General features: G+C 53.4%; 119 protein-coding genes and 5 tRNA genes (2 of these 124 only partly in view). 46 read left to right on the top strand and 78 right to left on the bottom strand.

The genetic code is table 11. The annotated features are described in order from the left end of the window. From mltG to yceD, 10 genes are all read right to left on the bottom strand, one after another. Positions 1-498: the 5' portion of an endolytic transglycosylase MltG gene (gene mltG / locus ACPUC8_RS04345; protein ID WP_039333679.1), read on the bottom strand. The gene continues 522 nt to the left of window position 1, outside the view; 498 of the gene's 1020 nt are visible here — the first part of the coding sequence; it begins with the start codon at positions 496-498; the stop codon falls past the left edge of the window. Then, entirely contained in the window at positions 495-1307 is an 813-nt protein-coding gene (gene pabC, locus ACPUC8_RS04350) for an aminodeoxychorismate lyase (RefSeq protein WP_039333677.1), read from the bottom strand. Before pabC ends, mltG begins: the two co-directional genes overlap by 4 nt. Before the next feature lie 122 nt (positions 1308-1429). Next, positions 1430-2671 (bottom strand): beta-ketoacyl-ACP synthase II, encoded by a 1242-nt coding sequence (fabF, locus tag ACPUC8_RS04355; protein ID WP_039333675.1) that lies wholly within the window; start codon positions 2669-2671, stop codon positions 1430-1432. An 86-nt stretch (positions 2672-2757) separates the two neighbouring features. Next, positions 2758-2994: an acyl carrier protein gene (gene acpP, locus ACPUC8_RS04360; protein ID WP_007885774.1), complete on the bottom strand. Its 237-nt coding sequence runs from the start codon at positions 2992-2994 to the stop codon at positions 2758-2760. Between the two features lie 153 nt (positions 2995-3147). Continuing rightward, positions 3148-3882: a 3-oxoacyl-ACP reductase FabG gene (gene fabG, locus ACPUC8_RS04365; RefSeq protein WP_039333672.1), complete on the bottom strand. Its 735-nt coding sequence runs from the start codon at positions 3880-3882 to the stop codon at positions 3148-3150. A 10-nt stretch (positions 3883-3892) separates the two neighbouring features. Next, on the bottom strand, positions 3893-4825 hold the full coding sequence (gene fabD, locus ACPUC8_RS04370; protein ID WP_494925636.1) for an ACP S-malonyltransferase: 933 nt from the start codon (positions 4823-4825) through the stop codon (positions 3893-3895). Positions 4826-4841: 16 nt separating this feature from the next. Further along, positions 4842-5795 carry a beta-ketoacyl-ACP synthase III gene (locus tag ACPUC8_RS04375; RefSeq protein ID WP_039333668.1) on the bottom strand — a complete coding sequence of 318 codons (954 nt, stop codon included), beginning with the start codon at positions 5793-5795 and terminating at the stop codon, positions 4842-4844. Beyond that, positions 5796-6836 (bottom strand): phosphate acyltransferase PlsX, encoded by a 1041-nt coding sequence (gene plsX, locus ACPUC8_RS04380; protein WP_039333666.1) that lies wholly within the window; start codon positions 6834-6836, stop codon positions 5796-5798. Positions 6837-6863: 27 nt separating this feature from the next. Continuing rightward, entirely contained in the window at positions 6864-7034 is a 171-nt protein-coding gene (rpmF, locus tag ACPUC8_RS04385; protein ID WP_007885783.1) for a 50S ribosomal protein L32, read from the bottom strand. 14 nt (positions 7035-7048) lie between these two features. Continuing rightward, on the bottom strand, positions 7049-7570 hold the full coding sequence (gene yceD, locus ACPUC8_RS04390) for a 23S rRNA accumulation protein YceD (protein ID WP_039333660.1): 522 nt from the start codon (positions 7568-7570) through the stop codon (positions 7049-7051). A gap of 143 nt (positions 7571-7713) precedes the next feature. Here yceD and ACPUC8_RS04395 point away from each other — a divergent pair, with 143 nt between their 5' ends. Further along, positions 7714-8295, top strand: coding sequence for a Maf family protein (locus tag ACPUC8_RS04395; protein WP_494925712.1), 582 nt, complete (start codon positions 7714-7716; stop codon positions 8293-8295). An 11-nt stretch (positions 8296-8306) separates the two neighbouring features. On the opposite strand, the gene rluC is transcribed toward ACPUC8_RS04395, so the two are convergent. Beyond that, entirely contained in the window at positions 8307-9263 is a 957-nt protein-coding gene (gene rluC, locus ACPUC8_RS04400) for a 23S rRNA pseudouridine(955/2504/2580) synthase RluC (protein ID WP_494925637.1), read from the bottom strand. A gap of 574 nt (positions 9264-9837) precedes the next feature. Between rluC and rne the strand changes: the two genes are divergently transcribed. Continuing rightward, on the top strand, positions 9838-13161 hold the full coding sequence (gene rne / locus ACPUC8_RS04405) for a ribonuclease E (RefSeq protein WP_494925638.1): 3324 nt from the start codon (positions 9838-9840) through the stop codon (positions 13159-13161). Positions 13162-13324: 163 nt separating this feature from the next. On the opposite strand, the gene flgL is transcribed toward rne, so the two are convergent. From flgL to flgB, 11 genes are all read right to left on the bottom strand, one after another. Beyond that, positions 13325-14287: a flagellar hook-associated protein FlgL gene (gene flgL, locus ACPUC8_RS04410; RefSeq protein WP_039333652.1), complete on the bottom strand. Its 963-nt coding sequence runs from the start codon at positions 14285-14287 to the stop codon at positions 13325-13327. Between the two features lie 21 nt (positions 14288-14308). Further along, positions 14309-15955: a flagellar hook-associated protein FlgK gene (gene flgK, locus ACPUC8_RS04415; RefSeq protein ID WP_494925639.1), complete on the bottom strand. Its 1647-nt coding sequence runs from the start codon at positions 15953-15955 to the stop codon at positions 14309-14311. A gap of 118 nt (positions 15956-16073) precedes the next feature. Continuing rightward, the gene (gene flgJ / locus ACPUC8_RS04420; protein ID WP_494925640.1) at positions 16074-17015 is read right to left on the bottom strand and encodes a flagellar assembly peptidoglycan hydrolase FlgJ; all 942 of its coding nucleotides are present in this window, start codon (positions 17013-17015) and stop codon (positions 16074-16076) included. Beyond that, the gene (locus ACPUC8_RS04425) at positions 17015-18121 is read right to left on the bottom strand and encodes a flagellar basal body P-ring protein FlgI (RefSeq protein WP_102136034.1); all 1107 of its coding nucleotides are present in this window, start codon (positions 18119-18121) and stop codon (positions 17015-17017) included. Before ACPUC8_RS04425 ends, flgJ begins: the two co-directional genes overlap by 1 nt. A gap of 11 nt (positions 18122-18132) precedes the next feature. After that, complete coding sequence (locus ACPUC8_RS04430; protein WP_039333644.1) at positions 18133-18843, bottom strand: flagellar basal body L-ring protein FlgH; 711 nt, start codon at positions 18841-18843, stop codon at positions 18133-18135. Positions 18844-18904: 61 nt separating this feature from the next. Continuing rightward, on the bottom strand, positions 18905-19687 hold the full coding sequence (gene flgG, locus ACPUC8_RS04435) for a flagellar basal-body rod protein FlgG (RefSeq protein WP_039333642.1): 783 nt from the start codon (positions 19685-19687) through the stop codon (positions 18905-18907). Between the two features lie 17 nt (positions 19688-19704). Then, positions 19705-20463 carry a flagellar basal body rod protein FlgF gene (locus tag ACPUC8_RS04440; protein WP_039333640.1) on the bottom strand — a complete coding sequence of 253 codons (759 nt, stop codon included), beginning with the start codon at positions 20461-20463 and terminating at the stop codon, positions 19705-19707. A 20-nt stretch (positions 20464-20483) separates the two neighbouring features. Continuing rightward, positions 20484-21734, bottom strand: coding sequence for a flagellar hook protein FlgE (flgE, locus tag ACPUC8_RS04445; protein WP_039333638.1), 1251 nt, complete (start codon positions 21732-21734; stop codon positions 20484-20486). A gap of 24 nt (positions 21735-21758) precedes the next feature. Next, a complete protein-coding gene (gene flgD, locus ACPUC8_RS04450) occupies positions 21759-22433 on the bottom strand; it encodes a flagellar hook assembly protein FlgD (RefSeq protein ID WP_039333636.1) in 675 nt (224 codons plus the stop codon). Between the two features lie 12 nt (positions 22434-22445). After that, complete coding sequence (gene flgC, locus ACPUC8_RS04455; protein ID WP_034830669.1) at positions 22446-22850, bottom strand: flagellar basal body rod protein FlgC; 405 nt, start codon at positions 22848-22850, stop codon at positions 22446-22448. A gap of 2 nt (positions 22851-22852) precedes the next feature. Continuing rightward, positions 22853-23266, bottom strand: coding sequence for a flagellar basal body rod protein FlgB (gene flgB, locus ACPUC8_RS04460; RefSeq protein WP_039333634.1), 414 nt, complete (start codon positions 23264-23266; stop codon positions 22853-22855). A gap of 153 nt (positions 23267-23419) precedes the next feature. Between flgB and flgA the strand changes: the two genes are divergently transcribed. The 3 genes from flgA (at position 23420) to flgN (ending at position 24930) form a co-directional block, all read left to right on the top strand. After that, positions 23420-24079: a flagellar basal body P-ring formation chaperone FlgA gene (gene flgA / locus ACPUC8_RS04465; protein WP_494925641.1), complete on the top strand. Its 660-nt coding sequence runs from the start codon at positions 23420-23422 to the stop codon at positions 24077-24079. Between the two features lie 105 nt (positions 24080-24184). Further along, a complete protein-coding gene (flgM, locus tag ACPUC8_RS04470; protein ID WP_058972967.1) occupies positions 24185-24493 on the top strand; it encodes a flagellar biosynthesis anti-sigma factor FlgM in 309 nt (102 codons plus the stop codon). Positions 24494-24498: 5 nt separating this feature from the next. Further along, a complete protein-coding gene (gene flgN, locus ACPUC8_RS04475) occupies positions 24499-24930 on the top strand; it encodes a flagellar export chaperone FlgN (RefSeq protein ID WP_039333628.1) in 432 nt (143 codons plus the stop codon). Positions 24931-24961: 31 nt separating this feature from the next. Here flgN and murJ read toward each other — a convergent pair whose 3' ends face one another. The 4 genes from murJ to rimJ all read right to left on the bottom strand — a co-directional run bounded on the left by murJ (position 24962) and on the right by rimJ (position 28780). Continuing rightward, positions 24962-26500: a murein biosynthesis integral membrane protein MurJ gene (gene murJ / locus ACPUC8_RS04480; protein WP_039333626.1), complete on the bottom strand. Its 1539-nt coding sequence runs from the start codon at positions 26498-26500 to the stop codon at positions 24962-24964. 121 nt (positions 26501-26621) lie between these two features. After that, complete coding sequence (locus ACPUC8_RS04485; protein WP_494925642.1) at positions 26622-27542, bottom strand: Gfo/Idh/MocA family protein; 921 nt, start codon at positions 27540-27542, stop codon at positions 26622-26624. A gap of 1 nt (position 27543) precedes the next feature. Then, positions 27544-28173, bottom strand: a complete 630-nt coding sequence (locus ACPUC8_RS04490) for a DUF480 domain-containing protein (RefSeq protein ID WP_494925643.1) — start codon at positions 28171-28173, stop codon at positions 27544-27546. 13 nt (positions 28174-28186) lie between these two features. Continuing rightward, positions 28187-28780 (bottom strand): ribosomal protein S5-alanine N-acetyltransferase, encoded by a 594-nt coding sequence (gene rimJ / locus ACPUC8_RS04495; protein ID WP_039333620.1) that lies wholly within the window; start codon positions 28778-28780, stop codon positions 28187-28189. A 245-nt stretch (positions 28781-29025) separates the two neighbouring features. Between rimJ and mdtH the strand changes: the two genes are divergently transcribed. From mdtH to ACPUC8_RS04545, 10 genes are all read left to right on the top strand, one after another. After that, positions 29026-30228: a multidrug efflux MFS transporter MdtH gene (gene mdtH, locus ACPUC8_RS04500; protein ID WP_494925644.1), complete on the top strand. Its 1203-nt coding sequence runs from the start codon at positions 29026-29028 to the stop codon at positions 30226-30228. Between the two features lie 89 nt (positions 30229-30317). After that, positions 30318-30965, top strand: a complete 648-nt coding sequence (grxB, locus tag ACPUC8_RS04505) for a glutaredoxin 2 (protein ID WP_039333616.1) — start codon at positions 30318-30320, stop codon at positions 30963-30965. A 111-nt stretch (positions 30966-31076) separates the two neighbouring features. Then, entirely contained in the window at positions 31077-31640 is a 564-nt protein-coding gene (locus ACPUC8_RS04510) for a lipoprotein (protein WP_494925645.1), read from the top strand. Between the two features lie 136 nt (positions 31641-31776). Then, a complete protein-coding gene (gene pyrC, locus ACPUC8_RS04515; RefSeq protein ID WP_494925646.1) occupies positions 31777-32823 on the top strand; it encodes a dihydroorotase in 1047 nt (348 codons plus the stop codon). A gap of 68 nt (positions 32824-32891) precedes the next feature. Beyond that, the gene (dinI, locus tag ACPUC8_RS04520) at positions 32892-33137 is read left to right on the top strand and encodes a DNA damage-inducible protein I (protein WP_494925647.1); all 246 of its coding nucleotides are present in this window, start codon (positions 32892-32894) and stop codon (positions 33135-33137) included. Positions 33138-33279: 142 nt separating this feature from the next. Then, positions 33280-33549, top strand: coding sequence for a hypothetical protein (locus tag ACPUC8_RS04525; protein ID WP_039337103.1), 270 nt, complete (start codon positions 33280-33282; stop codon positions 33547-33549). Positions 33550-33837: 288 nt separating this feature from the next. Next, a complete protein-coding gene (bssS, locus tag ACPUC8_RS04530; RefSeq protein ID WP_013508627.1) occupies positions 33838-34092 on the top strand; it encodes a biofilm formation regulator BssS in 255 nt (84 codons plus the stop codon). Positions 34093-34199: 107 nt separating this feature from the next. Beyond that, positions 34200-35315: an N-methyl-L-tryptophan oxidase gene (solA, locus tag ACPUC8_RS04535; RefSeq protein ID WP_494925648.1), complete on the top strand. Its 1116-nt coding sequence runs from the start codon at positions 34200-34202 to the stop codon at positions 35313-35315. 295 nt (positions 35316-35610) lie between these two features. Next, positions 35611-36183 (top strand): cytochrome b, encoded by a 573-nt coding sequence (locus ACPUC8_RS04540; RefSeq protein ID WP_494925649.1) that lies wholly within the window; start codon positions 35611-35613, stop codon positions 36181-36183. Between the two features lies 1 nt (position 36184). After that, on the top strand, positions 36185-36760 hold the full coding sequence (locus ACPUC8_RS04545) for a YceI family protein (protein ID WP_494925650.1): 576 nt from the start codon (positions 36185-36187) through the stop codon (positions 36758-36760). 192 nt (positions 36761-36952) lie between these two features. On the opposite strand, the gene trhO is transcribed toward ACPUC8_RS04545, so the two are convergent. Beyond that, positions 36953-38008, bottom strand: a complete 1056-nt coding sequence (gene trhO, locus ACPUC8_RS04550) for an oxygen-dependent tRNA uridine(34) hydroxylase TrhO (RefSeq protein WP_494925651.1) — start codon at positions 38006-38008, stop codon at positions 36953-36955. A gap of 267 nt (positions 38009-38275) precedes the next feature. Between trhO and ACPUC8_RS04555 the strand changes: the two genes are divergently transcribed. The 3 genes from ACPUC8_RS04555 to ACPUC8_RS04565 all read left to right on the top strand — a co-directional run bounded on the left by ACPUC8_RS04555 (position 38276) and on the right by ACPUC8_RS04565 (position 40543). Beyond that, positions 38276-39199, top strand: coding sequence for a Kdo(2)-lipid IV(A) acyltransferase (locus ACPUC8_RS04555; RefSeq protein WP_039337097.1), 924 nt, complete (start codon positions 38276-38278; stop codon positions 39197-39199). 558 nt (positions 39200-39757) lie between these two features. Continuing rightward, positions 39758-40024 carry a hypothetical protein gene (locus tag ACPUC8_RS04560; RefSeq protein ID WP_034820172.1) on the top strand — a complete coding sequence of 89 codons (267 nt, stop codon included), beginning with the start codon at positions 39758-39760 and terminating at the stop codon, positions 40022-40024. A 120-nt stretch (positions 40025-40144) separates the two neighbouring features. Further along, on the top strand, positions 40145-40543 hold the full coding sequence (locus ACPUC8_RS04565; RefSeq protein ID WP_494925652.1) for a MysB family protein: 399 nt from the start codon (positions 40145-40147) through the stop codon (positions 40541-40543). A gap of 3 nt (positions 40544-40546) precedes the next feature. Here the strand turns inward: ACPUC8_RS04565 and ACPUC8_RS04570 are convergent, their stop codons facing one another. The 3 genes from ACPUC8_RS04570 to ACPUC8_RS04580 form a co-directional block, all read right to left on the bottom strand. Further along, a complete protein-coding gene (locus ACPUC8_RS04570) occupies positions 40547-40786 on the bottom strand; it encodes a YceK/YidQ family lipoprotein (protein ID WP_039337093.1) in 240 nt (79 codons plus the stop codon). Between the two features lie 139 nt (positions 40787-40925). After that, the gene (gene mdoH / locus ACPUC8_RS04575; RefSeq protein WP_494925653.1) at positions 40926-43475 is read right to left on the bottom strand and encodes a glucans biosynthesis glucosyltransferase MdoH; all 2550 of its coding nucleotides are present in this window, start codon (positions 43473-43475) and stop codon (positions 40926-40928) included. Next, entirely contained in the window at positions 43468-45003 is a 1536-nt protein-coding gene (locus tag ACPUC8_RS04580) for a glucan biosynthesis protein G (protein ID WP_197063384.1), read from the bottom strand. The genes mdoH and ACPUC8_RS04580 overlap by 8 nt, the downstream gene beginning before the upstream one ends. Before the next feature lie 279 nt (positions 45004-45282). On the opposite strand from ACPUC8_RS04580, the gene mdoC reads away from it, so the two are divergent. Further along, complete coding sequence (gene mdoC, locus ACPUC8_RS04585; RefSeq protein ID WP_494925654.1) at positions 45283-46407, top strand: glucans biosynthesis protein MdoC; 1125 nt, start codon at positions 45283-45285, stop codon at positions 46405-46407. A gap of 389 nt (positions 46408-46796) precedes the next feature. Here the strand turns inward: mdoC and ACPUC8_RS04590 are convergent, their stop codons facing one another. After that, a complete protein-coding gene (locus ACPUC8_RS04590) occupies positions 46797-48257 on the bottom strand; it encodes a phospholipase D-like domain-containing protein (RefSeq protein WP_494925655.1) in 1461 nt (486 codons plus the stop codon). Between the two features lie 155 nt (positions 48258-48412). On the opposite strand from ACPUC8_RS04590, the gene ACPUC8_RS04595 reads away from it, so the two are divergent. Next, a complete protein-coding gene (locus tag ACPUC8_RS04595; protein WP_494925656.1) occupies positions 48413-49561 on the top strand; it encodes a glycoside hydrolase family protein in 1149 nt (382 codons plus the stop codon). Here ACPUC8_RS04595 and ACPUC8_RS04600 read toward each other — a convergent pair. The 23 genes from ACPUC8_RS04600 to ACPUC8_RS04710 form a co-directional block, all read right to left on the bottom strand. Beyond that, on the bottom strand, positions 49558-49731 hold the full coding sequence (locus tag ACPUC8_RS04600) for a hypothetical protein (RefSeq protein WP_494925657.1): 174 nt from the start codon (positions 49729-49731) through the stop codon (positions 49558-49560). The genes ACPUC8_RS04595 and ACPUC8_RS04600 overlap by 4 nt on opposite strands. Before the next feature lie 315 nt (positions 49732-50046). Then, positions 50047-52245, bottom strand: a complete 2199-nt coding sequence (locus ACPUC8_RS04605; RefSeq protein WP_494925658.1) for a TonB-dependent receptor — start codon at positions 52243-52245, stop codon at positions 50047-50049. Between the two features lie 263 nt (positions 52246-52508). Continuing rightward, entirely contained in the window at positions 52509-53744 is a 1236-nt protein-coding gene (locus ACPUC8_RS04610) for a beta-ketoacyl-ACP synthase (protein ID WP_201023825.1), read from the bottom strand. Beyond that, positions 53741-54472, bottom strand: coding sequence for a 3-ketoacyl-ACP reductase FabG2 (locus tag ACPUC8_RS04615; protein ID WP_039328894.1), 732 nt, complete (start codon positions 54470-54472; stop codon positions 53741-53743). The genes ACPUC8_RS04610 and ACPUC8_RS04615 overlap by 4 nt, the downstream gene beginning before the upstream one ends. After that, positions 54469-54945: a hotdog family protein gene (locus ACPUC8_RS04620; RefSeq protein WP_494925659.1), complete on the bottom strand. Its 477-nt coding sequence runs from the start codon at positions 54943-54945 to the stop codon at positions 54469-54471. The genes ACPUC8_RS04615 and ACPUC8_RS04620 overlap by 4 nt, the downstream gene beginning before the upstream one ends. Beyond that, positions 54938-56095: a beta-ketoacyl-[acyl-carrier-protein] synthase family protein gene (locus ACPUC8_RS04625; RefSeq protein ID WP_494925660.1), complete on the bottom strand. Its 1158-nt coding sequence runs from the start codon at positions 56093-56095 to the stop codon at positions 54938-54940. The genes ACPUC8_RS04620 and ACPUC8_RS04625 overlap by 8 nt, the downstream gene beginning before the upstream one ends. Then, complete coding sequence (locus ACPUC8_RS04630) at positions 56092-56667, bottom strand: DUF3261 domain-containing protein (protein WP_494925661.1); 576 nt, start codon at positions 56665-56667, stop codon at positions 56092-56094. The genes ACPUC8_RS04625 and ACPUC8_RS04630 overlap by 4 nt, the downstream gene beginning before the upstream one ends. Further along, positions 56664-58985, bottom strand: coding sequence for an MMPL family transporter (locus ACPUC8_RS04635; protein ID WP_494925662.1), 2322 nt, complete (start codon positions 58983-58985; stop codon positions 56664-56666). Before ACPUC8_RS04635 ends, ACPUC8_RS04630 begins: the two co-directional genes overlap by 4 nt. Next, positions 58951-59562, bottom strand: coding sequence for an outer membrane lipoprotein carrier protein LolA (locus ACPUC8_RS04640; RefSeq protein ID WP_494925663.1), 612 nt, complete (start codon positions 59560-59562; stop codon positions 58951-58953). Before ACPUC8_RS04640 ends, ACPUC8_RS04635 begins: the two co-directional genes overlap by 35 nt. Further along, positions 59559-59975, bottom strand: a complete 417-nt coding sequence (locus ACPUC8_RS04645; RefSeq protein WP_039328903.1) for an acyl-CoA thioesterase — start codon at positions 59973-59975, stop codon at positions 59559-59561. Before ACPUC8_RS04645 ends, ACPUC8_RS04640 begins: the two co-directional genes overlap by 4 nt. Beyond that, positions 59968-61662 carry a glycosyltransferase family 2 protein gene (locus tag ACPUC8_RS04650; protein WP_494925664.1) on the bottom strand — a complete coding sequence of 565 codons (1695 nt, stop codon included), beginning with the start codon at positions 61660-61662 and terminating at the stop codon, positions 59968-59970. Before ACPUC8_RS04650 ends, ACPUC8_RS04645 begins: the two co-directional genes overlap by 8 nt. After that, positions 61656-62003: an ApeI family dehydratase gene (locus ACPUC8_RS04655; RefSeq protein ID WP_494925665.1), complete on the bottom strand. Its 348-nt coding sequence runs from the start codon at positions 62001-62003 to the stop codon at positions 61656-61658. The genes ACPUC8_RS04650 and ACPUC8_RS04655 overlap by 7 nt, the downstream gene beginning before the upstream one ends. Continuing rightward, the gene (locus ACPUC8_RS04660; protein WP_494925666.1) at positions 61990-63318 is read right to left on the bottom strand and encodes an AMP-binding protein; all 1329 of its coding nucleotides are present in this window, start codon (positions 63316-63318) and stop codon (positions 61990-61992) included. The genes ACPUC8_RS04655 and ACPUC8_RS04660 overlap by 14 nt, the downstream gene beginning before the upstream one ends. After that, positions 63315-63875, bottom strand: coding sequence for a COG4648 family protein (locus ACPUC8_RS04665; RefSeq protein WP_039328910.1), 561 nt, complete (start codon positions 63873-63875; stop codon positions 63315-63317). Before ACPUC8_RS04665 ends, ACPUC8_RS04660 begins: the two co-directional genes overlap by 4 nt. Beyond that, positions 63875-64129: an acyl carrier protein gene (locus ACPUC8_RS04670; protein ID WP_058974197.1), complete on the bottom strand. Its 255-nt coding sequence runs from the start codon at positions 64127-64129 to the stop codon at positions 63875-63877. The genes ACPUC8_RS04665 and ACPUC8_RS04670 overlap by 1 nt, the downstream gene beginning before the upstream one ends. 11 nt (positions 64130-64140) lie before the next feature. Beyond that, a complete protein-coding gene (locus ACPUC8_RS04675) occupies positions 64141-64398 on the bottom strand; it encodes a phosphopantetheine-binding protein (RefSeq protein WP_034820252.1) in 258 nt (85 codons plus the stop codon). A 3-nt stretch (positions 64399-64401) separates the two neighbouring features. After that, positions 64402-65202 (bottom strand): lysophospholipid acyltransferase family protein, encoded by an 801-nt coding sequence (locus ACPUC8_RS04680; protein WP_494925667.1) that lies wholly within the window; start codon positions 65200-65202, stop codon positions 64402-64404. Beyond that, on the bottom strand, positions 65192-65923 hold the full coding sequence (locus tag ACPUC8_RS04685; RefSeq protein ID WP_494925668.1) for a beta-ketoacyl synthase chain length factor: 732 nt from the start codon (positions 65921-65923) through the stop codon (positions 65192-65194). Before ACPUC8_RS04685 ends, ACPUC8_RS04680 begins: the two co-directional genes overlap by 11 nt. A 197-nt stretch (positions 65924-66120) precedes the next feature. After that, positions 66121-66513: a hypothetical protein gene (locus ACPUC8_RS04690; protein WP_418903602.1), complete on the bottom strand. Its 393-nt coding sequence runs from the start codon at positions 66511-66513 to the stop codon at positions 66121-66123. Between the two features lie 231 nt (positions 66514-66744). Next, complete coding sequence (locus ACPUC8_RS04695) at positions 66745-68115, bottom strand: efflux transporter outer membrane subunit (RefSeq protein WP_039328917.1); 1371 nt, start codon at positions 68113-68115, stop codon at positions 66745-66747. Then, positions 68112-69200, bottom strand: coding sequence for an HlyD family secretion protein (locus ACPUC8_RS04700; RefSeq protein WP_494925669.1), 1089 nt, complete (start codon positions 69198-69200; stop codon positions 68112-68114). The genes ACPUC8_RS04695 and ACPUC8_RS04700 overlap by 4 nt, the downstream gene beginning before the upstream one ends. Next, positions 69197-70876, bottom strand: coding sequence for an MFS transporter (locus tag ACPUC8_RS04705; RefSeq protein ID WP_494925670.1), 1680 nt, complete (start codon positions 70874-70876; stop codon positions 69197-69199). Before ACPUC8_RS04705 ends, ACPUC8_RS04700 begins: the two co-directional genes overlap by 4 nt. A gap of 2 nt (positions 70877-70878) precedes the next feature. After that, positions 70879-71310, bottom strand: coding sequence for a MarR family winged helix-turn-helix transcriptional regulator (locus ACPUC8_RS04710; RefSeq protein ID WP_058969396.1), 432 nt, complete (start codon positions 71308-71310; stop codon positions 70879-70881). A gap of 485 nt (positions 71311-71795) precedes the next feature. On the opposite strand from ACPUC8_RS04710, the gene ACPUC8_RS04715 reads away from it, so the two are divergent. Continuing rightward, complete coding sequence (locus ACPUC8_RS04715; RefSeq protein WP_058969394.1) at positions 71796-72053, top strand: biofilm/acid-resistance regulator YmgB/AriR; 258 nt, start codon at positions 71796-71798, stop codon at positions 72051-72053. Between the two features lie 154 nt (positions 72054-72207). After that, complete coding sequence (locus ACPUC8_RS04720; RefSeq protein ID WP_494925671.1) at positions 72208-73704, top strand: SulP family inorganic anion transporter; 1497 nt, start codon at positions 72208-72210, stop codon at positions 73702-73704. A 133-nt stretch (positions 73705-73837) separates the two neighbouring features. On the opposite strand, the gene ACPUC8_RS04725 is transcribed toward ACPUC8_RS04720, so the two are convergent. The 6 genes from ACPUC8_RS04725 to uvrY all read right to left on the bottom strand — a co-directional run bounded on the left by ACPUC8_RS04725 (position 73838) and on the right by uvrY (position 77502). Beyond that, a tRNA-Leu gene (locus tag ACPUC8_RS04725) sits at positions 73838-73923 on the bottom strand. A gap of 11 nt (positions 73924-73934) precedes the next feature. After that, positions 73935-74008, bottom strand: a tRNA-Cys gene (locus ACPUC8_RS04730). A 42-nt stretch (positions 74009-74050) separates the two neighbouring features. Beyond that, positions 74051-74126: transfer RNA gene (locus ACPUC8_RS04735), tRNA-Gly, on the bottom strand. A gap of 274 nt (positions 74127-74400) precedes the next feature. Then, complete coding sequence (pgsA, locus tag ACPUC8_RS04740; RefSeq protein ID WP_039328924.1) at positions 74401-74949, bottom strand: CDP-diacylglycerol--glycerol-3-phosphate 3-phosphatidyltransferase; 549 nt, start codon at positions 74947-74949, stop codon at positions 74401-74403. A 68-nt stretch (positions 74950-75017) separates the two neighbouring features. Continuing rightward, positions 75018-76850, bottom strand: a complete 1833-nt coding sequence (uvrC, locus tag ACPUC8_RS04745) for an excinuclease ABC subunit UvrC (RefSeq protein ID WP_039328925.1) — start codon at positions 76848-76850, stop codon at positions 75018-75020. Next, complete coding sequence (gene uvrY, locus ACPUC8_RS04750) at positions 76843-77502, bottom strand: UvrY/SirA/GacA family response regulator transcription factor (RefSeq protein ID WP_039328927.1); 660 nt, start codon at positions 77500-77502, stop codon at positions 76843-76845. The genes uvrC and uvrY overlap by 8 nt, the downstream gene beginning before the upstream one ends. 430 nt (positions 77503-77932) lie before the next feature. Between uvrY and ACPUC8_RS04755 the strand changes: the two genes are divergently transcribed. Further along, positions 77933-78160, top strand: coding sequence for a DUF2594 family protein (locus ACPUC8_RS04755; RefSeq protein WP_039328928.1), 228 nt, complete (start codon positions 77933-77935; stop codon positions 78158-78160). 30 nt (positions 78161-78190) lie between these two features. Here the strand turns inward: ACPUC8_RS04755 and ACPUC8_RS04760 are convergent, their stop codons facing one another. Then, a complete protein-coding gene (locus ACPUC8_RS04760; RefSeq protein ID WP_039328929.1) occupies positions 78191-78802 on the bottom strand; it encodes an acyl-homoserine-lactone synthase in 612 nt (203 codons plus the stop codon). A 122-nt stretch (positions 78803-78924) separates the two neighbouring features. Further along, positions 78925-79647 (bottom strand): autoinducer binding domain-containing protein, encoded by a 723-nt coding sequence (locus tag ACPUC8_RS04765; protein ID WP_039328930.1) that lies wholly within the window; start codon positions 79645-79647, stop codon positions 78925-78927. Between the two features lie 489 nt (positions 79648-80136). Between ACPUC8_RS04765 and ACPUC8_RS04770 the strand changes: the two genes are divergently transcribed. Further along, the gene (locus tag ACPUC8_RS04770; protein ID WP_231568839.1) at positions 80137-80871 is read left to right on the top strand and encodes a DUF4396 domain-containing protein; all 735 of its coding nucleotides are present in this window, start codon (positions 80137-80139) and stop codon (positions 80869-80871) included. Here ACPUC8_RS04770 and ACPUC8_RS04775 read toward each other — a convergent pair whose 3' ends face one another. Continuing rightward, positions 80872-81570 carry an extensin-like domain-containing protein gene (locus tag ACPUC8_RS04775; protein ID WP_494925672.1) on the bottom strand — a complete coding sequence of 233 codons (699 nt, stop codon included), beginning with the start codon at positions 81568-81570 and terminating at the stop codon, positions 80872-80874. Positions 81571-81852: 282 nt separating this feature from the next. Between ACPUC8_RS04775 and cycA the strand changes: the two genes are divergently transcribed. Further along, complete coding sequence (gene cycA, locus ACPUC8_RS04780) at positions 81853-83244, top strand: D-serine/D-alanine/glycine transporter (protein WP_039328932.1); 1392 nt, start codon at positions 81853-81855, stop codon at positions 83242-83244. 38 nt (positions 83245-83282) lie between these two features. Here cycA and ACPUC8_RS04785 read toward each other — a convergent pair whose 3' ends face one another. Next, positions 83283-84257: a metal-dependent hydrolase gene (locus ACPUC8_RS04785; RefSeq protein ID WP_494925673.1), complete on the bottom strand. Its 975-nt coding sequence runs from the start codon at positions 84255-84257 to the stop codon at positions 83283-83285. A 23-nt stretch (positions 84258-84280) separates the two neighbouring features. After that, entirely contained in the window at positions 84281-84916 is a 636-nt protein-coding gene (gene rutR, locus ACPUC8_RS04790; protein WP_039329002.1) for an HTH-type transcriptional regulator RutR, read from the bottom strand. A gap of 307 nt (positions 84917-85223) precedes the next feature. Here rutR and rutA point away from each other — a divergent pair, with 307 nt between their 5' ends. From rutA to rutG, 6 genes are read left to right on the top strand one after another with little or no spacing between them, the layout of a single operon-like run. Beyond that, positions 85224-86315: a pyrimidine utilization protein A gene (gene rutA, locus ACPUC8_RS04795; RefSeq protein WP_039329004.1), complete on the top strand. Its 1092-nt coding sequence runs from the start codon at positions 85224-85226 to the stop codon at positions 86313-86315. Continuing rightward, positions 86315-87025 carry a pyrimidine utilization protein B gene (gene rutB, locus ACPUC8_RS04800; RefSeq protein WP_039328934.1) on the top strand — a complete coding sequence of 237 codons (711 nt, stop codon included), beginning with the start codon at positions 86315-86317 and terminating at the stop codon, positions 87023-87025. Before rutA ends, rutB begins: the two co-directional genes overlap by 1 nt. A 43-nt stretch (positions 87026-87068) precedes the next feature. After that, on the top strand, positions 87069-87464 hold the full coding sequence (gene rutC / locus ACPUC8_RS04805) for a pyrimidine utilization protein C (RefSeq protein ID WP_039328935.1): 396 nt from the start codon (positions 87069-87071) through the stop codon (positions 87462-87464). Continuing rightward, positions 87464-88267 carry a pyrimidine utilization protein D gene (rutD, locus tag ACPUC8_RS04810; protein ID WP_494925674.1) on the top strand — a complete coding sequence of 268 codons (804 nt, stop codon included), beginning with the start codon at positions 87464-87466 and terminating at the stop codon, positions 88265-88267. The genes rutC and rutD overlap by 1 nt, the downstream gene beginning before the upstream one ends. Before the next feature lie 16 nt (positions 88268-88283). Beyond that, positions 88284-88805, top strand: coding sequence for an NADH-dependent FMN reductase RutF (rutF, locus tag ACPUC8_RS04815; protein WP_039328937.1), 522 nt, complete (start codon positions 88284-88286; stop codon positions 88803-88805). Positions 88806-88850: 45 nt separating this feature from the next. Further along, positions 88851-90176 carry a pyrimidine utilization transport protein G gene (gene rutG / locus ACPUC8_RS04820; RefSeq protein ID WP_039328938.1) on the top strand — a complete coding sequence of 442 codons (1326 nt, stop codon included), beginning with the start codon at positions 88851-88853 and terminating at the stop codon, positions 90174-90176. On the opposite strand, the gene ACPUC8_RS04825 is transcribed toward rutG, so the two are convergent. Both ACPUC8_RS04825 and ACPUC8_RS04830 read right to left on the bottom strand, forming a co-directional pair. Beyond that, positions 90173-91087 carry a DMT family transporter gene (locus ACPUC8_RS04825; RefSeq protein WP_039328939.1) on the bottom strand — a complete coding sequence of 305 codons (915 nt, stop codon included), beginning with the start codon at positions 91085-91087 and terminating at the stop codon, positions 90173-90175. The genes rutG and ACPUC8_RS04825 overlap by 4 nt on opposite strands. A gap of 108 nt (positions 91088-91195) precedes the next feature. Then, complete coding sequence (locus ACPUC8_RS04830; RefSeq protein WP_013508570.1) at positions 91196-91360, bottom strand: con-10 family general stress protein; 165 nt, start codon at positions 91358-91360, stop codon at positions 91196-91198. A gap of 309 nt (positions 91361-91669) precedes the next feature. On the opposite strand from ACPUC8_RS04830, the gene wrbA reads away from it, so the two are divergent. The 3 genes from wrbA to ACPUC8_RS04845 are packed head-to-tail and all read left to right on the top strand — an operon-like array spanning position 91670 to position 93948. Beyond that, a complete protein-coding gene (wrbA, locus tag ACPUC8_RS04835) occupies positions 91670-92269 on the top strand; it encodes an NAD(P)H:quinone oxidoreductase (protein WP_039328941.1) in 600 nt (199 codons plus the stop codon). Between the two features lie 20 nt (positions 92270-92289). After that, positions 92290-92520 carry a YccJ family protein gene (locus tag ACPUC8_RS04840; protein ID WP_038647733.1) on the top strand — a complete coding sequence of 77 codons (231 nt, stop codon included), beginning with the start codon at positions 92290-92292 and terminating at the stop codon, positions 92518-92520. 54 nt (positions 92521-92574) lie between these two features. Continuing rightward, complete coding sequence (locus tag ACPUC8_RS04845) at positions 92575-93948, top strand: NAD-dependent succinate-semialdehyde dehydrogenase (RefSeq protein WP_039328942.1); 1374 nt, start codon at positions 92575-92577, stop codon at positions 93946-93948. Between the two features lie 49 nt (positions 93949-93997). Here ACPUC8_RS04845 and agp read toward each other — a convergent pair whose 3' ends face one another. From agp to ACPUC8_RS04860, 3 genes are all read right to left on the bottom strand, one after another. Continuing rightward, positions 93998-95605, bottom strand: a complete 1608-nt coding sequence (gene agp, locus ACPUC8_RS04850; RefSeq protein WP_494925675.1) for a bifunctional glucose-1-phosphatase/inositol phosphatase — start codon at positions 95603-95605, stop codon at positions 93998-94000. A 256-nt stretch (positions 95606-95861) separates the two neighbouring features. Then, positions 95862-95949: transfer RNA gene (locus ACPUC8_RS04855), tRNA-Ser, on the bottom strand. Positions 95950-95983: 34 nt separating this feature from the next. Beyond that, positions 95984-96071: transfer RNA gene (locus tag ACPUC8_RS04860), tRNA-Ser, on the bottom strand. 224 nt (positions 96072-96295) lie between these two features. Here ACPUC8_RS04860 and yccA point away from each other — a divergent pair. Together yccA and tusE are read left to right on the top strand one after the other, a co-directional pair. Continuing rightward, positions 96296-96952 carry an FtsH protease modulator YccA gene (yccA, locus tag ACPUC8_RS04865; RefSeq protein ID WP_034820380.1) on the top strand — a complete coding sequence of 219 codons (657 nt, stop codon included), beginning with the start codon at positions 96296-96298 and terminating at the stop codon, positions 96950-96952. Positions 96953-97052: 100 nt separating this feature from the next. Continuing rightward, entirely contained in the window at positions 97053-97379 is a 327-nt protein-coding gene (gene tusE, locus ACPUC8_RS04870; RefSeq protein ID WP_039328945.1) for a sulfurtransferase TusE, read from the top strand. Here the strand turns inward: tusE and yccX are convergent, their stop codons facing one another. Beyond that, the gene (yccX, locus tag ACPUC8_RS04875) at positions 97380-97658 is read right to left on the bottom strand and encodes an acylphosphatase (RefSeq protein ID WP_039329006.1); all 279 of its coding nucleotides are present in this window, start codon (positions 97656-97658) and stop codon (positions 97380-97382) included. 82 nt (positions 97659-97740) lie between these two features. Between yccX and rlmI the strand changes: the two genes are divergently transcribed. Next, a complete protein-coding gene (gene rlmI / locus ACPUC8_RS04880; protein WP_494925676.1) occupies positions 97741-98931 on the top strand; it encodes a 23S rRNA (cytosine(1962)-C(5))-methyltransferase RlmI in 1191 nt (396 codons plus the stop codon). Positions 98932-98990: 59 nt separating this feature from the next. After that, complete coding sequence (hspQ, locus tag ACPUC8_RS04885; protein ID WP_058969369.1) at positions 98991-99308, top strand: heat shock protein HspQ; 318 nt, start codon at positions 98991-98993, stop codon at positions 99306-99308. Between the two features lie 31 nt (positions 99309-99339). Here the strand turns inward: hspQ and ACPUC8_RS04890 are convergent, their stop codons facing one another. Then, positions 99340-99762: a CoA-binding protein gene (locus ACPUC8_RS04890; RefSeq protein WP_039328948.1), complete on the bottom strand. Its 423-nt coding sequence runs from the start codon at positions 99760-99762 to the stop codon at positions 99340-99342. A 179-nt stretch (positions 99763-99941) separates the two neighbouring features. Here ACPUC8_RS04890 and ACPUC8_RS04895 point away from each other — a divergent pair, with 179 nt between their 5' ends. Together ACPUC8_RS04895 and ACPUC8_RS04900 are read left to right on the top strand one after the other, a co-directional pair. After that, complete coding sequence (locus ACPUC8_RS04895; RefSeq protein WP_039328949.1) at positions 99942-100568, top strand: YccT family protein; 627 nt, start codon at positions 99942-99944, stop codon at positions 100566-100568. A gap of 68 nt (positions 100569-100636) precedes the next feature. Continuing rightward, on the top strand, positions 100637-101098 hold the full coding sequence (locus tag ACPUC8_RS04900) for a methylglyoxal synthase (protein ID WP_039328950.1): 462 nt from the start codon (positions 100637-100639) through the stop codon (positions 101096-101098). Between the two features lie 3 nt (positions 101099-101101). On the opposite strand, the gene helD is transcribed toward ACPUC8_RS04900, so the two are convergent. Then, complete coding sequence (gene helD / locus ACPUC8_RS04905; RefSeq protein ID WP_494925677.1) at positions 101102-103156, bottom strand: DNA helicase IV; 2055 nt, start codon at positions 103154-103156, stop codon at positions 101102-101104. A 123-nt stretch (positions 103157-103279) separates the two neighbouring features. Here helD and ACPUC8_RS04910 point away from each other — a divergent pair, with 123 nt between their 5' ends. Both ACPUC8_RS04910 and yccS read left to right on the top strand, forming a co-directional pair. Beyond that, a complete protein-coding gene (locus ACPUC8_RS04910; protein ID WP_039328953.1) occupies positions 103280-103723 on the top strand; it encodes a YccF domain-containing protein in 444 nt (147 codons plus the stop codon). Between the two features lie 11 nt (positions 103724-103734). Next, the gene (gene yccS / locus ACPUC8_RS04915) at positions 103735-105873 is read left to right on the top strand and encodes a YccS family putative transporter (protein ID WP_039328954.1); all 2139 of its coding nucleotides are present in this window, start codon (positions 103735-103737) and stop codon (positions 105871-105873) included. Here yccS and ACPUC8_RS04920 read toward each other — a convergent pair. Then, positions 105870-106499: a TfoX/Sxy family DNA transformation protein gene (locus ACPUC8_RS04920; protein WP_039328955.1), complete on the bottom strand. Its 630-nt coding sequence runs from the start codon at positions 106497-106499 to the stop codon at positions 105870-105872. The two genes, yccS and ACPUC8_RS04920, sit on opposite strands and share 4 nt — an antisense overlap. Positions 106500-106720: 221 nt before the next feature. Here ACPUC8_RS04920 and sulA point away from each other — a divergent pair, with 221 nt between their 5' ends. Together sulA and ompA are read left to right on the top strand one after the other, a co-directional pair. Continuing rightward, on the top strand, positions 106721-107212 hold the full coding sequence (gene sulA / locus ACPUC8_RS04925) for an SOS-induced cell division inhibitor SulA (protein ID WP_039328957.1): 492 nt from the start codon (positions 106721-106723) through the stop codon (positions 107210-107212). Between the two features lie 349 nt (positions 107213-107561). Beyond that, on the top strand, positions 107562-108632 hold the full coding sequence (gene ompA / locus ACPUC8_RS04930; RefSeq protein WP_039328959.1) for a porin OmpA: 1071 nt from the start codon (positions 107562-107564) through the stop codon (positions 108630-108632). Between the two features lie 73 nt (positions 108633-108705). On the opposite strand, the gene matP is transcribed toward ompA, so the two are convergent. After that, positions 108706-109173, bottom strand: coding sequence for a macrodomain Ter protein MatP (matP, locus tag ACPUC8_RS04935; protein ID WP_282997114.1), 468 nt, complete (start codon positions 109171-109173; stop codon positions 108706-108708). A gap of 53 nt (positions 109174-109226) precedes the next feature. Between matP and ACPUC8_RS04940 the strand changes: the two genes are divergently transcribed. Both ACPUC8_RS04940 and fabA read left to right on the top strand, forming a co-directional pair. Continuing rightward, positions 109227-111089 carry an AAA family ATPase gene (locus tag ACPUC8_RS04940; RefSeq protein ID WP_052205974.1) on the top strand — a complete coding sequence of 621 codons (1863 nt, stop codon included), beginning with the start codon at positions 109227-109229 and terminating at the stop codon, positions 111087-111089. Between the two features lie 67 nt (positions 111090-111156). Further along, positions 111157-111675, top strand: a complete 519-nt coding sequence (gene fabA / locus ACPUC8_RS04945; protein ID WP_034820448.1) for a bifunctional 3-hydroxydecanoyl-ACP dehydratase/trans-2-decenoyl-ACP isomerase — start codon at positions 111157-111159, stop codon at positions 111673-111675. A gap of 65 nt (positions 111676-111740) precedes the next feature. On the opposite strand, the gene rmf is transcribed toward fabA, so the two are convergent. From rmf to pqiB, 3 genes are all read right to left on the bottom strand, one after another. Further along, entirely contained in the window at positions 111741-111908 is a 168-nt protein-coding gene (rmf, locus tag ACPUC8_RS04950; RefSeq protein ID WP_007887362.1) for a ribosome modulation factor, read from the bottom strand. Positions 111909-112177: 269 nt separating this feature from the next. Then, positions 112178-112744 (bottom strand): membrane integrity-associated transporter subunit PqiC, encoded by a 567-nt coding sequence (gene pqiC, locus ACPUC8_RS04955; protein WP_039328963.1) that lies wholly within the window; start codon positions 112742-112744, stop codon positions 112178-112180. Continuing rightward, positions 112741-113251: the 3' portion of an intermembrane transport protein PqiB gene (pqiB, locus tag ACPUC8_RS04960; protein WP_039328964.1), read on the bottom strand. 1133 nt of this gene lie beyond the right edge of the window; only the last 511 of its 1644 coding nucleotides appear in the window; its start codon lies beyond the right edge, outside the window; its stop codon occupies positions 112741-112743. The genes pqiC and pqiB overlap by 4 nt, the downstream gene beginning before the upstream one ends.

Consider the following 113251-nt stretch of genomic DNA (forward strand, 5'->3'; position numbering starts at 1 on the left):
GAGATAAGTGTCAGGATAGAAAGCGCCTTCGAGCTGGCTGGCATCCAGTTTAAGGGCTGCTGCCACGGTGGCAAACTCATCATCCGTCAGGGTGTGTTTGAGATAAGGCGCTTTGCGCAGTTCTGCCAACCACTCTTTCAAACGTGAGCCTTCAACAAAGCGCACCGGGAACTGTGCCTCTTTACCGCTGGCCAACAGCTCAAGCAACTGGCGCACCGTCATATTGCTTTCCAGCCGATAAGTACCCGCCTTGAATTTGGCTAATTCCGGTTCCAGTTTCAATAACGGGCCAAACCAGATGCTGGCAGGAATAATATGCTGACTTTCCAGCTGTGCTTCCAGTACCACGCGACCGCTGCCTGCTGGCAGGGTATAAAGGGTTTCCTGGCTGATCGTCAAAGGTGTATCGGCTAAACGTTCGATTTGCCAATAACTAAAGGCGGCCGCGAGGCCGGCAATCGCCACGGCGCTGGCGACGATTTTTTTCATTCGGGTCATGTTGCTTCCATTGTCTGGCAACTGTCCTGCAGTTGCTGGTACAGCGTGCGCGCGGAGAACGAAACATCGTCAATTTTCCGCACAGGTAAAACCGGCATCAGGGCGTTACAAATCACCACTTCATCGGCGTTCAACACATCGTCCCTGCTACCGTCAATCAATTGACAAGACTGGCCTGCCATCGCCATTTGCGCCATCAGATAACGGCACATAATGCCATTCACACCCGCTTGTTCCAGGCGCGGCGTATAGATGCGTTCGCCTTTGCGCCAGAATAAATTGGCCGCACAGCATTCCACCACCGTCCCTGCAGTGTCAAGCACCAGCGCTTCGTCAGCGTCGGTCTGATCAAGATGTCGACGGATCAGCACTTGTTCAAGTCTGTTCAAATGCTTTAGCCCAGCCAGTAAAGGATTTCTTGCCAACCGAACCGGACTGGTGACGAGGGTTGCACCTTGCTGCTGCAAACGGGCGTAATGATTCGGCCAGGGTGCCAGCGAAAGAATGCGAGTCGGCGTCTCGCAGCCGGCTCTGCTGTAGCCTCTGCCTCCTGCACCGGGCGTCAGAATGACTTTTAATACGGCCTGAGCCTGACCGCTGGCCAGCTGCTGCATCTCTGCCGACAATCGGGCGAGATCAGGGAGCGGTATAAACAGGCGTTCACAGCTCTCTTTCAGCCGTTGCAGATGGGCATCCAGCAACTGAATTCTGCCGCCAACCACCGCTGCAGTGGTAAAGCAGCCGTCGCCAAACTGCACCGCGCGATCGCTTGCGGAGAGCACGTTCTGCTCTATGCCGTTTATCAACATACCCATCCCCTTGGCTACTGTGCCTGTTTACATACCATCGACGAACGTAAGATTCCACGCCACTGCGTGTCAAAATATAAAAAAGGCCCGCATTGCGGGCCTTTTATTGGGCGGGGTATGAATTATACCTTGCGGAAGATAAGCGAACCGTTGGTGCCGCCAAATCCGAAGGAGTTACACAAAGCATACTCCAGACCGCTCACCTGGCGCGCCGTATGCGGCACGAAATCCAGGTCGCAACCTTCATCTGGGTTATCCAGGTTGATGGTTGGCGGAATGGCCTGGTCACGCAGTGCCAGAATCGAATAAATCGATTCTACGGCCCCTGCCGCACCGAGCAAGTGTCCGGTCATGGATTTGGTAGAGCTGACCATCACACTGCGGGCCGCTGCACCAAATACTGACTTCACTGCCTGCGCTTCAGCTTTGTCACCGGCTGGCGTCGAGGTGCCATGCGCGTTAACGTAGCCAATCTGCTCCGCATTCAGCTGCGCATCACGCAAGGCATTGACCATTGCCGCTGCTGCACCTGAACCATCTTCCGGAGGAGAGGTCATGTGGTAAGCATCGCTGCTCATGCCGAAACCGATAATTTCAGCATAGATTTTAGCACCGCGCTTCTTCGCATGTTCGTACTCTTCCAGCACCACAATGCCTGCACCGTCACCCAGCACAAAGCCATCACGATCTTTATCCCACGGACGGCTTGCCGCCTGCGGGTTCTCGTTATTTGTGGAGAGCGCACGTGCAGCACCGAAGCCACCGACACCCAGTGGGGTACTGGCTTTTTCAGCACCACCAGCCAGCATAACGTCAGCATCGTTGTACGCGATGATACGCGCAGCATGACCAATGTTATGCACGCCTGAAGTACAAGCCGTTGCAATCGAAATGCTTGGACCTTTCAGACCGTACATGATGGTCAGATGACCGGCTACCATGTTAACGATGGTCGAAGGAACAAAGAATGGGCTGATTTTGCGCGGGCCGCCGTTGACCAGAGAACTATGGTTATCTTCAATTAAACCCAGTCCGCCGATGCCGGAACCAATTGCCGCACCGATGCGACCGGCATTCTCATCAGTTACAACCAGACCGGAGTCTGCCATAGCCTGAATGCCGGCAACAATGCCGTATTGGATGAAGTCATCCATCTTGCGCTGATCTTTGCGCGAGATGAATTCATCGCAATTAAAATCTCTTACTAAGCCCGCAAAGCGTGTTGCGTAGGCACTAGTATCAAAATGGTCGATCAGGTTAATGCCGCTCTGACCGGCAAGGAGAGCACTCCAGGTAGACTCTACGGTATTGCCGACAGGAGACAACATGCCAAGACCAGTCACAACTACACGACGCTTAGACACGTACGTCCTCCAGGGAGGGAAAAAATAACGCTATGTGGGGCAAACATAAAACTCAGGCGGTCGAGGTGACCGCCTGAAGATATTCATTAGCCTTGATGGCTATTGATGTAATCGATCGCTGCCTGAACGGTAGTGATTTTCTCAGCTTCTTCGTCTGGAATTTCAGTATCAAACTCTTCTTCCAGAGCCATTACCAGCTCAACGGTGTCAAGAGAATCTGCACCCAGGTCTTCAACGAAAGAAGCAGTGTTAATCACTTCGTCTTCTTTAACACCCAGCTGCTCAGCTACGATTTTCTTAACGCGTTGTTCGATATCGCTCATACTATTTAATTTCCTATCAAAACTCGCTTTCGCGATGGTTTTCGTAGTGTATAAAATGTTGAAAAAGATGCAACAAAATCCCGGCTGGTCGAACCACGATTTTGCGCTATTCTGCGGTGTTTACCGCAGATAATGCAAATGATTTCGTGATTATCAGACCATGTACATGCCGCCATTGACGTGCAGCGTCTCACCCGTGATGTAAGAGGCTTCGTCAGAGGCTAAGAATGCAACAGCATTGGCAATCTCCTGCGGGTCGCCTAAACGACCTGCCGGCACTTCTGCCAAAATGCCCGAGCGCTGATCTTCGTTCAGTGCACGCGTCATGTCCGTCTCAATAAAGCCCGGAGCCACGACGTTTACGGTAATGCCACGTGACGCGACTTCTCGCGCCAGTGATTTGCTAAAGCCAATCAAACCTGCTTTTGCTGCCGCGTAGTTTGTTTGGCCCGCGTTACCCATGGTTCCAACTACAGAACCGATGGTAATGATACGGCCCACGCGTTTTTTCATCATGGCACGCATAACCGCCTTAGAAAGACGGAAGACCGATGTCAGGTTGGTATCGAGGATATCCGCCCATTCATCGTCTTTCATGCGCATCAACAGATTGTCACGCGTAATGCCTGCATTATTGACTAAAATGTCCACTTCGCCAAATTCAGCGCGAACTTTCTCGAGCACGCTCTCAATAGAGGCGGCATCGGTCACGTTCAGCAGCAGACCTTTACCTTTATCGCCGAGGTAAGCACTGATTGCTTCCGCACCGCTTTCACTGGTAGCCGTTCCCACCACTTTCGCACCGCGTGCAACCAGCGTTTCCGCGATCGCACGGCCAATGCCGCGGCTTGCGCCAGTCACCAGCGCTACTTTACCTTCAAAGCTCATGTTTTTCCTCTTATTCCTGTGTAAACGCAGCGTTTAGTGAAGCAGAATCGTTCACTGCAGCAGCGGTCAGGCTATCTACAATACGTTTGGTCAGACCGGTCAGGACTTTACCTGGACCGATCTCCAGCAACTGGTCAACACCTTGGGTCGCGATAAACTCAACCGCTTCCGTCCAGCGAACGGGGCTGTACAGCTGGCGTACCAGGGCGCTGCGAATCGCCGCGGCCTCAGTTTCGCACTTCACATCCACGTTGTTAACCACCGGTACGGCTGGGGCGTTGAACGTAATGTTCTCCAGCGCAACGGCCAGTTTCTCTGCGGCGGGCTTCATTAACGCACAGTGCGACGGTACGCTGACAGGCAACGGCAACGCACGTTTTGCACCTGCTGCTTTGCAGGCTGCTCCAGCACGCTCTACCGCTTCTTTATTGCCCGCGATAACCACCTGGCCAGGCGAGTTGAAGTTGACCGGTGAAACCACCTGACCTTGCGCGCTTTCTTCGCAGGCTTTACGAATGGATTCATCATCAAGACCAATAATTGCCTGCATAGCGCCCGTGCCTTCTGGCACCGCTTCTTGCATCAATTTGCCGCGCAGCTCAACCAGCTTAATCGCATCGGCGAAATTCAGTACACCAGCACAAACCAGCGCAGAATATTCACCCAAGCTGTGGCCCGCCATTAACACCGGCTGTGAGCCATTTTTGCTCTGCCAGACACGGTAAATGGCCACTGAAGCCGCCAGCAAAGCTGGTTGGGTCTGCCAGGTTTTGTTCAACTCTTCAGCAGGGCCTTGTTGCACCAGCTGCCATAAGTCGTAACCCAGTGCATCTGAAGCTTCACGGAATGTGGCTTCAACCTGCGGATTTTCTACAGCCAGGTCGGCCAACATGCCAACGGTCTGCGATCCCTGTCCCGGGAAAACAAAAGCAAATTGTGTCATCTTTCGTTCCTGTCAATCAAAAGCGAACCAGCGCCGAACCCCAGGTAAAACCGCCACCAAAGGCTTCGAGCAAAATCAGTTGTCCTGGCTTGATACGGCCATCACGCACGGCTTCATCGAGTGCACTTGGCACTGAGGCAGCGGAAGTGTTGCCGTGGCGATCCAGCGTGACCACAACCTTGTCCATGCCCATGCCGAGTTTTTTGGCGGTGGCGCTGATAATGCGCAAGTTGGCCTGGTGTGGTACCAGCCAGTCGAGCATTTCGCGGTCAAGGTTATTGGCCTGCAACGTCTCGTCAACGATGTGGGCGAGTTCGGTTACCGCCACTTTGAAGACTTCATTACCTGCCATGGTGAGGTAAGCTGGCTCATCCTGATGCGCGCGGTCCTGATACGGCAGCGTCAACAGTTTGCCGTAGCGGCCATCAGCGTGAAGATGCGTTGACAGAATGCCCGGCTCTTCGCTTTGACCCAGTACCACCGCACCCGCACCATCACCGAACAGGATAATGGTGCCGCGATCTTCAGGATCCAGTGTCCGCGCCAGAACGTCCGCACCAATCACCAGCGCGTGTTTAACCACGCCATTTTTGATGTATTGATCGGCAACGCTTAATGCGTAGGTAAAACCTGCACAAGCGGCGGCCAAATCAAATGCCGCGCAGTCGTTAATCTCCAGCATTTGCTGGATCATACACGCTGAACTTGGGAAGGCGTGGCTGGAAGAGGTGGTTGCCACAATAATCAGACCGACATCGCTGGCAGCAACGCCAGCCATTTCCAGCGCACGTTGCGCGGCGGTAAAGCCCATGGTGGCAACGGTTTCATCTGGCGCAGCAATGCGGCGCTCACGGATGCCGGTACGGGTGACAATCCACTCGTCCGAAGTTTCCACCAGTTTTTCAAGATCCGCATTGGTGCGAACCTGCTCAGGCAAATAGCTGCCCGTACCGATAATTTTGGTAAACATCTACGCTTTGTCACTCCTGGCTAATACAGCGTCAAGGCGCGCAGCAATCCTCTCTGGGACTTGCCTTCGCACCGCCTGCTCTGCCTGCTCTATCGCCACGGCAAACGCACGTTGATTCGCCGCACCGTGGCTTTTGATCACTGTCCCGCGCAATCCTAACAGACAAGCGCCATTGTACTGGTCGGGGTTGAGATGACCGAAACGTTTTGCCAGGCGCTTTTGAATCCAGCGCCCGACCAGTTTCAACCACCAGGCCCGTTTTTTCCCATCCTCTGACGACTTGAGCAGAGAAAGAAACATTCTTACCACGCCTTCCATGGTTTTCAGCGTGACGTTACCCACGAAGCCATCACAGACCAGCACATCCGTCTTGCCGGTGAGGAGATCGTTCCCCTCAAGATATCCAATATAGTTGATTTGCGGTGTGTCTCGTAGAACCGCAGATGCTGCGCGAATCGTTTCCAGCCCTTTGGTCTCTTCCTGACCAATGTTCAACAGTGCAACGCGCGGCTTGGCAATTTCCAGTACTTCTTCTGCCATGACGGCGCCCATCACCGCAAACTGCACCAGCATGTCGCTGTCTGAATCGACGTTTGCGCCTAAATCCAGCACCACCGTTTTGCCATGCTGCTGATGCGGCAAGACGGTCATCAACGCCGGACGCTCAATCCCATCCAGCGGCTTTAATAACATTTTTGCCAGACCCATCAATGCGCCGGTATTTCCCGCACTGATACAAGCCTGCGCTCTTCCCTCTTTCACCTGTTCTAACGCCACGCGCATGGAACTGCCGCGACTGTTACGAATAGCTTGTGAAGGTTTGGCATCACTTGCAATAACCGATTCGGCAGGGATCACCTGCACACGCCCCAGTAACGAGGAATCCGCTTTGGCAAGAAATGACGAGATGATGTCGGGATCACCGACCAGAAGAAGAACCAGATGCGTATGAGAGGCCAGTGCCTGCAAGGATGCAGGCACTGTCACGCAGGGACCGAAATCCCCGCCCATGGCATCAACTGCCAGGGTCAAACGTGTCAAGGTATCGCCTTGCGTAACCGCAAAGAATTACTTGGTGATAACCTTGCGACCGCGGTAGTAACCATCCGCAGTGATATGGTGACGCAGATGAGTTTCACCAGAAACTTTATCTACTGACAGAGCTGCGGTGGTCAGCGCATCGTGTGAACGACGCATACCACGCTTAGAACGGGTTGGTTTATTCTGTTGTACGGCCATGGACCTTACTCCTATTACTTACGCTTTAAACTGGCTAATACGGCAAACGGATTTGGTTTTTCTGCCTCTTCAGGCAGCTTCCCAAATACCATGTCCGCGTCGGACACTTCACAGTGTTCAGAATCATGCACCGGAACGACAGGCAGCGCGAGGATGAGTTCATCTTCGATGACTGCCAGCAAGTCGATTTCGCCGAAATCATTGATATCAACTGGCTCGTACGCTTCCGGCAGTGCCTCGGCCTGCTCATCAGAAGAGACAGGACTGAAGCAATAGCTTACGTGAACATGATGCGGAAACGACTGGTTGCAGCGTTGACATGACAAGGTCACCTGCGTTTCAGCTGTTCCCTCAAGAACCGCTAAGCGCTGGTTGTCAATCGCAAACGACATGGTGCATTCCACATCACTGTCCACACTCACGACCGTTTCAGCCAAACGCGCCACCAATTCAGGTGCATACACACCTTGGTAATCAAGGCGTTTTTGCGCGGCACGGGCCACATCGATCGTCAGGGGTAATTTTACCTTTTGCATAGGGCGCGCATATTAACTTTGTAACGTCATAGAGTCAAAGAAAAAGGCCGGTTTACAGCATCTTTCACCCGTTAGTCGCATCCAGTGCGGCGCATAGTTTAAAATGACTGTCATCTTTACGCTATCTATTCTGAAAAAAAATGATGACTCCGTTAATTTTGGCCTCGACCTCCCCTTTCCGTCAGACCTTGCTGGCCAAGCTTGGCCTGCCGTTCATAGCCGCCGCCCCAGATTGTGACGAATCCCCGCTGCCCGATGAATCCGCGCATGCGTTGGTGCAACGCCTGGCGTTAGCCAAGGCTCAGGCACTGGCAAAAGATTACCCTGACCACTGGATCATCGGCTCAGATCAGGTTTGCGTGTTGGATGGTGTGATTACGGGAAAACCTCATACCGTTGAAAATGCCTGTCAGCAACTCTCGGCTGCCAGCGGTAAAGTGATCACTTTTTACACCGGGTTGGCATTGATTCAACCGCAAAGTCAGCAACAACAGGTGATTGTTGAGCCCTTTAACGTGCATTTCCGCACCTTAAGTGATGAAGAGATTCGTTACTACGTAGAAAAGGAACAACCGTTGAACTGTGCAGGCAGTTTTAAAAGTGAAGGGATGGGAATTTGTCTGTTTGAACGGCTTGAGGGACGCGATCCCAATACATTAATTGGTCTACCGTTGATTGCGCTAAATGAAATGCTGATAAAAGTGGGCATCAACGCATTAGGTTGATGCCCGTTGCATCACGCTTTTTTCTGACGTAACTGTGCAAGGCAATGCTTAAGCGCATTATCCAGCGGCGCTTCCATCCGCAACACTTCCCCGGTATTAGGGTGTGTGAAGGTCAGGGCTGCCGCGTGCAAGAACAAGCGAGCCAACCCCGTTGAAGCGAGTTGGCGGTCAAATTCACGATCGCCATAACGATCGTCAAACGCAATCGGATGTCCACCATGCAGCGTGTGCACGCGAATCTGATGCGTACGACCGGTGACCGGACTCGCTTTTACTAACGTCGCAAAGCCAAAACGCTCTTCGACTTTAAAGCGCGTTTCTGAAGGCTTACCTTCCGCACTCACGCGCACTACACGCTCACCACTTTGCAAAATGTTTTTCAGCAAAGGAGCCTGCACAACTTTCAAATGTGACGGCCAGTCGCCGCGCACCAGTGCCAGGTAATCTTTCTGCATGCCTTTTTCGCGCAACTGCTCATGCAACGAACGCAGAGCCGAGCGTTTTTTAGCAACCAGCAGAATGCCTGAGGTATCACGATCAAGGCGATGAACCAATTCAAGGAAACGCGCTTCCGGGCGCAGTGCGCGCAGACCTTCAATAACCCCAAAGCTCAGGCCGCTTCCGCCATGAACTGCTGTGCCTGCCGGTTTGTTCAACACCAGTAAATGATCGTCTTCGTACAGGATGGCATGCGCTAACGCCGCGACTTTATCAAGTTTCGGCGACACCACCTGCTCTTCTCGCTCAGCAACCCGCACTGGAGGAATTCGGACTTCGTCGCCCTCTTCCAGTTTGTACTCTGCTTTGACGCGACCTTTATTCACGCGCACCTCGCCTTTACGCAAGATGCGATAAATCATGCTTTTCGGCACGCCCTTGAGCTGGGTGCGCAAAAAGTTATCAATTCGTTGTCCGGCATTTTCAGCCGAAATGGCGACATACTGTACGCCGGGATTCTCTGTTTTCATGGCGGCGATTCTAAATAGTGTCCCTGGATAGCGCCACCCCTTTTTCTGTGCTTAACTCTCTCTTTATCGCGTTGGGAAAAGGTCTTAATGATGACTTTTTCATCAAAGCGAGGTTAAGCCCTGCAAATGAACAGGTTAAGGATGCACAAACTTCACAGCTCGGCAAAAGTCGCCTTGCTATATGTTGGTGAGCAATGGAATAATGCAGGGGTTTCTGTCCTGGAAAGAGTCAGGCAGGAAAAAGAGCGAAATTAAGGTATTTTGCCGGATGAAACTGACACGCAGCAATGGCGTAAGACGTGATGTTTAATCAGGCACTTAGCGGGCTGCGGGTTGCGGCCTGGACGACAGACTAGGATGTGTGGATTTCTGAATACTCTGTAGCAATTCCACCTTCAGGCGCTGGTTTTCCTTATGAAAAACAGGCCACCGACAAGATTTGCGCCTCTTTAGCCGACGACAACCGTGAGGTTGACGTCAGTGCATTAAGACACGAGGCCATCGGTTGATTCTCGTCCATGGGTAACGATGCCCGCAGCTTTATCACTCATGTGAGAATAACGAGTAAGTCACGATGAAAAGAATGTTAATTAACGCAACTCAGCAGGAGGAGTTGCGCGTTGCCCTTGTTGATGGACAACGTCTGTACGATCTGGATATCGAAAGCCCCGGACACGAGCAGAAAAAAGCCAATATCTACAAAGGTAAAATCACCCGTGTTGAACCAAGCCTCGAAGCTGCATTTGTAGACTACGGTGCTGAACGCCACGGTTTTCTCCCTCTTAAAGAAATTTCCCGCGAATATTTCCCTGCCAATTACAACGCACATGGTCGTCCTAACATCAAAGATGTGCTGCGTGAAGGTCAGGAAGTTATCGTTCAAATTGATAAAGAGGAGCGCGGTAATAAAGGTGCTGCATTAACCACCTTTATTTCACTGGCCGGTAGCTATCTGGTACTGATGCCGAACAACCCGCGTGCCGGTGGCATTTCCCGTCGCATCGAAGGTGATGACCGTACCGAACTGAAAGAAGCACTCTCCGCGTTGGAACTGCCAGACGGTATGGGCTTAATCGTTCGTACTGCAGGCGTGGGCAAATCTGCCGAATCACTGCAGTGGGATCTCAGCTTCCGACTGAAACACTGGGAAGCGATTAAAAAAGCCGCCGATAGCCGCCCTGCACCTTTCCTGATCCATCAGGAAAGTAATGTCATTGTGCGCGCCTTCCGCGACTACCTGCGTCAGGATATCGGTGAAATTCTTATCGATAACCCGAAAGTACTGGAACTGGCTCGTCAGCATATCGCTGCGTTGGGTCGCCCCGACTTCAGCAGCAAAATCAAACTGTACACCGGTGAAATACCGCTGTTCAGTCATTATCAGATCGAGTCGCAGATCGAATCCGCCTTCCAGCGTGAAGTGCGTCTGCCTTCCGGTGGTTCGATTGTTATCGACAGCACTGAAGCGTTGACCGCTATCGACATCAACTCCGCACGTGCCACGCGCGGTGGTGATATCGAAGAAACGGCGTTCAATACGAACCTGGAAGCCGCTGATGAAATCGCGCGCCAACTGCGCTTGCGTGACCTTGGTGGCCTGATCGTTATCGACTTCATCGATATGACACCAGTCCGTCACCAGCGTGCGGTTGAGAACCGTCTGCGCGAAGCCGTCCGTCAGGACCGCGCACGCATTCAGATCAGCCACATTTCGCGTTTCGGTTTACTGGAAATGTCGCGTCAGCGCCTCAGCCCTTCATTGGGCGAGTCCAGCCACCACGTGTGCCCACGTTGTAGCGGTACCGGCACCATTCGTGATAACGAATCGCTCTCCTTGTCTATTTTGCGTTTGATTGAAGAAGAAGCGCTGAAAGACAACACCAAAGAAGTGCATGCGATTGTACCTGTGCCGGTAGCCTCTTACCTGCTGAACGAAAAACGTGATGCAGTCAGCGCTATCGAGAAGCGCCAGGGTGGCGTCCGTGCCATTATCGTGCCGAACGATCAGATGGAAACGCCACACTACTCCGTGCTACGCGTGCGTAAAGGTGAAGAGACGCAGACCCTCTCTTATCACCTGCCGAAGTTACATGAGGCGGAGATGGCGTTGCCTTCGGAAGAAGAGCATGCTGAGCGTCGTCGTCCTGAGCAGCCAGCACTTGCCGCGTTCGTAATGCCGGATGCACCACCTGCACCGGTTGAAGCTGAACAATCTAGCCAGCCTGTGGCGAAAGCCGATGCTAAACCGGCCGCAGCTGCTGCACCTGCCGTTGCCAGCACCGGCTTTGTTGCTCGCCTTCTGAGTGGCTTGAAAAAACTGTTCGCGGGTGATGCACCTGCAGCAACTCCAGCAGAAGTTAAACCAGAAGAGAAAGCCGCTGAAGGTGAGAACAATCAACAGCGTGGCGAACGTCGTAACAACCGTCGCAGTAACAATCGTCGTGAGCGCACACCGCGTAATGGCGACAATGCGCAGGGCCGTGAAGCTCGTGAACCTCGCGAGTCGCGTGAACCGCGTGAACCGCGTGAACCGCGTGAAGCACGTGAGCCTCGTGATAACCAAGACAATCGCCGTAATAAGCGTCAGAACGAGCCACGTGGCGAGCGCCCTGCACTGACTGAAGAGCAGTTGCAGCAGCGTGATGAGCAGCAACAGCAGCGCCGTGAACAGCGTGCTGAGCGTCAGCGTCGTCGTCAGGAAGAAAAACGCACTCAGCAGCAAGATCAGAAAGCCGCTGATGCCGTTCAGACTGATATCGTTGACGAAAACGTTGCTCAGGAAGAAGAACGCGTTCAAGTCATGCCGCGTCGTAAACCGCGCCAGCTGAATCAGCGTGTACGCGTGGGTGATACCACTGAAGTGACCGCCGCGATTCCAACCCCAGCCGTTTCAGAAGCTGCGGTTGAAACAGCACAGCGCGCTCAGTTCAATGAACAACCTGAAGCAACCCATGATGAGCAAGATGACAACGAAAACCGTGATAGCGCGAATATGCCGCGCCGCTCACGTCGTTCTCCTCGTCACTTGCGCGTGAGTGGTCAACGCCGTCGTCGCTATCGTGACGAGCGCTACCCAACGCAGTCTGCGATGCCGCTGGAATCAGCCTCTGCTTCACCAGAAATGGCGTCAGGCAAAGTCTGGATTACCTATCCGGTTGCTCAGACCCACGAGCAGTTCTCTTCTCCGGAAGCGTTGAACGAAATGCCAGATTACAGCTATCAGCATACTGGTGAGCCGGATACTCAGCCTGTGGCAGTGGAAGCGGCATCAACTGAAGTCGCGCAGCCTGAAACACAAGAGATCGTTCATCTCGCTGAACCGCAGGCACACACTGAAGTGCCAGTGGTGAATACGGATGATCTGGCACCTGTTGCCGCTCCGGTCAACGAAGAACCTGCCGTGATCCCGGCTGCTGATGAGCAGATTGCGCAACAAACGGCGGCAGAAGCGGTCCCGGCCATCACCGCTGATGAGCCTGTTGTTGAAGCCGTCGCAGATGTTGAACCTGTGGCAGAAGTTGAGCCTGTAGCGGAAGTCGTGCGTGAAGCCGTAGTCGTCGCTGAACAAGCCCCAGCAGATGTCGCGCCGGCGGTTGAATCGCAAGTGGAAGACGTGCTGAGTGCACCGGTTGCTGCTGAAGCGCCTGTTGCAGCTGTCGCGGAACCCCATGCGCCTGTTGCAGCGCGTGACACTGCTGTCAACAACGCTGAAACCCGCTGGAAGCATCACGCCACTGCGCCGATGACCAAAGCACCGGCGCCGGCATGGGAACCTGAAGCGGTTCGTCACAGCGACTGGGTTCGCCCACCGTTCGACTTTGACGGTCGTGGTTCTGCAGGTGGCCACAGCGCCACTCACCAGGCGACAGCACCGGCTACACGTCCTGAAAGCGTTTAAGCTTAAGCCGTAAAGCGATAACAAAACCCCGACTGGTTCGGGGTTTTTTATTGCCAGTAAGAAGCGCGATAGATTGCGCAAAAAAAATCCCACGGCCTCGAAAGGCGGTGGGAGAAACTAAGCGCGCCCGGTTTAAGCACGCTCAAATTTTCAGTTCAGTTATTTAAGAGTTGAGCTGGAATAGCGACATCTTAGACATATCAGTGAAGGTCTTATAAGACGCCTGCAGTGCCGTTTGTTGCATGGTGTAGCTGGAGATCGCAGAGGTGTAATCGACATCCACCAGGTTGCTCATCTGTGTGGCCATAATGGTGTCATTGGTATCACCTTGTGCATCAAGGGTATCCACTTCATCCATTTTGATCCCGACATCAGAACGCACGGCCAACACATTGTTGAGGGAGTTGCTCAAACCACGGTTGGTCTTGTCCATTGCGTCCTGGAACGTCTGCTTAGTCGCATCATCGGCATCATCCTGTGGCACCTTCAATGCAGCAATTGCGGTATCCAGCATGGTGAATAGATTGGTTTCGCTGTCAGTACCATCCGGTTCGGCTTTGGCATTGCTGGTGATAGACATGAACACTGAGTCGCCGGTATTGCCGACGGTCATCGTGCGGCTGTCGCTGATCTTCTGACTGATCGCATCGTCGCTGCCAACATAGGTGACGCCTGTGCCTGTGTCGCTGAATGGTGCCGATTCGGTTTTATAACCGGCAAAAATATAGCGGCCACTGGCATCCTGGCTATTAGCCAGACCCAACAACTGATCGCGCAAACCTTGTAACTGAGTAGCCAGGGATGCACGGTCATCGTCACTCAATGTACCAGTGGAGGCATTGACGATAGTGGTCTGCGCTGACTGAATGGCTGAGGTCACGCCCTGTAATGTATTTTCTTCAAGCGACAAACTTTGATTCGCAAAAGTGCGCGCAGTGGCGTACTGGCTGCTCTTTGCTTGTGACTGCGCCAAAATGACCGAGCTTGCCGCTGCGATCGGGTCATCAGACGGATTATTAACGCGCAGACCACTAGAAAGCTGTTCGCCTACTTTTAACCATGAAGATTGGGAACCAGTGATACCGCGTACCTGCTGGTCAAAAATCATATTCGTGCTTAAACGCATGGGTTTTTATCCTCTGTTGACTTAGCCGCGGATATCCATCAGCGCATTGAAAATGGTGCTGGCGGTTTGCAATACCTGCGCATTCGCCATGTAAAACTGCTGATACTTGGTCAGGTTGGCGTACTCTTCATCGAGGTTGACACCCGAAACTGATTGCTGACGATCGGTTAACTGAGTCACTACGCTCTCTTGGGTCGTGCTTGCCGTCTCCAGTGAGCTGGTTTTGTTACCCACGGTGCTGACGATCGTGGCATAGGCTTGTGCCAGGGTGGCATTGCCATTTACCAGTTTTGAGTTCTGCAGGTCGAGCATTTTCTGCGCGTTGGTGTTATCACTTTCACCGCTGGTCGCAGAGGATGCGGCGGCGATCTGTGATTCATCCGTTATCGCGACTGACATTCCACCGATGACGTCCTGCACCGGCTTCACCAGGAAACTGTCTTTGGCTTGCGCGTCACCAGTGACCGTCAGGTTAAGACCATCAAAACTTAACGTGGTGTTGCCGTCAGTGTCTGTGCCCGGCGTGGCGTTAACTTTGACGTTGTCTGACATACGCGTGACCGACCAATTAGTACCGTCATAACTCACGGTATAATTTGAAGCTTTCAGCGCACTGCTGTCCGACCATGCTGCGGTGACCTCTGCGGTGCCGGTGTTTTTGGTATTGCTCACCACCGTTGGGCTGCCGATGGTAAAGAAGTTTGTGCCCTGATCGCCGTTGCTGTCGTAACCGGCGGTTTGAACCGCGTTAAAGCTGGTGGTGAAAGCGGCCGCCAGCTGGCCCAATTGATTTTGTGCAGTGTCGAGATCCTGAGTTCGGAAAGCCAGTAACCCGCCTAATGAACCGGTGGTCAGGGTTTTTTCTGGAATCTCGACATTGCCCGCAGACTTATCAACATAACCTACAGTGGTGCGCGATGGATCGCTGCTGGATGGCATTGCGACCAGTTGCGTGGTGTTTTTACCGTTGACCAACGTGGTACTACCCATAGAAACGATGTAGCTGCCATCCTGCTGAGAGACGGTGACGCCGACCACGTTATTGAGGTTATTCACCAGTTGATCACGTTGGTCCAACAGGTCATTAGGCGCCGAACCATCTGATGTGGTGAGTTTGGCAATTTGCGCGTTGAGATCGGCAATCTGACCGGTGTAAGTGTTGATCTGATCAACACTGGATGAAATATCCGTGTTGACGCTGCTTTGCATGTTGGTCAGATATTGCGACGTGGTCTGGAACTGATTCACCAACCCTTGCGCATAGCTCAGCATCGATTGACGCGCTGAAGGATCGTTAGCATTACTGACCACGTTAGACACGTTGGTAAAGAAGCTTTGAATGGATGTCGACAGGCTGGTGGTCGAAGTTGAAAGCAGATCGTCGATATTAGAGATCTGAGAATATTGGGTGTTCACCGCACTGTAGTTGGCGCTGGAACCGCGCAACTGGGCGGTAATGAACTCATCATATTCACGCTGCACGCCAGTGACGTTCACGCCATTGCCGTAATAACTGTTGCCCGATAACGTGCTGTTTGCCTGATTTAACAGGATAGTCTGACGTGAGTAGCCCGCTACCGTGTAGTTACTGATGTTATTACTGGTGGTGCTTAATGCGGCCTGTGCGGCGCTCAGCCCACTCATCGCTGAGTTAATTATGCTGGACATCTCGGTTCCTTAATTTCCCGTTAACCGGGCTGGCAGTCATCAGTGCGATTGTGCGGGCCAGAACGCCCGCAACTTATGTTGGTTATCGGCGTGCTTAAGTGAAACTTGAGGCAAAAAATCAGAACAAATCGGTGATATCCTGGCTGTATGCCTTTACCACTTTTTCGCCCATGTTTTTGAATTGTTGGATCATTCCCACCAGCTTTTGCGCATACTTCGGATCGGTAGCGTAACCTGCCTCTTGCAGGGCGCGTGCACCCTGCTCCGGCGTAGCGGCGTTGGCCACCGCGGCATAACGTGGGTTATTGGAGAGCAGTTTGACGTAGTCACTCAGCGCCTCCATATAGGAGCCGTAGACGCGGAAGGTGGCCCGGACTTTGTGTGCCACGCCGCCCTCATACTCGGTGGTCATGATATCGGTGGTGGCGCCTTTCCAGTCGCCACCGGCTTTGATGCCAAACACGTTGTAGCTTGGCTTGCCATCACGCGTCAGAATCTGACGTTGCCCCCAACCCGACTCCAGCGCGGCCTGCGCCAGAATCAAGTGATGAGGAATGCCACTCTGCTGGCTGGCGACCTGCGCCGGTTGTGCCAGCTGCGAGATAAAATCGCTGCTGTCCGCAGGCAAGCTGGAAGGTGAAACCGGCAAGCGCGGTACCGCCTTGCGCACCATCTGCTCTAACTGGCTCGAAGGCAGGTTGCTATAGATGAAGCTGTTATCCAGCTTCATCGGTACTGTCCCTGCGGTTTCATCCGGTTCCTGCGCTGGCTGCATCTGCTTGACGATGAGGTCCGCCATACCCAAACCACGTTTTCCAATTTCCTGTGCAATCTGCTGATCGTACATCGAGGTATACATACGTGTGGAATCACTGCTGAAGATGCCATCTTTCGGCAAGGCTTCACGCATGCTCTTCAACATCATTTGTACGAACATCCCCTCAACCTGTTTCGCCACCTGCAGCGCCTTTCCTTTTGGATCGGTGGCAGCTTCACGTTTCAGATCATTGAGTGAGCGGCTGTCAAACGCCGCATTCATCATCGATTGCGTATCAGTCATCAGATGATTTCCAGTTTGGCGCGCAGACAGCCTGCACTTTCCATCGATTGCAGAATCGACATCAGCTCAATCGGTGTCGCACCCAAGGCATTCAGCGCACGCACCACGTTGTTGAGGTTGGCGCTGGAATTTACGCGCTGCAGTGCCCCGCCACTCTGACGCACATCGATCTGCGTATTGTTGGTGGTTACGGTCTGTCCACCGGCGAACGGCGTGTTCGGCTGGCTGACGTTCTGCTGCTGGTTCACGGTGACGGACAGGTTACCCTGCGCAACGGCACAGGTGTTCAGCGTCACTTCGCGGTTCATCACGACAGATCCGGTACGTGAGTTGATGATCACCTTGGCATCTTCCAGCGGCACAGAAACGTCAATGTTCTGGATTTCAGAGAGCAAACGAACCTGCGAGCTGTTGTTTGGCGATACGCGAATCTGCACCGTGCGCGCATCCAGAGGTTGTGCTGACCCCATGCCACGGCTGTTAATGGCATCGGCGATGCGCTGCGCCATGGTGAAATCTTCATTATTCAGCTGCAGGTTAATGGTGTTTTGGCTGCCAAAGTTGCTCTGCAACTCACGTTCAACCGTCGCCCCGCCGGTGATACGCCCACCGTTCAACTGGTTGACCTGCACACTGCTGCCACCTGCTGATGCGCCCGCACCACCGACCAGGATGTTACCTTGTGCTAAGGCGTAAACCTGATTATCGACACCTTTCATCGGCGTCATCAACAGCGTACCGCCGCGTAAGCTTTTGGCGTTACCCAGTGAAGAGACCACCACATCGATGTTTTGTCCCTGCCGCGCAAAAGAAGGCAGTTTGGCGGTCACCATTACCGCAGCCACGTTTTTCAGCTGCATATTGGTGCCGGTGGGTACGGTGATACCTAACTGCGACAGCATGTTGCTGACAGTTTGTGTGGTGAATGGGGTTTGCGTGGTCTGGTCACCGGTTCCGTCCAGACCAACCACTAAGCCGTAACCGATCAGCTGGTTATCGCGCACGCCCTGCACGGAAGTCAGATCGCGGATGCGGTCAGCATGAGCAACCAGGCTGATGCCAAGCAGTAAGCTCAGGCCCAGACGCAGCAGAGTGTTTATTTTCATCATTACCTCGATTACATCGGCGAGACGTTCAGGAAGAAACGCTGGAACCAGCCCATGGTCTGCGCCTCATTGATATAGCCATTTCCGACGTACTCAATACGTGCATCGGCCACCTGCGTTGACAACACGGCGTTGCTGGCGCTGATGGTGCGTGGGTTAACCACACCAGAGAAGCGAATAAATTCGGTGCCCTGGTTGATTTCGATCTGTTTTTCACCGACGACGCGCAGGTTGCCGTTCGACAACACCTGATTAACCGTGACGGTGATAGTGCCGGTAAAGGTGTTATTGGCGGTTGCGCCACCTTTGCCAGCGAAGTCATTTTTGCCGGTTGCATCGACGCCCACTTTCTCGCCGCTGGCACCGACCAGTCCATTCAGCCCCGTCGGCACGCCGGTCACGCCAAAGCTGTTGCTGCCATCGCGGCTGGCATTGGCGGAAGAACTTTTGCTTGCGCTGACATTTTCTTGCAGCGTGATGGTTAGGGTATCGCCAATGTTGCGAGGACGACGATCCTCAAACAGTGGCTGGTAGCCGTAGTTCAGCGGCGCCACGCCCTGGAAAATAGAACCGTTGACCACCGGCGGTGCAGATGGCGTCGGTTCCGCCGTGGTCGCGCCTTGTACCAGTGGCGTGCGCGGTACCAACGCACAACCGTTAAGTGTCAGTAGCAGCGTGGCTACTAACCAATGCCCAGGCTTGAGAATCACTTGCTTCGCCACGGAGTTCTGACCTTATTCATGTTCTTAATCGGGCCAGCCAGGCTGGCCCAAAGACACCAGATTAGATCTGGGTTAATTTCTGCAGCATCTGATCAGAGGTCGTGATCGCTTTGCTGTTGATTTCATATGCGCGCTGTGTCTGGATCATCGTCACCAACTCTTCCGCCACGTTGACGTTCGAGGTTTCGACATAACCCTGATAGAGCAAGCCCGCGCCGTTCTGGCCTGGCGTGCTCTGCGTGGCCGCACCAGATGCCTGAGTTTCCTGGTAAAGGTTTTCCCCCAGGCTATCCAGACCGGCATCGTTCATAAAGGTGCTCAGTGTCAGCTGACCCACCTGTGCCGGGTTCGTCTGCCCCTGCTGCGTCACGCTCACCACACCGTCACGCGAGATGGTGATGCTGGTGGCGTTTGCAGGAATGGTAATCCCTGGCTGCACCGGATAACCGGCGTTGGTCACCAACTGGCCATTCTGATCGACCTGGAATGAACCATCACGGGTGTAAGAAGAGGTGCCATCCGGCATCTGCACTTCGAAATAACCCTGACCGTTGATCGCCACATCTTTCGAGTTGCTGGTCTGCGACAGGTTGCCCTGGGTATGCAGGCGTTCGGTGGTCACGGGACGCACACCGGTACCAATCTGCAAACCCGATGGCAGCGTTGTTTGTTCAGAGGACTGAGTACCCGGCTGACGCAGCGTTTGGTACATCAGATCTTCAAACACCGCACGCGAACGTTTAAAGCCGTTGGTCGACACGTTGGCGAGGTTGTTCGAGATGACGTCCATATTGGTTTGCTGGGCATCAAGACCGGTTTTCGCGATCCACAAAGAACGAATCATGCTGTTTTCCTTACGCCTTAGCTGCTCATGTTGAGCAGTTGATTGGCTTTCTGTTCGTTTTCATCGACGTTAGTGATGACTTTCATCTGCATCTCAAAACGTCGGGCGTTGGCGATCATATCGACCATGGTTTCCACCGGCTTGACGTTGCTGCCCTCCAGCACGCCCGGCATCACGGCAACAGTGGCGTCATTGGCCAGTGCTGCACCGCGCGTGGCTTGCGTGGCTTGGGTCGGACGGAACATGCCGTCGTCGCCACGCTGCAGCTCTTTCCCCGTGGCGCGCACCAACTTCAGCTTGCCAATTTGTACCGTGGCATTCGGCGCATCACCCGCATTACGCGAAGTGATGGTACCGTCAGCCGCGATAGTCAGTTCGGAGCCCTGTGGAATGGCGATTGGACCGCCATCGCCCATCACGGGATTGCCTTGAATGGTCAGAATACCGGTCGAGCTGATCTGCATATTGCCGTTGCGGGTATAGGCTTCAGAACCGTCAGCGGTTCGCACCGCCAGCCAGCCATCTTGCTGAACCGCCACGTCCAGCGGACGCCCGGTGTTGTCCATCGCGCCGGGCGTCATGTCCGCGCCCGGCGTGGAGGCCGCCACCAGGGTACGCGTTGGCAGCGACCAGCCGTTGACCGGCACCGCGCGCAACGCGTTGAGCTGGGCACGAAAACCCGGCGTTGAGGCGTTGGCGAGGTTGCTGGCTGTCACCGACTGTTGTTCCATCGTCTGACTGGCCGCGCCCATCGCGGTATATATTGCGTGATCCATAGTGCAATCCCGTTAGCGTATTAACGTAAGTTGATCAGTGTGTTGAGGATCTGATCCTGCGTTTTGATGGTCTGGCTGTTCGCCTGATAGTTACGCTGCGCAACAATCATGTTGACCAGTTCTTTACTCAGATCAACGTTGGAAGCTTCCAGTGCGCCTGAAGTCAATGAACCGTATGTGCCGGTGTTCGCCAGACCAATCGCTGCCTGACCTGAAGAGTTGGTCGCCGACCAGACGTTATCGCCCTCTGACTGCAAGCCTTCTGGGTTAGAGAAGCTGGCCAGCACGATTTGACCCAGTAACTGCGTTTTCTGGTTGGAGTAGGTACCGGTGATGGTGCCGTCATCGTTGATGGCATAGCTGGTCAAATCGCCTGGTGCATAACCATCCTGAGTCGGGTTACCGAATGAGGTGGTGCCGGTGTTCTGCTGCGCACTGCCCAACAGGCTCAGGCTGATCACCTGGTTAGCAGCCGCGCCGTTGGCGGCAGTCGCTGTTGCTGATGGGTTCAGCGTCAGTGAAACGGTGCTGGCGGTGCTGGCACCGCTGCTGTCTGTCACACTGGTCAACTGGCCGTTGGTGCTGAACTGCATATTGAAGCTGCCCAGGTCATCGCCAGTGGTAGAGTCAAGCGCATGTACGGTCCAGCTGTTGCTCGCAGAGTCTTTGACGTAGTACAAATCCAGCGAGTGGTCGTTACCCTGTGAGTCATACACAGTTACAGTACTTTTCGCGTTATAGCTATCCACGTCAGACGCACTGAAGGTGGTTACGGTTGGCACGGTATCAGTCGAGTTCAGGTTTGAGACCAGGCCTGCCGTGGTGGTGGCGCGCGCGGCCATCTGCGTGGTCGGGACGCTCAATGCCACTGGGTTAGCACCGGTTTGAATGGTTGGCGGCGTACCGGTTGCCGGGTAGCCTGTCACGCTCATACCTTGGGTGTTTACCAGATTACGGTTTTCGTCCAAAGTGAACTGGCCATTACGTGAGTAATACACGCTGCCCGCTGCATCGGTCATACGGAAGAAACCGTTGCCGCTCAGTGCCACATCCAGACCACGGCTGGTTGAGGTGGTGGTACCGTCGTTGAAGTTCTGGATTACCGCAGCCACTTTAGTACCCATACCGATGTCAGAACCCGCGAACATATCGGCAAAGGAGATGGTGCTGGATTTGAAACCTGCAGTGGCGGAGTTGGCGATGTTGTTACCGATGACATCCAGGTTACTGGAGGCCGCATTCATACCACTTACAGCTTGAGAAAAAGACATAACGTGTCTCCTGCTTAAATTGAGTTAGAGAATCTGACGAACTTCATCAAGAGTGGCGGAGCCCATGGTGCCGAGATCCAGTTTTGCGGTGTCATCGACCGTACTCACGCCATTGACGTAGGCATAGTTGAGCGGCTGGGCCACCAGTTGTGTGCTGCCGTTACTGGCGGCGATCGAAACAGAATATTTGCCGTCGGCCACGGTTGCGCCATTGGCATCAGTGCCATCCCACGAGAAGGCATGCACACCTGACGTCAGTGCGCCCAAATCGATGGTGCGAACCACTGTTCCGTTGGCATCTTTGATGGTGGCCGTAGTCGCAGTGGAAGCGGTGGTCAGTTCCACACCGAATGGTGTGGTGGTGCCGCTTCCAACCAAAATCTGGCTGCCATCGATCATCACGCCATGACCAATCAGCGTGGTGCTTTGCAAGGACTGGCTGGTGGTCAACTGACCGGAAATGGAGCCCAGGGTGGTATTCAACTTCTCAATACCACTCAGGGTATTGATCTGTGCCAGCTGGGTGGTGAGCTGGCTGTTATCCATCGGATTGGTTGGGTCCTGGTTCTGCAACTGCGTTACCAGCATGGTCAGGAACTGGTTCTGCAGGTCCTGTGCACTGTTGCCGGTATCGGTAGAACTGGAAGAACTGAGGACCGTTGGGTCAAGATTGGCGTTAACGCCTACTGCTACACTCATGATCGTGCTCCGTTATTGACCCATGGTCAGGGTTTTCATCATCATTGACTTCACCGTGTTCAGCACTTCGACGTTGGCCTGATAGCTGCGCGACGCTGACATGGTGTTAACGGTTTCTGAGACAACATCCACGTTTGGCATCTTGACGTAGCCCTTCTCATCCGCCATCGGATTGCCCGGGTCATACACCAATTTGGCGGGGGTTGGGTCGTTGACCACGCCAGCCACTTTGACACCGCCCGTTGCCGCACCCGGTGCCGCATCGGTCTGGAAAATCACCTGCTTCGCCACGTAAGGCTGGCCATCCGGTCCGGTGACGCTGTCGGCGTTGGCCAGGTTACTGGCGCTGACGTTAAGGCGCTGAGACTGCGCCGTCATTGCAGAACCGGCGATATCAAAGATATTCAGCAATGCCATGATTATTGCCCCTGCAGTACGTTCATCATGCCTTTGATCTGGCTACTGATGAGGGTGAGATCGGTTTGGTATTTCAGGCTGTTATCAGCAAACTGCGTACGTTCCCGATCCATATCCACGGTGTTGCCATCCGCGGCAGGTTGATCGGGTATGCGATACATCAGGTCCATTGACGGCTGAGAATTGGTCTCAGCCGCAATGTGACGAGAAGAGGTCACCTTCAGCGCCATGCTGCTGCCTTCGGCGCGACCGTTCTCCATTACCTTGCTCAGTTGGCTGGCAAAGTCGATATCCCGCGCCTGGTAGCCCGGGGTATCGGCGTTGGCAATGTTTGACGCCAGGATTTCCTGACGCTGAGCACGCAGGTTTAACGCTTCTGTACCAAATCGCAGCGCGGCATCGAGTTTGTCGAGCATGCTTCCTCCGCGAATGAGAATTTTGAGCTGACAGCTTAAGTGGACAAAAGCAAGGGTGATCGTCTGAATAGCAGCAAAAATAACGGCTATTTTTGACATTGAATTTTTCGCGCGAAGAGTAGACTCAGGCCATCTTCTCGACAGGAGGCGTTTATGCGCAGATTTTCACCCTTGCTGGCCACCCTTTTGTTGGCCATCGCGCTGCCCGGCTATTCAACGGATTTGACCGCTCAGTTAACCCAGTTTTTTAAAGCGCGCGATCCGCAGCACGCGGCGGGTATGACCGTGGTGATTCGTACGCCACAAGAACAGTGGCCGACGTGTGATACGCCGGAGCTGCAGCTCCCGGGCAACAGCCGCCAGTGGGGTAATCTCAGCATTTCAGCTAACTGTGCGCAGAATCGTCGCTTTTTGCAGGTGCAGGTGCAGGTCACGGGGCAATATCTGGTGGCCAGTCGTCAGGTGATGCGCGGTACAACGCTCGACCCAAATGACTTCCGCATGGAAACCGGTCGTCTGGATGAATTACCGCCACGCGCCCTGTTTGATCACAACAGCGTGGCCGATGCGATTGCGCTGCGCGATATCCCCCCTGGACAGGCGGTAACCGCTTCCATGTTGCGTCAGCCATGGCGTGTTAAAGCGGGTCAAAATGTGATGGTAGTGGCGAGTGGAAACGGGTTTAATGCCAGCAGCGAAGGACGTGCGCTGAACAACGCCAGTGCAGCTCAAATGGTGCGTGTACGCATGGGAAATGGGCAGGTGGTCAGTGGTCGCGTCGACGCGGATGGGAATATTCTGATATCGCTATAAAGCGTTAAAGAACCCTGCTGTTCTGCCGATAGAGATATCAACAAAGACATTACCCTATGCTGACTCAGTTGGCTGACCCCCAACTGACCTTACAGGAGCAAGACCATGAGCATCGAAAGAACGCAACCATTAAACCCGGTGAGCACTGTACAGTCTCGCGACACCAACGACAACAGCGGCAAAGTGCGTCAAACCGCCACGTCTGCCACCACAACCACCACCAGCGAAAGCGGTGCGGAAGTGAAGTTGAGTGCCGCTCAGGCGCAGCTGATGCAGCCTGGCAGTAAAGACATCAACACCGCACGTGTTGAACAACTGAAAACCGCCATTCGTAATGGTGAACTGAAAATGGATACCGGTAAGATCGCCGATGCGCTGATCGCCGATACCAAGGCGTATTTAGAGGGTAACTGATCCCAATGGACAATCTGCTGACCACCTTAGAAAAAATGCAGGACGTGCTGGCTTCACTCACCGTAGTGATGGATGAAGAGCAACAGCAACTTTCTGCCGGCCAGGTTAATGGCAACCTGTTACAGCGCATATCAGAAGACAAAAGCGCGCTGCTGACTACGTTGAATTATCTGGACGAAATGCGCCGTAATACCGAAAAATCGCTCGGTACTCAGGCGCCATATGGTGGTCACAGCGATCGTGAACGCCGCTGGCAGAGCATTCAGCAGCATACCCGTCGTTTGCGTGATACCAATACGCACAATGGGATTCTGCTGCAGCATCAAATCCGCTATACCCATGATGCGCTGGCCGTGCTTAAACCGCACCAGACGCAGGCGTTTTACGGCCCAGATGGATTAGGCAAGGGTCAGGCGACTTTGAGTCGCAAAGGGTAAAAAGAAAAATCCCGCCGAGGCGGGATTTTTTTTATGCCAACGTGCGGCGGGCAAAATCTTTGGGTCGGAAGCCGAGCAAGCCCAGCATCACAAAGTAGGCGCCGCCACCGATGGCGCACACCGCCGCCAGACGCAGCAAACGCCACCACATCTGCCCCTCTTCCCACGCCGGCATCACGTACAGAATGCCGAGCAGTGCAGCGGCCATCACCACCACCGCAATAAACAACCGCACAAGGAAGCTGAGCCAGCCAGGCTGCGGCTGGAAGATATCTTGCTTACGTAATTGCCAGTAAAGCAGCGCGGCATTAAGACAGGCCGCCAGACCAATCGATAATGACAGCCCAGCATGCTTAAGCGGGCCAATAAAGGCCAGGTTCATCAGCTGTGTCATGATTAGCGTGACGATAGCAATTTTAACCGGCGTTTTGATGTCCTGACGGGAATAGAAACCGGGTGCCAGCACCTTCACCACAATCAGCCCCATCAAGCCCACCGAATACGCGACCAGCGCGCGTTGCGTCATGGCGGCATCAAACGCCGTGAACTTACCGTACTGGAACAAGGCCACTGTCAACGGCCCGGAAAGAATGCCCAATGCCACCGCGCTAGGCAGCGCCAGCAGGAAGCACAAACGCAAACCCCAATCCATTAAACGCGAATATTCGTCATGATTACCGCTAGCAAAACTCTTCGCCAGTGACGGCAACAAAATGGTGCCTAATGCCACACCCAGTACGCCGGAAGGGAATTCCATCAGTCGGTCCGCATAGTACATCCAGGATACCGAACCGGAGACGAGGAAGGAGGCAAAAATGGTGTTGATGATCAACGAAATCTGACTCACCGACACACCAAGAATGGCTGGCCCCATCTGACGCATCACACGCCATACGCCCGCATCACGCAGATTAACGCGAGGCAGCACCAGCATGCCAATTTTCTTCAGATGCGGCAGCTGGTAGAAGAGCTGCAGAACGCCCCCCACCACCACGGCCCATGCCAGTGCCATCACCGGCGGATGGAAGTGTGGCGCGGCAAACACGGCAAAACCAATCATGCTGATGTTCAGCAGCGTAGGAGCAAACGCGGGCACCGAAAAGCGATTCCAGGTGTTCAGAATAGCCCCCGCCAGGGACGCGAGGGAGATCAGCAGAATATAAGGAAAGGTCACGCGTAACAGCGAACTGGTCAGGGCAAATTTATCCGCTGTATCGGCAAATCCTGGCGCCGTCACGATAATCACCCAAGGTGCGGCAATCATGCCCAGCACCGTCACCACCGCCAACACCAGCGTCAGCAAACCCGAGACATAGGCGACAAACACGCGCGTGGCGTCTTCACCCTGTTTACTTTTGTACTCAGCGAGAATGGGCACGAACGCCTGTGAAAATGCGCCTTCGGCAAAAATACGGCGCAATAGATTCGGCAGCTTGAAGGCAACGAAGAAGGCATCGGTGGCCATCCCGGCACCGAAAACCCGGGCCACAATGGCATCACGGGCAAAACCCAGCACGCGGGAAAACAGCGTCATCGAACTGACCGCAGCCAGCGATTTCAACAAATTCATAATGTGTGGCGCATCCTGAAAAGTTTCGGATAAATGAGCAACTTAGCGCGGACATCCTGTGATGTCCGGCGATAGTCTACTGCCACAGCGGGAAATGACCAGCATTGAGTGTTACAAGGGGTTATTCCTGTTCAGCATCTCGCCACAGTTTTTCTATCCAACGCTGCGCTGCCAGCGCCTGTTCGCCACTGGTTTCAGGCATCGTCTGATTTTCTACGCACTGGATAAAATGGTGTGCCGCACCGCTGAAGCCACGCTGCGTAAGATGACTTTGCCATGCTGGCGGCGCACTGCGATATAAACCGCTGCTACTCTCTTGCTGCCAGTCACGCATTTCGTTGATTTCGATATAGTCGCCGTCACAGATAGCACTGACCACTTCACGCTGTGTGCCGGCACGCCGATGCATGCTGGTGGTGATTTGCAGCGCACCTGCCGAGAAGTGATGCTCCGCGAACAGCATCGCACCCTCGTCATTAGTCTCAATGTGGCCTTGCTCGCGCGTCAGTTTGCCTCCTGCCAGCCACAGTGCGGTATCAACCACATGCAGATAATCATCCAGCAGGGTAAAACGCAGATCATGAGGGCCGACGCTATCCGCACGATGTTTCTCAATGCGCAAAGAGGCTGCACGCGGCATTTCACTTTTCAACTGCTGATAACGTGGCGCAAAACGGCGATTGAACCCCACCATCAATTTACGTTTACGCTTCTCCGCCAACGCCACCAGGTTTTCAGCTTGCTGCAAGGTTTCGGCTAAGGGTTTATCGACACAGACATCTTTACCCGCCAGCAGCAGTGCTTGCACCACCTCAAAATGGCTGGCGGTACTGCTGTGCACAAATACCGCGTCACTGGCCGCGGCCAGTGCATCGAGCCGGCTAAAATAAGGCATACGATAGCTGTCGCAGATCGGCTGCGCTTTCGCCTGATTGGGCGAAAAAGCCCCGGCTAACTGCCAGCCGGTCGCCTGAGACAACACCGGCAACCAGGCTTTCTGCGCGATGCCGCCTAATCCCACCATGCCAATACGCAGCGTCATCTTAATGCTCCTGTTGCAGCAATTGTTCCAGCTGCGCCACGCGGGCTTCTAACTGTGCAACCCGTGTAGCAAGATCGTCGTGGTTAACTGCACTGACGTTTTCTGATGCCTCTTCCAGCACATCACCAGCGAAAAGGTGCGTGTAGCGGCTTTCGCGTTTGCCCGGCTCACGTGCAAGGCGCACCACCATCGGGCCATCGTCCCGCGTAATTAAGCCGTTGAGCGTCTGTTCCACTTCGTTCATGTCGCTAAACTCATGCAGGCGTCCACTGCGGGTACGCAGTTCGCCTGGCGTCTGAGCACCGCGCAAAAACAGCAAGGTCAATACCGCCACTTCAGCACTGCTGAGTTGCAGGTTGCCAAACGCCGAGTTGCAAAAGCGCTGCTCATATTTACTCACGCGCTGACCAAAACCGCTATTGGAGGTCACCAGATGCTTCTTCACCAGCTCATCAAGTTGTGACTGCACCTCCATTTCGCTGAGGTTCATCACCGGTTCGCGGTTGGATTTTTGATTGCAGGCGGTGACCACGCCATTGAGGGAGAGTGGGTACTGTTCGGGCGTAGTGACCTGCTTTTCCAGCAGGCAGCCAATAACGCGCAGCGCCTGAGCAGAGAGTGCCATCTTCATTTTCAAGTCCTTATTATTGTCCACGACGATCCGGGGTCCAGTCGCGCCAGGTGAGCGCCGTGAGGACATGATCCTGCCAGCGTCCATCAATCAGCAAATAGTCTTTCGCATAACCCTCTTTCTCAAAACCGAGTCGTGCCAGCAGATCGCCACTGCGCTGATTATGCGGCATATAGTTGGCCATGATGCGATGGATACGTTGCTGGCGCTGCATATAGCGAATCGCCGACTGCAGCGCTTCAAACATCATGCCCTGCCCTTGCCACTTTTCACCCAGCGAATAGCCGAGATAACAGGCGTGAAAGGAACCGCGCAGCACATTACTGAAATTCGCGACGCCGCGTATTTCATGCTCTTCCTGGTCCATCAACACAAAATAGTAGGCAGACCCCTGTTTATGCATATCAGCGATCAATCCTAAACGCGCCTGCCAGCCGGAGGGATAGCAGTGGCTTTCATCACGCACCGGCTCCCAGGGTTTGAGAAAAACGCGATTTTCGGCGTAATAATCCGCCAGTCGCCAGGCATCGCGTTCGTGCACTAAACGAACCACTAAACGGTCGGTCGTGAGGCGCACGCGTGGGCCAGCAGAACGATAGCCAAACATCATGACTCCTGAAATCCATAACTTTAAGAAAGATGTACGCCAGCGGCGATACTTCTCACTATAACCGCCACCTTGGCTGCGGTAAAACCCTTGCCACGGGGCAAAGTGATTCTTCCCGATCCAGGATTAATATTCCTGCTCATGCGATTAAAAAATATCATCCTGATAACCCTGTTTTTCCCCTGTTGGCAGGTGGAAAATAGACCAACTGGTCTCTTTCTCTTCTCTCTTGCTCAGGATAAAGCATGTCTCGGGTAGCGCGGGCACGACGCCTCGGTAAAACATTTTTGTTAGTGGATAACATGCTGGTGGTGTTAGGGTTTTTCGTGGTATTCCCCCTGATTTCCATTCACTTTGTTGAGCAACTCGGCTGGGCGGCATTAATGGTCGGCATCGCGCTGGGTCTGCGTCAATTTGTGCAGCAAGGATTGGGCATTTTTGGCGGTGCTATTGCTGACCGCTTTGGTGCGCGTCCTTTGATTGTGACAGGCATGTTGATGCGCGCCGCCGGGTTTGCCTGCATGGCGCTGGCACACCAACCCTGGCTGCTGTGGCTGGCCTGCCTGCTCTCGGGGCTGGGAGGCACCTTGTTTGATCCCCCCCGCAGTGCCATGGTGGTTAAGCTGGTGCGTGCTCGCGAGCGCGGACGTTTTTTCTCCCTTCTGATGATGCAAGACAGTGCCGGTGCGGTATTGGGCGCGCTGGTCGGCAGTTGGCTGCTGGCGTGGGATTTCCGTCTGGTGTGCTGGGTGGGTGCAGCGGTGTTTGTCGCGGCGGCCATATTTAATGCCGTATGGTTACCGGCATGGCGCATTTCGACCGAACGGATTGCCATGCGCGAAGGCATGCTGCGGGTCTGGCAAGATAAGCGTTTTCGCCTCTATGTGCTGACGCTGACCGGCTATTACATCCTGGCGGTGCAAGTGATGCTGATGCTGCCCGTGATGGTCAACCAGGTGGCTGGCGCGCCGGCTGCGGTGAAATGGATGTATGCCATCGAAGCCATGTTGTCATTGAGCCTGCTCTATCCGCTGGCACGCTGGAGCGAAAAACGTTTTCGTTTAGAAACGCGTCTGATGGCCGGTTTGTTCCTGATGACCTTCAGCCTGCTGCCAGTAGGCATGACCGATTCATTGCCCTCTCTGTTTATGCTCATTGGCGTGTTTTATCTCGGTTCCATTATTGCCGAACCGGCGCGAGAAACGCTTAGCGCTTCGCTGGCCAGTTCACGCGCTCGCGGGAGTTACATGGGCTTTAGCCGCTTAGGGCTCGCCATTGGAGGGTTGATTGGCTACTCCGGTGGCGGCTGGATGTTTGATGTTGGGCAGCAGATGGCACTGCCTGAACTGCCATGGATGTTATTGAGCAGCGTTGGCATGGTCACGCTTTTGGCCTTGTGGTGGCAGTTCCAGCCACGCCCGGTGGCACCGGCCATCTTCAGCAGCTAGTTTGCCCCTGTTGATAATCTCTTCCATACTTCCCGCACGTCCGGAAAAAGGGTGACGCTTGTCACCCTTATCATCACAGGAGAAGCGGGATGAAACTCTACATCTACGATCACTGCCCTTTCTGCGTCAAAGCGCGCATGATTTTTGGTTTAAAAAATCTGCCGGTCGAGCTGATCGTCATGCTCAATGACGACGAGCAGATGCCAAAGAAACTGATTGGTCAGAAGATGGCCCCGATACTGCAAAAGGCCGATGGCAGTGCGATGCCGGAAAGCATGGATATTGTGCGACTGGTGGATAAGCAAGACCGCGAGCCGCTGCTTAACGGCAAAAATAACCCGGCTATCAGTGACTGGCTGCGCCGTGTCAACGGCTACATTAATAAACTGCTGATTCCCCGTATTGCTGACGCCGCCTTTGCCGAGTTTGCCACGCCTGAAGCGCGCAACTATTTCCGTGATAAAAAGCAAGCCAGCCTCGGTGACTTTGGCGAACTGCGCAAACACGCGCCGGGACTGATTAAAAATATCAGTGATGATTTGCGCCAGCTCGATAAGTTGATCGTCAAACCCAATGCGGTGAATGGCGAACTGTCTGAAGACGACATCAATCTGTTCCCGCTGCTGCGCTCCCTAACGCTGGTTGCCGGTATCGACTGGCCGAGCCGCGTCGCCGATTATCGTGACAACATGGCGAAGCAAACGCAGATTAACCTGCTCTCTTCTATCGCTGCATAATCTGTGCTTTACGAGAAACGCATCGGCGTTTCTCGTCCCTCTCCTGGTGACTCCTGGCCCGCTTTCAGGCAGGCTATGCCGGGTTTGCCATATCATTCAGGAAGAGGAACGATGAAAAAGGCGATGTACGGGCTACTGGCCCTGTTTTTAGCCGTGCTATTGAGCGGCTGTAACCAATTGACGCAATACACCATCAGCGAACAAGAAGTGAATCAGGCGCTGCAAAAGCGCAATAACTTCGAGAAAGACGTCGGCGTTTCTGGGCTGGTGAATGCGCATATTGTCCTAAGCGATCTGAATAGCCAGATTGGCCGCGAAGAACCGGGCAAGATCACCCTTTCCGGTAAAGCCAACATCAATGTCAGCTCACTGTTTGGCCCACAGCAAGCAGAAATGCAGCTGAAGATGAAGGCACAGCCGGTGTTCAATGCGCAGGAAGGGGCAATTTACCTGCATGACATGGAGATCGTCGATGCCCAGGTGCAGCCGGAAAAAATGGCCTCAATAATGAAGACCCTGACGCCCTACCTGAATGAGTCGCTGAAGCGCTATTTCAATGAAAAACCGGCCTATGTGCTGAGTGAAGATCGCAGTAAAGGTGAAGCTTTTGCGAAGAAATTTGCCAAAGGCATTGAGGTAAAACCCGGACAACTGGTGATTCCGTTTACGGATTAACCGGCAAAACCGCACCTTCTGGTGCGGTTTTTCATGGCGGCAACAAAATCCCGTGCAAACGGTTGCTCACACCCTTATGATTACTCCCCGGCCTAAACGTGCCCTTTCGTTTTTTTTCTTAGCCGGAGCCTTTTGAATGACAGCCCAACCTCAGCAAATCACCATTCGCCGCCCTGACGACTGGCACATCCATCTGCGCGATGGCGCGATGCTCAATGCAGTACTGCCTTATACCAGTGCGGTGAACGGTCGTGCGATTGTCATGCCAAACCTGGTTCCGCCAGTCACCAGCGTTGAAGCCGCTGTTGCTTATCGCGAACGCATTCTTGCCGCGCTGCCAGCAGAACACGCTTTCACGCCGCTGATGACCTGCTACCTCACGGATTCATTAGATCCGGATGAAATTGAACGCGGCTTCCGCAACGGCACGTTCACCGCCGCTAAGCTTTATCCCGCTCATGCCACCACGAACTCCAGCCATGGCGTCACCAATATTGATTCCATTGCCAAGGTGTTAGAGCGTATGCAGCAGCTCGGTATGCCGATGCTGGTTCATGGTGAAGTCACGGATTCCCATATCGATATTTTTGACCGCGAAGCACGCTTTATTGAAACCGTGCTGGAGCCGCTGCGTCAGCGCTTCCCGGCATTAAAAGTCGTCATGGAACACATTACGACCAAAGAAGCTGCGGAGTACCTCGCGGCAGGTAACGAATTGCTTGGTGCCACCATCACGCCTCAACACCTGATGTTCAACCGGAACCACATGCTGGTGGGCGGCGTGCGCCCGCATCTTTATTGCCTGCCGATTCTAAAACGAAATATCCATCAGGAAGCGCTGCGTAAATTGGTCGCCAGTGGCAACCGTCGCGTGTTCCTTGGCACGGATACCGCACCACATTTGCGCCATTTGAAAGAAGCCAGCTGCGGCTGCGCGGGCGTGTTTAACGCACCGACCTCTCTGCCGGCCTACGCCACGGTGTTTGAAGATTTGAATGCGCTGGAACACTTTGAGGCGTTCTGTTCAGAGAATGGTCCCAACTTCTATGGCTTGCCACTTAACGAAGGCACCTTAACCCTGGTGCGTGAATCCTGGGTAGTGCAGGAAAGCGTTCAGGTCGCCGACGATACACTGGTCCCCTTCCTGGCCGGTGAGACCCTCAACTGGCGCATAAAAGAATAACGTTGCATCTGTTGCCTTCGGCATAATTATACTGTACAAATAAACAGTATATTATCCCGGAGGCTTTTATGCGTGTTGAAATTACCGTTGCGAAAACTCAGCCCCTTCCCGCGGGTGCACTGGATGCGCTCAGTGCAGAACTGACCCGCCGTATTTCTCGTGATTTCCCCGATGACGATCACCATGTCAAAGTCCGCTATGCCGGCGGCAACCAGCTCAGCGTATTCGGCGGCGGCAAAGACACGCGGGAGCGTATTAGCGATATTTTACAAGAAACGTGGGAAAGTGCAGACGACTGGTTTATTACTGATTAACTGCCGCAGTGCCGTTTTACCGGGTTTCGCCACCCGGTTTTTTTGTTTTTATTTCCCCCTCGCCAGATAAACTCGCTGCATCTAGACTCTGATCAAACGATCCCCTATTCTTGCCTCGTCATGCTTACAGGAGGTGTTTTACATGACTACTGAAAAACCAGAAGAGGCGATGACCTTTGGTGAGTTGCTGGCTTTAATTGCCGAACAACAGCGCCGTTTAACCGTGCTGGAAAACGCATTCGCCAGTTTAACGTTCTGTCTCGACGATCGTGCCAGTCAGCTACTGGTGCACAATCTGTCGCTCGAAGCACAAAACCAGAACCATGACGCACAGTTACAGCAGCATTTTACCCGGTTAGCGGAAGAGATTCAGAAACGCAATGGCCAGTCGCCCACAGAACCTCACGCCTGAGACCAGCACTTTCGCTCGTGTTGAGAGAACCTAAAGTTTCTGGTTAGGTTCGCCGATAATGCTGTTACTGATACGCGTTAGTTTATCGAATAAATGCCCGTCTCGCTGGGCATGCTATTATTCGACGAAAGTCGCATTCTAAACGCAATTATTTTAGTTAAGATTTAGAACACGCCACTTTTTAACTATTGTACCGCCTGTTTCATGTTATAATTGTCCCGCTAGTGCAAGAAAAGCCGCATTGAACCTCAAGAAGCACTTCGTTTAACGAGTAATATGGAGGTTATAATGGACAGAAATAAAGACGTCATTCAGACTCATCCGCTGGTAGGATGGGACATCAGTACTGTAGACAGTTATGACGCCATGATGATCCGCCTGCACTCGCTATCATCGCAGGATCAGAAAGAAGAAGAAGCTGACGTGGGACCCACCTACTGGCTGACTACCGATGTAGCCAGACAGTTCATCTCGATACTCGAAGCTGGCATTGCAAAGATAGAGTCCACAGAGCAATACCTACGCGATAATCAAAAGCACTAATTTCTTATCTTCGCGTGAAAGGGCACCCAACAGGGTGCCTTTTTCATGGGCGCTCTCTTTTGGTATGCTGTTGAAAATTTTCGCCGTTTTGCAGGAGTGATGGGGTTATGGTTTATGATCTGATTGTGGTGGGCAGCGGATCGGTCGGGGCAGCCGCCGGTTTTTATGCCACGCAGGCTGGCTTATCTGTATTAATGATTGATAGTGCCCACCCGCCACACAACCAAGGCACGCACCATGGTGAAACCCGCTTGATCCGTCATGCGTATGGTGAAGGTGAACGTTATGTCCCTTTGGTGTTACGTGCGCAAACTCTGTGGGACGAGCTGGAACAGCAGAGCGGTGAACGCATTATGCATCGCAGCGGTATTCTTAACCTCGCGCCCATCACTTCTTCGTTTATCCAGAACGTCATCGACAGCGCAAAAGCGTTTCAACTGGACGTGAAAGTGTTGCAGGCTGATGAGGTGCGCAAGCGCTGGCCGCAGGTTAGCGTACCAGACGGATACATTGGCGTATTTGAACCTCATTCCGGCTTCCTCAAATGTGAACAGGCCGTGCGCAGTTGGGTGCAATTGGCTGAGCATGCTGGCTGTGCCCAGCTGTTTAACTGTCCAGTGAGTGAAATTGGCCGCGATGGTGATCTTCAGCAGGTCACGACGCGTGACGGCGTGTTTCGCGCACGTAAGCTGCTTATCAGCGCCGGAACCTGGGTCAGCCAGTTAGTGAAAGATTTGCCAGTCACACCGGTGCGTAAAGTCTTCGCCTGGTATCAGGCTGACGGTCGTTACAGTGAGAACAACCAATTCCCTGGTTTCACCGTTGAGATGCCAGACGGTACTCATTTTTATGGCTTCCCTGCGGATAACAACGCCTTAAAAGTGGGCCGCCATGATGGCGGACAGCCAATGCAAAAACCTGAGGACCGCAAGCCTTTTGGCAGCATCGCGGCTGATGGTAATGAAGCCTTTAGTTTCCTGCGCCAGTTCCTGCCCGGTGTGGGAGTTTGTTTACATGGTGAAGCGTGCAGCTATGACAACACGCCAGATGAAGACTTCATTATTGATACACTGCCGGGCGAACCCAATCGTTTGATCATCACCGGTTTGAGTGGGCACGGTTTTAAATTTGCCAGCGTGCTGGGTGAACTGGCCAGCGAATTTGCGCAGGAAAAACCGTTCTCTTTCGACGTTTCACCGTTCTCACTGGCACGATTCGCATAAAATTCCTTGGTGCTGGCGCAGTGATGCGCCAGCCTTATTGACATAAACTGACGTTAATTGTTATTTCATGAAACTTTACCGACAGCGGTGACGCATTTGGTGTAGTAATTATGCCATTATTCATTTTTATCCCCACCGATAACACCCTGCATTCAATAATCCTGGTTAACTTTTAAATAATCACTCATTTATTCCGAAAGTCTTTGCGGAAGTTATAGAAAAGTAAGCCTGATTGCTTTCACATTTCAAAATGTGGATGCTCATTGCTACTTATTTCCATCACTGGTTCACAAACATGTGGCGTAATTCATCCCAACACTTCGGGCTCGTCTCCATTTTATTACACTGGCTCATGGCGCTGGCTATTTACGGCATGTTTGCATTGGGTTTATGGATGGTGGGTTTGGGGTATTACGATAGCTGGTACCACAACGCCCCGGAAATCCATAAAGGCATCGGCATCCTGTTGTTCGCTGCACTCCTTCTGCGCCTGTGCTGGCGTGTAATCTCCCCTCCTCCTGCGCCGCTCAAACATTACTCGCCGCAGGTTCGCCGTGCAGTCAGCGCCGCGCACTGGCTGCTGTATGGGCTGTTGCTGGTTCTCTTATTGAGCGGCTATCTCATCTCTACAGCCGATGGCAAACCCATTTCTGTTTTTGGCTGGTTCAATGTCCCCGCCCTGTTCAGTGGAGCCGGCGTCCAGGTTGACCTGGCGGGGAATGTGCATCTATGGCTGGCATGGAGTTTGGTGCTGTTTTCCGTTCTGCATGCGCTGGCCGCGTTGAAACACCATTTTATCGATCGAGATGTGACCCTAAAAAGGATGCTGGGTTACCGCATCCCCTTAACCTCTGAAAAGGAAAAGTAACATGTTAAAGAAAACGATTTTGGCGTTGAGCGCCGCCGGTGTACTGAGCACCGGTTCTATGGCTAACGCTGCGGAGTATAAGTTTGATAAAGAAGGCCAGCATGCCTTTGTACAGTTCCGCATCCAGCATCTGGGTTACAGTTGGTTGTATGGCAGCTTTAAAGACTTTGACGGTACCTTTACCTTTGACGAGGCGAATCCGGCCGCAGATAAAGTTAACGTCACCCTCAATACTGCCAGCCTTGATACTAATCATGCTGAGCGTGACAAACATATCCGCAGTGCCGACTTCCTGAATACCGCAAAATTCCCGCAGGCCACTTTTGCCTCCACCGCGGTGAAAAAAGAGGGGCAGGATTATAAGATCACCGGCAATCTCACGCTGAATGGCGTGACGAAACCGATCACACTGGATGCCAAATTAATCGGCGAAGGCAAAGATCCATGGGGCGGTTATCGTGCAGGGTTTGAAGCCAGCGGCAATATCGTCCTGAAAGAGTTTAATATCAGCAAAGATCTCGGACCCGCATCGCAAACGGCAGAACTGATCATTTCGGTGGAAGGCGTGCGTCAGTAACATATATAAACCCTAAATACTTCTAGTCCCCTCATGGGGCCTACTCTTGGTGCAGGAAGGCGGCAACTGAACGAATCCCCGGGAGCATACACCAGTATGTGACTGGGGTGAGTGAAGGCAGCCAACGCACCTGCGGCTTGAAGTATGACGGGTATATAGCCTGAAGTCAGGTGACCTCAGGCTGTTAAGCGATTACTTCTTCTCAGGTACAGGGATGGCCATGGTCATGTTCAGTAATCCGCGAGATTTATTGAACACTTTATTGCCATTTTCCCGACCAGCACGGCGTGCGCGCTGCTCTTCAGGTTCCAGTTTTGACTCTTCCATGCAGATAGGGCTGCAGCAGTTATGGTACTTCTCTGCGCAGCTTGGGCACTGAATAAACAGCAGATGGCAGCCGTCATTGACGCAGTTAGTATGGCTGTCGCAAGGCGCGCCACACTGGTGGCAGCTGGAAAGAATATCGTCGGAAATACGCTCCCCCATGCGTTCATCAAAGACAAAGTTTTTGCCTTTGAAACGCACCGGTAACCCTTGCTCACGGGCGCGACGGGTATATTCAATAATGCCGCCCTCAATGTGTGACACATCGTTGAAGCCGTTGTGTTTCATCCACGCGCTGGCTTTTTCACAGCGAATGCCGCCGGTGCAGTACATGACAATTTTTTTGTCTTTCTGGTCTTGCAGCATATCCACTGCCATCGGCAGTTGATCGCGGAACGTATCAGCCGGGACTTCAATGGCATTATCGAAATGCCCCACTTCAAATTCGTAGTGATTACGCATATCGACAAAAACCACTTCCGGGTCGTCGAGCAAGGCATTCACGTCCGCGGCTTTCAAATAGGCGCCGACATCGCTGGCATCAAAACTCGTGTCTTCTATCCCGTCCGCGACAATACGTTCGCGCACTTTAAGACGTAACACCCAGAATGATTTGCCGTCATCGTCTAACGCAATGTTCATACGCAGATTGTTGAATGCCGGATCAAACGCATAGAGCGCAGACTTCATGGCTTCATACTGACTGGCGGGCACACTGATTTGCGCGTTAATCCCTTCATGAGCAACGTACACGCGGCCAAACACCTTGAGCCTGGTCATCTCAACATAGAGGGCGTCACGGAATGCTTTTGGGTCGGCAATCTGGAAATACTTATAAAAAGAGACTGTGGTACGTGGCTCGGTTTCCACCAACATACGTTCTTTCAGCTCTTTATTGGAAACAAGGTTGTGTAACACTGGCATGGTGTTCTTCCTGTTAGCAATCAGAGAAATTTAGCGCGCACATGATACCTGAATTCCCCCCGAAGCAAAGCCCCAGGAAGGATTATCCTGATAGCCGTGATTACGGGCGCAGTTCTGCGCTGCCATTGCTATTTAATGCGCAAAGCTGCTGCCTTTCACCAACGTGCAAGCTATGCTTGATTTCAGTCAGCAAGAAAAAATGGCATAATCGCGGCAAATAACAGAAACCGGACTCTCTGGCACAAGACGCAGGATACTGACATTTCAATGACTCAACTTCCCCAATTTACTCGTGAGCTTCTTCATCCACGTTACTGGTTTACCTGGATTGGCATTGGTTTCCTCTACCTGTTGGTATTACTCCCCTATCCGGTTTTGCACGCGTTTGGCTGTGGTCTGGGTCGTGTAGCGATGCGTTTCATGAAACGGCGTGTTGAAGTAGCGCAACGTAACCTTGAACTCTGTTTCCCTGACATGCCCACCAACGAACGTGAGGCGATGGTAAAGCATAATTTTGAATCGGTGGGTATGGGGCTGATTGAAACAGGTATGGCGTGGTTCTGGCCAGACTGGCGCATCCAGAAATGGGTGAAGACCACTGGGCTTGAGCATGTGGCTAATGCCTTGGCCGAGAAACGCGGCATTTTACTGATTGGCATGCATTTTCTCACCCTTGAACTGGGCGCGCGCGTATTTGGCATGCATAATCCGGGCATCGGTGTTTATCGCCCTAACGACAACAAGTTGATTGACTGGCTGCAGACGTGGGGAAGAATGCGCTCCAATAAAAGCATGCTTGATCGTAAGGATCTTAAAGGCATGATTCGCGCCATGAAGAACAATGACATCATCTGGTATGCACCCGACCATGATTATGGTCCACGCAGCAGCGTGTTTGCGCCGTTCTTCGCCGTGCAGGATGCCGCAACCACCACTGGCACACATATGCTGATTCGCCTGGGCAATCCCAGCGTGGTGCCTTTTCTGGCGCGCCGCCTGCCCAATGGACGCGGCTATGAATTAAAGATGATGCCCGACATTCGTGCGAAGTTCTCACTGGAAAGCGAGCTTGATACAGCAGTTGTGATGAATAAAGTGGTGGAAGAGTCCGTTCTACTCGCACCAGAACAATACATGTGGCTGCATCGTCGTTTCAAAACCCGCCCCGAAGGTCAACCATCGCTGTATTAATGTGATGTGGAGCACACTTTGTGTTCCACTGTTTTCCGTGTGAATTTGCCTTATATCACGATGATATCCGCTCAAATTAGGTAAAACTGGACCAGTCGGAACTCAGGCTGAATGTTTCGTTGGTACCAGTTTTAACTTTATTCGATGTGATAAAGCATCAGTAGCGATGCAGAATCTTAATCTTTGTTAACAAAATGTGAACATCCAACCACGCAACTTATTGAAATTAGCTCTATCAGCATCAACGCCATTTACTGATTGAAATATGCTCGCACGGATCTGATTTTCATCAATTCCAGGCCTATTCCTATTTAATATTGCTGAATGCTTTGGCTCCGCTTATCAATGCAGTAAAATTAACTTACTTAACAAGGTATTGTCTTAGTGCTTGGTCACTATATGCCACTTTTGTGTATTTAAAACTATCCTTATTCCATTCTGGAATTTGTCCGCGAAATCGATTCCAGTTAGTTTCAACCGTGACAGTTAGTTCAATAACTGCCCTTCTAAAAATATAAAAAGATTACACACAGCAAATATATCGCAGGAACTTATAATATGAATAAAGGCATCTATTACTACGTAACGATCAGTACCGATCAGGAGGGCTATCACCTTCTACATCGGAAAGAGTGTAAACGTCTACCCGTAAAGGAGGATATGGTTTTTATCGGTACGCTCTATAATTTAAATCAGGCTTTATCGACCGCGAGAATTAATTTTAAAAAGGTGAAACCCTGTATTAAATGCTGCATCCGTTATTCTGCCCCAATTATTCGCGAGTCTGTGCGTCCTGTACTGCACTTCCCGCAAAAGATGATATAAACGGTATGGGTGGTTGAATTTTCCTCAACCACCCACCGTTATTTTCTCGCCGCTCTGCACGCTGCCATTTTTTTGTCTATTCTTCTGTGAAATCCTCTTTCAAGCGACAAGGAGTTCACCATGAACCTGTTTAGCACCCTCGAAGAAGCCATTGAAGCTGCACGTGAAGAGTTTCTTGCCAGCCAATCTGATATCACCGCAGACGATGCCAGTGTGAGTCAGTTCGCGCTGCAAAAGTATATCATGCAAGATGGCGACACTATGTGGCAGGCCGAGTTTTTTGCCGACGAAGAAGGCCAGGGAGAATGCCTGCCCATCTGTAACGGCGATGCAGCACAGGCGGTGTTTGACGGTGATTTCGACGAGGTTGAACTGCGACAGGAGTGGCAGTCAGAAAATACCTTGCACGAGTGGGATGAAGGCGAGTTCCAGCTTGAACCTCCGCGTGACCTCGAAGAAGGCGAGGCTGCAGCGGAAGAGTGGGAAGATGATGATAGCCCCTCAGACAACTGGGCCTAAAGCTTATTCGTACGGGCCATGATGGGCATCAACCGGTAATAGCAGGGTGTCCATCACCAGCGACAGCGGCAAGTCTAATATGGTCAGTACGCGCCAGGGCCCATCACGGACATCCCACTGTACGCCGGGATAATATTGGCTACCGTGCCCTTGGCCAGGAATGGTGCGGCTGATAATACTGCCGCAACCGCTCAACAGCAGAATGGCGGCACTGAGCGCGGTTATTTTCAGGAAATCTTTCACAACATTTACTCACAATGAACTGGCGCCAGTTTAACCGCCCGTGTAGTGAAATAACCACACCTCAATACGTAAAGATTACGTTAGTCAGAATCATGACCAAAAAAAAGCGGCATTTCTGCCGCTTTTTCGATTTCCCATCTTAACGCTGAGGCAATGCCTCAGGATTGAGTTTCAGCTTTTGATAGCTCTCCACCCACTGATGGTATTTATCCGCACTTTCCCACAAACGTGAATGCACGCGTGCCAGCACCACCGGGTCACTGATTAACTGCAAGCGTTGCTCGCGGTTCAGTTTTTCTGGTGCATCACTCAAGGCCTGATCGACGCGACGATCACGTGCATGATCCAGCAAGGTACTTTGCTTATGACGTGAGGTCGCCATGGCTGTCGCCAGCGCGTTAAACGCCGGGTTGAACAGTGCATGCATAAAGCCATTCTTCAGCGCGCGCTGGCGGTTCACCTGTAAGTAGTGATCGGTATCGACCAGCTCTTTCGGCGGCTCATACTCTTCCGGAATCAGGAACAGTTTGGCGTTCTTACTTTTCTGCCCCACAGTGGCACGGCTCGACATCACCGAGACAAAGGGTGACAGAATCAGTGAGAACACAATCGGCGCCAACCACCACAGGAAATTGAGATCCAGCACGCCCATACCCACTGCCCAGACAATACCTAATAGCAGTTGCGAACCATGGCGACGGAAAGCTTCACCCCATGGCGTGGCATCGTCGTCACGCTGCGGTGAGTTCCAGACCACTTCCCAACCCAGGAAGGCGCTGACCACAAACACCGTGTGGAACAGCATACGCACCGGCGCTAACAGCACCGAGAACAACATTTCCAGTATCAGTGAGCAGAATAAGCGGATGGCGCCACCATAAGGTTTTGCCCCTTTACACCAGATCAGCACGACACTGAGCAGTTTCGGCAGGAACAGCAGCACCAAAGTGGTAGAGAACAGCGCAATTGCCAGATCAGGACGCCACTGCGGCCACACCGGGAACAGCTGGCGCGGTTGCAGGAAGTAGGTCGGCTCCATGAGCGTATGTACCACCTGCAAAGCGGTGGACAAGGCGAGGAACATAAACCACAACGGCGCTGACAGGTAAGACATCACCCCGGTCAGGAACACCGCACGGTGCACCGGGTGCATACCTTTCACCAGGAACAGGCGGAAGTTCATCAGGTTACCGTGACACCAGCGACGGTCACGCTTCAGTTCATCCAGCAAGTTCGGCGGCAGCTCTTCATAAGAGCCAGGCAGATCATAGGCGATCCACACCCCCCAACCGGCACGGCGCATTAAGGCCGCTTCAACGAAGTCATGCGACAGGATCGAGCCCGCGAAGGAACCCTCACCCGGTAGCGGTGCCAGCGCACAGTGTTCGATAAACGGCTGAACACGGATGATGGCGTTATGGCCCCAGTAGTGCGACTCCCCTAACTGCCAGAAGTGCAGACCGGCCGTAAACAGCGGACCATATACACGCGTGGCAAACTGCTGACAGCGAGCATACAGGGTATCCATACCGGACGCTTTAGGTGACGACTGGATGATACCGGCGTTCGGGTTCGCTTCCATCATGCGCACCAGACCGCACAGGCACTCACCGCTCATCACGCTATCGGCATCCAGCACCACCATGTAGCTGTAGTTGCTCCCCCAGCGACGGCAGAAGTCATCGATGTTGCCACTTTTACGCTTCACACGGCGACGGCGACGGCGGTAGAAAATCTTCCCTGCCCCACCGACATCACGCACCAGCTCCATCCAGGCTTTCTGCTCGGCGATGGCAATATCGGCATCATAGCTGTCACTCAGGATGTAAACATCGAAGTGCTCAGCATTACCGGTACGCTGCACCGATTCCCAGGTGGCACGCAGTCCGGCAAACACACGCTCAACATCCTCATTACAGATAGGCATGATCAACGCAGTACGGTGTTCAGGATTGAGTGGTTCATCACCGGTGGTGGAATAGGAGATGCTGTACTTATCGCGGCCAATCAGCAGTTGCAAGAACCCCATTAAAGCGGTCCAGAAACCGGCGGAGACCCAGCAGAACAAAATGGCAAACAGGAACAAGATCCCGGTTTGTAATATGTACGGCAGGATCAGCTCAACTGACTGCAACCAGTTCTGGTTAAACAACTCGATCGGGTCGAGCAGTGTCCAGCCCTGATAAGGCAGAATGGTTTTCATGTACCAGGTGGCAACCACGGTCTGCAACAGCGTAAGGATCAGCAGCACGTAACGACGCATAGAACCCACATGGCGCCATTTGTCTTCCGTCTTCTGCTCTTCTGCTGTGGCATAGCGCGGGTTGGATTTCTGACCACGCAGTGAATCCCAGGCGCGGGCAATCGGGTTAGTCCGCCAGATTTCCGGGAACATCAGCGATCGCTTCACTTTTGGCATCGCCTTCAGTGTGGTGCGGTCGAGATAATCCTTGCTGAGCTGTTGACCATCCGCCAGCGAATCTGGCCAGGCCATTTGCACGCGGGATGACACCGATTTGAGCGGCGCATCGTCCGGGCGCTCGCTGGCGGCGTTATCCTGCCCCAGCGACGTATGAATAGCGTGGAACGCCTGAGCATGCTGAAGCGAATCGCTCAGACGAGCCCGCCCTGCCGCATCTAGCGGCAGAGCTTCCACGTAAGATTGAGGTAGAAATATCGATTTATTCATTGGCAGGTAACTGATAGCTCCAGGTTTCCGTCAATGTCTTGTCGCCGCTCACCAGCGCCGCACGCATTTCGGTCGGCTGCTTGTTATCTTTCACGCGCAGACGCAACACTAAACGCCAGCCTTTGGTGACCGGGTTGTAGCGTACGCTTTGCTCAACCACATCGGCGTTATTGCCCACGCTAACCTGCGGCGTAACTTGCGTATTGTCAGGCAGTTTGCTCATCGCTTTACCGACGAAATCGATGGTAAAGGCGATGGAGCCATCTGGCTGACGCACCAGATTAGACTGTTTAACATCACCGGCTGAACGCAGCGTGTTTTTCACCCATGCCACATCATCTTGATGCAACAGGTTTTCATCACGCGTGAAGTGCAGGCGATACTGGAAGTTCATCTCTTTGCCTGGATCAGGCAGTTTTTCCGGCGTCCAGAACGCAACGATGTTGTCGTTGGTTTCATCGGCGGTCGGGATTTCAACCAGCTCAACACGGCCTTTGCCCCAGTCACCCATTGGCTCAACCCAGCCACTTGGGCGCAGGTCGTAGCGATCGTCGAGATCCTGATAGTGGCTGAAGTCACGACCACGTTGCAGCAGACCAAAACCTTTCGGGTTTTCGATGGTGAAGGTACTCACCGCCAGATGTTTCGGGTTATTCAGCGGACGCCAAATCCACTCACCGTTGCCCGCGTGAATCGACAGGCCATTGGAGTCATGCAATTCATTACGGAAATTGGTGACTGGCGATGGCTGATTAGCGCCAAACAGGAACATACTGGTCAGCGGTGCTACACCCAGTTTGCCGACGTTGTCACGCAGGTAGACTTTCGACTGCACATCAACCGTCGATTCTTTGCCCGGCTTGATGATAAAGCGATAGGCACCGGCGGCACGCGGTGAATCCAGCAGTGCATAGATCACCAGCTGTTTGTCTTGCGGTTTTGGACGTTCAATCCAGAACTCTTTAAAGCGCGGGAACTCTTCACCTGACGGCAACGCGGTATCAATGGCTAAACCACGCGCTGAAAGACCATAAACCTGGCCTTCACCAATCACACGGAAGTAGCTGGCGCCGAGGAAACTGGCAATCTCGTCGTCTTTACCCTTTTTGTTCAGCGGGTACAGCACCTTGAAACCGGCAAAGCCGAGATTTTTAACCGAATCAGCATCGTGCTTGACGTTGCCGAAGTTGAAATAGTCGGGGTTGTATTTGATTTCGCGAACAGAAGACGCCGTGACTTCATTAATTTTCACTGGCGTATCGAAATACATGCCCTGATGATAAAACTCGAGCTTAAACGGCGTACGCAGTTTGCCCCAGTATGCTTTGTCGTGGTTAAACTGGATTTGCTGATAATCCGCAAATTTCATATCACGAAACTGAGAGGGTAAATTGCTCTTCGGCGCTTCGTAACCTTTCCCTGCCAACGCCTTGGCTTGTTTTGCCACATCATCAATGTTGAACGCCCAGCTATTGTTGGCGTACAACGCCAGCAGGACTGCCGCGCCTACCCAGCGCATTTTTACCAGTCCCACTTTATTATTCACTTTATTTAGCACATCCCCCCCTTTCGTGCGCTCAAATCAAACCTGTTTATCTTAAAGGATTATTCGGTTTTCCGACAGCATATGCATAAGATTGTTCCGCTGATTTGTAAGCTAAAAGCGTGCTTTTCGGATAATTAAACCCTTCAGGTTAAGATACAGAATCACCTGATAGTATACGCTGTTTACAGGCGGTAGAATTTTCATCCAGCATAATCTGGTTTCAGGGCGAAACCGGCAAGTAAACTGACAAATTGGAAGCTTATGAGTTCAGCAAAACCCGAACGCGAATATTTTCTCGACTCCATCCGAGCATATTTGATGTTATTAGGCGTACCCTTTCACGTCTCTCTGATTTACTCCACTCAGCGCTGGGCTGTTAACAGCCAGGATGCCTCTATGTGGTTGACGGTGTTGAATGATTTTATTCACGCGTTCCGCATGCAGGTCTTCTTCGTTATATCCGGTTATTTTTCCTACATGCTCTATCTGCGCTACAAGCCTCAACGCTGGTTGAAGGTGCGCATGGAGCGTGTTGGCATCCCCCTTTTGACCGCCATTCCGCTGATTACGTTGCCGCAGTTTTTTATGCTGAAAAACCTCACGGATAAGGTAGGGAATTGGGATAGCTTTTCGCTGTATGACAAGTACAACACCCTGGCCTGGGAACTGATTTCTCACCTGTGGTTTTTGCTGGTACTGGTAATTCTGACTGCAATGGGGATGATGACGTTCCGTTGGTTACGTACCCAGCAACGCCGCATTGATTATCAGCAGGTTGGCTGGGGGAAATTGACGCTGGCCTTTTTGGCTTATGCGCTGCTGTGGTGCCTGTTCCGCCGCGCCCTGTTTTACACCGTACCCGCGGTTTTCGCCGACGGTTTGTTTAGCGTAGCCGTGATGCAGACTCTGACCTTTCTGCCGTTCTTTATGCTGGGCGCTTTGGCCTGGAAGCATCAGGCATTGAAAGCACTGTTCGTGCGTTTCAACCCGGTGATGTGCTTTGGTGCTATCGCCGTGTTTATTGCTTACAGCTTGAATCAGCGCTACAGCAGCGGCGACGGTTGGTTATATGAAATTGATGCCATTGTCTCAACCCTTATGGGGTTGTGCATGTTGAATGTCTGTTTTTGCTTTGGTCACAAGCTGTTGAACAGCCATTCACCGCGCATTATGTATCTGGTCAATGCTTCGCTGTTTATCTACCTGGTGCACCATCCACTGACCATTTTGTACGGTATTTACGTTGTGCCGCACATCAGCAGCAACACGCTGGGCTTCTTTGTCGGTTTGGCTATGGTGTTTGGTATCGCCTTTAGCCTGTACGAAATCCATCTACGTATCCCGCTACTGCGCTTCCTGTTTTCGGGTAAGCCGCAACGTAAATAGTGACTTGGTGAGTTAAATCACCCACTGCCCAGCCTGCTCATGAGCTTCAGTGCGAGTTGTAAAAAAGGGCACATTGCCTGAAGCTCTGACGCCTCTGCTGCCCCCTCAGGGCTATCCGCAGCGCTGAGACTTTTACGTTGGGCCAGGAGGCCCACGCGGGGAGGCGTGGGGCAGTTCGCGGCCGACCATGGATGGTCATCCGCGAACGGTCCGTCCGGCACGACGTGGAAGTCGAAGGTACCGCTTCAGCGGCGCGAGGACGGCCCAGAGGGGGCAGTAGTGGCGGCAGAGCCCGCACTGAAAAGAAAGGCCACTTATCAATAAGCAGCCTGAGTTCTTAACTGACGAGCATTACGCAGTAAATGAGTGATGCGCGAAGAATCTCGCCGCTACAGCAACCACTCCACCGGTAAGCGCCAGACCAGTCGCACCAACAGTCGTTGCATCAAGGTGCACTGCGGTTCGTGTTTATGCACCACTTCCCCTGACTCTCCTTCGTACTCCACCCAGTTCACGCGCCCCCAGTTATCCAGCCTTAATGTCCAGGCACGATCGCGCATCCCGGCAATAAAGCGTTGATGGGTTTGCTGCGCTAAGGTTTCACTTTCAATCACCAAGCCCATCTCGGTATTTAACACCGCCGATCGCGGATCAAAATTAAACGAGCCGATAAACACCTTGCGGTTATCCACGGTGAAGGTTTTGGCGTGCAAACTCGACCCTGAGTTACCGGTCAAACCGCGGTCATGTGGCGCTTCGCTGGCATTGTCTTGCGGCTTCATCTCATACAGCGCAATGCCGTGGCGCAGTAATTTTTTACGCCAGCGTGCATAACCGGCGTGGACGACTGAGACATCGTTTGCCGCTAGCGAGTTGGTTAGGACTGCAATTTTTACACCACGCCTTTTTAAGGCGAGCAATTGAGCTACACCCGCGCGCGTCGGCACAAAATAGGCTGAAATAATGTCGAATTGCTGCTGTGGGGTGCCGATCACCTCCAGCATACGCTGCGGTAGCAGGCTGGAGCGCTTGGCCTTACCTAACCCTTTGCGCGGGTCGTCGCTTAACAACCGCGATTCCGCCCAGGTCATCTGCATAGAGCCCTGCTCCATCTGGCTGACAAAAGATGAGTGTTCCAGCCTGGCAAGATAGCGCTGCACTGCCTCGCTCTGCTGCCATTCCTTCGGTAAACGCACCGCTTGATGCGCATCGCCGGAGACATCGACCACGCTGCGCAAAGGCGAAACCGCTTTACTGTTCCAGTACCGCTCAAAATCGTGCGCTACCTGTTGCACCACCGGCCCTATTGCCAGCACGTCCAGGTCAGTGAACAGCGGCTCGTCACCGGTACCAAAATATTCATCACCGATATTGCGGCCCCCTACCAGCGTCACCGCGCCATCTACCGTCAGGCTCTTATTATGCATACGGCGATTAAGACGAGCGAAATCGGTTAAATAACCCAGCGCACGCAATGTGCGAAAGGAAAAGGGGTTGAATAGCCGCACGGCAATATTGGGATGGCGATCAAGCTCGGCCAGCGTGTCATCGAGGCCTGGCGTGTTGTTATCATCCAGCAGCAAACGTACTTTAACGCCACGTTCAGCGGCATCTAACAATGCGCTAAACAGCAATCGCCCCGACATATCGTTGTGCCAGATGTAGTACTGCACATCGATAGTATGCTGCGCCATGCCCATCACCAGGTATCGCGCAGCAAAAGCATCCAGCCCATCGTTGAGCGGATGAATACCGCTCATATCCGGATGCAGCGCACAGCGCGCATCAATAATTTCTCGTAACCCCTCTCCTGCCGGCGATGGGTATTGCACAGGTGCTGCTTCACTCATATCGAATCCCTGAATTCGCTGGATCTATTATTGTTGGTATGACCGCGCCTCACGGCAATCAGAGGCTTCTGCATCCGCCCGCTAACGCGACATGCATTTAAAGTCTAGACTTAGGCTTGCGTTCTGCATCCGGCGTTTACCGTGAGGAGAGGATTATGACTCAGCAATCCCCGCGCCATCACCCGCAACTTTTCCGCAGTTTCTTCCAGGGAAGCTTCCCCTGCTCTACCGCCCGTCGCAGCGGCGGGCGCCGCATGGATATGGTGATCAGCAGCGGGCATGACATGCTACTGGAAAAAGATTACGCCTCGCTGGCACAGGAAGGTTTGCTCACCGCCCGTGACGGCGCGCGCTGGCACCTTATCGAAGCTACGCCCAATGAGTACGACTGGCGCAGCTTCTTGCCCATGGTTCACGCGGCGGCGCGCAATGATATACAGGTCATCTGGGAACTGGCGCACTTTGGCTATCCCGACCATCTGGATATCTGGCGCGCCTCCTTTATCGACCACTTCGAGCGTTTTGCGCGCGCGATGGCACAACTGATGCGCGATGAGGGCGTACAGCACCCCTTTTTTACCCCCATCAACCAGATTTCCTTTTGGTCATGGGCGGGCGCGGACGTTTCCTGGCTCGATCCTTACGCCAGCGAACGCGGGCGTGAACTTAAACGGCAACTGGTGCGCGCCTCGTTAGCGGCCATGCACGCCATCCGTGATGTCTATCCCGATGCACGTTTTGTGTTGACCGATCCGCTGGTACAGATCGCGACCGATCCTGAGAACCCTGACAGCAAACCTTACGCCGATGCACAGCATCAGGCGCAATTTGAAGCCTGGGATTGGATCGCCGGACGGGATGCGCCGGAACTGGGCGGACGCGAGGATTTTCTCGATATCCTTGGGCTGAACTACTATCCCGACAATCACTGGTTCTTCTCAGGAGACACCATCCCGGCCGATCACAGGGCGTATCAGCCGCTGCATCGTTTGATGTTGCAATGCTGGCAACGCTACCAGCGACCGTTGCTGCTGGCAGAAACCGGAGCGGAGGGCGATGCACGCGCATCCTGGCTGCGGCATGTCACAGAAGAGGCACGGTTAGCACTGGATGAAGGGGTCGCGCTGGAAGGGATATCGCTCTATCCGGTGGTGGAGTATCCAGCATGGGCCGACGACCGTCGTTCACCGGGCGCCCTGTTTGGCTTGGGGGATCCGAATGGCAATCGCACGCTGCATGAAGCGCTGGCGCTGGAATTACGCAGTCAACAGATTAAATGGCAAAACAGGGAAAAGCAGCCTTAAGAGTGTTGCGTTGGTAAGGTCTTGGGCGGGCAGGTTTGCACATCGAGTGTGGGATCGGCGGGATGGCGAACATCAGTCAGCCAGGTCATGGTGAACAGGAATACCACGCCAATTAAACAGGCGGAAAGCAGGCCAATTATGGCGATCAGTTTGTCATCTCGGGCTTCCATCGACATCTCCTTGCAGGCTTCCATGAACCGTTGCTGACCTTAGCTCATCCATAACGTCACCATCAGGACGAAGATTATAAGGGTAACAGAGGTCACTGCAAGTACCACAATGGCGAAGTGTGCGTCGTCGAGCGACTGTCTTAACGGTTCATCGTGATCGTCAGGTGGCGCGGGTGAACTCATGTTGACTCAATAACAAGAAGACGTTTTAAGCGCAGGATTGCCGCACTGAGTGTAATGAAATGCAGGATAAGGTACAGGATTATTTCAGCATGAAATGACAACGGGGCGCGATTGCGCCCCGTAAACAGCAGATTAGAAATCGTAGCTCATAGAGACTTTCAGGGTACGAGGATCGCCCTGCACCAGATAAGTGCCGGTACCATCGACGTTGGCCCAGTACTTCTCATTCGTCACGTTATCCACACCGACACGCCATACCAAATCGTTTTGGCTCACCTTCATGCGATAGCGCACACCCAAATCCAGGGTGGTGTAGCTGTCCAGCTTCAGCGTATTGGCAGAGTTGGCATACTGTGAACCGGAGTGATTCAACATCGCCGTTGCAGTCAGACCCTCAACAGGTTTGATGTCGTATTCCGCACCCAGCACATAGTTGTAACGCGGCACACCGATAGCCTGTTTGCCATCGTAAGTTCCACCCGAGGTTTTCACCATGACTGGATCGATCCAGGTGGCACTGGCGTTCAAACGCAGGCCCAGTACAGGTTCACCAAAGATGTTCGCTTCCAGACCGCGATGGCGTTGTTCTCCGTCCATCACATACGCGCCGTCGCTATTCAGCAAACCGGATGGTTTCTTGATTTCAAACAGCCCCAGTGACCCGCCAACACGACCAAAGTCGGTCTTCACGCCAATTTCGTTCTGTTTAGAATGTGCAACGCCCGTCACGCTGCCGTAGTTGGTGGCAGTATTCGGTGCTACATCGCCGGGTTGCAACGCTTCGGTATGGTTTGCGTAGAAGGAAACCTCTTTCCACGGCTTATACACCACGCCGTAGGTTGGCATCCAACGGTCATTGGTGTAACGAGAGCTGACGTCCTCTGCACCTGTGCCATAAGCATAGTTACGCACCACCACTTTCTGATGACGGGCACCTACGGTAAACAGCAGCGTATCGTCAAATACGCCCAGGGTATCACTAAGCAAATAACCCTGGGTACGGGTGCGTGCCGTGGTCAGAGGGTCTGAGAACTTACCGCCTGCGAAGGTTGCAGCGGGTTCAGCAACGTCACCACTGTTGTAAATATTGAACGGCGTGCCGACCAGCGACATGTTATAGGCGTTCTTCGCATTAGTGGTTAATGCTGAATAGCCCACATTCACTTTATGGCTGACAAAGCCTGTATGGAAGTCACCACGCAGTCCCACCATTCCGCTCATGTTGTCCTGAATACGGTTGGAGTAGAAGCTACTGATAGTGCCATCACCATTGGTATCAGTGACCGTTGGTGAACCATAGTTACCGGTTTCATGTGCGTGCTGCGCACCCAAACCCGCATAGGCGGTCCAGCTATCGGTGATGTCATATTCGGCTTTTGCCATACCGAATTCAGACTCCATATCGCTGTACACCCATTTCTGGCTGTAGTTGTGCGAATTGGAGGGAACTTCAGGAATGAAGCTACCGAATTTCACGCCTTGCAGCGCATCGTGATAGGTCTTTTTCTGGTAGCCAACATCCAGCGATGTACGCAGACGATCGCCGCGATAATCGAGGCCCAGCGAGGCGGCCGTGGTACGTTTCTTCTCACCATCGACACCGGTTTCACCCTCACGATGCACGGCATTAAAGCGTACGCCAAATTGATTGTTATCACCGAAACGACGTCCGACATCCAGCGTGCCGCCCACCTGAGAAGAGGACGTATAATCTACACCGACACGAGTGATCGGCGTATCTTCCGCATGTTTAGGTTCAAGGTTAATCATCCCGCCGACGCCCGATGATGCCGCACCGTTCACCAGGCTGTTCGCGCCTTTAAAGATCTCAACACGGTCAATCAGTGAGGCATCCATGACCTGACGAGGCACCACACCCGGCAAACCGCCAAATGTCATATCGTCGCCATCCAGTTCAAACCCGCGAATGCGATAGGCTTCCGCGAAGTTACCGTAACCCTTCACGTTCTGCACGCCAGCGTCATTCTTCACCACATCAGCAATGGTTTTAGCCTGCTGATCCTGAATCATCTTCGAGGTGAAACCGATGACGTTAAACGGCACGTCCATGGCATTTTGTTCACCCAGCATGCCTAAGCGACCACCGTGGGCAATCTGCCCATCAAGATAGGCGGGCACTAAATCATTGCCGCCTGGCTTGAAATCCGCTTGTGGTGTCGCCGTGACGGTGAGGGTCGGCTGATCTTTTTTCGCATCAGCCGTTGAGGTTGTGGTGTTGGTGGTGGCAGCCATCACTGGCAAACAACCGGCACTGACCATAACAGCGAGCAGCGTCGGTTTCAGTCCGGGATTGAAAGGCGTCATGCGCATGGAAAACCCCTGATAAGAAGTAAAGTGATAATCATTATTATTGCGGTTTGCGATTATGCGTTCTGCTAAAAGGAAAGCAAGAAAAATCGCTGAACTTTCTTAGTCAGGAGTGGTCTGGCAGGGAGAAGCGTTAAGAAAGGGTAAAGATTGCGGAGATAGCGTATCAATTCAGCCATTTTCACGCATTTTAAGTAGGGATTTGAGGCCGGATAAAAATGAAATAGTCACGGCTTCGGTGAATGAAGCCGTGACGCAAAGGTGTATCAGGCATCGCGCCAGCGTTTAAACACCAATGACGTATTGATGCCGCCAAACGCGAAATTGTTGGACTGGATATAATCGGTTTCAAGATGACGCGGTTCGCCGATGATGTAATCCAGATCGCCGCACTCTGCAGCGGGCTGGGTCAAATTCAGCGTGGGTGCAAACCAGCCTTCACGCATCATCTCAATGCTCATCCAGGCTTCAAGTGCACCACAGGCGCCCAGGGTATGCCCAAAGTAGCTTTTCAATGACGAAATCGGCGTGCTGTTGCCGAAAATCGCTGCCGTGGCTTGGCTCTCAGCGATATCGCCGCGATCGGTAGCGGTACCGTGCGCGTTAATATAACCAATCTGATCCGCCGTCACGCCTGCGCTCTTCAATGCCCGCTCGATACAGATCTGCATGGTTTCACGCTGTGGTTGGGTGATATGTGCCGCATCGCAGTTGGTGTGGAAACCCACCAGCTCGGCATAAATCGTCGCACCGCGCGCTTGCGCATGCTCCAGTGATTCGAGTATCAAGGTGCCCGCACCTTCACCAATCACTAAACCATCGCGCTGCTGGTCAAACGGCGCAGGAGAGGTCTGGGGAGCATCGTTGCGTTGGCTGGTGGCAAACAGCGTATCAAACACCGCCGCTTCAGATGGACACAGCTCTTCGGCTCCGCCCGCCACCATCACCGTCTGATAACCGTGACGAATCGCTTCCCATGCATAGCCAATTGCCTGGCTACCTGACGTACAAGCGCTTGATGTGGGGATGACGCGGCCGCGCAGGCCAAAAAACAGTCCGGCATTGACGGCGGTGGTGTGTGGCATCATCTGCACATAGGTGGTGCCGGTAATGTTGTTGGTATGCTTTTCGGTCAACATGGTGGCGAATTCGCTCACCGGTCCGGTACTGCCGGTTGACGAACCATAAGCAATGCCGGTTTCACCGTTGGTCAGCACCGGGTGGTCTATCAATCCCGCGTGTTCTAACGCCAGTTCAGTGGCACGGGTGGCCATCAGTGACACACGACCCATGGCGCGAATGCGTTTTCGTGTGTAGTGCGCAGGCAGCTCGAAGTTATCCACTGGTGCGCCGAGCAGTGTATGCAGCCCGTCATAAATCTGCCATTCAGGCATTTTACGCACTGCATTTTGACCCTGTTTCAAACGAGCCGCCACGGCTGGCCAGTTTTCGCCAAAGGCGGTGACGCCCCCCATGCCGGTTACCACTACACGCTGAATCACAGCATACCTCCGTTGATTGAAATCACCTGGCGTGTCACGTAGCCCGCGATATCTGACATCAGGTAGCTGGCGAGTCCGGCCACCTCTTCCGCTGCCCCCATCCGCTTCATCGGGATCATTTTCAGCGCTTCATCGATCACCAGCGGTTCAAGATCGGTCATGCCGGTGTCGATTAAACCCGGCGCGATACAGTTCACGGTGATTTTGCGTTTAGCCAGTTCGATAGCCAGCGCCTTAGTGGCACCGATAATGCCTGCTTTTGCAGCACTGTAATTGACTTGCCCACGATTCCCCATCAGGCCAGACACCGATGACAAGGTTATGATACGGCCGCCTTTGCGCAGGCCAATCATTGGCATCACGCACGGATGAATCACGTTATAGAAGCTGTCGAGGTTGGTGTGAATCACGCTGTCCCACTCATCTTCTGTTAACGCCGGGAAGGCGCCGTCACGCGTGATTCCCGCGTTATTGACCACGCCATAATAAGCGCCGTGAGCCTCGATATCCTGTTCGATGGCGGTTCGTGTGGCATCGCGTTGTGCGACATCGAACTGCAGTTTACGCCCGCTGCCGCCTGCTGCGGCCATCAACGCCAGTGTCTGTTCTGCGCCCTGCTCATCACGATGATAGTGAACCACCACCTCAAATCCATCCTGCGCCAGACGCAGTGCGATGGCGCGGCCAATCCCTTTACTGGCACCGGTCACTAATACGCTGCGTGTCATGGCTGAGTTCCTTGTTGTGCTAATTGGGTTAATTCTTGTTCATCCGGCTGATAGGTATTCAGACGGCCACTGGCGATCACTACGTCATTACAACGGATTTCGCCTTCAAAACTGCCGAGTTTGTCATCACGCATCAACAGGTGCATCTCAACACGTAAGGTGCTGTTCGCTGCAAAACTCGGTGACGTCGCACGATAACCGCGTCCACCCAGCAGCATGCCTGGACGAATCTCAGTGTCGCCGCGCTGGTGCACATGAAATCCTGACCAGACGCCTACCGTTTGCGCCATGATTTCAACGCCAAACCACGCGGGTAATTCGCCTTGCGGGTTGAGAAACGGAGCCAGCACACCTGAGTGATTGAGAGTGACTTCACACACCACGCTGTCTTCGCTGACCAGAATCACGCGGTCCAGTAACAACATCGGTGCCCGGTGCGGCAGATAATGGCTCACCGGCAGAAAATCAGTCATGGGGCTTTCCTACAATCAGGCAGGTATTGTTCCCACCAAAAGCAAAAGAGTTTGACGCAATCATCGGACGCAACAGCGGTTGTGGCGACGTCAGTAATCCACACGCGGGCAAGCTACTATCCAACGTGCTCGCGCTAAAATCCTGCGCCGGTAACGGCAAGTTGTTCTGCAAAATTAGCGCCGCCAGCGCTGCTTCTGTAGCACCTGCTGCGCCCAGAGTGTGGCCGGTAAGATGTTTGGTCGAACTGCAGGGCACACCATCGCCAAACAATCGATGTATCACCCCGGCCTCCACCTGATCGTTCAGCGGTGTCGCGGTGCCATGCAGATTAATGTAACCAATATCCTGCGGCTGCAATCCGGCCTGCTGCAACGCCATCTGCATCGCGCGCTCAGCACCCACCCCTTCCGGATGAGGTGCTGACATATGCCAGGCATCCGATGATTCGCCCGCACCGAGCAGCGCCAGCGGCTGGGGTTCACGCGTCAGCAATAACAGCGCAGCGGCTTCGCCTATCGAGATCCCGTCACGCTCGGCGCTGAACGGTGCACAGTGATGTTCCGATAACGAATCCAGACTGGCAAAGCCATTGATGGGCATACGACTGAGTGAATCCGCGCCGCCAACCAGCGCCACATCGGCCAGACCGGCATCGATCAGACGTTGGCCGCTGATCAGCGCACGTGCGCTGGAGGAACAGGCGGTTGAAATGGTATAAGCCGGACCTTCCAGGTCGAGATAGTGCGCGAGAAAGCGTGAAGGATCGCCCAACTCCTGCATACGATAGTCGTAACCGGGTAAACCCGTATCTCGCTGACGATCGCCCTCATCCACACCGGAGGTGCTGGTGCCGAGTACAATGGCAACCCGCTCACGGCCAAACTGCGCAATCGCCGCCTCCACCGTTGGGCGCATCTGATCCAGTGCCGCCAGCAACAGTTGGTTATTGCGGGTGTTATGCGCCGCCAGTTCAGTGGGGATCGCTGGCAACGTGCCCTGCACTTCCCCCAGCCAGCAGCCTTTGCCGTGCTGCAACCACCCTTCTCGCGGCTGCATGCCTGGCGCGCACCCTAAGGTGAGCTGGGTAGCAATTTCCGCGAGGCTGTTGCCCAGCGCATTCACCATGCCGAACGCTGAAATATACATCATGAAGAAGCATCCAGATGCTGGATTTGGATTTGATAACCGAAGGCGCGTTGATCGATGCTAATCGGCTCGCGCACGTTCCCGCGTTGCAGATAACGAATCAGTGTCACGACCTGACCAGCAGGATCGCGCAGTTCGCGACGATCGCCGCTGTCCACCAGTTGCCAACCCGGCGGCAACTGCGGCTGCCAGGCACTGATCGGCCAGTGGCTGAGCATCACATCCGCCAATACCTGGCTGGCGGGGGGCATTTCTGGCAGCGCCATCATCTTTTGCGTATGAATGCCGGTTTTATCATAGGTCACGCGGAACAGGCGAATACCCAGCGATGACAAACCCGCCAGGCTAATCTGCTGTGCATCCGCATTCAGCAACACCAGCAGAGACTGGGTTTTCCCTTTCGCGTGACCGGTCAACAATTGTTGCTGCTGAAAAGCCGGCGAAATCCCCGGAGCAGGCAAAGTGACACGCACCCCCGGTTTCAGCCATGCAGTGGGCCGGTTCGATTGGCTATCCTGTTGGGCACAGCCACTCAACAGCAGGCTGAACACCAGCAATAAGGCACCCGTTTTCATCGTTGCTTCCTTTTCCCCGGAGCCAACGCCATCGGCGCCAGCAAAAATGCACAAAAAATCCCGCTGCACAGTACCGTACCAAAGCCACTGATTGCCGCCGTGCTACTGAACACCAGCATGCCCAACGTGAGCAGCGTGGTCATCATCGCCAGCGTCACGGCCAGCATCGATGTCAGCGGCGTCCCGCGCGGGTTACTGAAGAACAGCGTGTAATTAATCCCAATCCCGAGCACCAGGATCAGCGCCAGCAGTGCAAACAAGTTCAGGCTGGCACCGATCCAGCCCAGCGTGGCCAGTGCCGCCGCCAGTGATAACCATGACGGCAAAGCACTGCGTAAACCCGCCTGCAAACCGAGACGCACGGTGTAACTGACCGTGATCAGTAACAGCGCCAGTGCCAGTAACCCACTCAACAAGGTGCGCCAGAAACGGAACAATTCATCATAACTGGCCTTACGATCGACCCAACTCACACCGGGCTGCTGTGTCGCCAACTCTTGCAGCGCCAGACTGTTTTTCACCCCGTTCACCGGGACCAGTACGCTGCTGCGCCCATCGGGCAACGACAACCACAGTAAACGCCAGCCTTCACTGAGCGGGCTCGCCAACCAGTCACTGGCTTTTACTGGCATAGCTTTAAGATCAGCATTGGCTGCGGTGATCCCCGCCTGCTTTAAGCGTTCAAGGATAGTGGGCGTCGCCTGTTGCAACAGTTGCATATCATGTTGTTGCTGCTTCAGGGAGTTCAGCGGCAAAACACGGTAGCCTGCTAACCAGCCCTGCTGCTGCGCCTGTTGTAATTTGGGCGCCAGCGCACTTAAGCGCTGCAACGCCTGCTGCTCATTCTCCCCCCAGACGACAAACCAGGTTTGATCCGCCTGCTGGCCGGTCAGTTGCGCCAGATGGCGGTCCTGGGCCAGTAATCTGGCGGGAGCACTCTGTAAATGGGCAATATCATCATCGATGCGTAGCTGGACCATACCGCTAATGGCATAAACGGCCACCAGCAGCGGCAAACCAAATTTCAGTAAATTATTACGACGCCAGGCGGCTAACCAGCGCGCCAGCCACACCATGGCCGGGATCGGACGCACTGGAAGCCCTCGCACCAGCCAAGGATAAAAACAGATCACCGTCAGGCAAGATGCGCTCAATCCGCTGGCGGCGAACACCGCCAGCTGACGCAAGCCAGGGAATGGCGCTAATAACATCAACAACCACGCGATGGCGGTGGTACCGAGCGCCAGCAATAGCGTCGCGCGGACTTTGTGCAAACTTTGCCACGGCGAGGACTGCTCGCCATGCACCATCCGCTCAGTCAGGTAGTACAGCGTATAATCGGCAGAGATACCGACAATACTGAGGCTCATCACCAGCGTAGTGAGATGCAGCTCACCAAAACAGATCAAGGTCAGTACGGTTCCCGCCATGGCGCCTATCGCCACCGACAGCGCACACAGCGCCAGCGGTCGCAGCGACCTGAACACCAGCCAAACCAGCACCAGTAACCCTCCCAGCGTGACGCTGCCAAGGGTTTCCACATCGTGCTGGGCGCGTTGGCTGGCGTCATCACTGAACAATACCGTGCCGCGTGTTAACACTTGCGCATCCGGCCAGCGGGTTTTCAACTGCTGCTCTAACTGATTCAACGCCATCACCAGCTGATGACTTTGCTGAATGCTGAATGCGTTGCTGCCCAGCTCACCGTGCAGGAAATACCAGCGGCGCGGCTCGGCATCATTCACCGTTAACCAGCCGTTATGCAGCACCATTTTGCTGGCGTTTTGTTGCAGCGCCAGCTGCGCACCGCGCACCAGCAACAGGGGATCGTTGTGGATCTCTTTGCTGCCTACACCGGCAAAGGCCGAAAACAGCTGCGCCAAAATCCAGTCAGCTTGCGCACCACCGCCGTTTTGCAAGCGCGTGCGAGTCAGGGGGTCAATTAATCCATTGCGATGCTGAAACGCATACGCGCCCCAACGTTGCATCTGGTCATCATCCAGCGCACCGCTCACCTGCCTGAGCATCGGCAATGCCTGCAACTGGCCTTGCCACCATGCCGCCACTGCATCACCGTCTTGCGCTTTAGCACTGACCAGCCACACCAGTTGGCGGTCAAGGCGCTGCATAAAGCCCTGCTGAATCTCAGCCGGAGCCTGCCCGAGATTTTGCTGAGGCAACAAGGCCAGTACACTGCTGTTCAACTGGCTACGCGGTAACAGCACCGCCAGCGCCACGGCGAGTGCCAGACACACGCTCAGCCACAGTAGCGCGGAAATTTTCTCACTGCGCTGGGGCAAAACGCGCTCGCTCTTCATCAGTCAGTTGTTGCGGTTCGGTGCGGGTATCGCTCAGGGTGATGACGGTTTTGTCGCCCTGCTTATCATCCAGCGTGATCCCATTGAGAAACGCCGCGCCCTGCAGATCGATACGGTTAAAGATTTTATTCAGCGGCGCCGCTTTGGGTGTCAGGCTGAGCTGCCAGCTGTTGTTGCCACGGTCATGGAAATCGAGGTCAAAGTTTTCACGCAGCACTTTTTCATCCGCCTGGAACAGCGCGCGTAACAGGTGGTTGAACTGGAACATTTGTGGATTGCTGTCGGCCGTAATCACCTGTGGCGGCTGGCCACTCATGCTCTGCACCATACGTTTGTCATCCAGCACCAATGTCATGGCAAAGGGCGTGGCCTGATGCCACCACAATCCCTGTTGCTGGGCAATGATCAACTGACCACGCGATACCAGCGGCTGGGACATGCCAGCAATGGTGCGCACCTGCTCAAAGTTGGCGCGGATCACCGGTTGGCTGGCAAACCGCTGCTGGAGCTGATCGAGCGTCACCGCATGGGCACTGGCGGTGGTCAGGATCAATAACAGACAAAAAGCTCTGATCACGGCTTCACCCCCAGGCGCTCAAACAAAATATCCGGTGAAACAAAACTCATCTCCTGGCTCGCGGCATCCACCGCCACCTGCAAGGTATGCGCTTTGGTGGTGACCTGCCCGGCAGCGTTACGGATCACATAATCGATGCGCAGGCGGTTTTCATATTCCGTGATGCTGGCTTCGACGCGGATGACCTCTTCACAACGCAGCGGTTGGCGATATTTCACCCGCGTATCCACTACCGGCCAGACGAAACCGCTGGCGGTCATCTCGCCATAGCTGTAGTTGATGCTGCGCAGCAAGGCTTCCCGTGCCACTTCGAAGAAGCGGAAATAGTTGCCGTGCCACACCACGCCCATTGGGTCGCAATCATGGAACGACACGGTTAATGCCACTTCAGCGCGCCAGGTGCGTTCACTCATCGCGGCTCTCCTCCTCTGGTAAGGTCCAGAAATCGTAAAAGTTAAACCAGTCCAGCGGCGCCATCAGCGCATGCTGTTGTAATCGTTCGGCATAGCGATCCACCGCTGCCTGCAGTGCCTGCTGGCGCTGGGCGCGTGGCAGCACTAACGGATTGGCAAAGGGTTCACAGTGCACGCGCAAGGTCCCTTGCTCACGCAAGGCAAACATCAGCAACACCGGGCAACGCAGTGCAGCAGCCAGAACAAACGGGCCTTGTGGAAACGGCGCCGGACGGCCCATAAACTCACTCCACACTACACGACGTTCTCCGCCGCGCTGGCGATGGACGGCCGTGCGGTCACCAACAATCGCCACCCACTCACCGGCATCTAACTTCTGTTGCAACAGGATCGCCGTGTCCGGGCCAATATCCGTCACCGGCATCAAATTCACCCCCGCCTGAGGGGCAATGCTTTCCAGCACCTCGCGAAAACGCTGGGCGTTGTCGGTAAACACCAGCGCGTTAATCACCAGGCCACTGACCTGCTTCGCCATGGCGCGGCAGGCTTCGATATCACCAAGATGCGAGGCCAGAATCAAATGCCCCTGGCCGTCGGCTGCACGGATCACCGCTTCGGCACCCGGCGCAAAATCAATATCACGTCCCCATTGCACATCACCACGCCAGCTGGCGACTTTATCCAGCATGCTGTAACCAAAGCGCAAAAAGTGATGATAGCTGGTGAGCGGTCCTGGCAAGGCGGTTTGCTGCCTGCTGGCTTCTGCTTGCACCTGTTTCAGCCATTGCTGGGATGCGGCGCGTGCTTTGCGACCGCTCAGCCAGTAAACCGCCACCACCGGCCACAGCAGCAGCACAAATGGCAGACGCCCGGCACGACGATACAGCCACAGCATAAAGCGCAGCCCATGTTGACCGCGACGTTCCGGCGTGGCAGACCAGTGTTGCGTTTGCTGACGGCGGCGCAGCAGCTGCGGGATGCGCGGTAACATGCCAAAAAACAGACGGGTGTGCATCCATGAGATGCGCAGATTGTCATGTAACGCGTCGAAGTGTGACAGGCCACTTTCTGGATAGGTTACGCGCGTGCTGATAAACCGACTTGGCGTACCTTGCCAGTACAATCGCACCATGATTTCAGTATCGAAATCCATGCGCTGCCCGATCGGATGGCGATTGCACAGCTTTAGCGAAGGCTGCAGCGGGTACACGCGAAAGCCACACATGCTGTCCTTTAACGAGAACGACAGCGTCTCGACCCACACCCAAAAATGGGTGATATAGCGGCCATACAAGCGCGATTTGGGGATCGAGGCATCGTAAATCGGCTGGCCTGAAATCAGGCTGTCAGGATATAACTGCGCTTCCGCCAGCATGCGTGGCGTATCTTCAACCTGATGCTGACCATCCGCATCGAGTTGCAGCGCATGGCTGTATCCTGCCGCTGCGGCTCTGCGCAGGCCGGCGATCACCGCCGCCCCTTTGCCCTGATTGGTTGGCAATGTGAGGATATCCAGCTGCGGTGCATTCAGGGCAGCGATCTGCTGTTTGGTCTGCACATCGCTGCCATCATCCACAATGATCACCGGCAGATTAAAAGGTGCGAGACGAGCCAGTACCGATGCCAGCATGGCACCGTGGTTGTAGCAGGGAATCAGCACGCAGGGCATGAACGCAGCACTCAACACAGGCGAATCTTCCCACTGCTGGCGATGTCGGCGCCATCCTGACGAATCAGGCTATAGCTGAAGCTGAGCAGCGATTTCTCTTCCTGCCAGTTGAGTTGTAATTCCAGTTCGGCATCCGGTGGTACCGGCTGTTGGAACTTGATATTGTCAATTGAGGCAAAGGCTTTACCAGGCGCCAATCGGGTTAAGCCGTAGTGCAAAACCCAGTCGAGCTGCGCCACACCGGGCAAAATGGGTAACGTGGGAAAGTGGCCGCGGAACCAAAACAGATCCGCTTTAGCATGTAGGCGTAACGTCAGCATCGCACCCTGCTGCTGGGCGTTGAGTTCAACCGGCAACATCAAACAACTCCTCAATTTGTGGCCACGCACGTTTGCTTTGCGCCGTCACCGGAATGGTGGTGACGACGCGCCAGTAGCGCGGCATGGCAACCGGCTCCAGCCAGGGTTGCAATTCGCTTCGCCACTGTTTTTTTCGCAGCGATAATGCCGTGGCATCCAGCGTTTCTGACAGTGCCAATACTACGCCAATCGCATGGCGACCATGGCGATGAATCGCTAGCGCCGCTGCATCTGTTACCCCAGGCAACGCCAGCAAGCGGCGTTCAATTTCGCTCAGTGACACACGCTTATCTTCAATCTTCACCACGCGATCCTGACGGCCCGCCAGCTGAAATGCACCCGATGGCTGCTGCACAATGCGGTCATCCAGCGGCCAGCCCTCATCGGTTTCCAGCAAGGGAGAATAGACTCGCCAGTGCCCGGCCTGTTGCTCGCAGAGGGTGACGAGGGGGAAACACTGCCACGCCGCGTGTTCAACATTGGCACAGCGCCAGCCAATCACACCGGTTTCAGTGCTGCCGTAGATTTCATCCACAGCACAGTGCAGAGCACTTTCAGCCTGCTGGGCAGCAGACCAGGGCAGCGCCCCACCGGCTGACACCACCAATGCACATTGCGGGGCAGTGAGCGAAGGATCGAGACGGCGCAGAAAAGCCGGGCTGCTGATAAAGGCATAGCGGCGATCGCTGCGCTGATCGGCCAACTGCTCACCGTAGAAGATCTGCTGCGCCGCAAGCGGCAAACTCAGCGCCATCGGCAGCACAATACGAAATGTCAGGCCATACAGGTGTTGATGGCTGACTGATGCGATCACGTGGCACTGCTGTAAACGCTGGCCCCACAGGTGAGCAAGCCAGTGCGCCTCAAGATCCAACGCACGCAGTGATTTCACCACGCGGCGCGGTGTGCCCGTCGACCCCGACGTGAAGAGGACCAGGGTTGCGTCATCCGCTATCGCAGGCAGCTCACCCAGCGCCAGCGCACCGTCCCAGCGGAGATGCGGCATTGACAGCGTCAGCGGCATATCGCTGATCACACCGTCAAGGTGCTCGGCCATCTCTTCGAGTTGTGCCGTGCGGCAATGTCCGGGGATCACCGGCGTCTTACCGGCGTACCACACGGCTAGCAGCGCCGCCGTGAAGTGGTAGCTATTGTCGAAGCACAACGCCCAGTGTTGACCGGGTTGGCTGCGTAGTTTTTCCGCGAGCGCCTGCACCTGCTGGCGCATCTCTGATAGCCAGTGCTGTTGCTGGCCTTGCCAGGCCACCACGCGATCAGTCGCAGCCAACCAGTCGCGGATACTCAGAACCTTCATGCCTTGTTCCTCAAACGCTGACGCAGCAGCCATTCGCCGCCCATCAACGACCCCATCAGCAGATAGCTGATGCACCCATTCCAGAGTGTCCATAGCGTGACATCATTGAGCAGGCAGGTGACCAGAGCCACGCTGCCATTGAAGATAAAAAAAACGCACCACACCTGCGTCACCTGGCGGGTATAACGCACCGCTCGCGGTGGCAATTCGGGCTCGCGTAGCCGCGCTAAGCGCTCCACTAGCGGCATCGGGCTCCACAGGGAGCCCCCGAACAGCAGCAGCATCAAGCCGTTCACCACCACCGGATACCACAGCAGCAAGTGCTGACTGCGCAGCAGCAGGCTGGCAAGGCACAACAGCGATCCCACCAGCGCCAACAGCAGCATAACGCGGCCCATCGCCCCTTGCGCATGGCGCAAACTCCAGATGCGCCAGCCAAAAACCAGCGCCAGCACCACTATCACCCCACGCCATTGTGGATGCGTGATCGCCAGCCATACCAGAAATGGCCAGGCCAGCAGCGCCATTGCATTGAGCAGGCGCAGGAGTAAAGGCATCAGGCTTCGTTGTGCATCAGTTGGTCAACCGCGTCCACCACATCCTGCACGGTACGCACGGCGCGAAACGCTTCAGGTTTGATTTTGCGTCCCGTGCGTTTTTGCAGATGGACCACCATGTCGACCGCATCAATGCTGTCGAGCTCGAGGTCTTCATACAGACGCGCGTCCGGGCGAATATCATCGGCATCAATTTCAAACAGCGAGGTCAGCAGCGAAGCCACTTCCTGGTAAATTTCGTCTTTGTTCATCATTTTGACTGTTCTCAGGCTTGCTGTTGTTCAACAAACGCGGCCAGCGTGGCCACGGAAAAAAAGTGCGCGCGTAGCGTTTCGCTCTCGGCTGAAAGCTGAACGCCAAAGCGATTTTTCACCGCCAGTCCTAGCTCCAGCGCATCGATCGAATCGAGGCCCAACCCTTCACCAAACAGTGGCGCATCGGTTTCAATATCGTCCGGGCTGATATCTTCCAGATTCAGCGTGTCGATAATCATCAGTTTGATATCGTCAATCAGTGCTTGCATAACTTACGTCGTCTCTTCAGGGACCAGCGCCTGTTGCAGGTGACGCGTCAGGCGACGTGCGGCCAGCGGCTGCGCATCCTCATCGGCTTCACGAAAGGCATGGCTATCAATACGCGATTGTACGCGTACAGTAAAAAGGGGTTTAACCAGCGGAATCTGATACCAGCGGCTCTGTTTATCGAGCATACGCTGTGTGCAGCTAATATGTACCACGCGCAGATCGCATCCCGCTCGCACCGCAATATTGGCGGCACCGCGTTGCAACTTTAGCGGCTCGCCGTAGCGCGTGCGCGTGCCTTCAGGGAAAATCAGGATAGTGTCACCCCGCGCCAGGCGCAGTTGGCTGTCTGGCAGTAGCGTGTCGGCTTCGCTATTAATTAAGTAATCTGCGGACTTGATGACGCCGCGAAAAAAGACATTGCGCTGTAACTCAGCTTTGACCAGACAATCCATTTCTGGCAGTACCGAGGCAATCATCACGTAATCAATCAATGAGGGATGATTAGCCACAATCAGGCATCCTCGATCCTTGCGCAGCAACTCCGCCCCAATAATCTGGTAATCGTAAACCCCGACAAAGCGGCAAAAGCGCAGGAAGCAGCGGAAGCTCCAGGCGATGCTGCTACGGGCAATTTGCCGGCGACGTAAGCCATCGCGCTGGAGTAACAGCAGTAGATTGAACCAGGTGACCGAGAGCAATAAGCCGCCCACACTGAACAGCGTGAAACTGACGGCGGTCATCACCAGCCGCCAATAGTAATTGAAGCCAGCACGACGATGCTGAGACAGAGCGTTATCCGCCATTATCGCGCTCCCAATTCCAGTAATGGCGTTCGCCCGGGATAGTGACGCGATCGCTACCCTGCAGCATGGCGTGCAGGAACTGTAAACTTTGCGGTAATGAGGAGGCTGCAGGCTTCGACGCCTGGCTTTCGCAGCGCCAGCCGGTTCCGGCACTCAGCAGCAGCGCCACTGCATAGGGCGCATTAAACAGGTCGATTTCCGGCAGCCAGGGACGATAGTAGTCCGGCACCACGCCTTCAAAATCCACCAGCAATACCTGCTGATATCCTGCCTGATGCAGTGCGGTTACCTCGACTAATCCCTGCTGGAAACTGTCGATACCGGCGGAAATTGAGGTCGACACCAGTGGCTGACGAGCAGCAATGGTGAGGCTGCCAACCGCCGAGTTGTGCACTGACATGGCGAAATCTGTCGGTGACAGCGCCTGTTGCTCAGCCAGCGCGGTGAGAATCCGCAGATTGCGCTCTAACTCACCGTGGCGGCTGGTGAAGACAATGGCATCAACCGATTGACGTGCCAGCAGTGCCAGGCCGCACTCCACTGCCGCACGGCTGCCCGCGCTGAGGCGGCGCGCCGTCATCATTGGTAAAAATTGCGGTTTCGCGATGGGTTGTGTGGCGTCCAGCATCGGTGCATGCCCGGCCCAACGCTGCCAGTCGTCAGCAGTGCTGTGTCCCGGCGCTATCGCGTGCCAGTCAACCAAGGTGTAAGCGAGTTTCATACCTGTATTCTTTCTTCAGCCTCGGGGATGTTCAGATTTCGCTGTGCGGCATCCCTTCCCTGCTTGCTTTCTATTCCCGTCATCCGTCTCATGCGGATGTCGCCGATTAACAAGGCGGGCACCTGGCCCGCCTGTTTTCTATTTCGGCAGCATAGCGGCTAACTTTACAACAATGTGTTAGCCGTGATGCATGGTGCTTATTTTACTGCCTGAACGGCGAGACGTGTCTGAATACCCTGGTTCAGGTTTTGAATCCAACGGTTGTAATTGCGATGAATCTGGCCGCTGCCTGCTTTCAGGTTGGTACTGCTGACATAATCAATACGATAGCTGTTGGCAGTGTAGGTGATACGAATATCAGCAGTATGACCACGCTCTGCCAGCTGGCCGTTCATCACGCCAGGTCCCGCTGGGGAAATCACCCAGTGGTTGGCCGCTCCTGCTTCCACAATCGCACGCTGCATCTGGCTATCGGAGTAGCTCTGACCCACAGTCTGACTCACATTTTGAATCGGCGCAGTACGTGGTGCGCAACCGCTCATCAGCGCGGCGGTAATGACTAATGCGAAAACAGCTTTTTTATTCATCATTTCCTTTTTTTCCCTTGTCATAGCAAGTCGCACATGGCGGCGACCGTGCAGGTAAACCTACATGCACAATTCCGTTCAGACTTTGTAAAGCGCGCAAATAATACCACTATATGTAAAGACAAGTAAAAAAAAGCACGAATAACTTAAGAACGGTCTCATACCACGGGAAAAGCTGAATTTGGTCGCTTTACAGCGAAAAAAATGCCGCAAAATGGGGTTGCGGCATGAAATTTAACCTCGCCAACCGCCGCCCAAGGCACGATAAAGATCGATTTGCGCCAGCAGCAGCGTATTTTTCACTGAGACAATGTTCAACTGCGTGCTGAACAGCGTGCGTTGCGCATCCAGCTCATCCAGGTAAGAGGCGTAACCATTCTGATAACGGTTCCGTGCAATACGATACGCTTCAGATACATAGCCTTCCTGCTTCTGCAACTCAACCAGTTGCTCCTGGCTGCGACGAATGGCATCAATGGCGGTATCCACCTCGGAGAAGGCACTTCGCACCACCTTTTCGTAGCCGTAAAGTGCCTGATTACGCGTGGCCATCGCCACATCGACCTGCGCCGTCAGCGCTTCACGGTTGAGCAGCGGCGCCAGAATACTGCCGCCAATGCTCCACAGGCGGAACGGGTTATCCAGTAGCTCATGAAGTTGATAGCTTTGCAGCGTGCCGCTGGCCGTGAGATTCAGCGACGGTAACAAATCGGCCTGTGCTGAGGCCAGTGAGGCATCGGCGGCGATCAGCTGGCGCTGAGCCTGTACGATATCCGGGCGGCGATTAAGGAGCTGAGACGGCAGTAACGACGGCAGCGTCTGTGGTTTGATATGGTCAAACTGGCTGTTACGGGCAATCTCACGTGGGTTCATGCCCACCAGCACGCTCAGCGCGTTCTCCTGTTGCTCAATTTGATGCTGCAACTGGGGGATTTGCGCTTTGGCGGTCTGATATTCCGATGCCGCCTGCATCCACTCCAGGCGCGAGGTGTAGCCGGTTTCAAACTGACGCTGCGCCAAATTGAGCGAGTTTTCACGGGTTGCCAGGGTCGCGATGGTCACCCGCAACTGCTCATCCAGCGCACACAGACTCAGATAACCCGATGCCACCGAACTGGCAACAGTGAGTTCCGCGGCTGAGGCTGCGGCACGCTGCGCCTCCAGCGAGGCCTGCGCGGCACGAATACTGTTGCTGCGGCTGCCCCACAGATCGACCTCATAGTTCGCCTGCAGCAGCCCCTGGAATACGGCGTTTTCATATGGCTGCCCTGTCACCGCCGACAAGGCGCGTTGATGGGTTGCCGCTACCCCCGCCGACAACGTGGGGAAGTTATCGCCCTGTGCTGCCCTTAGCTGAGCGCGATATTGATCTACTCGCGATCGCGCAGTGAGGATATCGCTATTGTGCTGCAACGCCTGATTGACCAGCCGATTAAGATTATCGTCCCCAAAGCTTTGCCACCACTGTGCTTCTGGCGCGGCTGACGGCCCCACCTGCTGCCGCCAGCTATCAGGGATCGGTAATGACGACGGCGCTTTTTCGACTTCAGTGGCACAACCGCTTACCATCAGCGCAATAATGGACGCCAACATTACCCGCTTCATGGGGCGTCCTTATGCGGCTCGGCAGCGGTATCAATACTCACTTCCACCGACATCCCCGGACGCAGCTCATGGGTGTCACCGAGAATGCGGATACGTACCGGAATACGCTGCGCAATTTTCACGAAGTTACCGGTGGCATTATCGGGTGAAATGGCACTGAATTCAGAGCCCGCAGCCGGAGAAATATACTCAACACGGCCCTCATAACGCTTACCTTCAAGCGCATCGACACGCAACGTCACCGGCAAACCAGGTCGCACCCGCGCCAGCTGCGTCTCTTTAAGGTTGGCAATTACCCATTTGTTATCAGGCACTACTGAGGTTAACCGCGTACCGGCCGTCACGTAGGTGCCTTTGCGCACGGATAACTGTCCGAGCTGACCACTGTCGGGAGCAATGATGTGCGTATTCGCGAGATCGATATTGGCTAACTCCAGCGCAGCTTGGGCGCTTGCCACATCCGCCTCCAGCGAGCCTCGGTTCACCACCACGGTCTGCAAACTTTGCTGCGATACCGCCACCTGGGCATCGGCCTGACGCAACTGCGCCTGAGCCTGCGCATTTGCCGCACGTGCTGCATCACGTTCGCGTACCGACAATGATCCATCCGCCGCCAGATTCTCAACGCGTTTAAGATCGAGACTGCTCTTCAACGCCTGCGCTTTGGCATTTTCCAGAGCGGCTTTATTGCTGAGGATGGTGGCCTCGGCGCTGCGACGCTGCTGTTGGTTGTTATTTTGCGCCGCAATTTTCATATCCAGCTGCGCCTGTGCCTGATGCACCCGCTGGCGATAGATTCGATCGTCGATGGTCATCAACAGTTGTCCCTTGGTGACGGGTTGCAAATCCACCACCTGTACATCGGTGAGATAACCGCTGACCTGCGGGCTGATGAAGGTGACCTGACCGCGTACGTAGGCGTTTTCCGTTGATTGAACGGTGCTGGTAAACGGCCACAGCTGCCAGGCATACAAAATCACCAGCACGCCAACAATGACGATGCCGCTGCCGAAAGCGATGGAAAGGATACGTCGGCGGTTGGCGCGTTCGCGTTCCGCAGCCTGAAGATCATCCTGTTGGCTCATGAATTCTCCGTATGATGTAAAGCTTGCTGATTTTGCTCGGTCAAATCACGGCGTGCCTGACGCCAGTTGATAAAACGCAGCCGCGAAAGTCGCCACAACACCCATATCAGCGTGATCAGCGCCAGGGCGGCGGTAAGTAAATAGGTATCGTTATACGCCAGCACGTTGGCCTGCAGCGTGGCGACCGTTTGTAACTGGCTGGTGCTTTGCGCACTGAGCAAAACGTTATCGGGAAGTTGGCTGCTGAACAGCGCGCTGTATTGACTCAGCCGCTCGGTGACATTCGGTGCAAGCTGTGACAGCTGATCGCCCAACAGGCTGGAGTGATATTTCTCGCGCCACGTCTGGAAGGTGCCCAGAATCGCTGCACCAATCAGCCCGCCCAGATTTTGGCTCATACCAAACAGTACAACAAAACTCACCAGGTTCTTCGGCTGCGTCACCACGCCACCAATCCCTAGTAACATTGCCGGGGCAAGGAAGAATGCGCTGCTGAAACCGAGTAAAAACTGACTGATATACAAATTATTGGCGCGCGTCAGCGGGCTGGATTGTGCATCCATGTACGAGGCGATAATCATCACCACCAGCGACGTGACAATCGGCCAGCTAAGGTGAGTGGGTTTGATCGTCAGCGCACTGGCCACCATGCCACAAATCACCCCGGCGATAATGGCTAGCGCCAGACCGCGCATCTGATCATTCAGCAAACCAAGCTGTTGCAGAAAGCCGACCGCCCCGGTGTTCTGCTCGGCCAGCACAATACGCATCATGATCATGACAATACCGAGCCGGACGATCATGCCGTTACTCAACCAGCGGGTATTGATCAGCGGATTGGCGCGGTTGTGCTCGACCACCACGGCGGCGACGATCAACACCAGAGAAATTGCCAGAGAGATGCCCAACCAGGGGGTGGTAAACCACCATTCAATGCGTCCGAGCGACAGTACACCACAGAGCAACGCCATACCGGGAGCCAGCAGGATAAAGGTGACAAAATCCATCTTTTCAAAGGCTTTAATACGATCGCCAGGCGGCAGTTTCACCACCAGCACGCAACCCAGCGCAATCAACGCCAGCCCGAGTTCAAACAGATACAAACCGCGCCACTCTTCCAGTTGCAATAGTTCAGTCGAAAACAGGCGAGCCAAAGGGATGGCCAACTGTGAGGCAGTGATACCAATCACCAGCGCTTTCAGCCGGTGTTTCGCTGGCCATGCCTGAATTTGGTAATAAATGCCGAGCGAGCTGAGTGCCGCGCCGACCATACCATGTGCGGTTCGCACAATAATCGCCGAGCTAAGATCGTTAGCCAGGATATGGAAGAACGCCACGATGACGTACAGCACCAGAAAGGCTTCGGTGAACAAACGCAACCCGAACTGCTGGCGGAATTTCACTAACAGCAAGTTGATGGAGATATTCCCCATCACATAAACCGCAGGCAGCCAGGCGATTTCATTGGTGTAAGCACCAAATGTGCCCTGCAGATTGGTGAGGTTGGCGGTGACCAGTGCATTACTGAGTGCACCGGTAATGGAAATCAGCAGTCCAATGATGCCAAATGCCACCCGCTTTGAGGGTGAATGGATTGGCGTAGAAGGTGAGCCCGGCAGCATCGGTTTTTCATGCGGCAGCCACTCTCGCTGGGCATAGGGATTGCGTTTAGCCACGACTAGCTGCTTCCCAATTTAGCCAGCAGTTGTTGCAGCACTTTTTCGGTTACCGCCAGTGCGTCAGGGTCGATGTCCGCCAGCAGCTGCGCGCGCAGGGCATCCGCCTGTGTTTTGACCTCAGCAAAGGCCACACGTCCTTGCTCTGTCAGCACCAGCAGACGTTTACGACGGTCCTCTTTCGGCTGCACGCGCGCCAGCAATTGCTGCTTGACCAATCGATCGACCAAAGGCACCACACTCGCCTCTTCCAGGCCCAGCAGTTGTGCCAGTGCTTTTTGTGTTGGCGGTTCGTTGGCGGTAGCGACGGTGGCGATCGCCATCCAGCTGCTCATACTCAGACCGCTCTCTTTCAGGCGGCGATCCACCGCCAGACGCCATGCGTGCGCAGTGAGATGTAATAAACGAGAAAAAGGTTGTGGATAGTCGCTCAAAACGTAGTAGCCTAATGGTTAGGTTTCTAACTAAACGGGTGCGTTATTATAAGCAAAGCCGAGTGCCATTGAAAAGTTTGCTTACATTGCCACCGTCAATTGCACACATCCCCTGCGCTCTGCTCCCCCTTTTTATTGTACAACATGATGATGATATCGATGCTGTACAACCTTTTTGTATAAGTTTTCAATCTCGGACATCAATTTAACTTATTGTATTTTAACGATTAGCACGTTATGCACAAAAAACCACTTGTACAAGTTACATCAAATTTTATAACTTTACCTCCCGTGAGCCAGCTAATGGCTCCGTAACGAATGATGCATATTGCGTCGCCTCTGAAGGTGTATTGGATTTCCACCTTCAGAGGTGTCTTTTTTGCGTTGGTTGATGAGTTTGGGTCATACGTGCCTGTCCGCACGTATTTTTTCATCATGGAGCTGAAGGCATCTCTGCCAACAGACCGATCATAAGGGCTTCACACATGCAAAATACTGCGACCAGCAGCGAAGCCATCGCTGACTACTTTAAACTTGCAGGTAACAGCGACAGCGTTGAGATGGAAGTGTTTGGTCAAATTATTGCGGAAATCCTGCAATGTGGTATGCAGGTGACGAATAAGACGATTATCGCTTCGTTAATCCAGCGTCTGGAAATGGAAAGTGATGTCATCACCTTAGATATTTATCGTCATTTACTGGAACTGGTGGTGAATAAAACGCCAGACGATATTCAGGTTTAATATCGATTCCAGGGACGGAATCACACTTGTTTGCCTACCCTTTTTACTAGCACCCTTCAGCTTTGCCAGTTAACATCTTCCTCGTCTGATTTCCATCTGGTTACTGCCATGCCGTGACAGCATGCGCAAAATAATAAAAGAGCCTGCAAAATTTATGAGCCAACCCACTGAACACGCCCCAGCGGTGAACGATATCACGGTGGGCAGCGTGCTACGCTCGCCTGCTTTACTGACCCGAGAGTGCCTGGCGGGTGTCATCACCGCGCTGGCACTGATTCCTGAAGTCATCTCCTTTTCTGTGATAGCCGGCGTCGACCCCAAAGTGAGCCTGGTCGCTTCGGTCGTACTTTGCCTGACGCTCTCCATTCTTGGCGGACGTCCGGCGATGGTCACCGCAGCAGCCGGTTCGGTAGCGCTGGTCATTGGCCCGATGGTGCACGTTCACGGCGTGGAGTACATCTTACCGGCCGTGATCCTGGGGGGCATTATCCAGATCATCTTCGGCCTGGCAAGATTATCCCGCATGATGCGCTATATTCCGCGCTCGGTGATGATCGGCTTTGTGAATGCGCTCGGAATATTAATTTTCTTTGCACAAGTCCCGCACGTTTGGGGGCAGTCAGGATTGGTTTGGGTGCTGTTTGCTGCCACCCTGGCAATAGTGCTGTTACTGCCAAAAATCCTGAAAAGCGTTCCATCCCCGCTGGTGGCGATTGTGGTGGTCACCGGTGTGGCGCTCCTGATGGGTTATCGGGTACCCAACGTCGGCGATGAGGGGCCAATGAGTGCGGGCCTTCCAGGTTTTACCACGTTGTTAGTCCCTTTTAATCTGCAAACGCTACAAATCGTCTGGCCTACAGCGCTAAGTATTGCCTTTGTTGGTCTGATGGAGTCGCTACTCACGGCGAAACTGGTTGACGATATTACGGATACCCCTTCAGGTAAACGCCGTGAATCCTGGGCTCTTGGCGTGGGCAATATCCTTGCTGGATTCTATGGCGGCATTGCCGGCTGTGCGATGATCGGTCAGACCATCGTCAACGTGGAATTGGGCAAAGCGCGTACCCGAGTATCTACTATTGCAGCGGGTATCGTGCTGCTGTTGCTGGTCACGGGTTTGAGCCACATTATGGCGCAGATCCCGATGGTGGTTCTGGCAGGTATCATGATGGTGGTCGCTGTCAAAACAGTGAACTGGCATAGTCTGCAACCGGCAACGCTCAAACGTATGCCGTGGTCCGAAACCTCAGTTATGGTACTCACCGTGGCCGTCACCGTATGGACAGGCAATCTGGCACTGGGCGTTCTGATTGGTGTCATTCTCGCCATGATGCTGTTTGCACGCCGCATCGCGCACGTTATCCACGCTGAACGTAAGTTGAGTGAAGACGGTGAGCAGGTGCATTACACCGTGCGCGGACCGCTGTTCTTCGGCAGCAGTAACGATCTGTTTGAACACTTCGACTACGGTCACGACCCTAAAATCGTCACCATTGACCTGACTCATGCGCAAATCTGGGATGCGTCGAGCGTCGCGGCACTCGATGCGATTGAGCATCGCTATCAGCGTCACGGCGCAGCGGTACAGTTTATTGGATTAGATAACCGCAGCAGCGATTTCCGCGATCGATTGAGTGGCAATCTGGGATAAGTTTTTTAGGGAGGCCTGAGGGCCTCCCCTATTGATATATTGGACACGACAAAAACAAAAAAACCGCCCTTAGGCGGTCACGACATTACTGCATATTGCTTTGATTTTATTTGGTTTTAGGTCTAGCTAAATATGGTGCCCGGGGCGGGACTTGAACCCGCACAGCCATAAGCCGAGGGATTTTAAATCCCTTGTGTCTACCGATTTCACCACCCGGGCAGGGTGTAAATTGGAGGCGCGTCCCGGAGTCGAACCGAGGTAGACGGATTTGCAATCCGTTGCATGGCCACTCTGCCAACGCGCCTTTATTCTGATATGTCACCCGTTAAAAACAGGTCACTAAATTTGGAGCGGGAAACGAGACTCGAACTCGCGACCCCGACCTTGGCAAGGTCGTGCTCTACCAACTGAGCTATTCCCGCATAATCTTCGTATTTGAGTCGCTAACTGCGTTGGCTGCTTTCACTCAACCAAGTCACTTACTGATGTAAGCTCCATGGTACTCGCTCAATTGCCGCCTTGCTGCAAACTGAAATACTCGATTCTGTACTTCGTTCCTTACCGAACTTACTGATTTCACTCAGCTTCTTGCAGACTCGCTGCCGTTCGATGCGATGCATTCTACTTATCTGACGCAATGAGTCAACAGAATTATCCACGCAGTGCGTCCGTTTGCTGCTTTTTGAATCGTATCGATCAGCTATCGAGCAAATCGCCGCGTGCTGCGCTCAAATACTGGAACATTGACCAGAAGGTCAGCACCGCTGCGATATACAACGCCACCACACCGACGCCGACTACAGTGGCATCCGGGCGCCATAACAGGACAAACAGTGAGAACATCTGCGCAGTGGTTTTGACTTTACCAATCCATGACACGGCAACGCTGCTGCGTTTACCAATCTCCGCCATCCACTCACGTAAGGCAGAGATAATGATTTCACGCGCAATCATGGTGGCAGCAGGTAAGGTAATCCACCAGGCGTGAAAATGTTCCGCCACCAGCACCAGAGCAATCGCCACCATCACTTTATCAGCGACAGGGTCAAGGAACGCGCCAAAACGCGTGGTCTGCTTCCAGCGACGAGCAAGGAAGCCATCAAACCAGTCAGTTATCGCGGCAATCACAAATATCAGCGCGGTGACAAAAGGCGCCCAGTGAAATGGCAGATAGAATGCCAGCACGAAGAAAGGAATCAGTACAACTCGAAACAGGGTAAGACACGTCGGAATGTTAAATTGCATATGCCAGTAACTGTCTGGTGTGGGTAGGATTTAACGTATGTTCCTACATTGCCCCCCCTGTTTCAACGTTAGTGTTTCAGCGAGTGGTATATTTTTTCCGCCAGTGCAAAGGAAATCCCAGGTACTTTCGCTATCTCATCAACGCTGGCATTCATCAGCGGTTGCAGGCCACCCATGTACTTAAGCAGCTGTTGACGCCGTTTTGGCCCTACGCCTTCTATGCTTTCCAGTGCACTGGTGTTCTTCACTTTCGCGCGTTTTTTCCGGTGCCCTGAAATTGCATGATTGTGAGAGTCATCACGAATGTGTTGAATGACATGCAGTGCTGGCGAATCCGGCGGCAGGGAGACGCCCTCTCCTTCCGCTTCGAAAAACAGAGTTTCCAGCCCGGCTTTGCGATCGCTACCTTTTGCCACGCCCAGCAGAATGGGTCGATCTTTATCCCATGGCACATCCAGTTCGGCAAACACTTGCTTCGCTTGCGCCAACTGACCTTTTCCCCCGTCAATGATAATTACATCTGGGATCTTGTCTTGTTCCAGCGCTTTGCCGTAGCGACGGCGTAACACCTGATTCATCGCCGCGTAATCATCCCCCGGCGTGATGCCTTCAATGTTATAGCGGCGATAGTCTGAACGCAGTGGGCCATCACGGTTAAACACCACACAGGAGGCAATCGTCTGCTCACCCATGGTGTGACTGATGTCGAAGCACTCCATGCGTTTGATGCTATCAAGCTCAAGAAACACCGCCAGCGCCGCGAGCCGTTGTTGAATAGTCGAGTGCTGGGAAAGTTTAGTGGTCAATGCTGTCGCGGCATTGGTGCGTGCCAGCTTGAGATAGCGCGCGCGATCGCCACGCGGTTTACTCTGGATGTTCACTTTACGCCCGGCTAACTCGCTCAACGACTCAGCCAGCAATTCACGTTCGGGTAAATTGAAGTCGAGCAGAATATCGGCGGGCAAGGTGCGTGCTTCACTGCCCTGCAGATAAAACTGGCCGACAAAGGTTTGCACCACTTCGGTTAATTCCGTATCAGCAGGCACTTTCGGGAAGTAGCTGCGGCTGCCCAACACTTTACCCTGGCGAATAAACAGCACGTGCAAGCACGCCATGCCAGCATCGAATGACACGCCCATCACATCCAGGTCATCGCCTTGATTCGATACAAACTGTTTTTCCGTCACACGGCGTACCGCCTGAATCTGATCGCGCAGACGTGCGGCTTCTTCGAAGCGTAATCCGTGGCTGGCCTCTTCCATGCGTTTGACCAGTTGGTTGATCACTTGATCATCTTTACCCGCAAGAAAAAGTCGTACGTAATCGGTTTGCTGTCGATACTCCTCTTCTGTCACCAGACCGGCGACACAGGGGCCAAGGCAGCGTCCAATTTGGTATTGCAGACAGGGGCGAGAGCGGTTGCGATACACGCTGTTCTCACACTGACGAATGGGGAATACTTTTTGCAGCAAGGCCAGAGTTTCGCGCACGGCGTAACCATTGGGGAATGGCCCAAAGTATTCACCTTTAGCATGCTTAGCGCCGCGATGCATGGCCAACCGTGGATGCGCGTCAGCACTCAGGAAAATATACGGATAGGATTTATCATCGCGCAACAACACGTTGTAGCGCGGCTGATAGAGCTTGATGTAATTATGCTCAAGCAGCAACGCCTCGGTTTCGGTGTGGGTGACGGTGACATCAATATTGTGAATGTTACTGACCAATACCTCGGTCTTGCGACTGCCCACTTGGGTACGAAAATAGCTGGTCAGACGCTTTTTGAGGTCTTTGGCTTTGCCAACATAGATCACCGTGCCTGTCGCGTCATACATACGGTAGACGCCGGGCTGACTGGTCACGGTGCTGAGAAAGGCTTTGGAGTTGAAAACGTCACTCACTACTGATTAATGGCTCCGCATTGAACAGGCCATGACGAATGGCCAAATGCGTTAACTCTACGTCGCCACTGATATTCAGTTTGCTGAACATGCGATAACGATAGCTGTTAACGGTTTTCGGGCTAAGATTGAGCTGCTCGGAAATGTCCGTCACCTTTTGCCCTCGGGTGATCATCAGCATAATCTGCAATTCCCGTTCCGACAAACAGCTGAACGGAGATTCTGCTTTCTGCGGCTCGATCTGGCTGAGTGCCATTTGCTGAGCGATATCAGACGCGATATAGCGCTGCCCGGAATGCACAGAACGAATCGCACTCACCACTTCCTGCGGCGCTGCACCTTTACTCAAATACCCCGAAGCACCGGCCTGCATCACTTTCGCCGGCAGCGGATTTTCAGTGTGAATGGTGAGCATAATGATGCGGATGTCAGGATTAAAACGCACGATTTTGCGTGTGGCCTCGAGGCCACCAATGCCGGGCATATTCATGTCCATCAGCACCACGTCAACCGGGTTACTGCGACACCATTTAACCGCATCTTCGCCACAGGCCACTTCCCCGGCAATCACGAGTCCCTTCATATCTTCAAGAATACGGCGAATACCGGCGCGTACCAGTTCATGGTCATCAACAAGAAGCAGGCTGATCAACGGGACGTACTCCGCAGGTTAGTGAAGAGAAAATATATTACTGGGAGGCCATCTTACCGGGTTTGCGGGGGAAATAACATCTGGTAACGCAGATAAATCCCAATTGAAATGATGTAAATCAATTAGGCCCACTCGGCCCTTGTCATTTGTGTATAACGCATTAACATGCAAGAATTAAAATTCAAAATTGTGATTAATATCATTATGTTATAATTTATAACATTTTCTCATGCCTGTGATATCACGACGAAATAAATAGGGAATTTTTTTCATTCTTCTCTGGTGATAAATAGCGCGAACAGCAATTAATCACCCGCATGACATTTACCGCTTCGCCTGGCCTAAATTCCTCAAACAACCTTATGATATACTCTGTTTTTTACGCACAGGTAATGTGCCAACATCGAGTAACACCACCAAGGAGTCAATTATGAGTGATGAAGACTTTTCAACTTCGCAGGAAACCCAGGCGCTGGCAGATGAAGTGGCCTGTCTGAAAATGATGGTGACGCTGATCCTGAAAGGTATGGGTCAAGCCGATGCGGGCAAAGTGATTATCAATATGGAGCGCTATGTTCAGAGCGCATTAGTTGATAAACCGCAGGCGGAAGTGTTTAGCAACACCATTCGCCAAATCAAAACCGCTTATCGTCAGTAAGCGGCCAGCCCCGCGCATGGCGCGGGGTGATTAGCTATGCGCCTGCCAGTTGACCGACACGCCCAGTGTGGGCAGCACTTCTTCAGGGCCGAAACGTCGTGTACCACGGTACTTCTCTGCCAGTGCCGGTTGCTGAACCGGTATTCTTATGGCAAACAAATTATCTTCAGACTGAATCAACCCGGGTGACAGCGGTTCGTACACCACCTGATGCCGTTCAAACATTTTCTCCAGCATCGGCGTGGCTGAACTAATCAGAAAATCCATGCCATTCAATTCTGCCATCTGCACTGAATGCCATAAAATATTGAGTGGCAACTCTGCGTCTACTTCAAGACGGGCCGAAAAGCGCGACATTTCCCACACTTTGTTTTGATCAAACGGCAGCACGATGCCTTCGGGCACTTCAGGCTCATGCCAGGGCAGCAGACGCGCGCACCCGCAGATACCCTGGCGCGCATTCCAGGCTATCAGCCAAGTCACATCGGAACGATCGAATCGATCGTATTCCTGTCCAGGCGTGCTCAGCCTCGGAGGAATAGACCATCCTTCTCCACGCGCAAAAACGCTATACCGGTAAGTTCCCAATTCGGCCAACAAAGAGGACGGCATATCCTTAAGCTGTGTTTGAATTATTTTCATCATGCGCCTCTGACATCCCCATGTTTGCAATGATTTCTTTGCGCCAGCCTGGCAAAGTTCCGGCGCAGGGTAGACAACTGACCTTTGGCTGGGAACTACTAAAATTAGTAGTTGCCTTTTTGCTATATCAAGCCAATCGCTGCTGCATAACAGGCAATCTGCGTTTTATTGGAAACATTAAAACGCTTTTGCATATTCTTTTGGTGAAAGTTCACCGTATGTTCAGATATCGCTAAAATAAGTGAAATTTCCGCAGAGGTTTTCCCTTCTGCCGTCCATTTCAGGATTTCCAGTTCGCGTTGACTAAAATCATTAGATAAAACTGCCATAGAGCTATCATTCAGCCGCTCCAGCACGCGCAAACTCAGTTCCGCCAGGAAATGAAGTTTCACTTCTAACTGAACGCGTAAGTGTTGAGTCTGACTATGAATCGATGATGCGATAGATAATATACCAATGGCACGATTTGACGCCATTGCTGAACAGGAAAAGCCGCTATTGAGCCCTGCCGCGTTAGCCTCAGCCCACAAATTGCCTGCGCCAGTAAATAAATCACGCGTCCATTCCACGCCACGTCCCGGCCGCTGGCAAAGTAGCAGCACCGGATCCACGGTATAATAATTTTCGCTTTCATAGCGCTTTACCCAGCTCTCAGGGTAAGTACTAAACAAAAACACACGAGGCCGGGTAAAAGGCACCGGGTGCTGAACCAAAAAAGCGAATGAATCAAAACCCAACGCTTCTATGTGCTTTTGTAATAGCGCTTTCAATTGCAACACTTCCGTCAGCGCCTGAAATTCATTTTCAGTATCGCCTCGCCAGACGAAATAATTATCGGTAGTCATTATTGCCTCAGCGTTGTTTCACGCTTTTACCTTGTTATTCGTTCTGATTAACATAAAAATTAATTAACATGAGAAAAAATATTGATTGAAATGAAAGCAGCACTTGCGGTAACAATCATAACTATCCAGATGTCAATGCGTTACCGTAATGAGAGTGTGCGAGCAGGTATTTTTTGCCAATAGCTTCACAATTTTAATCGTCTTAGCTGATTAGAATAGGATTTTTCCGAAGACGTTTCAATCACCCGATTCATTGAAAATTATCATTAGATTGATAAATTTTTAGCATCGTCATTAACCGAAATCACTCACTGTCAGAGCGGATACTTAAGATGCAGGGATATTTAGCGTGAGGCGGCAATGAGGTTCATTCTTAATCTTTGTGGCTTCTGCGGTGAACAGTACAGCGTGATTTCCGTCACCCTCTTTTCCAGCTACTCTTAGAGGATAGCGGTGCATCATGCCACGGGATTTAGCAAAGGGGAGACAATGCCGCAGCACGGCTCAGCCGCATTGTCGCGCGTTTTTGGGATAACAGCGGAACTGACTATGTTGAACCAGTTGGCATTACCTTTCCTTGTATTGGGCGGCTGCACAGCCCTGATGATCTTAAAAGACCTTTTTCGCCATCCACATCCCGTGGCGGTGATGAATATCATCTGGCCACTCACAGGCTTGTATATGCCCTTCATTGGCTGGCTCGCATGGTGGTATCTGGGTCGTAAACCCTCGCGACAGGTTAAACTTGCGCTGCTGGTTCCGCAAAAAATACAGGGTTACGCTAGCTGGCAAACCATATTTATTTCCACTTCATTATCTGCCGCTGCCTGTATATTTGGCGATATAATGACAATCCCGATAGTCACCTTACTAAATCAGTTCGCTATTAACCCCACGCTTTGGCTTCAGGGGGTTATTTGCGTGATAGTTTCCTTGCTGGTCGGTTTATTTTTGCAGTTTCTCGCCATTCGCCAGCGTGAAAAACGTTCATTTGGCCGTGCCTTATTATTAGCATTAAAAACAGAAACTTTTCCGCTGCTGATTTATCAATTAGGCATTTTTATCTTTATGGCGCTGGCCCTAAAGTTCGTGCTTAACCAGCAGATCAATCCATTCCTGGTGGGGTTCTGGTTTATGTTGCAATTAGCGATGATGATCGGCTTCCTGTTCTCCTGGCCTGCTAATCATTTCCTGATAAAACGTGGGCTTAATCCCGCTGTTTAGTCAACGACAGTAACCTGCCCCGCGCATACCAAGGTGGAAATGCGCGGCATGCGCGGCGTTGTAGTCCGGCCCCAGCGCATTACCAAAGGTGGCGCAACCCGTGCGCCACAGCGCGTGCAAGGCCGTTGCCGCATCAGCGGGTTGTTGCCAGTTCTTCCCCACCTGCAACCAGCGGTCATTGGCCAGCTGAAATCCGCTGATATCCCAAGCATCCGCTGTCGCATGTTCACTTAAGCGCCCTTGCTGGCGATGATAAATATTGCGGCACGCATAGCTCCCCACATGCGCGATACGGCGAAGTGGGCTGTTGATCCCTGCCTGCTTTAAGGCCAGTTGACTGTTCACTACAAACAGAGTGCTGCTCACCGCCATCGGACAGCTGGCAAGGAAAGAGCTGCTCAACCCCACCTCACCAAACCCACTTACGCGCAGCGGCTGCTCCAGGGAGCAATCGCCCTGGAGAGTAGGCACAACACGATATTGGATGAAGCCCAGCTGTTTCGCACTTTCCAGTACCGCAAGGCAGGCAGCAGGGTCACGACTGAGTCGTTGCAGTTTATAACGCATCATCCAACCCGGTGGATCGGTCATGGCCAATGGCGTGAAGGGATTCCATTGCGCGGGCAAATGCGTTTTCAGCCAGGGAATGCTCCACCAGCCACACAACGCCAGAATGGCTATGGCAATGATTGCGCGCACAACACCTCACCCTTTCTTTTTATAAGAACTCGTAAGTGTAGGAGGCGAAGGGTAAACCAACACAAAAAAGGCTTTATTGTGGAAGATTTACGCAAAATACCGGATGAAGATCCCATGTAAATAATTACTGACAGAGTAAAGCGCGTAAAAGCTCACAATTGTTAAAAAACAATTACCGAGAGTCGCTGCCTTTCCACTATCTTATGCCACTTGCCCTTACAGCGGCACAATATCAAACAGCCAGCAGAGCTGACACAACATCAAAACAGGAAAGATATATTTATGGTTGATCAATCCAAAGAGGCGCTTATTGAGGCCAACCAACCGGAAAAACTCCAACGTAGTTTGCATAATCGTCATATTCAGCTCATCGCTATCGGCGGCGCTATCGGTACCGGGCTCTTTATGGGGTCGGGCAAAACCATTAGCCTGGCCGGTCCGTCGATCATTTTTGTTTATATGATCATCGGTTTTATGCTGTTTTTTGTTATGCGCGCAATGGGTGAGTTGCTGCTTTCCAATCTCGAGTACAAATCGTTTAGCGATTTCGCCGCTGATCTACTTGGTCCTTGGGCGGGGTACTTTACCGGCTGGACCTACTGGTTCTGTTGGGTGGTGACCGGAATTGCGGACGTGGTGGCGATTAGCTCCTATTTCCAACTGTGGTTCCCAGGCTTTTCCGTGTGGATGAGCGCCCTGCTGTGTATTTTCGTGTTCCTGGCCCTCAACATTGCCACCGTGAAGTTATTTGGTGAGATGGAGTTTTGGTTCGCGATTATTAAAATTGTGGCGATTGTGGCGCTGATTGTGACCGGCATTGTGTTGGTCGCCATGCATTATCCATCGCCTGGTGGCACCACTGCGTCATTAAGTAATATCTGGGATCACGGCGGCATGTTCCCGAAAGGCCTGAGTGGCTTCTTTGCTGGTTTCCAGATCGCTGTGTTTGCCTTTGTCGGTGTGGAATTAGTGGGCACTGCGGCAGCAGAGACCAAAGATCCGCACAAAGTGCTGCCACGCGCGATTAATGCCATCCCGATTCGTATCATTATGTTTTACGTGCTGGCGCTGTTGGTGATCATGGCGGTAACGCCGTGGAATCAGGTGCTGCCAAATCGTAGCCCGTTCGTTGAGATGTTTGTGTTAATCGGGTTACCTGCCGCGGCCAGCATCGTTAACTTTGTGGTACTGACCTCTGCGGCATCGTCCGCTAACAGCGGTATTTTCTCCACCAGCCGTATGTTGTTTGGTCTGGCGGAGATGGGCGTGGCGCATAAAGCCTTTGGTCGCTTGTCTTCCCGCGCCGTCCCAACAACCGGTTTATTCTTCTCTTGCTTCTGCCTGCTGGGTGGCGTGGCGCTGATTTACCTGATCCCGGATGTGATGACCGTATTCACCATGGTCACCACGGTTTCGGCGATTCTGTTTATGTTTGTCTGGACCATTATCCTGTGCAGCTACCTCGCGTATCGCAAGCAGCATCCAAAACGCCATGCGGAATCGAAGTTTAAGATGCCGTTGGGCAAGTTTATGTGCTGGGTATGCATGGCGTTCTTCGCCTTTGTGTTAGTGCTGCTGACTTTACAGGAAGATACTCGTCAGGCGCTGATGGTGACGCCACTGTGGTTCGTCATTCTGACCATGGGCTGGCTGTTACGTCGTCGTAAAGCCTGATTCAGCTCATAAAAAAGGCCCCTCTATGGGGCCTTTTTTTATAACCGCTCCCGCAGTTTATGCCATGCCTGCGCCAGCGAGGGTCGTACCGAAGGTTCTCTTTCTGGTGCCAGATCAGGGGATTGTGGCGATCCCAGATCAAAGGTGAAGGTGTAATTGGGCGCCTCGCCCATGCGTAAATCCGACATCAAAGTGTCCTCACCTTGCTGCCTCATGGCGTAAAAACCATGGCTAAACCATGCCACGCGCTCAGCATGCCACTGGCCTTTAAAAGCAGCGAACAGCTCTGGATGACGAGGGTGCCAGCTAATCTCAAGCGGACGGTCCGGGGACATCAATGACCAATACGCCTCGCCATACTGGTCCGGTGTCATGATCACGGTGCGCCACACCAAAGTATTAAAGGCAGTTGGGGTCACCAACACCTGCTGTGGCGTGACAGACTGCTGCACTAAATCCTGCTCAATATGCTGCGTCGCCACACACTGCACCACCATACTCCAGCCTAAATAGAGCGTACTCACCAGCAATCCAGCCTGGTTCCAGCGCAATCCCACCCTGTCCCGCCGCCATAATGCAATCACCAGGGCTATCAACAGCGGCAAGGTATACAGTGGGTCGATAATGTACATACTGCCGATAGCGTAGGGGAAATCGGTAAAGGGTAAGCCCAATTGCGTACCGTATACCGTTGTTAGATCGAGCAAAGGATGGGTGATCAGCGCCAGCCAGATTGCCAGACACCAACTGCGCCAGTATTCACGGCTGCGTGTGGCACGAGCGACCAGCCAGCCAAGCAACGGCGCCACCAGCGTCAGCAAAAGCAATGCATGACTTTCGGTGCGATGCAGCGTCATATTGCGAATTGCATCGCCGTGATCGATAAACACATCGAGGTCGGGCAAAGTACCGGCGATAGCGCCGACCAACGCCGATTGCCACAACGGCACGCGTTTGCCCATCACGGCGACAGTAACCGCCGCGCCCAACGTTAACTGCGATAGCGAATCCATGCACTCTCCTGGCAAAAGCGGGATCAGCGCACGCGGATCCCTTCAATAATCATGCGCTGTACATTATCCAGCGTCTGCTCAAAGAACTCAGGGTCACTTAAAGTCTGGCCGGTAATCGCTTCCACCTGTGAGGCAAAATCAGCGTAATGCTGCGTCGTGGCCCACAGCAGGAAAAACAGATGCTGTGGTTGCACGCCGGCTAAGCGCCCTTCAGCGATCCACTGCTCAATAATCGCCGCCTTCTCATCCACCAGCGCTTTTAAGTCCCCGGCTAATTCACCTTTCAGCAAGGGCGCGCCTTGTAGCATCTCAAGACAAAACAGGCGTGAGGCCTGTGGATGATCGCGCGACACTTCCAGCTTAAGACGGATATATTTCCGAATGGCGGTTAGCGGGTCGTGATCATGCTGCAAGGCGCGTAAAGGGGCCAGCCACACATCCAGAATCTCTTTCAGTACCGCCACATACAACAGCTCTTTTGACGGATAGTAGTAAAGTAAATTGGTCTTCGAGACGTCGGCGCGCTCCGCCACTTTATCGAGGCTGGTGCCATGAATACCGTATTGCGAGAAGAAGGCTAACGCCGCTTCCAGAATCGCGGCACGTTTTGCCGCCACTGCGCGCGAGCGTCGCCCTGGCTTTTTTTCATCGCTTTTCACACTGTTACCTCTTCCATCCTGCGTCATCGCATCATAACAAAGGCCTCGATTCCTGCCTAATCGCCGATATGCACCTTTTTTGACCATGATACGCATGAAAAATGTGCATAACGTTTTGACCAAACGGTCTGTTTTGGACCACTTACTCCATTTTATATCACCTCACGTTTTTAACACATTGTTGTTAAAGGCCTTTAAAAATGTGGCACAGGCTTTGCAATTTTGTGACTGAGCGCCGCCAGCAGGATGCGTGCTGGAAGCAGCGCAGCGCGTGAAGCAGTTCCCGTTCATTGCAGAGAGGTTTCACATGAAAATTGGCGTCTTTATCCCGATTGGCAACAATGGCTGGCTCATATCCACCCATGCGCCGCAGTACAAACCGACTTTTGAACTGAATAAAGAGATTGTGCTGAAGGCCGAGCACTACCACTTCGACTTCGCGCTATCGATGATCAAACTGCGCGGCTTCGGTGGGAAAACCGAGTTTTGGGATCACAACCTTGAATCCTTCACCCTGATGGCGGGACTCGCGGCGGTGACCTCACGCATTGAAATTTATGCCACCGCAGCCACCCTGACGCTGCCGCCAGCGATTGTGGCGCGCATGGCCTCTACCATCGACTCCATCTCGAATGGTCGCTTTGGTGTCAATCTCGTTACCGGCTGGCAAAAGCCTGAGTACGAACAGATGGGGCTCTGGCCCGGCGATGAATACTTCTCTAGTCGTTATCAATATCTGACGGAGTACGTCACGGTACTGCGCGATTTGTGGGGCAGCGGTAAGAGCGACTTCAAAGGTGAATTTTTCACCATGAACGACTGTCGCGTCAGCCCACAGCCACAAAAACCAATGAAAGTGATTTGTGCCGGGCAGAGCGATGCCGGCATGGCCTTCTCAGCGCAGCACGCAGATTACAACTTCTGCTTTGGTAAAGGCGTCAACACGCCAACGGCGTTCGCACCGACAGCCGCACGCATGAAACAAGCGGCAGATAAAGCAGGTCGCGATGTGGGTTCCTACGTGCTGTTTATGATCATTGCCGCCGAAACCGACGAAGCCGCACGCGCCAAATGGGAGCATTACAAAGCCGGTGCTGACGAAGAGGCTCTTGCCTGGCTGACCACGCAAAGCCAGCAAGACACTAAATCCGGCAGTGATACCAATGTGCGCCAGATGGCTGACCCCACTTCAGCAGTCAACATCAATATGGGCACGCTGGTCGGTTCTTACGCCAATGTGGCACGAATGTTGGATGAGGTTGCTTTGGTCGAGGGCGCGCAGGGCGTGTTACTGACCTTTGATGATTTCCTGGAAGGTATTGAAGCCTTCGGTGAACGTATCCAGCCATTGATGAAATGTCGCCAAGAGTTAATCGCTTCGCAGAAGGAGGTTGCCTGATGAGTACTGTTGTTTGCGCCCATACGTCCAGCTTACCGAACATTACCTTGCCCGCTCGCCCGGAAGCCATTGCGCTGCCGCCAGCGCAGAGCGCGCTAATTGTGGTGGATATGCAAAACGCCTATGCCACCGAAGGCGGGTATCTTGATCTTGCAGGGTTTGACGTCTCCGCGACCAAACCGGTGATCGCCAAAATTCATCAGGCGGTCACCGCTGCGCGTGCTGCGGGCGTGCAGATCATCTGGTTCCAAAATGGCTGGGACGATCAGTATGTGGAAGCTGGCGATGCCGGTTCGCCGAACTTCCACAAATCCAACGCACTGAAAACTATGCGCAAACGTCCAGAGTTGCAGGGTACCCTGCTGTCAAAAGGGGGCTGGGATTACGCTCTGGTGGATGAACTGACCCCGCAACCGAGTGACATTGTGTTGCCAAAACCCCGCTACAGCGGCTTTTTCAACACGCCGCTCGACAGCATGCTGCGCAGCCGCGGTATTCGTCATCTGGTATTTACCGGTATCGCCACCAATGTCTGTGTGGAATCGACGCTGCGTGATGGCTTCTTCCTCGAGTACTTCGGTGTGGTTCTGGAAGATGCCACGTACCAGGCGGGGCCGGCCTTTGCACAGCAGGCCGCCATCTTCAACATCGAAACCTTCTTTGGCTGGGTCAGCGACACCGATACGTTCTGCGAAGCCTTGAAAGGCTAAAACCACTTTCACCTGCAAAACCATAACGAAAAGGAAAATAGCGATGCCGAAGAGTGTGATTATTCCAGCCGGGAGCGGCACCCCCATCGCCCCATTTGTACCCGGGACGCTGGCCGACGGTGTGGTGTATGTTTCGGGCACCCTGCCGTTCGATACCAGCAACAATGTAGTGCACGTTGGCGATGCAGCAGCGCAGACACGTCATGTGCTGGAAACGATTAAAAAGGTGATTGAAACCGCCGGTGGCGAGATGAGTGACGTCACCTTTAACTCCATCTTCCTCACTGACTGGAGCAACTACGCGGCGATTAATACGGTCTACGCCGAATACTTCCCCGGCGATAAACCGGCTCGCTTCTGTATCCAGTGTGGTCTGGTAAAACCTGAAGCCTTGGTAGAAATCGCCAGCGTGGCGCACATCGGCAAACCGGAGGCGTAATGCATCTTGAGATTCAGGGATTAACGGCAGCAGATGCGCCCACGCTGGTGCTCTCCTCTGGGCTGGGCGGCGTGGCCGGATTCTGGCAGCCGCAGTTGGCCGCACTGACGCCACATTATCGGGTGGTGACTTACGATCAGCGTGGCACCGGGCGCAGCCAGGATACGCTGCCCGAAGGTTACAGTATGGCAATGATGGCGGCAGAGCTGGCTGACGCTTTGCAACAGCATGACATTCAGCACTACGACATTGTCGGGCACGCGCTGGGTGGGTTGATTGGACTGCAACTGGCGCTGGATTTCCCTGAACGTGTAGGCCGCGTGGTGGTAATCAACGGCTGGTTGTCTCTGGATCCCCACACGCAGCGCTGCTTCCGGGTCCGTCAGGATTTGCTACTTAACGTGGGGGTTGAAGCCTTTGTGCGTGCTCAGCCGCTGTTCCTCTATCCCGCCGAGTGGCTGGCCCGCCATCAGGTGCGTATTTGCGCTGAAGATGCACACCACGTGGCACATTTCCAGGGCATGGAGAATCTGCTGCGCCGCCTGCATGCACTGATGAACTGCGATTTTCGCCCGTATGCGGCAAAAATCACCCAGCCAGTTTTAGCCATTTACAGCCAGGACGATCTGCTGGTGCCGTGGAGTTGTTCACCACAACTGGCGCAGGCGCTGCCTGCTGGCAGTCTGATTGAGATGGCCTGGGGTGGCCACGCGATGAGCGTGACAGATGCCGATACCTTTAACTCGCTGCTACTGGGCTGGTTGGCAGAAACGGCTCCCCTTCCCCACCGAGCGGTCAGTTGATAACAGGAGGAATGACATGAGTGTGCATGAATTGCCGGTTATGCCTGAAGTAGACCGCGATGCGTTTCGCAACGCCATGGCACGGCTGGGCTCCGCAGTGAACATCATCACCACCGATGGCCCGGCAGGCCGCGCAGGCTTTACCGCTTCTGCTGTTTGTAGCGTCACTGACACCCCACCAACGCTGCTGGTGTGCCTCAATCGTTCCGCTTCAGTGTGGCCCACCTTTCGCGACAACGGCCACTTGTGTGTCAACACCCTGGCCGCCGGTCACGAAGCGCTCTCTACGCTGTTTGGCGGTAAAACGCCGATGCCAGAGCGCTTCGCCGAGGCGGGATGGCACACGCTGACGACCGGCTCTCCTCTGCTGGAGGGCGCGCTGGTCTCATTCGATTGTAAAGTCTCGCAGGTGGTCAGCGTCGGTACACACGATGTGCTGTTCTGTGAAGTCCTGGCATTAGCACGCAACGACGACTCGCATGGCCTGGCATGGTTTGACCGTGGATATCATCACCTTTTGCGGCAGGATGCCCGCTAATGCCGCGTTGTGCGGCCCAATCCCACTGACATCCTGGAGAGCAAGATGGCGAATTCCTGGTTCCCCCGCTGGCAGAAAAAGTCAGCCATGACTGAAAATGGGCTGATTGCGCCGGATGAAACGCTGCCACTCGGGCAGACCGTTGTCCTTGGCCTGCAGCATGCTGTAGCAATGTTTGGCGCAACGGTACTGATGCCGCTGTTAATGGGACTGGACCCCAATCTGGCGATTCTGGTTTCCGGTATCGGTACGTTGCTGTTCTTTGTGGTCACCGGTGGCCGCGTACCCAGCTATCTGGGCTCCAGTGCGGCGTTTGTCGGGGTGATCATTGCCGTCACCGGATTTAACGGACAAGGGCTAAACCCCAATCTGGCGCTGGCTTTAGGCGGAGTGATTGCCTGCGGTGCGCTCTACACCTTGATTGGTTTCGTGGTGATGAAAGTGGGCACCGGCTGGATTGAACGTCTCATGCCACCGGTGGTGACGGGCGCGGTGGTGATGGCGATTGGCCTCAATCTGGCGCCGATTGCGGTGCACGGTGTGTCGGCATCGATGTTCGACAGCTGGATGGCAGTGATGACCGTGCTGTGTATTGGCGTGGTGGCGGTGTTTACTCGCGGCATGGTTCAACGTCTGCTGATTCTGGTTGGGTTGATTGTCGCCTGGGCCCTCTACGCACTGCTGACCAATGTGATGGGATTCGGTAAACCGGTGGATTTTAGTGGCCTGGCCACTGCCCCCTGGTTCGGACTGCCGCACACCACGGCACCCGTATTTGATATGCAAGCGATTGTGATGATTGCCCCTGTGGCGATCATTCTGGTGGCAGAGAATCTGGGTCATATCAAAGCGGTAGCGGGTATGACGGGGCGTAATCTTGACCCCTGGATGGGCCGTGCGTTTGTGGGCGATGGCCTGGCGACCATGCTATCGGGTTCAATGGGCGGTAGTGGCGTCACCACCTATGCGGAGAATATCGGTGTAATGGCGGTGACCAAAGTCTACTCAACGCTGGCATTTGTTGCGGCAGCGGTTATCGCCTTGGTACTGGGCTTCTCACCAAAATTTGGCGCCTTGATTCACACCATCCCTGGACCGGTAATTGGCGGGGCATCGATTGTGGTGTTCGGTTTGATTGCCGTGGCGGGTGCGCGCATCTGGGTGCAGAACCACGTTGATTTCAGCCAAAACGGCAATCTGATCATGGTTGCCACTACGCTGGTGCTCGGCGCGGGTGATTTCTCGTTGAAAATAGGCAGTTTCACCATCGGCGGCATCGGTACAGCGACTTTTGGTGCCATTATTCTCAATGCGATTCTCAAACGTCGCGGTGCCGCACTGGCTAGCCAGGCGGCACGACCGCAGCCTTAAGGTTCTTGCGGTGCCTGATCGGGCACCGCTTTCTTCCGCCGCAGCCGCAGTTCACTGACGATCACCCCGCAGACAATCAGCGCGCCCCCCAGCAATGCCGCCGCTGGCAGTCGCTCGCCCGCAATGCGTCCTACAACTCCTGCCCAAACCGGTTCACCCGCATAAATCACCGTTGCCCGCGTCGGAGAGACACTGCGCTGCGCCCAGTTCATGGTGACCTGAATCAGCGCACTTGCCGCACCCAGACCCAGCGCGCTGAACAACAGCGGCGCGGACAGAGTTGGCACTGATTCGCCATTAGGGATCATAAAGACAAATGCGCAGGCTGAAGCCACCATCAGTTGAATCAAGGTGACACGGCGCACATCAACTTCACCGGCATAACGGCTGATCAAAATAATTTCTGCTGCAATCGCCAGTGTGCTGAGCAGCGTGGCGATTTCGCCCGCATTCAACGTCAGGCTGCCATCTTGTGGCCCTGCCACCAGCACAAGTCCGGTAAAGGCCAACAGAATACCCATCCACGCCATCAATCCCGGCGGGCGGCGCAGAAACAGCCATTGCAGTAACGGGACCACCGGCACATAGAGCGCCGTCAGAAAGGCCGATTGACTACTTGATATGGTTTGCATACCCCAGGTCTGAAGACCATAGCCACCGGCAATGGCCAGCCCGATCAGCGTACCGGCTTTGATTTCCAGCCAGGTCATCTGCTTAAGATAGCGACGGAAAAAAAAGGCCAGAATCAGCGATGCCGTAGCAAAACGTAGCCCGACAAAGAAAAAGGGGCCGGAGTGTGCCATCGCCCGATGTACGACCAGGAAGGTTCCACCCCATACCATGGTGATGAAAATAAGAACCAGTTCCTGACGAGAAATACGCAGGCTGAAACGTGAAGTGGAAACGGACATAACGCACCAGAGTAATCAATTGGCGGTCATTTTTGCTCATGAGGTGGGGCAATTGCAATCGCTGTGACCGCCGGGATAAACCCGGCGGAGGGGAACATCACAGCCGTGTTATTTCTTATTACGACTGCGCCCCCCTTTCTCACCCGCTTCAGAAGCGCGTTGCGGATCGTTTCTAAAATTACCGCCACTGTTTTTACCGCCTTTGCGGCCAGCTTCTGCAGCTCTCTCACGGTCTTCGGCGAAATTGCCTGATCCTCCACGATGTTGAGCCATCATTTCCTCCAGGGATTGAGCATCTGTGGTTAGGACTTTTCATCCAATGAGGTGAAAAGCAAGGCGGTGGAATGTCCGTACCGCCTGCTGAAAGAATAGCCAATGACACGCAAGATCTGGCTGATATTCATACTTTGAAACACATAATCCTCTTATTTATCACATCAAAACCAGATAAATGTCCGGCATACAGGCGGTTAGTCGTGCTTTTAGCATAACGGCTCATCAGCATGAATAACCTCTTTCCAGCACCCCGCGCAAGCTCTTCTATACTTCTGAATACTCATCACTCTTAGCAGGATGGAAACCATGGCAAAAATTTTGGTGCTTTATTATTCCATGTATGGACATATCGAAACCATGGCGCAAGCCGTGGCTGAAGGCGCAAAAAGCGTGAGCGGCGCAGAAGTAACGATTTTGCGCGTGCCAGAGAGTATGGAAGCTGAACGGTTTGCTCAGGTCGGAGGCAAAGTTAATCAAGCCGCCGCAGAAGCGAAACCGGAAGATCTACCGCAGTATGACGCGATTATTGTTGGCACACCGACCCGCTTCGGCAACATGGCCGGACAGATGCGCAATTTCTGGGACCGCACTGGCGGTTTATGGGCCTCAGGCGCGCTTTACGGCAAACTCGCCAGTGTCTTTGCTTCCACGGGGACTGGGGGTGGACAGGAGCAGACCATCACGTCGGTGTGGACCACCCTCGCCCATCACGGCATGGTGATTGTGCCGATTGGCTATGGCACCAAACAACTCTTCGATATTTCTCAGGTTCGCGGCGGGACACCTTATGGCGCCACCACCATCGCGGGTGGTGATGGTTCACGACAGCCCTCTGCCGAAGAACTGGAAATTGCCCGCTATCAGGGCCAATACGTCGCTGGACTGGCGGTAAAACTGCAAGGATAAATCCACTACAGGAGACTTTTATGGCCACAGAACAGTCAAAAGCTCACCACGTGGGCGAATGGGCCACGCTGCGCCACACCTCACCAGAAATTGCCGAAGCAATTTTCGAAGTGGCGAACTATGACGAACGACTCGCGGAAGAAATTTGGCGTCAGCAAGGTAGCGATGATGTGCTGCTCCGCGCTTTTGACAAGACTGATCAAGACGTTTTGACGTGGGACGACAAGACGGTCGAGCGTAAGAACGTTTAAATCACAGGCGGGCTGGTCCCGCCTTTGTCATTTTTACATGCCAAGGAATCCTTTATGTCAGCCTATCAAAGTATCAATCCGGCCAATAATGAATTGCTGAAAACGTGGCCCGCGCATGATGACACTTTTATGCAGCAAGCACTCAGCACCGCAGATGCACTCTATCATTCCGCGTGGAGTAAAGGCGATATGCAACCGCGTTTGCAGGTGCTGCATAAGCTCGCGGATTTGATCGACCAGCGGGTTGATGAACTTGCCACCATTGCCAGTAAAGAGATGGGCAAACTGATTGGGCAAAGCCGGGGCGAAGTGAAAATTTGCGCCCAGATCGCGCGCTACTATGCCGAACACGCTGCGCATCTGTTGCAAGCACAGCCCTACCCCAGCGCAGTGGGTGATGCATGGCTGGAGTACCACCCGATTGGCGTGATCGTCGCCGTCGAGCCATGGAATTTTCCCTACTACCAGTTGATGCGTGTGCTGGCCCCCAATCTGGCCTTAGGTAATCCAGTGCTGGCAAAACATGCCAATATTGTGCCGCACTGTGCCGATGTGTTTGAAAAGTTGGTTGAGGAAGCCGGTGCACCCAAAGGGGCATGGACCAACTTGTTTATTTCCACGGAACAGGTGGCAGACTTGATTGCTGACCCACGTGTCCAGGGTGTGGCCTTGACCGGCTCTGAACGCGCCGGAAGTGCGGTGGCGGAACAAGCCGGGAAGCACTTGAAAAAGTCCACCCTTGAATTGGGGGGGAACGATGTATTTGTGGTGCTGGATGATGCCGACGTCGACGAGGCGGTGCGACAAGGAGCACAGGCGCGTCTGAGCAACTGTGGTCAGGTGTGTACTGCAGCCAAACGCTTTATCCTGCATGAAAAAATCGCCAGTGAGTTTATGGCAAAATTCAGCGTGGCACTGCAATCCGCGACGCCGGGCGATCCGCTGGATGAGAAAACTACCCTGGGCCCACTGTCTTCGCAAGATGCGCGCGATCGCCTGGTCAAACAGGTGGATGATGCAGTGAAACAGGGTGCGCGCGTGGAATTTGGCGGTAAGGTAATTGAAGGCGTAGGTTGCTACTACCAGCCAACGGTATTAACTGGCCTGACACCGGATAATCCCGCCTATTATCAGGAGTTTTTCGGTCCCGTGGCGCAAGTGTATGTGGTGGCGGACGATCGTACTGCGGTTACCCTGGCTAACGATTCTCACTATGGATTAGGCGGTTCGGTCTGGACGCGCGATATTCTGCGTGGGCGCAATATGGCATCACAGATTGAAACCGGCATGGTGTTTATCAACTCCCAGAGCGACACCGCAGCCGAATTGCCATTTGGTGGCGTGAAGCGTTCGGGATATGGGCGTGAACTCTCCGATCTCGGCTTGAAAGAGTTTGCCAACCAGAAGCTGGTGGTGGTGGCCGGCTAGCCATAATAAAAAACCCCGTCGAGACGGGGTTTTTTCATTGCCTGACCACTCAGTTGCTGGCCGGTGCCGGTTGCTGAGCGGGTTTAGTTGCATCAGTTTCCGGTTTGGCATCAGCCTGGGCTTTCTGGGCTGCTGCTGCATCGGCTTTCGCTTTGTCTTCTGCTGCTTTCTGCGCAGTGGCTTTCTCGGCTTTGGCTTTTTCCTCAGCGGCTTTCTGGGCAGCCGCTTTATCGGCTTTAACCTTCTCGTCGGCGGCTTTGGCATCTGCCGCTTTCTGAGCAGCGGCTTTATCCGCGGCAGCTTTATCAGCAGCAGCCTGGTCTTCTTTCACTTTCGCATCATCAGCTGCAGCGGGAGCCGGTTGCGCAGCAGGCTGTTCTGCGGGCGCAGGCGCTGCCGGTTGCAAAGGCGTGCCCTGCAGTGCGGTGTTTAAAGCGGTAGTGAACTGGTCCCAGCTGCAGTAGCCATTGGCATCTGCATCACATCCCGCCAGTTGCAGCGTGACACGCTTCGGTGGATTTTTCAGACTCAACACATCTGCATCGCGCAGTTGTTCAGCCGTCTGATAAACGTACTCCACTTTCAGCAGGTCTTTATTGTTCTTCGCATCATGCCAGCGCTCAAAGACGACCTGACCACCAATTGGCGTTTTCTCATCGTTGCCTGGCAGTTCATAAGGTTTAACCTGCAATGCACTCAGCAACGACGCGATGTTGGAATCGTGACCCACCATCACCGTGACTTTCGGCGCGTTGGCTTTGTCTTGATCCACTAACTGGCTGCGGATGTAATCCACCAGCGGCGCAGCCACTTCGCGCGCAACATCGGGAGAGGTAAACAGTGCGTCCTGATAGCCATTTTTAATGGCGGCCAGCGCTTTCCACTGCTCAGGCGTTTTGATCTGCCCCCAGGCAACCTGATCCGCCGGGAAACCTTCGTAATATTGCAAGGTGAATGCATCCACCAGCGAGTTACCGATTTTCAGCGGGCCGTTCACGTTTGGCTCTTTACCATTTTCTGCACTGAAGGTGTTATCACCGCTGCTCAAATCACACTGTTTTTTACCGTTACAGGCCGGTGCAGATTTGTAATCAACAATCTTTTCCAACTGCTGGAAAGCCGGTTTCAACGCCAGCTTTTCATTGGCAGCAGTCATCGCAGCCAGCGCTTTCTTGTTGAATTCATCGCTGCCGTCGGTGATCACCGGATTGAAGATCGGATCCATGGTTCCCATCGCATCTTGATGGGTAACGCTGATATCACAGCCTGGGAACGCGCCAGTAATGAAGTACTGTGCGGTCGCGACAGTGCGCTGTAGGCTATTGGCATACACGAAGATGTTGCTGCTGTCAGGACAGGTACCGCTTTGCACCAATCCCTGCTGTGCCAGCCACTGACGGGTATAGTTACCCATGTAGACTTCCAGCACGCCACCTTTGGTGGTCAGCTCGCCGCCGGGGACATCCCATTGTGGCCAGCTTTTCTTGGTGGATTGCTCAAGCACGCTTCCGTTGTTCGCCAACGGTGCACGTAAATTGTGACGACTCAGCATCAGCACCTGCTGCAGCTGCATATCCCCCTCTGCCGCATAAGCAGACATACCCATTGGGAGCGCAGCGATAACTGACAACGCGCAAAGACTCAGTTTCTTGATCATTGTGCCTATTCCATAATTCATCAGTGAAACACTCTGGCATTCAAACGATTAGCTCGCCATTGAGCGAATTACCGCACAGTGTAACCCAGCTTGCCTCGGAAAATCGCCAGATGTTTGCAAAAACCGTGAATGGACTATAGCAGTAATCGCGCTTGCCGTCGGGCAACGGCAGCAGTTTGAAAAGCAAAGGGATGTTTTTCGGAATCTCTGAACGCTGAAAAGCAAAAAGCCCGCATCGCTACGGGCTTCTTTAATATGGCGGAGGAACAGAGATTCGAACTCTGGGATGGTTTCCCATCGACGGTTTTCAAGACCGTTGCCTTAAGCCACTCGGCCATCCCTCCGGGGATTTTTTGTTACGACACTCAGCAAGAGTGATGGCGGAGGAGGAGAGATTCGAACTCTCGGATGGTTTCCCATCGACGGTTTTCAAGACCGTTGCCTTAAGCCACTCGGCCACCCCTCCGCAATGAGGCGCACTATAAACATCCCCCCGAACGATGTAAAGCGTCGATTGAATCGTTCGCCTGAAAAACAGTCAAAATGCATTTTTTTGCTGTCAAAATCGCCATTCTGCTCAATGAAACAGCCATTTATCGCGTAAAGATGGGTAAAACGCCTTTGCTGACTTCCAGCCGTTGCGTATTCTCAACCCATATTTGGTGTTCTCTCTCTATAATGGAGCGCATGATGGATAGAATAATTAGCTCGTCGCAGCAGCAATCGCTGATCAGCACCCACAAAGTGCTACGCAATACCTACTTCTTACTGGGCCTCACACTGGCGTTTTCAGCGGTCACCGCCACGCTCAGCACCGTATTTGCCTTACCGTCACCGGGTTTGATCCTGATGCTGGTCGGTTTTTATGGTCTGATGTTCCTGACCTATCGTCTGGCAAATAGTCCTGCGGGTATTCTGGCTGCCTTTGCCTTTACCGGTTTCCTCGGTTACTGCCTGGGGCCAATTCTCAGCTCCTTCCTTGCCGCTGGCATGGGTGATGTGATTGCCATGGCGCTGGGCGGAACGGCGCTGGTGTTCTTCTGCTGCTCAGCCTATGTCCTGACCACCCGCCGTGATATGTCGTTCCTGGGCGGAATGATGATGGCCGGTTTCGTGGTGCTGCTGGTTGCGGTGGTTGCCAACATCTTCCTGCAATTGCCTGCACTGCACCTGGCAATTAGCGCCCTGTTTATTCTGTTCTCTGCCGGTGCGATTCTGTGGGAAACCAGCAACATCATCCACGGCGGTGAAACCAACTACATCCGCGCCACAGTCAGCCTGTATGTGTCGCTCTACAACATCTTTGTTAGCTTGCTGAGTCTGCTGGGCTTTGCCAGCAAAGATTAAGTCGTCAAAGATTGCATCTCTGACCCCGCTTCGGTGGGGTTTTTGCTTTTTTGAATCTGGAGAACTTACAATAGAGCTAATGATGCTGTGAGGAATAACTGTGATTTTTGCCGGTAAAGAGATCGCCACCGATGCGGAAGGCTATCTAAAGAATAGTGCAGACTGGAGCGAAACCCTCGCTGCAGAGATTGCAAAAAACGAAGACATTGAGATGAGCGAAGCGCACTGGGAAGTGGTGCACTTTGTGCGCGCCTTCTATCAGGAGTTCAATACCTCACCAGCGGTGCGCATGCTGGTCAAAGCCATGGCTCAGAAATATGGCGAAGAGAAAGGCAACAGTCGCTACCTTTTCCGACTCTTTCCAGAAGGTCCGGCAAAACAAGCCACCAAAATCGCTGGCTTACCTAAACCGGCTAAATGTCTGTGATTAGCCAGTGGTAAACCTGGCTGGAATTTGCGCTGGCTGATGCGGCTCAACCAAGACCTTATCAACGCGTGCGCTGCGCGGCCCTCCCGCTTTCAGCCACGCGATTAACGCTTCAACCTGTTTATGATCACCCGCTGCCAGCACTTCCACGCTGCCATCGCGGAGATTGTGCGCATAGCCTGTTACCCCAAGTTCGTTTGCCTGCGCTTGGGTGTAATAGCGAAAGCCAACCCCTTGCACAATCCCGTGTATCCAGATTTTGTAGCACGTGTTCGCCATGGCAATCTCCCCTTTGTACATTGCATTTTGCCGCCATCCACCGGAAAATGGCGCCTCATTTTTTCAGGTAAGCATAGCAAACATGACCGTTCGATTGATTCTCGCAAAGGGACGTGAAAAATCCCTGCTCCGCCGCCATCCGTGGGTGTTCTCTGGTGCTGTTGCACGTATGGAAGGTAAAGCCCAGTCAGGCGAAACCATTGATATCTGTGATAGCAATGGCAAATGGCTGGCCCGTGCCGCTTATTCTCCGCAATCACAAATTCGCGCGCGCGTCTGGAGCTGGCAGCAGGATGAGTCAATCGACATCGCATTCTTTGTTCGCGCCTTTGAAAAGGCACAACAGTGGCGCGAGTGGTTGGCGAAGCGTGACGGGCTTGATAGCTATCGTGTGATCGCCGGTGAGTCCGATGGCATGCCAGGCGTGACCATTGACCGTTTCGGCAACTTCATGGTGTTGCAGCTCCTCTCTGCGGGTGCTGAGTACCAGCGCCCTGCCATCCTCTCTGCCTTGCAGCAATGTTTCCCAACCTGTTCGATCTACGATCGTTCTGATGTTGCGGTGCGTAAAAAAGAGGGGCTGGAGCTGGCACAAGGTCCGGTAACCGGTGAACTGCCGCCTCCGTTACTGCCGATTACTGAACACGGCATGAAACTGTTGGTGGATATCCAGGGCGGCCATAAAACCGGTTATTACCTCGATCAGCGTGACAGCCGTTTCGCCACCCGTCGCTATGCGGAGAACGCCCGCGTGCTGAACTGCTTCTCTTACACCGGCGGATTTGCAGTGTCTGCGTTGATCGGTGGCTGCCGCGAAGTGATCAGCGTCGATACCTCACAAGATGCGCTGGATGTCGCAAAACAAAACGTAGAGCTAAATGACCTCGACCTTACTCGTGCACAGTTCGTGCGCGATGACGTGTTCAAATTGCTGCGTCGTTACCGTGACAGCGGTGAGAAATTTGACCTCATCGTGATGGACCCGCCCAAATTCGTTGAGAACAAAAACCAGCTGATGGGCGCTTGCCGTGGTTATAAAGATATCAATATGCTGGCGATGCAGTTATTGAATCCCGGCGGTATCCTGCTGACGTACTCTTGCTCAGGCCTGATGGCGACTGATTTGTTCCAGAAAATCATTGCCGATGCCGCCGTCGATGCCGGTCGTGATGTACAATTTATTGAGCAGTTCCGTCAGGCAGCCGACCATCCTGTGATCGCCAGCTATCCTGAAGGGCTTTATCTGAAAGGGTTTGCCTGCCGCGTGCTGTGACTTGAAAACCTGAACCCTGCCTCCATATTGGTAGCAGGGCACAGTTTTGGGAGGTCACAATGATTACCAGCAAATTTGGAATTGGACAGCAAGTCCGACACCGTCTCTCCGGGGTGCTCGGCGTTATCGTGGATGTCGATCCGGAGTTTTCGCTTGATAAACCCGAGTTGGATGATGTTGCTGCCAGTGAGACATTGCGCATGGCACCCTGGTACCACGTGGTGATGGAAGATGAAGAAGGCGAGCAGGTTCATACCTACGTCGCTGAAATTCAGCTGGCAGGAGAAACCTCCTTCGAGCATCCTGAGCAGCCGTCGATGGACGAGCTTGCCGCTTCGATACGGCAGCAGCTGCAGGCACCCAGCCTGCGCCATTAAAGTAAACGGCGACCTATGTCGCCGTTTCTGTTTAGTGAGTTGACTGCAATAATCCCAGTCGTGGAATTTCAATTTTTGGACATCGGTCCATAATCACTGTCATACCCGCATCCTGCGCCAGTACCGCCGCCTGTTCATTAATGACACCCAGCTGTAGCCAAAGCGTATCTGCACCAATCGCAATCGCTTCTTGCGCTACGCCCCACGCTGCTTCCGCATTACGAAAGACATCAACCATATCGACTTTGCCCGGAATATCCGCCAATGCCGCATAGGCGGTTTGGCCCAGCAGTTGCTGCCCAGCCAGTTTTGGACTGACCGGAATCACTTCATATCCCTGATCGAGCAAGAACTTCATTACACCGTAACTCGGGCGGTCAGCACGATCGCTGGCACCGACCAGGGCAATGCGTTTGGTCTTGCTCAGCACATCGCGAATCGTTTGGTCATTCATGCAATTTCTCCTTTTTTCCACTCGCCTGAGTGTAGATGGCTATGCCTTACATGTTGCAAGTCTTACAGCAGGAATCTTTGCGCGGCAGCACGAATAAATATGTAAAAATGTAAATTTACTGCCATAATGTAATAATTTGCTACACATCACCGATTTTTCCCCACCTTCCGGGAGTTGAAATGAAGCTGTCTTTGGCTGTTACGGGTTTACTCGTGTTGCTCGTATCGGCATCCTGCCATGCCATCACCTTAAAGCTCGATCCTGAGATCGATCTGCTGGTGCTGGATGGCCGCAAAATCTCAGGCTCGCTGCTGAAAGGCGCGGACAGCCTTGAGCTGGAGCGTGGACAGCATCAATTTCTGTTTCGCGTTGAAAAACCGGGGTCAGACGCCACGCATTTTCAGTCGGTGCCGATGATTGTCACCTTTAATGCCAACGCCAGTTCAGTCGCCATTCGTTTACCCTCGCTCGATAATCGCCGTGAACGTAACGCCTTTGATAAGGCACTCAATTTTCAGCTGATCGATGAACGCGGTAATGAAATCGCCAGCGTGCGCGATCGTTTGCCAAAAGAGAGTGATAGCGATCTTGAAAAGGCGATGGTGAATTATAACCGTAATGCTCAGGCGGCTTCCGTTCCACGTTTTGCTCTGCAATCAGCCAGTTTGCCTGATGCCAAAATGGATCTCGATTTTGCCTGGCAGGATGCGGGCGACCTCCCCTCCCTCCAGCGCTGGTTTGAGCGTTTTGATGCCGCCACACGTCAGCGATTTATTAGTTGGATGAAAACCTTACGCGCAAGTTGATAGTGATGAAATGCCAAGGGTAAACTCGTGCCTTAATCACTATCGCATGAGAAGAAACAGGAAGCCCTATGGAGCAGACCGTTCGTACCCTTGAAGTCAAAAAGCATATTGCCCTCGTCGCACACGACCACTGCAAAGCCTCGCTGCTGGAATGGGTTAAAGCCAATCAACCCGCGCTGCAACCCCATACCCTTTATGCCACCGGAACCACAGGCAATCTGATTAATCGCCATACGGGTTTAGACGTGAATGCCATGCTGAGCGGCCCGATGGGCGGCGATCAGCAGGTCGGTGCATTGATTTCAGAAGGGAAAATTGATGTGCTGTTCTTCTTCTGGGACCCGCTGAACGCGGTGCCCCACGATCCGGATGTTAAAGCACTGCTACGCCTCGCCACGGTATGGAATATCCCGGTGGCGACCAATCGCGCCACCGCGGATTTTATTATTCAGTCACCGATGTTTGCGCAGCAGGTTGAGATCCAGATTCCTGATTATCAGCGTTACCTCGCTGAGCGCTTAAAAGCCTAATCCTCAGGCCTTCCGACTCTGCGGTACACCTAACTCGCGGAAGTGCTCGACAAAGACGGAAGGTCGATCTTTATCAAACAGCAGCCACACCTGCTGACGGGCACGGGTTATCGCCACATAGGCCAGTCGACGCTCCTCAGCATCCGGAAAGTCCTCTGGTTGCGGTAACAAGCCCTCTTCCATGATCGATTCACGTGCCTGTGCAGGGAAACCATCACGCCCCTCGTGTAACCCCAACACCATGACAAAATCGGCCTGCTGTCCTTTGCTGGCGTGAATAGTCATAAAATCAATCTGTAATTTCGGCCAACGCGTTTTGGCTTTTTCCAGTATCGCCGGGCGAAGATGATGGTAGCGGGCTAACAGCAACACACGCTCTTCTGGCCTGGCATAACCACTCAATTTATCTAACAACGGCTCCAACTGCTCCTGTGGCAGCAGCGTAACGGATTTCTTGTTGCCCTTGCTCAGACTGTTTAACGGCTTACGCAACTGGTGTGGATTCTGCTGCACAAAGCGGTTGGCAATCTCACCGATCCGGTCGTTAAAGCGATAGGTGGTGTCCAGCACACAGCGATCGCCCTCACCGAAATAGTGATGGAAGGCGGTGGTCAAACTCATTTCTGCACCGCTGAAGCGATAAATTGCCTGCCAGTCATCCCCTACCGCGAAAAGGCTCGTACGCTTATTTTGCTGACGCAGTGCGGTTAACAAGGCTGCACGCTGCGGTGATATGTCCTGGAACTCATCAACCAAAATATGTTTCCACGGGCTGATAAAGCGTCCTTTTTCCAGAATGGCAATCGCCTGGTGAATCAAGCCAGAGAAATCGACTGCCCCCTCTTCTTTGAGTGCGGTTTTCCAGGCTTTCAGTAGCGGAGCCATCAGCTTAACGCGCTTACTGAAATTATCGCGGAAATCTTCGGGTACATCGGCAATCATCGCCGCTTGTGCGCCGCCGTGCATACGCATCAAGCCAAGCCAGCGTTCCAGACGCGAAGCCAAACGTTGCGCCAGCTTGTCATCTTGCCAGTAAGGCCCTTCTGCAACATCCCATTCCAGTTCATCTTGCAGCCATTGCCGCCAGCCGCTCGCCTGCGCTTTTTTACTGCTGCACTGTTCACGCCAGGTATCGATCAATAATTGACGGCGCGCCTTACTGTCGCTTTCGAGCTTGCTGATCACCGGCTGCTTATTGCTGCCTTCACGGATAATATGCAGCGCCAGGGCGTGGAATGTGCGGGCCTGAATGGTGCTTTCGCCTAAGCGCGATTGAATGCGCTCGTTCATCTCTTCCGCCGCCTGGCGGCCAAAGGCCAGCAGCAGTATCTGATCTGGCTGCGCCAGTTTGCGCTTTATCAGCCACCCCGCCCGCGCCACCAGCACTGACGTCTTGCCACTTCCCGCCCCGGCCAATACCAGCAGAGCATCCTCGCCGTTGACCACGGCTTCACATTGGGAGGGATTAAGCGGTGTGGTTTCGACGGTAGAGAAGAATTCGTGATAATCCTTGATAACCTTCGCCGTCCATTCACGGTTACGCTGGCGGATGGCTGCGTCACCTTGCTCAAGCCACTGCTGACAGAACTGCCACAGCGCACGGCAGTTTTCAAAACTATCCAGGCGCGATAGTGGTAGAGGTAAAGCCGAGAACTGGCGTGTAATGTTCTCTTTCACCGCCGCTAACTCACTGCGTTTCAGCCAACGATCCTGCTGGGTGAAGGCCAAAATTTCGTGTTCCAGCGCGGTTAACACCTCCGCACTGACCTCACTCATCTCTACGCTCCACTGCTGCCATGCCTGCTGGAGATAATGGAAAAAGCGCTGTGTTTCCTGCCATTCAGTGCCGTGTAAGCGCACCACTTTCTCTTCTGGTAGCTGAAATTCAAGCTCTCCCCAGACCATGCCGCGCTTGCAGGTAATATTAATTAACTGGTTAAAAGGGATCAGATATTCATGACGATCGCCACTGACTTCCACTCCGGCAGCCAGCAACCGTACCCGGTTGTAGGGATGCTGAGCCAGGCGCTTACCCATTGATGTTGCTTTCAGTTCCATGTCCGCACCGTCATGTGGAATTCGATTATCGCGCAGTTTACCTGTCAGACCCTTGGCGCTCCAGCCTTAAAACAGGCTAAACTTGGCGGCACATATTGCGGATTGCAAAAGGAAAATAGCGTTATGCGCACCGTACTCAACATTCTTAACTTCGTTTTGGGTGGCGTGTTCACCACGCTAAGCTGGCTGTTTGCCACTCTTGTCAGCATCGTGCTGATTTTTACCTTGCCATTAACGCGCTCCTGCTGGGAAATCACCAAACTGTCATTGTTACCCTTTGGCAATGAAGCCGTGCATGTGGATGTATTGCGTCCTGATAGTAAAAGCAACGTCATGAATGCTGGCGGCACCTTTTTAAATATTTTCTGGCTGCTGTTTTTTGGCTGGTGGCTCTGCCTGATGCACATCTCTGCCGGGATTGTGCAGTGCCTGACCATCATCGGCATTCCCGTTGGCATTGCTAACTTTAAAATTGCCGCTATTGCGTTATGGCCAGTCGGTCGTCGCGTAGTGTCGGTGGAAGAGGCCCAGGCTGCGCGTGAAGCTAACGCGCGTCGTCGTTACTGAGGCCGCCTCCAATGCTTCAGAACGCGATGCCTGGCTGGCGACGTTATCTGTTTAATAGCAGCCTGCGCTACCTGTTGCGCATCTTTTTCGCGCTTGCGGGCTGTGCGGCAGTGCCGTGGTGGTTGCAGCAGATTGAATGGACGATCCCCTTAACGCTTGGCGTAGTGGCTGCCGCGCTGGCCGATCTTGATGACCGATGGACCGGTCGCCTGCGCAATTTACTGATCACGCTAGTCTGTTTTTGCATTGCGTCAGTATCAGTTGAGCTACTGTTTCCTTATCCGTGGGCGTTCGCCATTGGCTTAGCGCTCTCCAGTTGGGGATTCATTCTGCTGGGTGCATTGGGGCAGCGTTATGCCACTATCGCGTTTGGTGCGCTGTTAATCGCCGTCTATACCATGCTGGGGATTGGTCTCTTCCCGCAGTGGTGGATGCAACCCGCACTGCTGTTGATCGGCGCATTGTGGTACAACCTGCTGACTTTTATTGGTCACCTGATCTTTCCTGTGCGTCCCGTGCAGGAACAGCTGGCAGCCAGCTTCTCGCAACTGGCACGCTATCTGGAAGCCAAAGCGAATCTGTTCGATCCGGACGCTGGGGAACAAGATGACGCCAACATGGTTGCTACCGCCATGGTGAATAGCCAGTTGGTCGCGCAGCTTAATCAGACTAAAACCACCATTCAAAGCCGCTTACGGGGCGATCGCGGTTCACGCAGTACGCGCCGCAGCCTGCACTATTACTTTGTCGCGCAGGATATTCACGAACGCGCCAGTTCTTCTCATCTCCAGTACCACTTGCTGCGCAGCGACTGGCGATATAACGAAGTGCTATTCCGCTTCCAGCGACTGCTCAATATGCAGGCACAAGCGTGTCGTAAGCTGGCAGAAAACATTTTATTGCGCCAGCCGTGGCATCATGACAGCCAGTTTGAACGCACTTTCACCCGGCTTGAAACCGCCCTTGAACGCCTGCAACAGCAAGACCCACAGGACCCTCACATTCGTGCGCTATTTTGGTTACTGCGTAATCTTCGCGCGATTGATGCGCAGTTGGCCTCGATTGAATCGGAGCAAATGCTGGCCGATCCCCCCTCTTCTGGCGATACCCACCTGTCACGCGAAGGACTGAGCGGATGGCAAGATATTCGTCTCCGTTTGAGTCGCCATCTGAGCCCCGGCTCTGCACTGTTTCGCCATGCCGTCCGCATGTCGCTGGTGCTTTGTGTTGGGTACGCCTTCATTCAGATTACCGGTTTGCATCGCGGCTACTGGATTTTGCTCACCAGCTTGTTTGTCTGCCAGCCTAACTACAATGCTACGCGCCGACGTCTTGCCCTGCGTATTGGCGGCACACTGGCCGGCATTGCCATCGGCTTGCCGGTTTTGTGGTTAGTGCCGTCAATCGAGGGACAACTGGTGTTGATTGTGTTAAGCGGCGTGCTGTTTTTTGCCTTCCGCCAGATTCAATATGCGCAAGCCACGCTGTTCATTACCTTGCTGGTACTGCTTTGCTTTAACCTGTTAGGTGAAGGCTTCGAGGTCGCTCTGCCACGCATAGTCGATACGATACTTGGTTGTGGATTAGCCTGGCTGGCAGTGGCCTTTGTCTGGCCAGACTGGCGTTTTCGCAAGATTAGCGCGGTAGCTGACCGCACGCTTAACGCCAACTGCCGTTATCTCGATGCCATTATGGAGCAATACCATCAGGGCAAAGATAATCGCCTGGCCTATCGTGTGGCCCGTCGTGATGCCCACAATGCTGATGCTGAGCTTGCTTCGGTGGTGTCGAACATGAGCAGCGAGCTGAAGTTGCAACAACCGCTGCGCGAAAATGCTTTTCGGCTGTTGTGCCTCAACCATTCGTTCCTGAGCTATATCTCGGCTTTGGGGGCACACCGTGAGCAACTCACAGACCCTGAACTCCTGAGCACATTAGATGATGCCGTGTGCTTTGTGGAGGACGTCCTGCAAATTGAGCGTGTGGCGGATGCACAGGCGTTAGAGATGCAACAACAGCTAATGCAACGCTTAAGCACATTAAAAAACAGTTCAGAGTTGCAGGCACCCCTGGTGATACAGCAGTTAGGTTTGCTGATCGCGTTGCTGCCTGAAATTGCCCGCCTGCGTCGCACCCTGACCAGCCACTAACGTTGTGAACGCTCCACTTTGGGATCGATGTGGAGCGTTTTTACATACCAGGCGTACAACTCTTCTCGCGTGACCACCGGCAGTGCTGCCTGATGATGGCCCGAAATGGCGCCTTCCAGAGCCAGCAGTGTTTTTAAGCCAATATGTTTGTTGACTGCACGCAGTTTCAGCCAACTCTGACGTGACCCCATTTCGTGCAGCAACCTTACCGAACTGATGCCGACTCGATGCAACATCATCTCCATGCGTAAACTCAGGTTAGGCAAATCTTTTAAGCGCAAGGTGACGCTGCGCGTGGCGATTTCGTCCTGAGCGGCTTGCAGTGCACTGGCAGAAAGCTGCAAAAGTTGTTCGGCATCCTGCCATAACGTTGCATCGACCTTGTAGTAGTTCAATTGCACAGGTATGCCACGTTTACGATAGACCAGCGGCTCAAGTGCGCGTCTGGCGTGGTAGACCTGAAGCGCTTCACTGGCACGCAGGTAAAGTGCTTCTTCATTGATGTAGGCAAAAATCACCTTCTCAACCGTCAGCGCATATCCCCCAAACTGGGTGCGTGATTCGATCTTTCCGAGAGGTGCTAACTGCGTTTTTGACTGCACAACCATAGATTTGTTGGTTTTCATTACATCTCCTTTCCGTGAATTCTCATTAGAGAAAATTCCATAAAAACCTGGATATTCATTTGGTTAGAAGATAAAAAAATCCCATTAGCTGTTCAATGAATAAAAACATTTTGGCAGGATGTTGTGCAAAATTTGCGAGGTGTTTTCAGAAATTGAGGTTGATCTTTATCCAGGAAGACATTACTGTATATTCATACAGTCAATCACTGAGTGATTAAATTATGCGTACTCAATACTCTGGCCTTGCTGATCGTTCTTCCCGTTTTGCGACCCCAAGCTTAACGCAACCTTCTCTGGGTGGAATCACTGAACTGCGCTACAGCGAACAACCGGGTATGATGCAGATGCTGCTACTGCCGGTGCTGAAACAGCTCAGTGAACAATCGCGCTGGCAGCTATGGTTAACTCCTGCCCACAAGCTAAACCGTAGCTGGATGCAGCAGTCGGGTCTGCCGTTAGAGAAGAGTATGCATATTACCGAATCAGAGCGACTCAGCACTGTGGAAAGCATGGTGAAAGCGTTGCGTACCGGTAACTACAGTGTCGTATTGGCCTGGATTCCATACGAATTGAACGATGAAGAACGTCTGGAATTGGAATTAGCAGCGTCGGAAGGTGAAGCGCTTGGCTTAATAATGCGTCCACAAGGTCATGAACGCGTCCTGACAAGACAACCTAATCCGTCAAAAATTCCGTCGGATTTGTTTCATTAAGTAAAACCAGGAATTTTCTCACGCTATTTTTTCTTTAGATTGCAGCTAAGCCACTGATTCTTTTCCCGCCAGCTTTGACAATGGTTTAGCCGCTTTTTCTCAATCTGCTAGCGAAGATTTTGCCACGTGATTTGTTAAAATGTGTGTATAAATCCCTGTTTTTTTACTCACTGACCTCACATCATACTTGTAACTTTCCAATCTCGTTGTAGACTTTATCTCGCCAGGGTGCTCAATAACCTCCGTTTTTTCGGTAGAGTCAAAAGCGAGCGTTTAGACCCGGCGAAGGATTAACACAAAGAGCAACCTTTTTGCTCATTGCCTATTTGGATGATAACGAGGCGCAAAAATGAAAAAGACAGCTATCGCAATTGCAGTGGCACTGGCTGGCTTCGCTACCGTAGCGCAGGCCGCCCCTAAAGATAACACCTGGTACACCGGTGCTAAACTGGGCTGGTCTCAGTATCACGATACTGGTTACTACGGTAACGGTTACGAGAACAACAACGGTCCAACTCACGAATCTCAGCTGGGTGCTGGTGCCTTCATGGGCTATCAGGCTAACCCTTACCTGGGCTTCGAGCTGGGCTACGACTGGCTGGGCCGTATGCCTAACAAAGGCAGCGTGACCAATGGCGCGTTCAAAGCACAAGGCGTTCAGCTGGCAGCTAAACTGAGCTACCCAATCACTGACGACTTCGACGTGTACACCCGTCTGGGCGGCATGGTATGGCGTGCAGACTCTACTCAGACCAACCCAGACAACGGCCGCATCAGCAACCACGACACCGGCGTTTCTCCGCTGGCTGCTGTTGGTGTTGAGTACGCACTGACCAAAAACTGGGCAACTCGCCTGGACTATCAGTGGGTTAACAACATCGGTGACGCAGGTACCGTTGGTGCGCGTCCAGACAACAGCATGCTGAGCGTCGGCGTTTCTTACCGTTTCGGTCAGGATGAAGAAGCTGCACCAGTTGTTGCTCCGGCACCAGCTCCAGCGCCAGTTGTTGAAACCAAGCGTTTCACTCTGAAGTCTGACGTTCTGTTCACCTTCAACAAAGCGACCCTGAAGCCAGAAGGCCAGCAGGCTCTGGATCAGCTGTACAGCCAGCTGAGCTCAATGGATCCTAAAGATGGTTCTGTTGTAGTACTGGGCTTCACTGACCGTATCGGTTCAGAGCAGTACAACCAGAAACTGTCTGAGAAACGCGCTCAGTCTGTAGTTGATTACCTGGTATCTAAAGGTATCCCTTCTAACAAGATCTCTGCACGCGGTATGGGCAAATCTAACCCAGTTACTGGCAACACCTGTGACAGCGTGAAAGGCCGCAATGCCCTGATCGACTGCCTGGCGCCAGACCGTCGCGTTGAAATCGACGTGAAAGGTATCAAAGACGTTGTAACTCAGCCACAGGCTTAAGTTATCACGCAATAAAAAACCCCGCTTCGGCGGGGTTTTTTTATGTCTCTGACATCGCGAATGAACAATTTCGCTATTCGTTCTCCGTTCCGCCTTTGCCCAGAATCGCTTGCAAATCCTGCTTCAGAGTCGACATCTGACTGGCATACTTCTCTTTACGTTCTGCATCTTCAATCAACTGCACGATGGTCTCTGACAGCGTGTTGCTGCGTCGTTGAGCCAGTCCTGCCAGTCGTTGCCACACCAGATACTCAAGGTCGATAGACTTCTTACGCGTATGCTGATGCTCCGCATTGAAGTGGCGCTTACGGCGTGCACGGATGGTTTGCTTAAGTCGATTCTCGAGATCAGGATGAATATGCTCAGCAATCCACTCACCAACGTCAACGGGGCTGTTTTCCATTGTCAGTAAGGTATCCACCGCTGCCTGTGCAGCGCTGAGCTCAAGGTGACGGGTGATCGGCTCACCCTCCCGATGCTTTTTCACCAGGTATTTCCACTTCCATCCACTTTCAAGATTTTCGAGTTGCTGGTATTTCATCGGAATCTCATCGTGATCACGTAACAAACTAAGAATAACAGCTTTTTTCCTGGATGCAGCAAGGAAAAACATGTTGCGGTCATCACATTTCGGGCCGGAACTCCGCAGTGCTTAACCCGGTTGATTCCTGTATAATCGCGCTTTTCCTGAATCTGACTAATGCGAATATTTTGACCAGCACTCAAATTACGTGGCAAGCCCTGCAGCCGGATAGCACCCGCTACCAATCCATTTTCTCTCATGTCTCACTGGAGGATAGCGATAGTCTTGCCGCGGTTCAGCCGCGCCTGCTGAATGCGCTGGCGCATTTGCATCATCAAACACTGGGTTTTCCACTGCTGTTATTGCGTAGTCAGGAAAACAGCGACTATCTCGCCTGTATTGCCGAAGCCGCCCAACGCTTCCAGCCCGACGACGTTACGCTGTATGGCGGTGATTATCATGTGATGGGCGATAACATCAGCTTGATGCCACCCAGTGACGCTAATCGCCCCTTCACCAGCCAGGGCGGCGTGCACTACGCTGACTGGATTGAATCGGAACAGCTGTTTGGCTGTGTTCGCCAGTATAAAGATCGTATTCAGCCAGAACCGGGCCTGATTCATCGTGCCAACGGTGGAACCCTAATCCTTTCCGTCAACACGTTGCTGGCTCAACCGCTGCTGTGGCTGCGTTTACGTAAGTGCATTGAGCAAGGGCGCTTTGACTGGTATTCACAGGATGAACGTCAGCCGTTGCCGGTCAGCATCCCTTCGTTACCAATGCAGCTGCGTCTGGTGCTGTGTGGTGACCGTGATGCGCTGGCCAGCTTCCAGGAACTGGATGCTGAAGTGCATGAAATGGCGTTGTACAGCGAATTTGAAGAGAACCTGCAGGTCAATGATGAAGAGGACATGACCTTCTGGTGCCAATGGACACTCACACAGGCAGAGCAAGCTGGGCTGGAGCAACCTGAAGCGGATTTCTGGCCGCTGTTGATCACGGAAGGTGTGCGTTTTACTGGCGATCAAGACACGTTACCGCTCTGTCCACGTTGGTTACGCCGCCAGCTGCAGGAGACTGCGCTGCACGGTGACAACATGAATGCTGAAGCATTGAAAGATGCTCTGGAAGCGCGTGAGTGGCGCGAGAGCTACCTCGCTGAACGTATGCGCGATGAAATCCTGCTTAATCAGATCATGATTGAAACAGAAGGTGAAGTGGTTGGGCAGATCAATGGTCTGTCCGTGGTGGAATTCCCAGGCCACCCACGCCCGTGGGGCGAGCCTTCACGTATTACCTGTGTGGTGCATCCTGGCGATGGCGAATTCACCGATGTTGAACGCAAAGCGGAGTTAGGCGGCAACATTCATGCGAAAGGCATGATGATCATGCAGGCCTATCTGATTGCCGAGTTGGAACTTGATCAGCAGCTCCCCTTCTCTGCGTCGCTGGTGTTTGAACAGTCCTATTCCGAAGTGGATGGTGACAGCGCCTCACTGGCTGAGCTGTGTGCCTTAATCAGCGCACTGGCGAATCAGCCGCTCAATCAGCAAATTGCCGTAACCGGTTCGGTTGATCAGTTTGGTAATGTGCAGCCTGTCGGTGGCCTGAATGAGAAAATTGAAGGCTTCTTCCAGATTTGCCAGTCTCGCGAACTGACCGGTAAACAAGGGGTGATTCTGCCTGCCAGCAACGTACGTCATTTAAGCCTCAGCCAGGCTGTGGTCGATGCGGTGAAACAAGAGCAGTTTCACATCTGGGCGGTCGAAAGCGTCGATGAGGCCCTGCCGCTGCTGACGGGTGTGGCGTGGCAATCTGAAAGCGGTGAGTCACTGTTAAACACCATTCAGGAACGTATTGCCCAGTTCAATCAGCAAGAAATACGCCATCGTCCATGGCCGTTACGCTGGCTCAACTGGTTCAACCACCGCTGATTGATTTGCCCAGCGTACAACTGTTCGCTAATATTCGGGCTTCACTAAAAGAAGGCATATTGAGAACATGGTAGATAAACGCGAATCCTATAGCAAAGAAGACCTGGTTGCCTCAGGTCGCGGCGAACTGTTTGGCGAAAATGGACCGCCGCTTCCCTCTGATAACATGTTGATGATGGACCGCGTGGTCATGATGACCGAAGACGGCGGTAAATTTGACAAAGGTTTTGTGGAAGCCGAACTGGATATCCGCCCTGACCTGTGGTTCTTCGATTGCCACTTCAAAGGCGACCCGGTAATGCCTGGCTGCCTCGGCCTCGATGCCATGTGGCAGTTGGTTGGCTTCTACCTTGGTTGGCTGGGTGCCGAAGGTAAAGGCCGTGCACTGGGCGTGGGTGAAGTGAAATTCACTGGCCAGGTTCTGCCAACGGCGAAAAAAGTGACCTACAAAATTCACTTCAAGCGCGTAATCAACCGTAAACTGGTGATGGGCGTGGCTGACGGTGAAGTGTTTGTCGACGGTAACCTGATTTATACCGCGACCGATTTGAAAGTGGGCCTGTTTAAAGACACCTCTGCTTTCTAATCTCCCAAACGAAAACCTCCGCACGCAGCGGAGGTTTCTTCCTTATTGATAGACATTCGACAGTGCTAGGCCACCGCCGACCTGTCCTCCATGGCCTGACGCCAACCTCCCAACCAGTAAGACCGCGCATCGATCATTTGATAAGGGCATATCTCTTTTGAGCGCCCCGTAATCCCGGCTTGATAGCCTCTTGAATGTGCACGTTCCAGGCGGTCTCTCTTCTGTCTCTTCATGCCTCGTTTCCCTCATTTCAGGTCTGGTGGAATCTGGGTGGAAAGAAAGAGTGGTGTTTTAATGTTCAACCACAGTAATGTTCTAACCCCAAGCAGAAGAAAGGTCAATGCGCAAAATTCACGCCAATGTCATCATTTCGCCGTTAAATCGACATATATAATTGTCAATTCCCTGTATATCTGGCTGATTCGACAATAAAAAAAGCCCCTGATTTGACTGCGATCACACAACAGCAAATCAAGGACTTAGCATAAGCATCGAACAAATCTTAATTTAGAGAAATGACACTATTTGCGATTTGTTGCGCCGTTTGCTGCCAACCGAGAGCCAGAGTACGGACTAAAGCATCATAACCATCTTCCGATTGCGGCAGCGTCAGATTAAAGCCATGTTTGATTAGTCGCCCTTGATGTTGCAGTAGCCACTCGCCGCTGACCACCACCTGACCATCATAACGACCCTGGAATCCAGTGACATTAACGGACAACGTATCGTGGGTATCACCGAGCGGTGAACCGGAGACGAGGCGCCCCGGCAGTGCTTTACTTAAGTTTGTCACCAGCGTTTGTTGCAGTTGCTGGTCAAGCGGGCTGGCCCACAAGTTATTGGCGGCAATCACATATTTCACATCGCTGGTTTGATACACCAACCCATTGCCCGCCATGTAATCGGGGACCGTCACCTGCTCGACCCAAATCATCGGCTGGTTGCCACTGGATGCGCTGTCCACCCGAGCCATATTGCTGCCCGAAGGCAGCTGGTAATAGGTGTTTTCGATGGTGCTGCTGCACCCTGCCAGCAGCAGCAGCGCACCCATAATCAGCCCTTTTCTCACTGTTTCGCCCTCTTTGGCTGCGGATCCTCGCCCGGTTTAGCTTCAAACACCAGCGCGTTGCTCTTGGTATTGAGCGTTTTGAGTACCGGCTGCAGTTCACGAAGTACCTGATCCAATCGCTGCATATCCCCCACCAGCTTGTTGTAAGCGGGCGATCCCGGTTGCAGCCCTTTCATGCTGCGATTCAGCTCACGCAAGGTTTGCTGCATATCCTCAGGTAACTTTTTCATCGCCGGGCTGGCAGTGATTTGATTCAGGTTATCCAGCGTTTTCTGCATATGCTGCATCGTACGCTGGCTCTCTTTCAACGTTCCGGTGGCCTGCTCAAGTAACGGATTAAGAGGAAGCGCGTTGATCTTATCCAGCGCGGCGACCAACTTCTGTTGAATCTGACTCAGCCCACCGCTGACGGTTGGGATCACTTCCAGACCCGCGACTTCGTTCGGCCCTTTGTACGCCGGCGCATTGTCGTAGAAATCCAAATCCACAAACAGCGCACCTGACAGC

This window comes from Pantoea sp. CFCC18177 (assembly GCF_059412425.1).

Bases quoted from the DNA above. Each gene is read 5' to 3' on its own strand.
- trhO (WP_494925651.1), bottom strand. From the start codon at position 38,008: ATGCCAGTGTTACACAACCTTGTTTCCAATAAAGAGCTGAAAGAACGT.
- flgK (WP_494925639.1), bottom strand. From the start codon at position 15,955: ATGTCCAGCATAATTAACTCAGCGATGAGTGGGCTGAGCGCCGCACAG.
- sulA (WP_039328957.1), top strand. From the start codon at position 106,721: ATGCGTACTCAATACTCTGGCCTTGCTGATCGTTCTTCCCGTTTTGCG.
- rutF (WP_039328937.1), top strand. From the start codon at position 88,284: ATGAGTGTGCATGAATTGCCGGTTATGCCTGAAGTAGACCGCGATGCG.
- flgG (WP_039333642.1), bottom strand. From the start codon at position 19,687: ATGATTCGTTCTTTGTGGATCGCGAAAACCGGTCTTGATGCCCAGCAA.
- ACPUC8_RS04695 (WP_039328917.1), bottom strand. From the start codon at position 68,115: ATGAAGCGGGTAATGTTGGCGTCCATTATTGCGCTGATGGTAAGCGGT.
- rne (WP_494925638.1), top strand. From the start codon at position 9,838: ATGAAAAGAATGTTAATTAACGCAACTCAGCAGGAGGAGTTGCGCGTT.
- pabC (WP_039333677.1), bottom strand. From the start codon at position 1,307: ATGTTGATAAACGGCATAGAGCAGAACGTGCTCTCCGCAAGCGATCGC.
- flgL (WP_039333652.1), bottom strand. From the start codon at position 14,287: ATGCGTTTAAGCACGAATATGATTTTTGACCAGCAGGTACGCGGTATC.
- ACPUC8_RS04630 (WP_494925661.1), bottom strand. From the start codon at position 56,667: ATGAAAACGGGTGCCTTATTGCTGGTGTTCAGCCTGCTGTTGAGTGGC.
- ACPUC8_RS04615 (WP_039328894.1), bottom strand. From the start codon at position 54,472: ATGACACGCAGCGTATTAGTGACCGGTGCCAGTAAAGGGATTGGCCGC.
- fabG (WP_039333672.1), bottom strand. From the start codon at position 3,882: ATGAGCTTTGAAGGTAAAGTAGCGCTGGTGACTGGCGCAAGCCGCGGC.
- fabD (WP_494925636.1), bottom strand. From the start codon at position 4,825: ATGACACAATTTGCTTTTGTTTTCCCGGGACAGGGATCGCAGACCGTT.
- ACPUC8_RS04655 (WP_494925665.1), bottom strand. From the start codon at position 62,003: ATGTTGCCGGTTGAACTCAACGCCCAGCAGCAGGGTGCGATGCTGACG.
- yccA (WP_034820380.1), top strand. From the start codon at position 96,296: ATGGATAGAATAATTAGCTCGTCGCAGCAGCAATCGCTGATCAGCACC.
- ACPUC8_RS04665 (WP_039328910.1), bottom strand. From the start codon at position 63,875: ATGCCTTTACTCCTGCGCCTGCTCAATGCAATGGCGCTGCTGGCCTGG.
- ACPUC8_RS04590 (WP_494925655.1), bottom strand. From the start codon at position 48,257: ATGAGTGAAGCAGCACCTGTGCAATACCCATCGCCGGCAGGAGAGGGG.
- bssS (WP_013508627.1), top strand. From the start codon at position 33,838: ATGGACAGAAATAAAGACGTCATTCAGACTCATCCGCTGGTAGGATGG.
- flgM (WP_058972967.1), top strand. From the start codon at position 24,185: ATGAGCATCGAAAGAACGCAACCATTAAACCCGGTGAGCACTGTACAG.
- ACPUC8_RS04910 (WP_039328953.1), top strand. From the start codon at position 103,280: ATGCGCACCGTACTCAACATTCTTAACTTCGTTTTGGGTGGCGTGTTC.
- ACPUC8_RS04540 (WP_494925649.1), top strand. From the start codon at position 35,611: ATGTGGCGTAATTCATCCCAACACTTCGGGCTCGTCTCCATTTTATTA.
- yccX (WP_039329006.1), bottom strand. From the start codon at position 97,658: ATGGCGAACACGTGCTACAAAATCTGGATACACGGGATTGTGCAAGGG.
- rutG (WP_039328938.1), top strand. From the start codon at position 88,851: ATGGCGAATTCCTGGTTCCCCCGCTGGCAGAAAAAGTCAGCCATGACT.
- ACPUC8_RS04395 (WP_494925712.1), top strand. From the start codon at position 7,714: ATGACTCCGTTAATTTTGGCCTCGACCTCCCCTTTCCGTCAGACCTTG.
- ACPUC8_RS04685 (WP_494925668.1), bottom strand. From the start codon at position 65,923: ATGAAACTCGCTTACACCTTGGTTGACTGGCACGCGATAGCGCCGGGA.
- ACPUC8_RS04895 (WP_039328949.1), top strand. From the start codon at position 99,942: ATGAAGCTGTCTTTGGCTGTTACGGGTTTACTCGTGTTGCTCGTATCG.
- pgsA (WP_039328924.1), bottom strand. From the start codon at position 74,949: ATGCAATTTAACATTCCGACGTGTCTTACCCTGTTTCGAGTTGTACTG.
- ACPUC8_RS04525 (WP_039337103.1), top strand. From the start codon at position 33,280: ATGACTACTGAAAAACCAGAAGAGGCGATGACCTTTGGTGAGTTGCTG.
- dinI (WP_494925647.1), top strand. From the start codon at position 32,892: ATGCGTGTTGAAATTACCGTTGCGAAAACTCAGCCCCTTCCCGCGGGT.
- mdoC (WP_494925654.1), top strand. From the start codon at position 45,283: ATGAGTTCAGCAAAACCCGAACGCGAATATTTTCTCGACTCCATCCGA.
- ACPUC8_RS04840 (WP_038647733.1), top strand. From the start codon at position 92,290: ATGGCCACAGAACAGTCAAAAGCTCACCACGTGGGCGAATGGGCCACG.
- ACPUC8_RS04830 (WP_013508570.1), bottom strand. From the start codon at position 91,360: ATGGCTCAACATCGTGGAGGATCAGGCAATTTCGCCGAAGACCGTGAG.
- ACPUC8_RS04545 (WP_494925650.1), top strand. From the start codon at position 36,185: ATGTTAAAGAAAACGATTTTGGCGTTGAGCGCCGCCGGTGTACTGAGC.
- yccS (WP_039328954.1), top strand. From the start codon at position 103,735: ATGCTTCAGAACGCGATGCCTGGCTGGCGACGTTATCTGTTTAATAGC.
- flgA (WP_494925641.1), top strand. From the start codon at position 23,420: ATGCGCAGATTTTCACCCTTGCTGGCCACCCTTTTGTTGGCCATCGCG.
- ACPUC8_RS04565 (WP_494925652.1), top strand. From the start codon at position 40,145: ATGAACCTGTTTAGCACCCTCGAAGAAGCCATTGAAGCTGCACGTGAA.
- ACPUC8_RS04680 (WP_494925667.1), bottom strand. From the start codon at position 65,202: ATGGCGGATAACGCTCTGTCTCAGCATCGTCGTGCTGGCTTCAATTAC.
- ACPUC8_RS04600 (WP_494925657.1), bottom strand. From the start codon at position 49,731: ATGGAAGCCCGAGATGACAAACTGATCGCCATAATTGGCCTGCTTTCC.
- ACPUC8_RS04440 (WP_039333640.1), bottom strand. From the start codon at position 20,463: ATGGATCACGCAATATATACCGCGATGGGCGCGGCCAGTCAGACGATG.
- hspQ (WP_058969369.1), top strand. From the start codon at position 98,991: ATGATTACCAGCAAATTTGGAATTGGACAGCAAGTCCGACACCGTCTC.
- wrbA (WP_039328941.1), top strand. From the start codon at position 91,670: ATGGCAAAAATTTTGGTGCTTTATTATTCCATGTATGGACATATCGAA.
- murJ (WP_039333626.1), bottom strand. From the start codon at position 26,500: ATGAATTTGTTGAAATCGCTGGCTGCGGTCAGTTCGATGACGCTGTTT.
- ACPUC8_RS04765 (WP_039328930.1), bottom strand. From the start codon at position 79,647: ATGACTACCGATAATTATTTCGTCTGGCGAGGCGATACTGAAAATGAA.
- ACPUC8_RS04625 (WP_494925660.1), bottom strand. From the start codon at position 56,095: ATGATGTATATTTCAGCGTTCGGCATGGTGAATGCGCTGGGCAACAGC.
- mdoH (WP_494925653.1), bottom strand. From the start codon at position 43,475: ATGAATAAATCGATATTTCTACCTCAATCTTACGTGGAAGCTCTGCCG.
- ACPUC8_RS04940 (WP_052205974.1), top strand. From the start codon at position 109,227: ATGCAGCAAGGAAAAACATGTTGCGGTCATCACATTTCGGGCCGGAAC.
- ACPUC8_RS04605 (WP_494925658.1), bottom strand. From the start codon at position 52,245: ATGCGCATGACGCCTTTCAATCCCGGACTGAAACCGACGCTGCTCGCT.
- rluC (WP_494925637.1), bottom strand. From the start codon at position 9,263: ATGAAAACAGAGAATCCCGGCGTACAGTATGTCGCCATTTCGGCTGAA.
- ACPUC8_RS04670 (WP_058974197.1), bottom strand. From the start codon at position 64,129: ATGATGAACAAAGACGAAATTTACCAGGAAGTGGCTTCGCTGCTGACC.
- ACPUC8_RS04620 (WP_494925659.1), bottom strand. From the start codon at position 54,945: ATGACTGATTTTCTGCCGGTGAGCCATTATCTGCCGCACCGGGCACCG.
- pyrC (WP_494925646.1), top strand. From the start codon at position 31,777: ATGACAGCCCAACCTCAGCAAATCACCATTCGCCGCCCTGACGACTGG.
- ACPUC8_RS04715 (WP_058969394.1), top strand. From the start codon at position 71,796: ATGCAAAATACTGCGACCAGCAGCGAAGCCATCGCTGACTACTTTAAA.
- ACPUC8_RS04425 (WP_102136034.1), bottom strand. From the start codon at position 18,121: ATGAAAATAAACACTCTGCTGCGTCTGGGCCTGAGCTTACTGCTTGGC.
- mdtH (WP_494925644.1), top strand. From the start codon at position 29,026: ATGTCTCGGGTAGCGCGGGCACGACGCCTCGGTAAAACATTTTTGTTA.
- flgE (WP_039333638.1), bottom strand. From the start codon at position 21,734: ATGTCTTTTTCTCAAGCTGTAAGTGGTATGAATGCGGCCTCCAGTAAC.
- ACPUC8_RS04490 (WP_494925643.1), bottom strand. From the start codon at position 28,173: ATGAAGATGGCACTCTCTGCTCAGGCGCTGCGCGTTATTGGCTGCCTG.
- ACPUC8_RS04900 (WP_039328950.1), top strand. From the start codon at position 100,637: ATGGAGCAGACCGTTCGTACCCTTGAAGTCAAAAAGCATATTGCCCTC.
- rpmF (WP_007885783.1), bottom strand. From the start codon at position 7,034: ATGGCCGTACAACAGAATAAACCAACCCGTTCTAAGCGTGGTATGCGT.
- ACPUC8_RS04660 (WP_494925666.1), bottom strand. From the start codon at position 63,318: ATGAAGGTTCTGAGTATCCGCGACTGGTTGGCTGCGACTGATCGCGTG.
- rimJ (WP_039333620.1), bottom strand. From the start codon at position 28,780: ATGTTTGGCTATCGTTCTGCTGGCCCACGCGTGCGCCTCACGACCGAC.
- helD (WP_494925677.1), bottom strand. From the start codon at position 103,156: ATGGAACTGAAAGCAACATCAATGGGTAAGCGCCTGGCTCAGCATCCC.
- ACPUC8_RS04890 (WP_039328948.1), bottom strand. From the start codon at position 99,762: ATGAATGACCAAACGATTCGCGATGTGCTGAGCAAGACCAAACGCATT.
- ACPUC8_RS04825 (WP_039328939.1), bottom strand. From the start codon at position 91,087: ATGTCCGTTTCCACTTCACGTTTCAGCCTGCGTATTTCTCGTCAGGAA.
- ACPUC8_RS04675 (WP_034820252.1), bottom strand. From the start codon at position 64,398: ATGCAAGCACTGATTGACGATATCAAACTGATGATTATCGACACGCTG.
- ACPUC8_RS04690 (WP_418903602.1), bottom strand. From the start codon at position 66,513: ATGATGAATAAAAAAGCTGTTTTCGCATTAGTCATTACCGCCGCGCTG.
- flgB (WP_039333634.1), bottom strand. From the start codon at position 23,266: ATGCTCGACAAACTCGATGCCGCGCTGCGATTTGGTACAGAAGCGTTA.
- matP (WP_282997114.1), bottom strand. From the start codon at position 109,173: ATGAAATACCAGCAACTCGAAAATCTTGAAAGTGGATGGAAGTGGAAA.
- agp (WP_494925675.1), bottom strand. From the start codon at position 95,605: ATGATCAAGAAACTGAGTCTTTGCGCGTTGTCAGTTATCGCTGCGCTC.
- flgJ (WP_494925640.1), bottom strand. From the start codon at position 17,015: ATGACTGATACGCAATCGATGATGAATGCGGCGTTTGACAGCCGCTCA.
- ACPUC8_RS04755 (WP_039328928.1), top strand. From the start codon at position 77,933: ATGAGTGATGAAGACTTTTCAACTTCGCAGGAAACCCAGGCGCTGGCA.
- ACPUC8_RS04560 (WP_034820172.1), top strand. From the start codon at position 39,758: ATGAATAAAGGCATCTATTACTACGTAACGATCAGTACCGATCAGGAG.
- ACPUC8_RS04845 (WP_039328942.1), top strand. From the start codon at position 92,575: ATGTCAGCCTATCAAAGTATCAATCCGGCCAATAATGAATTGCTGAAA.
- ompA (WP_039328959.1), top strand. From the start codon at position 107,562: ATGAAAAAGACAGCTATCGCAATTGCAGTGGCACTGGCTGGCTTCGCT.
- rutA (WP_039329004.1), top strand. From the start codon at position 85,224: ATGAAAATTGGCGTCTTTATCCCGATTGGCAACAATGGCTGGCTCATA.
- rutD (WP_494925674.1), top strand. From the start codon at position 87,464: ATGCATCTTGAGATTCAGGGATTAACGGCAGCAGATGCGCCCACGCTG.
- ACPUC8_RS04785 (WP_494925673.1), bottom strand. From the start codon at position 84,257: ATGGATTCGCTATCGCAGTTAACGTTGGGCGCGGCGGTTACTGTCGCC.
- rlmI (WP_494925676.1), top strand. From the start codon at position 97,741: ATGACCGTTCGATTGATTCTCGCAAAGGGACGTGAAAAATCCCTGCTC.
- ACPUC8_RS04700 (WP_494925669.1), bottom strand. From the start codon at position 69,200: ATGAGCCAACAGGATGATCTTCAGGCTGCGGAACGCGAACGCGCCAAC.
- ACPUC8_RS04485 (WP_494925642.1), bottom strand. From the start codon at position 27,542: ATGACGCTGCGTATTGGCATGGTGGGATTAGGCGGCATCGCGCAGAAA.
- ACPUC8_RS04920 (WP_039328955.1), bottom strand. From the start codon at position 106,499: ATGAAAACCAACAAATCTATGGTTGTGCAGTCAAAAACGCAGTTAGCA.
- flgC (WP_034830669.1), bottom strand. From the start codon at position 22,850: ATGGCATTGCTGAATATCTTTGATATCGCCGGTTCTGCAATGACGGCG.
- ACPUC8_RS04770 (WP_231568839.1), top strand. From the start codon at position 80,137: ATGCCGCAGCACGGCTCAGCCGCATTGTCGCGCGTTTTTGGGATAACA.
- ACPUC8_RS04555 (WP_039337097.1), top strand. From the start codon at position 38,276: ATGACTCAACTTCCCCAATTTACTCGTGAGCTTCTTCATCCACGTTAC.
- flgN (WP_039333628.1), top strand. From the start codon at position 24,499: ATGGACAATCTGCTGACCACCTTAGAAAAAATGCAGGACGTGCTGGCT.
- cycA (WP_039328932.1), top strand. From the start codon at position 81,853: ATGGTTGATCAATCCAAAGAGGCGCTTATTGAGGCCAACCAACCGGAA.
- flgD (WP_039333636.1), bottom strand. From the start codon at position 22,433: ATGAGTGTAGCAGTAGGCGTTAACGCCAATCTTGACCCAACGGTCCTC.
- ACPUC8_RS04645 (WP_039328903.1), bottom strand. From the start codon at position 59,975: ATGAGTGAACGCACCTGGCGCGCTGAAGTGGCATTAACCGTGTCGTTC.
- rutC (WP_039328935.1), top strand. From the start codon at position 87,069: ATGCCGAAGAGTGTGATTATTCCAGCCGGGAGCGGCACCCCCATCGCC.
- ACPUC8_RS04595 (WP_494925656.1), top strand. From the start codon at position 48,413: ATGACTCAGCAATCCCCGCGCCATCACCCGCAACTTTTCCGCAGTTTC.
- ACPUC8_RS04760 (WP_039328929.1), bottom strand. From the start codon at position 78,802: ATGAAAATAATTCAAACACAGCTTAAGGATATGCCGTCCTCTTTGTTG.
- ACPUC8_RS04510 (WP_494925645.1), top strand. From the start codon at position 31,077: ATGAAAAAGGCGATGTACGGGCTACTGGCCCTGTTTTTAGCCGTGCTA.
- grxB (WP_039333616.1), top strand. From the start codon at position 30,318: ATGAAACTCTACATCTACGATCACTGCCCTTTCTGCGTCAAAGCGCGC.
- rmf (WP_007887362.1), bottom strand. From the start codon at position 111,908: ATGAAGAGACAGAAGAGAGACCGCCTGGAACGTGCACATTCAAGAGGC.
- rutB (WP_039328934.1), top strand. From the start codon at position 86,315: ATGAGTACTGTTGTTTGCGCCCATACGTCCAGCTTACCGAACATTACC.
- solA (WP_494925648.1), top strand. From the start codon at position 34,200: ATGGTTTATGATCTGATTGTGGTGGGCAGCGGATCGGTCGGGGCAGCC.
- acpP (WP_007885774.1), bottom strand. From the start codon at position 2,994: ATGAGCGATATCGAACAACGCGTTAAGAAAATCGTAGCTGAGCAGCTG.
- yceD (WP_039333660.1), bottom strand. From the start codon at position 7,570: ATGCAAAAGGTAAAATTACCCCTGACGATCGATGTGGCCCGTGCCGCG.
- fabA (WP_034820448.1), top strand. From the start codon at position 111,157: ATGGTAGATAAACGCGAATCCTATAGCAAAGAAGACCTGGTTGCCTCA.
- ACPUC8_RS04375 (WP_039333668.1), bottom strand. From the start codon at position 5,795: ATGTTTACCAAAATTATCGGTACGGGCAGCTATTTGCCTGAGCAGGTT.
- ACPUC8_RS04720 (WP_494925671.1), top strand. From the start codon at position 72,208: ATGAGCCAACCCACTGAACACGCCCCAGCGGTGAACGATATCACGGTG.
- ACPUC8_RS04635 (WP_494925662.1), bottom strand. From the start codon at position 58,985: ATGAAGAGCGAGCGCGTTTTGCCCCAGCGCAGTGAGAAAATTTCCGCG.